We start from the raw sequence: 112,873 nt of genomic DNA on the forward strand, positions 1-112,873 counted from the left end.
GACGTACGTCCCGCACGGGTCACGCAGCAGGACAGGATCAGCGCCCACCCCGACCAGTCACCGCCGAGCGGCCTGATCGCGGCCGGACGGTCGGTGCTCGCCGCCTACTACACGACGGCGACCGTGGCGAAGAACGAGAAGGAGGCGACCTTCGAGCGGACCTACTGGCTGCTCGATCCCGGCACCGGCAAGTACCGGAAGGACACCCGGTGGTCCTTCGTCGCCGTGGCACCCGGCCTGAAGACCGCCGCCGTGCTGGAGCGGACCCTGCCCGCCGACCGGATCGGACTGCTCGACCTCGCGACGGGGGAGGTCGAGCGGTGGATCCCGGTCGGGAAGGGGGTCGCCGGGCTGGCGTTCTCCGACGACGGCACCGAGCTGGTCGCCACGACGTACTCCGAGCACCCCGACGCGCTCGACAGGCTCGGCAACGGCGAAGCGGGCGAGGACGCGTGGACGTCCATGAACAGGGTGGGCCGGACCGGGTTCCTCCTCCTGGACCCGGCCGGGAAGGGCGGGGATGTCTGGCACCCGGTCACGGGTTCCTCCACGGGCGGCCGCGCCGACTTCGCCTTCACTCGTGACGGCGAGCACCTGTCCGCGGCCGGCGGAGGTCTCGACTCCCTCGTGCGGCCGAAGTTCTACGACCTGTCGGGCAAGGAGAGTGCCGTGCCCGCGAACGAGAAGCACCTGCGGTGGGACGTGCCCGCGCGGCTGTCCCCGAACGGCAAGCTGGCCGCCCTGGGCCTGGCCGAGGAGGTCGTGGCCCCCGTCGCCCCGGAGGCCGGGTCGCTGCCCGCGAAGTCGTACTCCTTCATCGGTGATCCCCTCTCCGGCAAGGAGATCACCAAGGTCCGCGGCGCCGAACTGCTCACCTGGGTCGACGACCAGCGGCTCATCGCCTGGGAGCGGACCACCGGTAAGGACGAGACGTACAAGGACCGGCTCGTGCTGGTCACGATCGGCAGCGACAAGGTCGTACCGCTGAGCGGCGAGCGTGAGCATTCGGAGACCGGACAGGAGCCGTGGGAGCCCGTCTTCGCCGACCGGTGATGTGTCGGACCGTCAAGTGTGGCCGGAACTACGCCCATTGAGCGATGTCACGAAGAGTGAGGGGTGTCATGCTTCTCGCCACTCTCCGCGATTTCGAGGGTGGGTGGTGGCGATGGCGACGGGGGCGACAGGGCCGACGGCCGGGCGGGATGCGGCCATTGCCGGGGCGAGTGCCCATGTGGCAGGGCAGCGGGTCCGCCATCACCTGCTGGTCGGTGTGGTGGTCTGCGTGGCGCTGCTCGACGCCGGGCTGATCGCCACCGTCGTGGCGGGGGTCGCCGGTTTCGGCAAGGCCGGGCTCGTCATCCTGGTGATGGTCGGCTGTGCCGTCGCGGTGACCTGCGTCGTGGTGCAGGCCCAGGTGTCCGGCGCCGTCGAGGCCGCCGAGGACGGGGAGTGGCGCCGGCGTCCGACGGAGGCCGTCGGACGACTGGCGCCGCTGCTCGGGATGCGGGTGCCCCGGGTGCGGGTGGTCGCCGAGGAGACGCCGTACGCGTTCGTCTGCGGGTACGGCGCCGGCGCCACCGTCGTCTTCAGCTCGGGCCTCGTCGAACTCTGCGGGGACGACGAGGCCCGTCTGGAGGCGATCACCGCGCACGAACTGGCCACACTGGCGGGGCGCGGCGCCACGCTGACCCGGCTGTCGTACTGCCTGCTGGGGTGGGCGCTGTTCGCCGCCCACCTCGCTCGACGGCTGGTGACCGGTCTGCATGTCTCGGGGAGGAGCTTGCGGGGTTCGGCCTCCGAGGCGGCCGACCGGATCCATCGGTACGACGGGCAGACCCAGGACGACTACCTCGTCACGAAGGGCAGCGTCTTCCTGATCACCAAGGCCATCGGGGTCGCTCTCCACCTCGCCGCGCTCTGTCTCCTGGTGTTCTGCGGGGTGCCCTGGTTGATCGCCGGCGTGACCCGGCGGGCGACGGTGGGCCGGCGGGTGCTGGACGCCGACGCGATCTCCGTCCGACTGACCGGCGACAAGCAGGCGTTGATCGATGTCCTGGCCCTCCTCGGGGCGCACGGAGCGCCCCGGGAGCCCGCTCGCGGCGGTCGGATCGTCCAGGAACTGAGCTTCCTCGGACCGTCCGAGCCGCAGCACGTGTACTGGCCGGACCGGCTGCCGCCGTACCCCGATGTCGACGTACGGATCGCCGAACTCCGCGCCCTCGACGACCGCGAGCCGCTCGTCGGCGTCCCAGTGGCCGCAACGGTGGTCGTGGGGCTCCTGCTGCTCGCCCTGCTCGGCGGCCTCGGCCTCTTCGGCGTACGCCTGCCGTTCGAGGAACCTCGCGGAGGGGGGTCGGTGGCGCAGGCGCCTGTGAGGGCCGAACCGGCGCTCACGCAGACGGCGGACCCTCGGCTTCAGCAGGGGGTGCCCGGCCCTACCGAGACGCAGGGCGGCCCGACGACCGGAACATCTCCGGCCGCGCCACGACAGGAGACGACCACCGGCACGACCTCCGTGCCGCGGGACCCGGTGACCGACACGACCACCGTCGTCCAGCCGCCGGACGTGCCGGACGATGACGACCCTCCACAGCCGCCCGACCCGCTGCCTCCCCCGGCCCGCACCGAGCTGAACACCCTCTCCGAGGCACGCTGGAACGACTTCTGCGGCCGGAAGTTCGGCGCCGCCGCCCGCTTCGGACAGAACGCGTACGACGTGGGCTGCGTGGGCGTGGACCGACCCTTCGGCACCGTCACGGAGGTGTGCGACTTCGAGTTCCCGGACGCACAGCCGAACGTGGACCGGCTGGGCGACTTCCACAACCCCCGCTCCTGGGGCTGTATCGCCGGTGCGCAGCTTCTCGGTTCCTTCCAGCTCTCCGTGCAGGTGCTGGAGGAGCAGACCGGTCGCGCGGTCGTCTACCACGAGAACACCGACCCGCGCGCCTACGGCTACACGTACGCGGACGGCTCGGGCATATCGCTCTCCGGTGTGTGCGGGAAGATGTACGGCAGCGGGGCCGTGGACCGGCTGCTGGACGTCCACAACGCCCACTCCGTCGTGGAGTGCTACCGGTCCGCTTCCTGACCTTGCGGCGTCAGGCGGTCAACTCTTCGTACGCGGCGAGCAGTTCGGCTGTTGTCTCCGGTGTCGCCGGAAGCAGGGGCGCGCGGACCGGGCCCGCGGGCAGGCCCAGGTCGTTGAGGAGGGCCTTCGCGGTGACCGTGCCGGGCAGGCCTGCCGACATCATCAACTCGATGAGAAGCATGGCGCGTTGCTGGAGACGGGCGGCCCCCGTCGTGTCGCCCGCGTCGAACGCGTCCAGGACCGCGCGAAGTCGGGCGGGTGCGATGTTCGCGACGGTGCTCACGTACCCCGCCCCGCCGACCGCGTACAGCGCGAGGATGTGCTCGTCGCAGCCCGCGTAGTACGCCAACTCCGTGCGGGAGATGACCTTCTGGGCCGCGAGAAAGTCGTAGGAGCAGTCCTTCACCGCCACGATCCTCGGGTGTTCGGCGAGACGGATCAGGGTGTCGGGCTCGATACGGGTGCCGGTGCGGCCCGGGATGTCGTAGAGCGTGATCGGCACTCCGGTGGAGTCCGCGATCTGGCGGAAGTGGGCCTCGATCGCCTCCTGCGGGGGCTTGCTGTAGTACGGGCTGACCACCAACAGGCCGTCCGCGCCCGCCTTTTCGGCCTCCAGGGCGAGTTCGACGGTGTGCCGGGTGTCGGAGGTGCCGACGCCTGCCAGGATCGATGCCCGCCCACCCACCGCCTCCCGTACCGCCCGCACGAGGTCCGCCTTCTCGGCGTCCGTCGTCGTCGGCGACTCGCCCGTCGTACCGGAGAGCACGAGCCCGTCGCAGCCCTCGCCCACCAGCCGCTCGGCGAGCCGCTGCGCGCCGTCGAGGTCCAGGGCGCCGGCGTCGGTGAAGGGCGTGATCATGGCGCAGAGGGCGCGGCCGAAGGGAGGGGAAGAGTACGTCATGGGGGTAGTCTCGGCGGGGTCATCGTGAAGCTCCACTTAATTCTTCTACGAGATATCGATAAGGGATTCTGAGAGGTGGGTGGCGTCGGGCGGGCCGCCAGGCCCTATGTCCAAACCGGTACCTCATGGGTCACCATGGCCAGGACGGTCATCGGCCCCTGGTCATGGGAGGCGTCATGAAGCTCGGCAAAGCACTCGCCACCGGAGTCGCGGAGGAGCGGCCGCAGGCGTACGAGGAAGAACCCGAACTCGAACTTCCCGCGGAGATCGGGGAACTGACGGCGCCCGAAGAGGTCCCGGCCGCCCGATGAGGCTGCGGCTTCCGGAGGAACGCCCGACGGAGCCGCCGACCGGATACAAGATCGCCCACCCGGTGCTGTCCCACGACGGCACCCGGGCCGGGTTCACCGGTGTGTCGCTGGGCGGCGCGCTGCCGTACGGAGTCCTGGCCGACGCGTCCTGCGTCTACGGGCTGCGGCACAAGGCACCGCACCGCCGCTGCGACTGCGGCTTCCACTGTGTGCACGACCGCTCGACGGCCGAGGCCCTGCTGTGCACGGCCGAGCACCGGGCGGCCGTGCTGCTGGAGGTCTCGGTGATCGGCCGCTACCTCCGCTTCGAACTCGGCTACCGCTACGCCCGGCAGCGGATCCGCGTCGCCACCGTCGGCCCGTGCGGCTGCGGCACGGTGTCGACGGCCCTCGCTGACGCCGGGTGGGGACGCCCCGGCTGGCGCGCCCTCGCCCCCAGCTGCGCGGGGTGCCTGCGGGGCCGTACGTCCGTCTCCCTCGCCTCCTTCGCACGGCTGGCGGGGGAGGGGCTGCGGGTGGTGGCGGGGCGTGCGGCGACGGTGGCGGACGTGGCGGCGGATGCGGGGGCGGATGGCCTCGGCGTACCTGAACTGGCGGCGGAGGCGGCGCTGTTGCAGGCGCGGCTGGATTGGTTCCAGACGCAGTTGGCGAGGTTGGGGGAGCGGGGGAGTGACGGACCGGTGCCGTCCTGAGAGAGCGGCTCGGTAGCTTCAGATCTCCGCCCGCTGTCGCCCCGGCGACGACCCGGGCTTCCTCCACTGGAGTCGACGTGGCCGCGCTTGTCGGGGCCGCGCCTGGGTACCCGCACGTCCCGAACCGAGAGGAGGCGGACACCGTGACCGGGACCACGGCTCCCCATCAGCATCATTCGGTCGGCGAACTCGTCGGCCAAGCCACCGAACAGCTTTCCCGACTCGTACGACAGGAAGTGGCCCTCGCCAAGGACGAGCTCGCCGAGAAGGGGCGGCGTGCGGGTCGTGGCGGTGGCCTGCTCGGCGCGGCGGGAGCATTCGCGTACGCCGGGTTGCTCGGCCTCGCCGGTACGGCGACCGCCGCGCTCTCACTGGCGCTGGCCGTATGGGCCGCGGCGCTCATCGTGACGGCGGTGCTGTTCGTGATCGCGGCGGTGCTTGCCGCACGCGGCCGTGCTCAGCTGCGCCGGGCCGCACCCCCCACGCCCGAGGAGGCCCTCGGCAGCGTCAGGGCCGATGTCGAGGAGATCAGGGAAAGGGCACACCGATGACGGACAAGGCAGCCGAGGGCGTGGCCGACGGGGCCAAGAGCCCTGAGGAACTGCGCCGGCAGATCGAAGAGACCAGGGGACAACTCGGCGACACAGTCGAGGAGTTGGCGGGGAAGGCGGATGTGAAGGGCCGTGCGATGGCCCGGGCCGCCGACCTCAAGGACAAGGCCGGGGCGATGACCGTGCAGCTGCGCAGCAGTGCGGCGCAGGCCGGTCATGCCGTTCAGGAGCGGGCGACCGGGGTCGGCCATACCGTTCACGACAAGGCCAGTCATGCGGGGCATGCGGTGGAGCACAGTGTGCCGCGGCCCGTGCGGACCGTCGTTCAGGCGGGGTTGCGTCATCCGCGGCCGGTGCTGGTCGTGGGGGCGGTGGTGGGGGTCGTGGTCGCGGAGGAGGTGCTGCGGCGGCGGAACGGGCGGTAAGTAGGCAGGGAAGCGGGGGGTGCGGCGCCGGCCGGGCGGGAGCCTGGTCGGCGTCTGCGTGTCGGGTGGGTGGTGGGTGCTGCCGGGCTTTTCTCGCCCCCGCCGCCCCTACCCGTCCCGTCCCTGGGGGCTGCCGCCCCCAGACCCCCGCTGTCGGCCCCGAAAGGGCCTCGTCCTCAAACGCCGGACAGGCTGAAAAGCCCTACTCCCGCCTCGTCCTCAAACTCCCCCAGAGGGGGCACCCCAGACGGGCTGAAAAGATCCGGAACGCCTACCCCTGCCTCGCCCTCCACTTCGGTGGCCACTTCCTCGTGTCCCGGGGCTCCACGTACGGTTCCTCCGTCGGCGGGCGGCCCTCGCTGATCGCCCGTTGGCGGGCCAGTTCCGCGTCGAACTCCAGGCCCAGGAGGATGGCGAGGTTGGAGAGCCAGAGCCAGACCAGGAAGACGATGGCGCCCGCGAGGGTGCCGTATGTCTTGTTGTACGAGCCGAAGTTGGCCGCGTAAACGGCGAAACCGGCGGAGGCGGCCAGCCAGACGAGGGTGGCCAGGCAGCTGCCGGGGGAGATCCAACGGAAGCCGCGGCCGCGGACGTTGGGGGCGGCCCAGTACAGCAGGCCGATCATCAGGATGACCAGGATCAGAAGCACCGGCCACTTCGCGACGCCCCATACCGCTATCGCCGCGTCGCCCACTCCGATCGCCGTGCCGGCCCGTTCCGCCAACGGCCCCGTGAACACCACGATCACGGCACTCGCGGCGAGCATCACCATCAGGGCTATGGTCAACACCAGCCTGAGCGGCGTCAGTTTCCACACCGGGCGCCCCTCGGGGAGGTCGTACACCGCGTTGGACGTACGGATGAACGCGGCGACATATCCGGACGCGGACCACAGTGCCGCCAGCAGGCCGACGATCGCCAGCACGCTTCCCGTGCCGCCCGTGTCGCCCAGCTGCACCACCGCGTCCCGCAGGATGTCCCGCGCCGGCCCCGGGGCCAGGTCTCCGATGTTGTCCAGGATCTTGTCGGTGGCGCTCTGGCCCACCACCCCCAGCAGCGACACCAGCACCAGCAGCGCGGGGAACAGCGACAGCACGCCGTAGTACGTCAACGCGGCCGCCCGGTCGGACAGTTCGTCGTCCTGGAACTCCTTGACCGTGCGGCGCAGTACCGCCCACCAGGAACGCGGGGGCAACTCGGAGGGGCTGTCCTTCTCGTCCATGACCGGGCGGGTCTCCCGAAAGCCCGCCGTAAATCTCGGGGTTGACCTGAATCTTGGTTGAGGTTGAAGGGTGGGGTGTACACCGAACCCGAGCAGGAGTACGCCATGACCCGTCGCACCGACCACCACCCCGACCTCACCGACCCCCGCGTCGGCGCCCCCTTCTTCAGCACCTGGCGTGTGGGTACCCCCGAGCGGCAGCGGGAGACCGTCGAGGCCATCGCCCGTGCGTGGGAGCGCAGGCCCTGGCCGACATCCGGGCTGCGGTCGTACCACGTGTACGCCGGAGAGGACGGCTCCACGCTCCTGCACCACTCGCAGTGGACGGGCGAGGCGGTGTACGAGGCCTTCGTCAAGGCGCATCGGCAGGAGCGGGTCGACGAGATCGACACCGCCGTGCCGGGCATCGAGCGGCTGTGGCTCGGGCGCTACCGGCGCTATCGCAGTGCCGCCGCGGAGGGCGACACACGTGTGCCGGGGTGCATCGTGATCGTCGACGTCGAGTTCGAGGGGTCCGATCCGGAGCGGCAGCGCGCCTGGGTGGACGCCGTCTTCGAGGCGCTGGAGAGCGAGTCCGACCCGCACCCCGGCGGTATCTCCGGCCACTTCCATGTGAGCACCGACGGCACCCGGGTGCTGAACTACGCGGAGTGGGAGAGCGCCCAGCACCACATCGACGCCATGGCCACGCCCGGGCGCGGCATCGGCTCGCCGTCCGCCCTCTGGGAGCGTGTCCACGGCTGGCCGGGGTTCAAGAGCAGCACGGTCAGCCGGTACGACCATGCGCTGGGGCTCGTTCCGGAGTGAGACGTTCGTGGCCGGGGTGGCGCTCACCGGGACTCCGTCCGCTCGCCGAAAAATCCATCCTCCTGGACAAAAAAAGTTTTCGGTGAGATGGTGGACGCATGCTGGACGTGACCGTGATCGAGGACCCTGAGGCGGCCGCCGTCTCCCTGGACCCCATAAGGGCCAGGCTGCTCGCCGAGCTCGCCGCCGGACCCGCGTCGGCGGCGATGCTCGCCGGCAAGGTCGGGCTGCCCCGGCAGAAGGTGAACTATCACCTCAAGGCGCTGGAGCGGCACGGCCTGGTCGAGCTGGCCGGGGAGCGGCGCAAGGGCAATGTCACCGAGCGGCTGATGCGGGCGACCGCCGCGTCGTACGTCATCTCGCCGCTCGCGCTCGCCTCCGTGCAGCCGGACCCGGACCGGTTCCGGGACCAGCTGTCCGCGCGCTGGATGCTGGCGCTGGGTGCTCGGCTCGTGCGGGACGTCGGGCAGTTGATCACCGGCGCCACCAAGGCCCGCAAGGGGCTGGCCACTTACGCGCTCGACGGCGAGGTGCGGTTCGCCTCCGCAGCCGAACGGGCCGCGTTCGTGCAGGAGTTGACGGCCGGTGTCAGCGCGCTCATCCGCAAGTACGACGCACCCGGCGCCGAGGGCGGCCGGGACCACCGAATCGTTGTAGCCGTACACCCCACGGTCAAGAAGACCGAGTCGGAATAGCCAGGAGCCCACCATGTCCAAGGAATTCGAGATCGCCCGCGAGTTCGAGGTCGACGCCACCCCGCAGCAGGTGTGGGACGCCGTCACCACCGGTACCGACGGCTATCTGTGGCCGATGGAGCCGCCGGAGCCCAAGGTCGGCGGCAAGGGGCCCTTCGGGTCGACCGTCACCGTCTGGGATCCGCCGCACCGCTACACCAACCGCGTCGAGGACGTCGAGGGGATCGCCGAGCAGACCGCGAACCAGCTCGACTACACGATCGAGCCGCGCGACGAGGGGCGCCGGGCCTGGGTGCGGTACGTGCACAGCGGGATCTTCGTCGACGACTGGGACAACCAGTACGACGGTGCCGCCAAGCACACCGACTTCTATATGCACACCCTGCGGGAGTACCTGGCCCACTTCGCGCCCCGGCCCGCCGCCTTCGCGGCCTTCGACGGACCTGAGGCGTCGAAGGCCGCGGACGCGCTGGAGGTCGTCGCGCGGGCGCTCGGGATCGGGGAGGGCGTGGCAGTCGGGACCTCGGTGCGGGTCCAGGGGCCCGACGCGTTCGACGCCGTCCTCGACTTCCGCGACCCCTACTTCATCGGGCTGCGCACCGACCGGAGTCTCACCCGGATCTTCGGGCGCAACCACTGGGGTCACCCGGTCGGCATCTCCCTGCACGACTTCGCGTCCGAGCAGGACATCGAGGAGTGCGAGGCCCAGTGGCAGAGCTGGCTGAACGGGGTGTTCAACCAGCCCTGAGCCGACGGGACTTGCCGCAGGAGTTACGGCTTGAAGCGCAGCACCTGCGGGTCGTGGTCGCTGATCTGGTCGTTGAACTCCGCGTTGACGTGCACGCTGTCGTACTCGAAGCCGCAGCCGCGCCGGATCGACGGGGAAACCAGGATCTGGTCCAGGACCTGGGCGTTGCCCTGGTAGACGTACGAGTAACGCTCGTTCCTCGGCAGCGACTTGATCGCCGACCACAGGGCGCCGTCGGACTCCAGGATCTTGGCGGTGCCGGAGAACTCGAAGTCGTTGATGTCGCCGAGGGCGACGACGTCCGCGTTCTTCTGGGTGTCCAGGATGTCCTTGACGAAGGCGTTGACCAGGCCGGCCTGCTTGTGGCGCTGGACCTCCGAGCTGCGCGGCACCGGCTGGGTCGCCGAGGTCAGGCCGTAGTCGCCGCCCTTGGAGTTGAAATGGTTGGCGATCACGAAGACCGTGCGGCCGCGGAAGACGAACTCGCCGACCAGCGGCTTGCGGCTCTTCGCCCAGGCCTCGTCGGCCGGGGCGATGCGACCGGGGGAGACCGTCAGGGCAGCCTTGCCGCGCTCCCTCGTCACACCGACGGCCGTGGTGGCGTCGCCGCCCGCGCGGTCGGTGAAGGAGACCCGCTCCGGGTTGAACAGGAACACCTGGCGGATGTTGCCGCCCGGCTCGCCGCCGTCGGCGCCGTCGACCGGGTCGATGGAGCGCCAGTCGTACGCCGGGCCGCCCGCGGCGACGATCGCGTCGATCAGCTTCTGGACCGTCTGGTCGGCGGCGACCGTACCGTCCTTGGTCGCGCCGTTGTTGTCCTGGATCTCCTCCAGGGACACGATGTCGGGCGACTGGAGGTTGTCCACGATCGCGGCGGCGTGCGCGGCGAAGGTGTCGTCGGACGGGTCGAGGTTCTCGACGTTGTACGTCGCGACCGCGAGCTCGCCGTTCTTCTGCTTCTCGGTCGTCTCGCGCGCGATGCCGTTGCTCTTCAGCGTGCCGATCGAGTTGGCGACCAGGGTGTAGCCGCCGAACTGGTTGAAGTCCAGCGGGCCGGCGGTGGCGCCCTCGAGGACGTCGCCGACGTTCGCCTCGGGGAAGGCGGAGGTCGGGCCCAGGGACTGGATCTGGAGGCGGCCGGTGTTCTGCGACTCGTAGGAGCCGTAGACCGTGCCGCCGCGGCGGTTGGCGTTCTCGTGCGGCTTCACCGTGACCCACAGCTCGGTGAACGGGTCGGTGGCGCCGACCACACGGGCGTCGGCGACCTGGACGTTCTCGCCCTCCAGGGACTCGTAGTAGTCCAGGGCGTACTTCGACGGCTCCAGGGTCAGGCCGTTGATCGAGTTGCCCGCGGCGCTGTCGCCCGCCGGGGCGTACGCGGCCGGGACCGACTTCGCGTCGATGACCTGCGCGGCCGGGACGGCGTTGCCGCTGGAGACGACCGTGGTGGTCGGCTTGGTGATCTCGGTGATCGACTGGTTGCCGGAGGAGGAACCGCCCGGGACGAACTCCGAGACCGTGCCGGACACCTTGACGAGGTCGCCGACCGCGACGCCCTTCGGGGCGGAGCTCGTGAAGACGAAGACGCCCTCACTGGTGGCCGGGTCGGAGTCCGGGTTGGGGTCCTGGATCCAGAAGCCCTTGGAGGAGCCGTAGGTGCGGATGCCGGTGACGATTCCGGACACATCCGTGACGGCCTTGCCCGCGTACGGGGATATGCGCGTGGTGCCCTGAATGTCGTGGATGGCCACGGAGTCCGCGTGCGCGGGAGAGGTCAGGACGATGGTGGACGCCGCGGAACACACGGCGGCGACGGTGAGCGCGGCGAGGCGCGCAGAGGACTTGCTCGGCAACGGAATCCCTCCGGGGACGTACTTGGGCGCCGGGACGAGGGTGAAACGTGTGAGGAGCCGAACCGGTGGGGCGGTGCGACGCGCGTAGAAAATACAGTGAACAGGTGTCCAGCAGATTTCTACGCGCGTAATCTCCTGCCTGGTCAGGCCGCTTGTCAAGGTTTCGGCCAGGTACGGGGCCTGACGACGAGATGAACCGGGCGGCATGGGTGGAAATCCGTCTAGGCTGAGCGGCTGAGTGGTTCAGCCGCTGAGTCGTACGACGCGTCTCTAGGAGAAACAGCCGATGTCAGACAGCTCCCCCTTGCCGCCGGTGCGGCTGCACCCCGAAGCGGAGCTGGCGCGGGACGCGCTGTCCACGCCGTTGTTGTCCCGGGCCGCCCGGCTCGCCCGCTGGGCCGGCCCCGCCACCCGCGTCGACGCGGGCGGCGGGCTCCTGGAGGAACAGCTGCCCGCCGCCGCCGAGGCGCTGGGCCTGACCGGGGACGACGCCGCCGCGTTCACGAGCGAGGCCTGGCGGGTCGCCGTCGACACCGGGCTCGTTGAGATCACCGACGAGGACGAGGGCACCGTCGCCGCGGGCGAGGACCTCGCCCTGCTCACCGGCGGCACCCCGCACGACGTGCTCGCCGTATGGCGGACGGCCCTCGAGACGGTCCTCGCGGACGCGAGCGTCCCGGACCTCGACGACCTGGTCGAGGCCATGAACCCGGAAGAGGGTGCCGGCGAGATCGACCTCTCCTCCATGGACTGGGACCCGGAGGCCGAGGCGGAGTTCCTCGACGGGGTCCTCGGCAACCTGTATCTGCTCACCGTCAACGAGGAGGGCCCCGGCGACGGGCCCGTGCCGCTCCCCGCGCTCGCCGCGTCCATGATCGTCCCCAGTGACATGGGGGAACCCACCAACGACATCCTGGAGCAGGTCTCCGACGCGATGATGCGCCTCGACGACCAGTTCCGGCTCCTGGAACCGGTCGGGCTCGTCGAGTACCAGCCCGTCGACGAGGCCCTCATGGCCGACACCGACGAGGAGCCCGCCGCGCCCGTCGACGACACCGACGTCTCCCGGTACGGCATGGTCCGCCTCACCCCGCTCGGCCTGTACGGGCTGCGGGCGCGGCTCCTCGAGGCCGGCTTCCCGGCGCCCGCGGTCGGGGACCTCGCCGACAAGGGCGCGGACGTGCTGCTCGACGGCACCGCCCACTTCCCGCCGGCCGCCGCACAGGCCGAGACCGAGCAGTGGCTGGACCGGCGCGAACCCCTCGCCGCGGCACGGGAGTTGCTGGCCGCGGCCCGGGGCAGCGACTCGGGTGCGCCGCTGCGCAGGCTGCGCTGCCAGCAGGCGCTGTCGTTGGTGGGCGCCGCCGCCGAGCCCGCCCTGCGGGAAGTGCTCGACGACGCGGAGCTCGGAGGTCTGGCCCGGGTCTGGCTGAGCGAACAGGGCGCGGCCGACGTACCGCCGCCGTCCGAGGCGATGATCTTCTGGCTGACGATCGACACGGTCGCCGCGCAGCTCGCCGCCGAAGGGAACTCCGACGAGCTCCAGTCACTGGTCGAGGGGCTCGCGCAGCAGCACAGCGGGTTCTTCGCGGCGGCCTGGCGGGTGGAGCATCCGGCGACCGCGGATGTGCTGGAGGCGATGGGACGGCTGCATCCGGACAAGCGGATCGCGAAGGAGGCCAGGAAGGCCGCCTTCAAAGCCCGTTCGCAGCAAGGGAACTGACGGGGCGTCGCGACCCGCGCCGGGCGCGGGTCGCGACGCTCACCGGTTCAGCAGTGGTAGATCGTCGTGTGCTTGAACGACGACGTCGCCCCGTTGAAGCCGTACGTCCCCCGGTACGCCGGCGGGTTCTGGTACTCGCCGATCAGGGTGAGCGTCGCGGCACAACCGCCGCCGCTGCCCGCGTTCTTGGCGTCCAGGCGGATCGTCTGGCCCAGGAAACCGCCGGTGATGTCCCAGGTGCCGCCGCAGATCGTGCCGGTGATCCGGCCGCCCACGACGACGTACGGGTAGGTGTTGGGGTTGTAGTTGACCTCCACCTGCCAGGTCACCGAAGCCCCGTTGTGCAGCTCCAGCTTCGCCGACGTCGCCAGCGCCTCCGGGGAGACGCCCAGCTCGGTGGCGAAGGCCTCGTCGCGGGTCTTGACCTCCGCGCCCTGCGCGTTGTGGAAGCGGTGCTCGGACGCGCTCGCGCCCTTCTTCTTCTGTGCCTGGGTGGTCATGGGAACACTCCTTCTCCCATCCGGAATCGATTGACCGTCAGGCCAGTTGCTCGGCGATCTCGATGCGCAGCAGCGCACGGACGTTCTCGATGTGGTTGGCGACCGTCACCACCGAGGACCCGGCGAACAGCAGTCCCACCGCGACGTTGTCGAGCGAGGTGACCAGCGAACCGGAGTCGCCGCCCGCCGAGATGTTCGTCGTGAGGATCTGGTCCTTGAAGCGGGCCGTGCCCGCCGTGCCGTAGTTGACGTCGATCGTCGCGTCGACCGAGATGACCCGGCCGAAGCTGATGTTGGTGGTCCGGCCGGTCTTCTTCACCAGGTCCCCGACCGACACCTTGGACCTGCGCCGCCAGGCCCGCGGCGCCCCGCTGAAGTACTGCTCGCGGGTGGCGTCCTGGAAGTCCACCGAGGCCAGTGCCGCGTCCACCACGTTGTCGTGCCGCTCCAGCGGGATCTGCGGAGCGAACTGGATCGGGATGAACCGCTCCAGGGTCGCGATCCGGTCCGCCGGGTCCGTGCCGCCGTCGAAGGCCCCCGGCTGCAGGATCGGGCTGCCCAGCTGCGCCCGGTTGGAGTCGGCCAGGACGTGGTTGTTGGACAGGATGTAGAACTTCGACGGTACGCCCAGACCCGCGCCCGGCGGATCGACCGTGGCGGTCGGCAGGAAGTCGTACACCACACTGCCGAGCGTCCCCGCCGTCACCCGTACGTTGCCGACCGAGAACCCCGAGGGGCACGGCCGCATCCGGCGCCGCAGGAGCTGCGGCTCGAAGGCGGCCGGACCGCCCATCTCCTCCAGCAACGGCTGGGAGAGGCGCGCCAGTTGGTCCTCCACACTGCCGTCGGCGCCGTACTGGCCCCCGCGCCGCTCCTCGCGCCGGACCTGCTGCCGCTGCTGGCGCTGGGCCGCGACATGGCCGACCGCCACCACATCGGTGGGCGTGCCGTCGTCCATCTGATACGGGATCACATCCCGTTCGGGCAGCATCGACTCCGGGACCTTCTGGGTCACGAACACCAACACGGCCTGCTCGCCGGTCGGTTGCCCCTCGATCCACTTCACGCCGTGGCCGAAGCCGACCACGTTCGCCAGCGGCTGCTCGCGCCGCAGGAAGTCCGACAACGCCTGCCGGCGTGAGCTGTCGCTCAGCTGCCCGCCGGTGGGCCCTCGCATCAGTTCGGGCTGGCTCGTCACGGCCAGACCACCTTCTCTCCCGGATCGGCGCGGTTCCGGGGCACGCGGCCTACTCCGGTGCGGAGACCTCGCCGATCGCGAGCACGCGCACGGGTACGCCCTCGAGCTCGTCCGGAACCACGTCCTCGTCCCTGAGCCGGTCCCGGGGCACCTTACGGGTCACGAAGACGATGACGACGTCCTCGCCCGAGTGCTCGTCCTTCCCGGTCCCGACCCCCGTCACATGGGGCAGGCCCATCAGCCGGCCCTCGTGGAGGCTGCGCGCCCGACGTGCGTCCACCTCGGCTCGCCTCCCTGGGTGTTTCAGGTAGTTGGGTGTCTATGGCAATGGACACCGGCGGTCAAGGCGTTCCGCCGTAAATCATGGGCTTACGGATGATCCGCACCGGATGACCTTCTTTACGAAGATTCGTCCGACCAATTTCCAGGGCGCGAGAGCCTCCTGGTCCCCGTGGGCCAGGCCGTACGGATTCACGGAAGCGGGCCGCAGGGCGTCGCCCGGTGTTCAGCTCGCGTTCAGGCACGGGCGGGACGGTGGCGCCGACCCGAGGTCCCCCACCCTCCAGGCCCCACACCGTCACAGGAGACACCATGTCGCTCACCCGCAGGGACTTCGCCGCGAAAACCGCGCTCACCGGCGCCGGCGTCGCGCTGGCCGGCAGCGTAGGCGCCCTCGCCACCGCGCCGAACGCGCTCGCCGCCGCCGACATCGAGAGCGAGGGCGAGGAGTCGGACATCGCACGCGGCCACGGCGGTGTCGGCTACGGGCCCCTGATCCCCGACCCCGACGGCATCCTCGCGCTGCCCGCCGGGTTCAAGTACCGCGTCATCACCTACAGCGGCAGGACCAAGCTGGAGTCGGGCGAGATCACCCCGTCCAACCACGACGGCACCGCCGCCTTCGACGGCCCCCGCGGCACCACCCTCCTCGTCAACAACCACGAGCTGAAGGGCCCGCGCGCCAACTGGAAGTACCCCGTCCCGCTCACCGAGGGCCTCGTCTACGACCCCGCCGCGGCCGGCGGCTGCACCGTCGTCGAGGTCCGCCCCGACGGACGCGTCGCCGAGTGGGTCGGCATCGCCGGCACCTCCACCAACTGCGCGGGCGGCCGCACCCCTTGGGGCACCTGGCTCACCTGCGAGGAGAACTCCGACAAGGCCGGCGTCAACGGCATGACCAAGGACCACGGCTACGTCTTCGAGGTCGACCCGTCCGACCGCCGCGCCAACCGCAACCCCAAGCCGCTGAAGTTCTTCGGCCGTTACGACCACGAGGCCGTCGTCATCGACCCCAAGCGCGGCCACGCCTACCTCACCGAGGACGCCGCCTCGCCCAACGGCCTGCTCTTCCGCTGGACCCCGCCCAAGGGCTTCGAGTACGGCCGCGGCAGGTTCCGCACCCTCGCCGACGACGCCGGCGCCCTCCAGGCCTTCAAGTGCTTCGACTCCGGCGGCAAGTTCGTCGACGACCTCTCCCGCGCCACGAAGATCGGCACCGTCTACGGCGTCGACTGGGTGGACGTCCCCGACCGCGACGCCAGGACCGTCGCCGTCCGCAAGCAGTTCACCGACGGCCAGGTCACCCGCGCCCGCAAGCTGGAGGGCATGTGGTGGGGCGACGGCGGCGCCTACATCGTCTCCTCCTACGCCCGCGCCGAGAGCCCCGTCCAGCACGACGGCCAGGTCTGGTTCTACGACCCCAAGCGCCGCACCCTGACGCTCAAGGTCCTGCTGGGCGTCAACCCGGACCCCTCCGTCGACGGCGCCTTCGACGGCCCCGACAACATCACCGTCTCCCCCTACGGCGGCCTCGTCATCGCCGAGGACGGCGAGGGCATCCAGCACCTCTTCGGCGCCACCGACAGCGGCCGCACCTACCCGATCGCCCGCAACGAACTCAACATCGGCACCGAAGAGGAGCCGGAGTACAGCGAGTTCGCCGGCGTCACCTTCTCCTGCGACGGCCGGACCCTTTACGCCAGCATCCAGACGCCCGGAATCATGCTCGCCATCACCGGCCCCTGGAAGCGGCAGAAGAAGAACTGACGGGCCGGTTAATTCGTTCGACCGTCCCGCGGCATGCCTCCTACAGTGAAGAACGTCCAGGTGCGAAGGCAGGACCTACTTCCACTCATAATGGGGCGGCCGCGGGTTCGAGTCCCGCCACCGGTACAACGCGCCGGTGTAGCTCAGGGGTTAGAGCACCTAATGTCGGTTCCGCCGACCTGAACTCTGGACACCACAACTTCATGCACCTCCCGGTGCGAGTCTTTTGAACTCGGGAGGCGCAGCTCATGGTGGGTGCCCGGTGCGCAGGCGGCGGATACTTCGGGAGCTGGTGGGGGCCTGACCCTCTTGCGGGTTCGAATCCCGTCATCGACCCAAGGTCGATGTGGCGGAATGGAAGACGCGCCAGTCATAAGCACCGCAGCCGACTTCGAACTCGGGCACCCTCCTTTTGCCGCGCCTCCCTCCGAAACGTCCATGAATTCGGGGGAATTCAGCCATGTCGCGATTCAACAAGCGAGCCGCAAAGGCACAGCCCACCTCGCGCGTCACCTCGACGGGCCGCGTGCTGCGCACCTACGAGGGCGGCCGGGGCCATGAGCGGGACGCACGCTCCGAGCTCTTCCTGCTCGCCGTCGCCAACTTCGTCTCGCAGCAGACCTTCTACGAGTCCGGCGCCGACCGCGACGACCGGTTCGCGCGACTCGTCCGCGACCTCGCCGTCACCGACCCGGCATGGACCGCGGGCCTGCTCGGCTGGCTGCGCGGCGAGGGCAACCTCCGTACCGCCTCCATCGTGGGCGCCGCCGAGTACGTACACGCACGTCTGGAGGCAGGTGTCACCGACGGTCCGTCGAACCGGCAGGTCGTCGACTCCGTGCTGCGGCGCCCGGACGAGCCCGGTGAGCTGCTCGCGTACTGGACGGCGACGTACGGCCGCAACGTGCCCAAGCCCGTCAAGCGCGGTGTCGCCGACGCCGTACGACGTCTCTACAACGGCAAGGCGCTGCTGAAGTACGACACCGCGTCCAAGGGGTACCGCTTCGGCGACATCCTCAACCTGGTGCACGCTGCGCCGGACCCGGACAAGGTGTGGCAGGGCGAGCTGTTCAAGTACGCGCTCGACCGCCGGCACAACCCGGAGACGGCGGTGCCGCCCGCGTCCAGCCGGACGCTGGCCGCCCACCGTGAGCTGATGGAGCTGCCGGTCGCCGAGCGGCGCGCGGTCGTCACGTCCGAGGGCGGCGCCGAGCGGCTCGCGGCGGCCGGGATGACATGGGAGGCGCTGGCGGGCTGGCTGCAGGGTCCGATGGACAAGGCGGCCTGGGAGGCCGTGATCCCGTCCATGGGCGCGATGGCGCTCGTGCGCAACCTCCGGAACTTCGACCAGGCCGGTGTCTCCGACGAGGTCGCGGCCCAGGTCGCGGCGCGGATCAGTGACCCGGCGGAGGTCGCGCGGTCGCGGCAGTTCCCCTTCCGGTACCTCGCCGCGTACCGGCACGCGCCCTCGCTGCGCTGGTCGTACCCGCTGGAGCAGGCGCTCGGCCACTCGCTGGCCAACGTGCCCGCGCTGCCCGGCCGGACGCTGGTCCTGGTCGACCGTTCGGGCTCGATGTGGGCGCGGCTGTCGGACCGTTCGCAGCTCAACCGGGCCGACGCGGCGGCGATCTTCGGTACGGCGCTGGCGCTGCGGGCCGAGGACGCGGACCTGGTGGAGTTCGGCACCACCAGCCGGCGTCTGAAGATCCGCAAGGGCGAGTCGGTGCTGAAGATCCTCGGCCGCTTCGGCGACCTGGGCGGCACCGACACCACCTCCGCGGTCCGGGCGCACTACCGGGGGCAGGACCGGGTGCTGATCGTCACCGACGAGCAGTACGCGTACAGCCACCACGGCGACCCGACCTCGCAGGTCCCGGCGCATGTCCCGGTCTACACCTGGAACCTCGCCGGCTACCGCGCGGGCCACGGCCCGTCGGGGAAGGCGAACCGGAACACCTTCGGGGGCCTCTCGGACGCGGCTTTCCGGATGGTCCCGTTGCTGGAGAGCGCTCGGAACGCCGACTGGCCCTGGACCGCCTGAACGGTGACAAGCGTGGCCCGCACTTTCACGGGGAGTGCGGGCCACACCCTTGTCCGGGCCTTGAACGAGGCTTGCCCGGGCCTTGTCCGGCCGCCGGGCTGACATCTAACATTTCAGTTGTGGAGGCCATACCGCGTACGTTGCTCAGGGACCGCGCCTACGAATCCATCCGGGACGCCATCGTCACCGGGGAGCTGGAACCCGGCGCGGTGGTGCGCGACGCCGATCTCGCCGAGCGGCTCGGGCTGTCCCGGGCGCCGGTGCGGGAGGCGTTCTCCCGGCTCGTCGACGAGGGGCTGCTGGAGAGCAAGCCGCAGAGCTACACGCGGGTGACCCCGCTGATGGCCGGTGAGGTGCGGGACGCCGCGGCCGTGGTGGGGGCCATGCATGAACTCGCGACCCGGGTCGCCGTACCCCGCCTGTTCGCCGCCGATGTCGAGGCGATGCGCGCGGCCAACGAACGCTTCGCGGCGGCGGTCGCCTCGGGAGACGTGGACACGGCTCTCCAGGCCGACGACGAACTCCACGACGTCCTCGTCCGCGTCAGCGGCAACCGGGCCGCCGCCGCCACCGCCGCCCGCTACACCCCGCTCATCCGCCGGCTGGAGCGACAGCGCTTCGGCCAGGGCGGCAACTGCCGCTCCGCCGGGCTGCACGAACGCCTCATCGAGGCCTGCGCGGCCGGTGACGTGACCGAGGCGGTCCGGGTCACGGCCGAGATCTGGCGCGGGCTGGCCGAGCTCGCCGACAGCGACTGAACCCGTTCCGGGAGGCATCATGTCCCTTTCCTCGTACGACCGTTACCCGCTCCTGTTCGGACCGTCACCGGTGCACCCGCTGGAGCGTCTCACCGCCCACCTCGGCGGCGCGGCGATCTGGGCCAAGCGGGAGGACTGCAACTCCGGTGTCGCGTACGGCGGGAACAAGACCCGCAAGCTGGAGTACCTGGTCGCGGACGCCCTCGCCCAGGGCTGTGACACGCTCGTCTCGATCGGCGGTGTCCAGTCCAACCACACCCGCCAGGTCGCCGCCTGTGCCGCCCGCGCCGGGCTCAAGTGCGTGCTGGTGCAGGAGAGTTGGGTGGACTGGCCGGACGCCGTGTACGACAAGGTCGGCAACATCCTGATCAGCCGGCTCGCCGGGGCCGACGTACGGCTGGTGAAGGCCGGCTTCGGCATCGGCTTCAAGGAGAGCTGGGAGCAGGCGCTGCGCGAGGTCGAGGAGTCGGGTGGCAAGCCGTACGCCATCCCGGCCGGCGCCTCCGACCACCCGCTCGGCGGCCTCGGCTTCGCCGGGTGGGCGTACGAAGTCGCCGCGCAGGAACGGGACTTGGGCGTCTTCTTCGACACGATCGTGGTGTGCTCGGTGACCGGCTCCACCCAGGCCGGCATGGTCGCCGGGTTCGCCGCACTGGAGGAGGCGGGGGGTCGGCGGCGCCGGGTGCTCGGTGTCGACGCGTCGGCGAAGCCTGTCGCCACGCGGGAGCAGATCGCCCGGATCGCCCATGCCACCGGTCAACTCATCGGCGTCAAGCGGGAGTTGACCCTCGACGACGTCGAGCTGGACGAGCGGTACCACGCTGGCATCTACGGCATCCCCGACGAGACCACCCTCGCGGCGATGCGGCTCGCGGCCCGCACCGAGGGGATGGTGACCGACCCGGTGTACGAGGGGAAGTCGATGGCGGGGCTCGTCGACCTGGTCGAGCGCGGGGAGATCGGGCGGGAGTCCACGGTGCTCTACGCCCACCTGGGCGGGCAGCCGGCGCTGAATGGGTACAGCGCCCTCTTCTAGCGCTCACGCGTCCCGCTACGGCTCCGCCGAGGGAAGGGACGCGGCCGTGGCGGCCGGGGTGCGTGTGCGGATGAGCGCGAGCACCTCGGAGGCCTCCGGGGCGCCCTTGTCGAGTTTCTCCAGGGCGACCGCGAGACGTTCGTAGCCGCTGTCCGTCTTCTTGGCGGCCAGGATGACCTTGAGCGCCCAGGTACGGGGGCTGAGCCTGGGGCCGGGTTCCTGGGCGGGGTCGAGTCCGGTGGCCTGGAACCAGAGGGGCCGCAGACCGGGGTCCTGCAGCGAGGACACCAGGGAGAGCTTGTCGGCGAGGTCGCTGTCGAACGATTCGGTGGCCCCGGACGGGAATCCCGGATCGGGCTTCGGGGCCGTGGCCGGTGTCGGCACCGGGGCGTGGACGGCGGCCAGGATGATTTCCCGCAGGGCATCCTGGTCGAAGATGCCGTACAGAGCTCTGTCGTCCTTGGGGAGCAGCTTGGAGGGGACGATCTCCTCGGCGATGTCCTCGATGAACAGAGGGATCAGCCGGGGCAGGTCGTCGACGAGCTCCGGATCGTCGTACAGCTCTTCCAGCACGTCCCTGTTCGGGCCCGGTTCGGTGAGGCTGTGCCGGGAGACCAGAAGGACCACGCGGTGCGCACGGGCCAGCGAGTTCCTGAGGATTCTGGCGGGTGCGCGGCTGAGGCACTCCGGCGGGAGGACGGCGACGTCGCGTCTCTCGGTCACGGCCAGCAGGTCGTGCGTCCACTCGCCCCAGCCGAGGTTCCTTGGGGAGTAGGCGAGGACGATGTCGATCGGCAGCGAGGACTCGGGGCCGAACGCCGATCCCAGCTGGGCGGTGTCCGCCCTTCGGAGGGGCGGCAGGGGGTTGTAGTGGGCCTCGACGATGACGTCGGCGACTTCCTGGACGATCTCCCGGTACTCCTTCGTGCCCAGATCCTCCTTCGTGCGGGGCACGAGATTGATCAGTCCCCGTCGCTCGTACACCGATCCCGGGTCGCGGCGCACATACTGGTACTCGGTGATCTCGTCCGGCCAGTCGGTTCTGGTCTTCTGCCAGCTCACGCCGATCAGGCACGGGATCTCGCCGCCGTCGGTGATCTGCTGGTACTGCCTGAGCCGCGCGGTGAACGCCGTCCATTCATGGGCGCACCAGTGGCTCTGGAAGTAGCTCGGCGAGTACAGGGCCACCATCGCGCGCGCCGTGCAGACGCCGTTCCTGACAATGCGATCCTCCCAGCGCTCGCCGACCCCGATGTCCCGGAAGTCCACGAATCCCTTGCCGGGGACTCCCTCGCCGAGAATCAGCCGGACCTCGTTCTCCACATCCTCGTGAAACCGTCTGATCCGGTCGAAGTTCGCGTCGCTGTCCGAATAGCCGGTGAAGAAGCGGTGCGGGAGCGGGCCGGGCGGTCCCACGACGGCCTGGAACGGCGGGGGTTGGGCGTTCACCGCTGTTCCCGGGCGCGCTGGACCTCGGCGACCACATTGCGCACCTCGGTGGTGGCGAGACTGCTCCGCTCCACCATCTCCAGTGCGTCCACGAGGTCGGTGAGTCCGCCCGGCCGGGACCGGAGGGTGCGGACGAGCTCGAACATGGCCGTGCGCGGGGACACCGCATCGCGGTGGGGGACGTCGAGGAGCCCCCAGACCGCGATGCGGTTGTCCCGGCGCTGCAGGGAGGCGGAACGGTTCAAGGCGTTGACGAGACGATGGGTCAGCAGCGCGTCGTCGCTTTCGGCGGGGTCGGGCGCTCCGGGGAACGCCGGGGGCCTGCTCGGGAGGGACGGTCCCTCCATGGCAGTCCGCAGCACGTCACGAGCCGCGTCCGGATCGAGGTCGTACAAGGTGGGGACGGCGGCATCCCGCAGCGGGCGCGGCAGTTGCAGGGGGTCCACGGCCTGTACGAAGAACGGGATGAAACGGCGCGGGTCGCTGACCAGAGCGGCCCATTCATCGTCGGTCGGGGCCACCGCCTCCAGGTAGCCGGGGGAGAGCAGGACCACGACGTTGTCGGACTGCGGGAACAGCGGGCGTCCCAGAGAGGTGTCCTCGGCCTCGGCCCTTACCTCGTAGCCCATGCGCTCCAGTTCGGAGGCGATCCAGTCGGCCCACCTACGATCCGCCTCGACGTGGCTGATCAGCACGTTGTCCTGGTCCGTGGGGGCGGTCGGGCGGGGCGGGCGTGTGTCGGAGTCCGGCTCCAGGATGTCGGCCGCCGTCCGGAGCACCTCGTCGAAGAGATGAGCGGTGGTGAACTCCAGGGGAGGAGAGTCGTCGAGGAGACGCTGCCGGACGCCGGTCGGCACGTCGGCTTTGCGCGCGTACGCGGTCACCGCCTCGATGGCCGGCCGGTGGTTCTCCACGGGGCCCTCCGCCGCGCTCAGATGCAGGGCGCTCAGCAGAGCGGCGGTGCGCAGGGTGTCGATATGGTCCAGGCCGAGATCCTGTCGTTGCCGGACAACGGTCGCCTCCAGAAGACTCTCGGCCGGCTTCTTGCGGCCGATGAGGAGCAGGGGAACGCACGAGAGAACGGCAATGCGGAACCTGGCAGCGGAGGCCGGGCCCAACTCCTTCCGTGACTGGAAGAAGGTCTCCTCGGCCAGCCGGCCGGCCTCCTCCAGCTCCCCGGCGTCCACCAGCAGAGCGACCAGACGCGCGGCGGTGCGCAGGGTGTCCCGGTGCTCCGGGCCGAGCGTCCGCCGTTGCCGGGCGAGCGTCTCCTCTCCCAGACGCACGCCTTCCTCGTCCAGGCCCAGGGCGCGCAGCGGTGTGAGCAGGGCGGACGCCAGCTCCAGATGCGTGGGGTGGTCGGGGCCGAGCTCGGCCCGCATCAGTTTGCGGGTGCCGGTGCCGAGCTCCAGGGCCGCCGCCCAGTCCTCCGACTCGATGAGCAGCGCGGTGAGTTGGGCGGCGGCACGCAGGGTGACCGGCTTGCCGGAACCGGCGTGGGTCCGCAGCCAGTTGAGGCGGTCCTCCGCCAACGGCCGTGCGACATCGGCCTGTTCGTTCTTCTGCAGCGCGTCGATCAGATACGACGTGATCTCGAGGGTGCTCGGATCGTCCGCGCCGAGCAGCGCGATCGAGGCTTCGCGGAGCGCCGTCAGCCGGGTCGCCGCGGCGGCCGCGTCGCCCTCCTGCAGCAGCCGTAGGCACCCTTCGCAGGCGGCCTTGAGCCCCTCGGCCCGGGTGAGGTCCCGGGGCGCGATGGCGAGCAGGTGGGGCAGCAGGAACCACGGGGGCTTGGACGTCGTACGCAGGGACGGCACGGCCGAGACCAGCATGGCCTGGGCGCCGAGGGCCGCGTCCGCACGTTCGGCCGGGGACATCTGGTCACGCAGGAGCGACTGGACAGCCGCGTGGACGCGCACGGTGCCGTCGGATGTCCGGGCGAGGTCGAAGCGGTCCAGAGCGCCCAGTGCCGGGGTCTGCGTCCTTCCGTCCCGCCGCAGCAGTGTGGCCAGGGGTTCCGGGGCCCACTGCGGTACGTGGGTGCAGTCCCGGAGCCGGAAGGGTTCCGGTGCGAGCAGGGCACAGGCCTTCAGGAGGGCGACCGCGCTCGGGTTCCGTTCCGAGAGCTCGGCGAGGCCGACCCGTACGGTCTGCGCGAGGCTGTGCGGCGGGCTTGTGGAGCGCCCCGGCGCGGACAGCGACGCGCTGTAGTGGTCGGCGGAGACACCGCTGTTGATGGCACCGGCCGCCATCCCCACGGCCAGCGGAAGGATGTTGCCCCCGGCCGCCACCGCGCGGGCACCCCGCGCGGTCACTGTGGGCGCGAGACCGCGGAGCAGGGCCACTGACTCCTCGGAGCTGAGCGGCCCCACCTCTATCCGGTCCCCGAAGCCCGTCCAGTCCCGGTTCGAGGAGATGAGCAGGACCTGGCCGGTGCCCGCTTCCCGCAGCAGTCGCTCCGGCAGCTCGGCGTCCGCCTCGTCCAGTACGTCGTCGAAGACCAGCAACCAGCGGTTGCGGACCCGCAGTTCGGCGGCAAGGGCCGTCACCGAACGGCTGGTCGGCTGGTCGGCGGGGGCGCCGAGATGAGTCGCGAGGTCGGAGACCTGCACGGTGGCGGCGTGGCCGCTGCCCGGCGCGAACCACCAGACGAGTTCGTACTCGCCCGCGAAGCGCTGCGCGTACTCGACGGCCAGCTGGGTCTTGCCCGCGCCCGGTTCTCCGACCAGGACGGCCCGGGAGCGGGCGGTCAGCGCCGCTCTGAGGTCCTTCAGCAGTTCGACGCGGCCCACGAACCGGTCCGCGCGCGGCGGCACCCGCCACACCCGGGGGCGGGTCCCGGGCATACGGGGGCTGGTCGCGCCGAAGCGCCGCAGCCTGCCCCCGGTCGCCGGACGCCCGGGGGCGACAGCCTGCAGCAGGATCTCCCGCGCGGCGGATTCGTCGAGACCGTCGCCGCCCAGCCGTACGACCTGCCGGTCACGGAGGTCCGACGGGATCGGGCCGTCACCCAGCAGCACCGGGATCGGCTCCGGCCCCGTGGGGTCGCCGAGCGCCGACTCCACCGCGGCGTGGCCGCGGTCGACCTGCGCCGTCGGAACCAGCGCCAGCACCAGATCGGCCCTGCGCAGCGCGTCCTGCGTCGCTGCTCGCCAGTCGTCCCCGGGGCGCAGCTCCCAGACGTCCAGCCACGGCTCGTGCCCGGCGTCCTGGAGCTGCCACCCGATCCACTCGGCCCAGGCCTGTTCGGCCCACGGGTAACTGATGAAACACAAGGCCATGGCCCGCCCCCCGTTCACACCTTCGTCGGAAGACTACGGCGTGTTCCGGGGGCCGGGGGCGCTTTCGGCCGCCTCGCGCAGCTCCCTACAGCGCCTGGGCGGCCGGCTTCACCATGCCGCGCACGGTGCGGGACTTCACGAAGTCGCCCATCGCCGTCATCTCCCACTCGCCGGAGAACTGCTTGATCAGTTTCGCCATCATCACGCCCGTCTGGGGCTCGGCGCTGGTGAGGTCGAAGCGGACGAGTTCCTCGCCGGTGGTGCCGTCCAGGAGGCGGCAGTAGGCCTTGGCGACCTCGGTGAACTTCTGGCCGGAGAAGGAGTTGACGGTGAAGACCAGGCCGGTGACCTCCTGGGGCAGTCGCCCGAGGTCCACGGTGATCACCTCGTCGTCGCCGCCGCCCTCGCCGGTGAGGTTGTCACCGGAGTGCCGGATGGCGCCGCCCACGATCTGGAGCTTGCCGAAGTAGCAGCTGTCGACGTGGTTGCGCTGCGGGCCGAAGGCGATGACCGAGGCGTCGAGGTCGATGTCCTTGCCGCGGTAGGCGGGCTCCCAGCCCAGGCCCATCTTCACCGAGGAGAGCAGCGGGCGGCCGCCCTTGACCAGGGAGACGGTCTGGTTCTTCTGGAGGCTGACCCGGCCCTTGTCGAGGTTGATCTTCCCGGCGCCGGGCGCGTGCGCGGGCGGCGGCGGGGGAGTGGCCATCGGCGGGGCGGGCGGGGTGACCGGGGTCTGGATCGTGGGCTGGGGCGGGGCGACCGGGGCGGCAGGCTGGGGCGGGGCCACGGGAGTCGGGGCCGGCTCCTCCACCGTGACGCCGAAGTCCGTGGCGATGCCGGCGAGGCCGTTGGCGTACCCCTGGCCCACCGCGCGTGCCTTCCACGCGCCGTTGCGGAGGTAGACCTCCACGATCACCAGCGCCGTCTCGGTGCCTAGCTGCGGGGGTGTGAAGGTGGCCAGGACGGAGTTGTCGTCCGCGTTGCGGATCGTGGCCGTGGGTTCGATGCCCTGGAAGGTCTGGCCCGCGGCGTCCGGGCTGGCGGTGACGACGATCTTCTCGATGCCGGGCGGGACCGCGGCGGTGTCGACGATGATCGCGTCCGGAGCGGCGCCGCCGCCCGAGCGGTACGTCACGCCCGGGCCGCTGGGCTGGTTGTAGAAGATGAAGTCGTCGTCCGAGCGCACCTTGCCGTCGGCGGTGAGCAGCAGGCTCGATACGTCGAGCCGCACCGGAGCGGCGACGTCCACCGTCACGCGCGCGGCGGAGAGAGGGATGTTCGAGCCGGGGGTCATAGCTGTCATGCCCGGTGAACGAGCCAGACCGCTTTACCGTTCCCTTACCCGCGGCCGATCCGGTCAGCGGCGGTTCCGGGGGTGGTTGCGGGCGGTGCGTTCGTTGCCGCGCTTGTAGTTCCCGGTCCAGCGGGCCATGACCAGCTGGGGGTCGGGGGCGGATTCGACCTCGGCGAGGAACTGCTCGGCTCGGGGTCCGTTGAGGGTGGTCGCGGGGCGGTCGTGGTGGGTGATGTGGACGGTGCCGCTCGAGTGCGTCTCGTAGCGGAATCCATGGGGGCTCGGCATGTCGGGGATGGTAGGGGGCCGGTGCGGGCGGGTCCCAGTGGTTTTCCAGGGGCGGGGCCACAGGCTCGTTCCGGGCGGGTCCCGGGCTTCTCCCGGGCGAGGGCTCGTGCTTGTCCCGGGCTCGGACTGTTCGGCGAACAGGTATTCGGTTGCCTGTGATGATCGTGCTCGATGCAATGGCGCGCATGAATACGTCCCCGTCCGCGTCACTGTCCCGCTCGCCCTCGCCCTCGCCCTCGCCCGTCCGGATCGGCGCCCTCGTTCCGCTGACCCCGCCCGGCTGGGTCGGGGCGGGCCGGCACCTGCTCGCCGGTCTGGAGCTGGGGGTGCGCGAGGTCAATGACGGCGGTGGGATCGGTGGCCGGCCGCTGGAGCTCGTGGTCCGGGACACCGCGGCCGATCCGCAGCGGGCCGCGGCGGCCGTGGACGAGCTGGCCGGTCTGGGCGTGGCCGCGCTGGCGGGCGAGTACCACAGCGTCGTCGCCCGTGCCGCCGCCGGCCGGGCCGATGCCCTGGGCCTGCCGTACCTGTGCTCGTCGGCGGTGCTCGACGGGCTCACCGGGCAACCGACGGACCGGGTCGCGCGCCTGTCCCCGCCGCAGTCCCGCGGCTGGCGGAGCTACGCGGACTTCCTGCTCGGCGCGGGCCACAGCCGTATCGCCGTGGCGGTCCAGCCGAGCGTCTACTGGGCTGCCGGGACCGCCATCCTGCGGGAGTACGTCGCTGCTCGCGGCGGCACCCTCGTCGAACTGGACATGACCGCGCTCACCCCCGAGAAGGTGTGCGACGCGCTCGTCGACCAGCGGGCGACAGCCCTCCTTCTCCTGGTCGGTCTCCCGGACCCGGCCGTGCCGGTCGTCCGGTCCGTGCGCCGGGACCCACGCCTCGCCGAGGTCCTGATCGGCGCACCGGCCGGGCAGCCCGAACTCGCCGAATGGGCGGAACTGCTGGGAGACGACGGCTGCGGGGTCCCGTTCCTGCGCTACCTGCCCGAACGGTTCACCCCACTCGGCGCCCGAGTCGAGGCCGCCCTCCGCGAACAGCTGGGCGAAGCACCCTCCTTCGTCGCCTTCGAGGGCCACGACACGATCACCGTCCTCGCCGACCTGTTTTGCTCGCACGGCACGGACCGGGCGCGGGTGGCCGAGTCCTGGCCGCGGGTCGCGGTCGACGGCACCCGCGGCCGGATCAGGTTCTCCCGCGTCCCGGGCATCAACGTGTGGCAGTGGGCCTCGGCCCCGGTCCAGGTCGTCGACCGGGACCCGGCGGAACCGGACCGTTTCCGGGTGCTGCACGCCGGTTGAGAAGCGCCGGGCCGGTCCGTCCGGGACCTACGGCACGACGACGATCTTGCGGCCCACCCCCGCCGCGAACTGGTCCAAGGCCTCCGGATACCGCTCCAACGGAATCCGGTCGCTGATGAACACCTCCGGGTCCAGCACCCCGTTCGCGAAGAGTTCGGCCGCCCGCTCGAAGCTGTGGAGCACGGCCATCGACCCGGTGATGGTGATCTCCTGGTTGTAGATGCGGTACGGATCGATCGTCACCCGCGTCGCGTAGTCGGCCACCCCGAACTGGAGGAACGTGCCCGCCTTCGCCACCCGCTCCAACCCGTCCTGGATCGCCGCCGCGTTGCCCGTCGCATCGACGACGACGTCCCAGCCCCGCGGCCGCTCCAGCTCGTCCGCGTTCGCCGCCGAGGCGGAGACCCCCAGCCGGCGGGCCGTCTCCAGACGCGCCGGATTCACATCCACCACGTCCACCGTCGCCGCCCCGGTCCGCTTCGCCAGCTCCAGCATCATCAGGCCCATCGTGCCGGAGCCGTAGATCAGGACGTGGGCGCCGAGACGGGACCGCAGGACGTCGTACCCGCGCACCGCGCACGACAACGGTTCCACCAGCGCCGCGTCCTGGGTGCGGACGTGCTCGGGGAGCCGTACGCAGTTCGCGACCGGCGCCACCGCGTACTGCGCCGCGCCTCCCGCCGTGGTCACGCCGATCGCGGCCCAGCGTTCGCAGAGGTTGTTGTGGCCGGTACGGCAGTAGCGGCACTCGTAGCAGTACAGCGACGGGTCGACGGCCACCCGGTCGCCCACCGACAGCTCCGTCACCTGGGCGCCGACGCCGACCACCTCACCCGCGAACTCGTGCCCGGGCACGATCGGCAGCTTGGGGGCGAACTCGCCCTGGAGGATGTGCAGATCGGTTCCGCACAGCCCGCACGCGGCGACCTCCACGACGACCTCGCGCGGCCCTGGCGTCGGGTCCGGGACCTCGGCCACGACGGCACGGCCCACGGACTCGATGACGGCGGCCTTCATTTCACGGCTCCCAACGACAGGCCCTGGACCAGCTTGTCCTGGGCGGCAAACCCCGCGGCGAGCACCGGCAGGGAGATGACGAGCGACGCGGCGCACACCTTGGCCAGGAACAGGCCCTGGCTGGTGATGAAGCCGGTCAGGAAGACGGGGGCGGTCTCGGCCACGACCCCGGTCAGTACGCGGGCGAACAGCAGCTCGTTCCAGCTGAAGATGAAGCAGATCAGGGCGGTCGCGGCGATGCCGGGGAGGGCGATCGGGGCGACCACGCGGGCCAGGACCGTCGGGAGGCGGGCGCCGTCCACCCGTGCCGCCTCGATGATCGCCACCGGCACCTCGGCCAGGAACGACTGCATCATCCAGACCGCGATCGGCAGGTTCATCGACGTGTAGAGGATGACCAGCAGCCAGATGTTGTCGAGCAGGTCCGTGTTCTTCGCGAACAGATAGATCGGCAGCAGACCCGCCACCACCGGGAGCATCTTCGTCGACAGGAAGAAGAACAGCACGTCCGTCCACTTGCGCACCCGGTTGACCGACAGGGCGTACGCCGCCGGCAGGGCCAGCAGCAGGACGAACAGCGTCGACGCGACCGACGCCACCGTCGAGTTGATCAGCGACGGCCAGGGGCTCGCCCCGCCGCCCGTGCCGAAGAACTCGCGGTAGCCGTCCAGGGTGAGGGCGGCCCCGAAGGAGGGCGGGTTGGTCGCCGCGTCCGCCTCCGAGTGGAAGGACGTCAGGGCCATCCAGGCGATGGGGAGGAAGAACGCCACCCCCAGCAGCCAGGCCAGCAGACCCAGGCCGGCACCCTTGCGGCGGACGGCCGCAGCACTCACCGCGTGCGGAGCACTCATGCCCTGCTCGCCTCCTCTCGGAACAGGGACGACACCACGCGCAGCGCGAAGGTCGCGATGATGATCGAGCCGATGACCACCAGGACGCCGGCGGCCGAGGCGAGGCCGTTCTCGTGGGCCTGGTAGAAGCTCTGGTAGACGGTGTAGGGCAGATTCGCCGTGCCCAGGCCGCCCGAGGTGATGGTGAAGACCGCGTCGAAGTTCTGGACGATGTAGATCGAGCCCAGCAGGGCGCCGAGTTCCAGGTAGCGGCGCAGATGCGGGAGCGTCAGATGGCGGAAGATCTGCCAGTCGCTCGCGCCGTCCACCCGTGCCGCCTCGATCTGCTGGGGGTCGCGGCTCTGCAGACCCGCCAGCAGGATCAGCATCATGAACGGGGTCCACTGCCAGACCAGAGAGGCCTCCACCGCGAGCAGCGGGGTGTTGGAGATCCAGTCGGGCTGTGGGCCGCCCACATAGTGCAACAACCCATTGAGCAAGCCGTATTCAGGGTTGTAGAGCACATGCTTCCAGAGCAGGGCCGCCGCCACCGGGACCACGAGGAAGGGCGCGATCAACAGGGTGCGCACCACTCCCCGGCCCTTGAACCGGCGGTCCAGCAACAGCGCCAGGACCAGGCCGAGCACCAGGCTCACCAGGACCACCGCCGCCGTCAGCAGGACCGTCGTCCACACCGAGTGGCGCAGGTCCGCGTCCGTGAGGACCTGGCGGTAGTTGTCGATGCCCGTGAAGCGGCGGGCGTCGGGGTAGAGGGAGTTCCAGTCGAAGAACGAGATCACCAGCGTGGCCACGAACGGGAGCTGGGTGACCACGATCATGAAGACCAGGGCGGGCAGGAGCGGGGCGCGGGTGGCCCAGTTGCGCAGGCGGGCCGACGGTGGGCGGGCGGTGCGTACCGGAGTCGCGGCCACGGGGGCCGTCGTTGTCGCTGTCATCGTCCCTCGTACTCCTCGGCGATCTTCTCGGCGAGCCGCTGGGACTTGCTCAGCGCCGACTCGACGGACTGGCGTCCGGCGATGGCCGCGCTGATCTCCTGGGAGACCTTGGTGCCGAGATCGGTGAACTCGGGGATGCCCACGAACTGGATGCCGGGCGCGGGGCGCGGCTGCACCCCCGGATCGTTCGGCTGCGCGCCCTCGATGGCCTCCTTGGTCATCTCCTGGAAGGCGGCGGCCTCTTTGACGTACGCCGGATTCGTGTACGTCGACGCGCGCTTGCCGGCCGGGACGTTGGACCAGCCGATCTCGTCGCCGACCAGCTGCTCGTACTGCTTGCTGGAGGCCCAGGAGACGAACTTCCAGGCCTTGTCGGGGTTGCGGGAGGCGTCCTGGATGCCCCAGGCCCAGGTGTAGAGCCAGCCGGAGGACCTGGTCTCCTCGACGGGGGCGGGGGCGTAGCCGACCTTGCCCTTGACGGGGGAGCCGGCGGCCTCCAGGGAACCCGCCGCGCTCGTGGCGTCGTACCACATGGCGACCTTGCCCTGGGTCATGTTGTTCAGGCACTCGGCGAAGCCGGACTGGGGTGCTCCGGACTCACCGTGCTCGCGGACCAGGTCGACATAGAACTTCGTCGCCTTCTCCCACTCGGGGGAGTCGAGCCTCGCCTTCCAGCTCTTGTCGAACCACGTGCCGCCGAAGGTGTTCACGACGGTCGTGAGCGGCGCCATGACCTCGCCCCAGCCCGGCAGTCCACGCAGACAGATGCCCTTCATGCCGGGTTCGGCGCCGTCCGCCTTCGCGGCCAGGTCGGCGACCTGGGTCCAGGTGGGATGCGCGGGCATGGTGAGGCCCTTCGCCTCGAACACGTCCTTGCGGTACATCAGGAAGGACGACTCGCCGTAGAAGGGCTGGCCGTAGAGCTTGCCGTCGTCGCCGGTCAGGGACTGGCGCATCGGCTTCAGGATGTCCTGTTCGTCGTACGCCGGGTCCTTGGCGACGTAGGAGTCCATCTCGTGCAGCCAGCCGTTGCGGGCGTAGATCGGGATCTCGTAGTTCGACAGGGTCGCCACGTCGTACTGGCCCGCCTGGTTGGCGAAGTCCTGGCTGATCTTGTCGCGGACGTCGTTCTCGGGCAGGACGGTGAAGTTGACCTTGATGCCGGTCTCTTCGGTGAAGCGGGGGGCGAGTTTCTGCAACTCGGTCATCTGGGGGTTGTTGACCATGAGGACGTTGATGGCGTTGCCGCCGGAACCTGACCCGCCCGCCCCGGCCCAGCAGCCGGAGAGAAGCGGGGCGAGCAGCGTCCCAGCGGTGGCCATGGCGAGTGTGACTCGTGGCCTCCGTCGGCTCGGGATGCGCATGGATCGCTCCTGGACGTATGGGGAGACAGGGGGCACATCCAGGCATGGGTGTGCCCCAGGGGGAGGAGTTCGTTCTTCGGACGCGGGTGATCAGACGCGGATGACCTGTGGCCCCAGCAGTGAGTACCGGTGTGCCTCCGCCGACGGCAGCAGCGTGCTCGTGACGATCGTCTCCAGTACGCCGATCTCCGCGAACCGGCAGAAGCTGACCGCCCCGAACTTGGTGTGGACGCCCGCGAACACCGTGCGGCGCGCGGCCCGGATCGCCTGCGCCTTGACCTCGCTGACCGCCGGGTCGGGGGTGGTGAGACCGTGTTCGCGGGAGATGCCGTTGGCACCGATGTAGGCGAGGTCGATGACGAAGCCGGCCAGCATCTTCGTCGTCCAGTGGTCGACGGTGGCGAGGGTGCCGGAGCGCACCCGGCCGCCGAGCAGCAGGACCGAGACACCCTCCGCCTCGGCGAGCGCGCCCGCGACCGGGAGGGACGCGGTGACCACCGTCAGGGGACGGCCCCGGGGGAGTGCCTCGGCGATGAGCTGCGGGGTGAAGCCCTCGTCGACGAAGACCGTCTCGGCGTCCCCGAGCAGCTCGGCCGCGGCGGCCGCGATCCGGCGCTTCTCGGGGACATGGCTGGTGGCCCGGAAGGCGAGCGTCGTCTCGAAGCCGGCGCTCTCCACCGGATAGGCCCCGCCATGGGTGCGGCGGACCAGACCGTGGTCCTCCAGGGCGCGCAGATCCCGCCGTACGGTCTCCTTGGCTACGCCCAGTTCGGCGGCGAGCGCGGTGACGTCGACCGAACCGGTGGTGCGTGCGGCCCGCACGATCTCGCGTTGACGCTCTTCCGCGGTCCTGGCGGGCCCAGTGGGCCTGTCGGCCCTCGCGGGGTTCGCCGTCATCGCCGTCACCTGCTTCCCTGCGGTGGTGCCCGTTCGGGCCGGGGTGCGGCCCATGCAGGAAGTTCTACAACCGGTGCGCGGCGCTGACCAGGCTTGTTGCAGACCCGATGCTGCCCGTATGGGCCCGGTTGCCGAGCGGAGTGCCCGCCTCGGACCTGCGGGGCTGTCCGGAACCGCGTGAGATCGGGCAGCACGGATGCCCGAACCAGCGCCCCGAACGGCCCGTTCCCTGCCCGTCTGCGATCAACTCGCCGACCGTGGCCACCGTCGCGGGCGGGGCGCTGGACATGCCCACCCCGGCCGACCTCGGCCCCGGCGTCGTCCCCCGCGGCGATACCCGGTCGGCGGCATCCCCTTCGGGCGCGCGGACTGGCGTACGCGCTTCGGGTCGGAGCGGCCGCGGCTGAAGGCGGCCAAACGCACCTGCGACCCGAGGGGGATCCTGGTCGCGGGGCAGGGCGTCTTCCAGCCGGAGCTGCTGCCCGGCCGGGCTTCTAGTGCGGCCAGATCGGCGGGTCGCTCACGAAGTGTCCGCCCAGATAGGCGTGCGCGATGTTCTCCGGGTCCAGTTCGCCCTGCTCGGCGATCAGCTTCTCGGCGTACGGCTCGGAGTCGTCCTGGGGCTCGTAGCCGAGCGCCCGCGCGGTGCCGAGGTCCCACCACAGCCGGGTGTTGGCGGAGGAGCCGTAGACGACGGTGTGCTCGACGTCCTCGGCGGTCAGGGCCGCGTGGAAGAGCCGGGCGCCGTCGGCCGGGCTCATCCAGACCGAGAGCATGCGGACGCTGGTGGGCTCGGCGAAGCAGGAGCCGATGCGCACCGACACGGTCTCCAGGCCGTGCTTGTCCCAGTAGAGCTGGGCGAGGTCCTCGCCGAAGGACTTCGACAGGCCGTAGAAGGTGTCCGGGCGGCGCGGGGTGTCGATGGGGATCAGGGCGCTCGAATCAAGAGGTGTGTCGCCCTGCGGGCGGGGGGTGAAGCCCACCGCGTGGTTGGAGGAGGCGAAGACGATCCTCGGGACGCCCTCCTCGCGGGCGGCCTCGTACAGGTTGTAGGTGCCCTCGATGTTCGCCTTGAGGATCTTGTCGAAGGACGCTTCCAGGGAGATGCCCGCGAGATGGATGATCGCGTCGACGCCCCGGACGGCCTCGCGCAGGGCTTCCCTGTCGGCGAGGTCCGCGACGATCGCGTCCGGCTCGCCCTCGATGGGCAGCCGGTCGAGCAGGCGCAGCTCGTAGCCGTACCGGGGGAGCAGGTCCCGCATCAGGGTGCCCAGTCCGCCGGCGGCGCCGGTGAGCAGAACGGTGCGGGGCGCTGGCATCGGCGGGTCTCCTCTGCAGGGCATTCACATTCGTGGACAAGTTAAGGATCATTGGCTTCTGGCGTCAAGGGTGGCGGAGCTGTGGTTCATAAACATAAACTTCGATCAGAAGTCTGCACATCCAGCTGCTTAGGGAGAGCCCGTGACGACTGCCGACCTCGCCACCCGACTCGGCATCCCCAGCGGCCCGCTGTTCTTCCCCGTCACCGCCTACGGCTCCGACGGCCCGGTCGACCTCGACGTCTACCGCGCGCATGTGCGTCACGGGGTGGAGTCCGGTGCCGCCGCCGTCTTCGCCTGCTGCGGCACCGGCGAGTTCCACGCGCTCACCCCCGAGGAGTTCGAGGCGTGTGTGCGGGCCGCGGTCGAGGAGACGGCGGGACGGGTACCGGTCGTGGCGGGCGCCGGGTACGGCACCGCGCTCGCCGTGCGGTACGCGCGGCTGGCGGAGGCGGCCGGGGCGGACGGGCTGCTCGCGCTGCCGCCGTATCTCGTGATCGCCGGCCAGGAGGGGCTGCTGCGGCACTACCGGGAGATCGCGGCGGCGACCGCGCTGCCCGTGATCGTCTACCAGCGCGACAACGCCGTGTTCACCCCCCAGACCGTGGTCGGACTGGCCCGCACGGAAGGGATCATCGGGCTCAAGGACGGGCTCGGCGACCTGGACCTGATGCAGCGGATCGTGAGCGCGGTGCGCACCGAAGTCCCGGGCGGCTTCCTCTACTTCAACGGCCTGCCGACCGCCGAGCAGACCCAGCTCGCCTACCGCGCGGTCGGCGTCCCGCTCTACTCCTCCGCGGTGTTCTGCTTCGCGCCGGAGATCGCGCTCGCCTTCCACGGGGCACTGGAGTCAGGGGACCAGGAGACGGCGAACCGTCTCCTGGACGGCTTCTACCGGCCGTTCGTCGAACTGCGCGCCCAGGGGCGCGGTTACGCCGTCGCCCTGGTGAAGGCGGGCGTACGGCTGCGCGGACTGGACGTGGGGGAGGTCCGGCCTCCGCTGCACGAGCCGGCCGAGGACCATGTGAAGCGGCTCGCCCGGATCATCGAACGTGGTTACGCACTGCTGGAGGAGGACACCGAGTGAAGGCGTCGACGTTCGTCTACCCCTGGGACGTCAACGGGGACCCGGAGGCCGCGCCGCGCATCGCCTCCCTCGGCGTGCGGCAGGTGACGCTCGCCGCCGCCTACCACTCCACGCGCGCGTTGACGCCCCGGCACCCCCGCCACCGCATCGTCACGGCCGAGCACGCGTCCGTGCTGTACCCGGCGGACGACCGCTGGGAGGGCCGGGAGCTGCGCCCGTACGCGGCCGGCGACTGGGCTCCCGGCGACGCGTTCGGCGAGGCGGCCGCCGCGCTGACCGAGGCCGGCCTGGAGGTGCACACCTGGGTCGTCCTCGCCCACAACTCCCGCCTGGGCACCGAACATCCGGACACCTCGGTCGTCAACGCCTACGGCGACCGCTACCCCTGGGCCCCCTGTATCGCCCAGCCCGCCACGCGCGCGTACCTCGTCGACCTGGCCGCGGAGGCGGCGGTGCGCCCGGGCGCCCGCGGCACCGAGCTGGAGTCCCTCGGCTGGTACGGCCTCCAGCACCTGCACGCCCACGACAAGACCGGCGGAGTCGGCCTCGGCGACGCCGGGATGTACCTGATGGCGCTCTGCTTCTGCGCGGTCTGCCAGGAGGGGTACGGCGCCCAGGGCCTGGACGCCGACGAACTGGCCGCCGCCGTGCGCGACGCCCTGGAGCCGCTGTGGCGGGGGGAGCCGGACGACGAGGGCTGGGCCGGCGTGGAGAAACTGCTCGGCGAGACCCGGGCCGCGGACACGCGCGCGTGGCGGGACGAGACCGCCCGTACGCTCCAGGAGGCGGCGGTCGGCGCGGTGCGCGCGGCGGCCCCCGAGGGTTTCCAGGTCCTGCTGCACGCCGACCCGGTGACGTATCACGTCGGTGCCAACGCGGGAGTCGACCCCGCGCACATCCTGTCCGTGGCCGATGGCGTCGTCGTGCCGTGCGCGGGCGGACCGGGGCTGTTGACGCCGTTCGCCGAGCAGAGACGGAAGGGGGCGGTGCTCGCCGCCAACTTCGGGGTGGTGTCGGGGATGGGCGGCAGCCCGGGCACGCTCGCGGCGGACGCGGCACACGCGCGTGAGCTGGGGGCGACGGAACTGCGGCTGTATCACGCGGGGCTGGCCTCGGACGGGGATCTGGCGGCGGTGCGGGCGGGGCTGGCCCGGCTGTGACCGGCCCGGGTGTGCGCTCTCCGGCCGCCGGACCGGCCGCGTCGTCAGTGGCCCTGGGTACGGTGCGGTGCTCGGAGGCCGGTCGGAGATCGTGAGGGGCTCGCGGCCAAGGGGGGTGGGTCGCACAGGCCCCGGCCGCGGCTCGGGTCTGGAGGTATCTTGCCCGAACCCCGCCCCCTCAACTCCCCGCCTCCGCACGCGAGTTGCCGGCCGAGCACCTGAGCAGCCCGCCCGCCGTCACCGACAGGCCCACGCCCAGCAGCGGCAACACCAGCCGGTGATCGACCAGTTCGACCACCCCCGCCCCCACCGCCAGCCCGATCACGTTCGGGGCGAACATCAGGCTCTGGGCCGTGGCGGTGACCCGGCCCAGCAGCGGCCCCGGAGCCTCACGCTGCACAGCGGTCGTCGCGGCGATCAGCACCGGCGGCAGCCCCGCGCCGATCGCCGCGCTGCACACGAGGGCCACCGCGTCGGACGGCACCGCCCGCAGCGCCACCCCGACGGCCAGCAGGGCGATCCCGGACACCGCGTACCCCGTCGCGCCGAGCCGGCGCAGGGCGGTTCCGGCGAGCAGCCCCGCCGCGACGGAACCGGCGCCCTGGACGGCGTACAGCATGCCCGCGTACGCGGGGGAGCGGCCGAGGTTCTCGACCACGGCGTAGACCAGCGCGCCGTTGAGGCCCGCGAGGAGCATGGTCGTGCCGCCGGCCACCACCAAGGGGCGCAGTGGGGGGTGTTTCCACAGGAAGCGCGTGCCCTCGGTGGTCTGCGCACGCCACGCGCGCGTGGCCGTCGGTCGCCCGGGCGGTTCCTCGCGTACCCGCACGCACGCGTACAGGCCTGCCGCGCACACGAAGGTGGCCGCGTCCAGCAGGGCCACGCCCGGACCGCCGTACGCCGCGTACAGCCCCGCGCCCGCGAGCGGTGCGACGAGCTTCATGCCCTCCGTGGCCGTCATGCGCAGACCGTTGAAGTCGCCGAGGAGGGACGGGGCGACGGCGCCCGCCACCAGGGCGGACTCGGCCGCGTCATGGACGATGCCCGCGGCGCCGTACACGAACAGGACGGCGTAGAGGAGCCAGAGGCCGGCGGTAGAGCCGACGGTGAACAGGGTCGGCAGGAGGGCGGCCAGGAGCAGGCTCGCTCCGATCAGCAGTGGCTTGCGGCGACGGGGGAGGTCGGCGAGGGTGCCCAGCAGCGGGCCCGCCAGGGTCGGTGCCCACATCGCGAGCATGCACAGCGCGGCGAGGCCGTCCGAGCCGGTGAGGTCCTTGACCCAGACGCCCGAGGCCAGCCACAGCGCGGACGTGCCGAAGCCGGAGACGACGGTGGCGGTGAGCCAGAGCCCGGCGTCGCGGTCGTGCAGGACGGTCAGAAGAGATGCCATGTCCGGTGATCGTGGGGCTAAGGAGGGGGCGCCGGGATCGGGCAGGTGCCCTAGAAAAGGCGAGGAGGGGCGAGGAGAAGTGAGGTGAGGCGAGAGGTTCCGCAGCGGGCGATGAGTTTCCGGAGCCCCGTCGGTCCACCCTCCGAGGGGCATCCCGCATCCGGTGCCCCGCGCCTCGCCCCCGTCCCGGAGGAACACGTATGACTCTCGACCTCGGTCCCCAGACCCGCATCCTGGCCCGCCTCGCCGAGGCCGTCGGGGACGGGCAGCTGGCGGACCCGACGCCCTGTCCGGACCTCGCCGTCCGCAATCTGCTGGGGCATCTGCTGGGGCTGACCATCGCCTTCCGCGACGCCGCCCGCAAGGACTTCGGCCCCACTACGAACACGGGCCCCGGGGCCACCGTGCCGGACATCGCCCCCGGCTGGCGCGAGGAGCTGCCCAAGGTCCTCGACGAACTCGCCGAGGCCTGGCGCGACCCGTCCGCCTGGACCGGTATGACCCGCGCGGGCGGGGTCGACCTGCCCGGCGAGGTCGCGGGTGCCGTCGCCATCGACGAACTGGTCGTCCACGGCTGGGACCTGGCCCGCGCCACCGGCCTCCCGTACAAACCGGACCCCGCCGCGCTCCAGGTGTGCCACGACTTCCTCCTCGCGGCCGCCGAGGACGACGACCGGGGCGACGGCATCTTCGGCCCGGTGGTGCCGGTGCCGGACGACGCCCCGCTGCTGGACCGGGCGGTCGGGCTGAGCGGGCGGGACCCGGAGTGGCGGCGGTCGTGATCCTTTGACGGCAGCCCCCGGAGGCCCCAGGCGGCCTTGATCAGAGGGGCGGCCTTAATCGGAGGCGTCCATGCGGAGCGGCGGCCTACCCTCCCCGCATGTCACTCACCCTCACCGTCCTCGGCACCGCCTCCCCGCACCCCGGCCCGGACACGCCGAGCTCCGGCTATCTGGTGCGCGGCGGAGGCGCCGAGGTGTGGGTGGACGCCGGGTTCGGGACCTTCGCGGAGTTGCGGCGGCACACGGATCCGGCGGGGCTGAGCGCGATCTGGATCAGCCACCTCCACGCGGACCACAATGCCGACCTGCTCGCCGCCGTGTACGGCCTGGCGTACGGCGGGCTCACGCCACCCGCCCCCGTCCCCGTCTACGCGCCCGCCGATTGCGCTCAGCGCCTCGCCGGGTTCTTCGGACGGCCCGACGCCGGGTTCCTGAGCGGGATCCTCGATTTCCGGACCTTGTACGACGGTCATGTCGCCCGGCACGGCGAACTCACCCTCACCGCCCGCTCCGTCGTGCACGACGTGGAAGCCTACGGGCTGCGTGCCGAGAGCGGTGGGCGTACTCTCGCGTACTCCGGGGACAGCGGACCCTGCCCCGCCCTCACCGAACTCGCCCGCGACGCCGACCTGTTCCTCTGTGAGGCCGACATCGACGCCCATCGCGATGGCGAACAGGTACACCTCACCCCCGAGGACGCCGGGGAAACGGCCCGGACCGCACGGGCCGGGCGCCTGCTCGTCACCCACGTCGGCCCCACCCTGACCCCCGAGAACGCCACCGTCCGCGCCGCCTCGACGTTCGGCGGACACACGGTCACCGCACACGTGGGAGACGTCCACGCCGTCTGAACTTCCTTTGCCGGAAGCATTGACGAAGCACAGACCCCCTCCTACCTTCAACGCGTCGTACCTCATACGTCATATATGAGACGCGATACGTGAGATCACATACGTGAGATCCCATCCGCGAGATGCGCGAAAGCCGTCCCGCGAAGATCCGAGAGGCGCGCATGACCTCTGTGCCCACGCCGATCCCCTCCCGCACGCAATATGTGCAAGACGAGATCAAACGCCGCATCCTCACCGGCCGGTTGACGCCGGGGCAGGCTCTGGTCGAGACCGAGCTCGCCGCACAGTTCGGGGTGTCCAAGACCCCGGTGCGCGAGGCGCTCAAGACCCTGGCCGGCACCGGGCTCGTCGTGATGAGCCAGTACAAGGGCGTCACGGTGCGCATGGTGGACGCGGACATGGCGCGCGAGGTCTACGACGTCCGGCTGCTCCTCGAACCCGAGGCGCTGAGGCGGTCGGTGAAGCGCGGTGCCTCCCTCGACGCGGCGCGGGACGCGCTGACCCGGTCCGACGCGGCGACCGACACCGCCGAACGCTCCCTGGCGAACCGGGAGTTCCACCGCGCCCTGTATCTGCCGTGCGGCAACCCGCTGCTCGGCCGGATGCTCGACGAGGTCCGCGACCAGGCCGCCCTGGTCTCCGCGGTCGCCTGGGCGGCCTCGCCCTCCTGGGAGCGGGAGGCCGGTGAGCACCGGGAGATCCTGCGGCTCGCCCTGGCCGGTGACGCCGACGGCGCGGCCCGCGCCCTCCACGCGCACATCGCGTCGTTCGTGCAGCGGGCCTACCCGGGGGTCCTCGAAGAGCTGCGGGCAGAGGAAGGCCAGGAATGAGCGGCGTGACGTTCGAGACCCAGCGGGCGGCCCTGGCCGACGTGGTGGCGATCCCGGTGACCCCGTTCGCCGAGGACGGCTCCGTCGACCAGGACGCCCACCGGGCCTTGCTGCGCCGGCTGCTCGACGGAGGGATCAGCACCCTCACCCCCAACGGCAACACCGGCGAGTTCTACGCCCTGGCCCCTCAGGAGCGGCAGCTCGTCAACGAGTTGACCGTCGACGAGGCCGGCGACCGGGCCGTGATCCTCGTCGGTGTCGGCCACGATGTCCCCACCGCGGTCGCCTCCGCCCGGCACGCCCGTGAACTGGGCGCGGCGATGGTGATGGTCCACCAGCCCGTCCACCCGTATGTCTCCCAGGGCGGCTGGGTCGACTACCACCGCGCCATCGCCGAGGCCGTGCCCGAGCTGGGTGTCGTCCCCTACATCCGCAACGCGCAGCTCAGCGGCGCCCGCCTCACCGAACTCGCCGACGCCTGCCCGAACGTCATCGGCGTGAAGTACGCCGTCCCGGACGCGGCGAGATTCGCGGCCTTCGCCCGGGACGCGGGGCTGGAGCGCTTCGTGTGGGTCGCCGGACTCGCCGAGCCCTACGCCCCCTCCTACTTCTCCGCGGGCGCCACCGGCTTCACCTCCGGGCTCGTGAACGTCGCCCCGTCCGTCTCGCTGAACATGATCGAAGCGCTTCGATCCGGCGACTACCCGACCGCCATGAAGGTCTGGGAGCAGATCCGCCGCTTCGAGGAGCTCCGCGCCGCCAACGGCTCCGCCGACAACGTCACCGTCGTCAAGGAGGCCCTCGCCTCCCTCGGCCTGTGCCGACGCGACGTCCGCCCGCCGAGCCGGCCGCTGCCCGAGGACGAGCGGGCCGAGGTCGCCGCGATAGCCGCCGGGTGGTCGATATGAGCGGAGGCAAGCGCTTCAAAGATCGCAGGAGAAGGAGCCCCGAGGAACTCAGAAGTCACCAGTGGTACGGCACCGAGGGCCAGCTGCGCACCTGGTCCCACAACGCCCGGATGCGCCAGCTCGGTTACGAGGCCGAGGAGTACCGGGGCCGCCCGGTGATCGCCGTCCTCAACACCTGGTCCGACATCAACCCCTGCCACGTCCATCTGCGCGAGCGGGCCGAGGCGGTCAAGCGGGGGGTGTGGCAGGCCGGGGGCTTCCCGCTCGAATTCCCGGTCTCCACCCTCTCGGAGACCTACCAGAAGCCGACCCCGATGCTCTACCGCAACCTCCTCGCCATGGAGACGGAGGAGCTGCTGCGGTCGTACCCGATCGACGCGGCCGTGCTGCTGGGCGGCTGCGACAAGTCGACGCCCGCGCTGCTCATGGGCGCCACCTCCGCCGACGTACCGTCCGTCTTCGTTCCCGCGGGGCCGATGCTGCCCGGGCACTGGCGCGGCGAGACCCTCGGGTCCGGCACCGACATGTGGAAGTACTGGGACGAACACCGCGCGGGCAACCTCACCGACTGCGAACTGAGGGAACTGCAGGGCGGGTTGGCGAGGTCTCCCGGTCACTGCATGACCATGGGCACCGCGTCCACGATGACCGCCGCCGCGGAAGCCCTCGGTATGACCCTGCCGGGCGCCTCCTCGATCCCGGCCGTCGACTCCGGGCACGAGCGGATGGCCGCCGCCTCCGGACGCCGGGCCGTGGAGCTCGCCTGGACCGCGCTCAAGCCGTCGGAGATCCTCAGCGGCGAGGCCTTCGAGGACGCCGTCACCACGGTCCTCGGGCTCGGCGGCTCCACCAACGCCGTGATCCACATCATCGCGATGGCGGGCCGCGCCGGGATCAAGCTGACCCTCGACGACTTCGACCGCATCGCCCGGACCGTCCCGGTGCTGGCGAACGTACGGCCCGGCGGACAGACGTACCTCATGGAGGACTTCCACTTCGCCGGCGGCCTGCCCGCGTTCCTCTCCCGGATCACCGACCTGCTCCACCTGGACCGGCCGACGGTCAACGGCACGCTGGGGGAGCAGCTGGCGGGCGCCGTCGTGCACGACGACGACGTCATCCGCACCCGCGAGAACCCGGTCGCGAGCGAGGGCGGGGTCGCCGTACTGCGCGGCAACCTCTGCCCGGACGGCGCGGTCATCAAGCACATCTCCGCCGAGCCGCACCTGCTCGAGCACACCGGTCCCGCGGTCGTCTTCGACGACTACAGGACCATGCAACGCACCATCGACGAACCGGAGTTGAACATCACCGCCGAGAGTGTGCTGGTGCTGCGCAACTCCGGTCCCAAGGGCGGGCCCGGCATGCCCGAGTACGGCATGCTGCCCATCCCCGACCACCTGCTCAAGCAGGGTGTGCGGGACATGGTCCGGATCTCCGACGCCCGGATGAGCGGCACGAGTTACGGCACCTGCGTGCTGCACGTCGCGCCCGAGTCGTACGTCGGCGGGCCGCTCGCCCTCGTCCGCAGCGGCGACCTGATCACGCTGGACGTCGAGGCCCGTTCCCTCCATCTCCATGTGGACGACGCGGAGTTGGAGCGCCGCAGGGCGCGGTGGACGCCGCCGCCCACCCGTCACGAGCGGGGCTACGGCGCGCTCTACAACGAGCAGATCACGCAGGCCGACACCGGCTGCGACTTCGAGTTCCTCGCCCGCAAGGGCAACGTGCAGGACCCCTACGCGAGTTGAACCGCGGCCGCCGTACGGCCCGGCACCTCTCTGCACAAGGAGAAAGCGCTTCCCGCGCGACGAAGTACGACAAAAGAGCGACAGAGGCACGACGAAAGCACGGCGAACCACGACGCACGCACCACGTACCGAACCGATCGGAGAACAGTCATGGCCCAAGCCGCAGCCGTGGCGAAACCGCCCGCGCCACCCCGGCGGCGGCGCCGTGCCTCCGCCACCCCGCGCAGGCTCCCCTACCTGCTGATCGCACCGGCCGCCCTGCTCATGCTGGGCTTCATCGCCTACCCGGTGATCAGCGTCTTCTACTACAGCCTGCAGAACTACAACCCCACCAAGCCCTGGCGGAACCGATACGCGGGCTTCGACAACTTCGTCCACGCCTTCACCGAGGACCCGGTCTTCTGGGACACGCTGACCTTCAGCGCCAAGTGGGTCTTCGTGGAGGTCGGCCTGCAGCTGCTGTTCGGTCTGGCGCTGGCGCTCATCGTCAACCAGACCTTCGTGGGCCGGGCGCTGGGCCGGGCGATGGTCTTCTCCCCGTGGGCCGTCTCCGGCGTGCTGACCTCCGCGATCTGGGTGCTCCTCTACAACTCCCAGACGTGCCTGACCCGTTACCTCGCCGACCTGGGCATCGGCTCGTACGGCACGAGCTGGCTGTCGGACACCTCGACCGTCTTCCCGGCGGCGATCGTCGCCGACCTGTGGCGCGGTGTCCCCTTCTTCGCGATCCTCATCCTCGCCGACCTCCAGTCCGTCTCGAAGGACCTGTACGAGGCCGCCGAGGTGGACGGCGCCGGCCGCCTCAAGCAGTTCTGGCACATCACGCTGCCGCATCTGAAGGACGCGATCATCCTGTCCACGCTGCTGCGCGCGGTCTGGGAGTTCAACAACGTCGACCTGCTCTACACCCTCACCGGCGGCGGGCCGGCCGGCGAGACGACGACGCTCCCGCTCTACATCGCCAACACATCGGTCGACGCCCACAACTTCGGCTACGCGTCGGCCCTGACCACGGTGGCGTTCGTGATCCTGCTCTTCTGCTCGATGGTCTATCTGCGCCTGAGCAAGTTCGGAGGCGAGGGCAAGTGAGCATCAAGGAAGCCGCCCCGGTGGTGTCGTCCGAGGTCAGGAAGTCCCCGCCGCCGCCCCGGCCCAGGGGCAGGCAGCGCGCCTGGGACGAGGTGCCCCGCTGGCACATCTACCTGCCGCTGTCGATCTATCTCCTCTTCACCCTGATCCCGTTCTACTGGATCCTGCTCTTCGCACTCCGCCCGGCCGGCTCGACCTCCCTCGTGCCCTGGCCGATCACCTTCGACCACTTCGAGAAGGTCTGGACGGAACGGCAGTTCGGCACCTACTTCCAGAACAGCGTCCTCGTCGGCATCGCCACCCTGCTGATGACCACCCTGGTCGCGCTGGCCGGCGGCTACGCCCTCGCCCGGTTCGACTTCAAGGTCAAGCGGGCCTTCATGCTCGGCCTGCTGTGCTCCCAGTTCGTGCCGGGCGCGCTGCTCCTGGTCCCGCTGTTCGAGATCTTCGCCGAACTCCAGATGATCAACTCCCTCGGCAGTGTCATCCTCGCCGAGACGGTCTTCCAGCTACCCCTGTCGATCATCCTGATCGGCAACTTCATCAAGAACGTGCCGTACTCCCTGGAGGAGGCGGCCTGGGTGGACGGCTGCAACCGCTTCACCGCGTTCCGGATCGTCGTCCTGCCGCTGCTGCGCCCCGGTCTGATCGCCGTCGGCTCCTTCGCCTTCGTGCACTCCTGGAACCACTTCCTGTTCGCCCTGATGTTCCTCAACAACCAGGACAAGCAGACGATCCCGGTCGGCCTCAACACCCTGATGGGCGCGGACAGCGTCGACTACGGCGCCCTGGCCGCGGGCGGCATCATCGCGGCCGTACCCGTCGTGCTGGTCTTCGCCTTCATCCAGAAGTGGCTGATCACCGGCTTCAGCGCGGGGGCGGTGAAGGGCTGATGAGACTCCGTCAGATCGGCGTGAACGGCCGACGTCGGCTGGACGCCTACCCTGCACACAAAGATCGAGAGCGTCGAGACGGCCGACCGAGAGGTGGCGCGCGGCGCGGGCGCAGGGAGGATCCCATGAGCACCGTAGACATCGTCCTGGCGGGAGCGCGCGGCCACGGCCGCTGGCACCTGGAGAACATCCGCCGGCTCCAGGACAAGGGGATCGTACGGCTGGCGGGCATCTGCGAGCTGACCCCGCTCGCCCCGAACGAGATCCCCGAGGGCCTCGGCACGCCCGAGCAGTCCGCCGACTTCGGCGCGCTCCTCGACTCCACGGGCGCCCGGATCGCGGTGATCTGCACGCCGATCCCGACGCACACGGACCTGGCGCTGGAAGCGGCTCGCCGAGGTGTGCACATCCTGCTGGAGAAGCCCCCGGCGCCGTCGTACGCCGAGTTCCGGCGCATGGCCGACGGGGTCGCGGCGGCCGGTGTCGTCTGCCAGATCGGCTTCCAGTCGCTGGGCTCGCACGCCGTGCCCGCGATCCGGCAGCTCATCGACGAGGGCGCGATCGGTGAGCCGGTCGGCGTCGGCGGCGCCGGTGCCTGGGCGCGCCCGGAGGCGTACTACACGCGGGCCCCCTGGGCGGGCAAGCGGCGCCTGAACGGTGTGGACGTGATCGACGGGGCGCTCACCAACCCGCTCGCGCACGCCGTCGCCACCGGTCTCGCCCTCAACGGCTCCACGCGCGCCGAGGACGTCACCGGCATCGAGACCGAGCTGCTGCGCGCCAACGACATCGAGTCCGACGACACCTCCTGCGTCCGTGTCACGACGGCACAGGGCCGCCCGGTCACCGTCGCCGCGACGCTCTGCGCCGAGGACCCGGACGACCCGTACGTCCTCGTGCACGGCACGCGCGGCCGGATCACCTTCTGGTACAAGCAGGACCGCGTCCTGCTCCAGCGCGCCGACCACGGTCCGGAGGAGTACGACCACGGCAGCACCGACCTGCTGGAGAACCTGGTCGACCACCTCACCGACGGCACCGACCTGCTGGTCCCGCCGGACGAGACCGGCGCCTTCATGAAGGTCGTCGAGGCGATCCGCACCGCCCCCGATCCGGCCCCGCTGCCCGAGAGCGCCTGGCATCTGATCCCCGGCGAGGACCGCAGGGTCGTCCCCGGCATCGACGGACTCGTCGCGGCCTCCGCCGACACCCTCGCCCTCTACTCCGAACTCGGCGCGCCCTGGGCCGTGGACACCCCACCGAAAGAGGTGAGCACCTGATGACGCCCCCGGACTCGCCGGTCCTGCGCGTCGCGGGCCGCCCGGTCGGCCGCTATGTCACCCGGCCCGAACTGGCCGAGCGGCTCTCCCCACGCCCCTGTCTCCACCCCGTCACCACCCTCGCCGGCACCTCGGTCACCGAACTGAGCCCCGCCGACCACACACACCACCTCGGCGTCGGTGTGGCCGTTCCCGACGTCGAGGGGTTCAACTTCTGGGGCGGGCGCACCTACGTCCGCGACCGGGGCCCGACCGAGCTCGCCGACCACGGCGCCCAGCGCCACATCGCCTTCCAGCTCCGCGACCCGGACGGCTTCGTGGAGGAGCTGCGCTGGGTCGCCGCGGGAGCGGAGCTGCTGCGTGAGCGCCGTACGGTCGCGGCCACCGGACTCACCGACACCGCCTGGGCGTTGGACTTTACCTTCTCGCTCACCAACGTCACCCCCGGCCCGCTGTCCATCGGCAGCCCGGCCACCAACGGCCGTCCGGGCGCGGCGTACGGCGGCTTCTTCTGGCGGGCGCGGAAGGAGGACCGGGCGCCGGACGTCTTCACGCCGACCGCCGAGGGCGAGCCGGAAGTCCACGCCCACCGCGCCGACTGGCTCGCCCTCGCCGGCTCCACCTGGACCCTCGTCTTCGCCGGGGCCACCGAACGGACCCGCCAGGACCCGTGGTTCGTGCGCACCGCCGAGTACCCGGGCGTGGGCTCGTCGTTGGCGTACGACGAGCGGGTGCCGATCGCCCCGGGCGACACCCTCGTCCGCCGGGTCGTCACGGTCGTCGCCGACGGCCGCCTCGACCGGGGCGGGGCCGCCGCGCTCGTCCGCAAGGCGGTGAGGCTGTGACCACCGCCGACACCCAGGCGAAGCCGGCCGACACGTACACCGACCCGGTCCTGAACGCCGACTGGTCCGACCCGGACATGGTCCCAGTGGGCGACGACTTCCACCTCACCGCCTCCGGCTTCGGCCACGCCCCCTCCCTGCGCCACCACGACGACCGCTTCCGGATCTTCTGGGGCGACCCCGACCAGGGCATCCTCCAGATCAACGCCCCCGAGATCAGGGGCCCTTGGACTCGCCCGCACCTCATCAAGGCGGCAGGGGCCTGATCGACGCCTGCCCTCTGTGGGACGACGAGACCGGCGAGGCCTGACACACCCTCCTTGTACGCCTGTTGGGAGCCGCAATGACGCACCTCCATGGCAAGCGCTTGTCGGAACTCGGTCCGATCGGAGTCCTGGCCACCGTCGTGGCCTGCCGGCCGCCCTCGCGCTGGCCGTGGCAGGGGAGGACGACGCGTGTGCCGGCCCCGCGGCAGTGACGCCGAGGTCCACGCCGTCGCCGCCTGTCTGAAGGGCACCGACGACCGGGCTCCGTATGCCCGGCACCGCCCCCCGCACCTTCATGTCCCGTGTGTGCATATCCCGTGTGTGATCCAGAAGAGAGAGCCGACCAATGAAGATCAGCATCCGCAGAAGCAGGCGCGCCGCCATGGCCGTCGCCCTGGGCTCCGTGCTCGCGCTGACCGCCACCGCCTGCGGTGACGACGGCAGCGGCACCGGGGACAAGGGCGACGAGGGCAGCGGCAAGGGAAAGATCGTCTTCTGGGACAACAACGGCGGTGTCCGCACCGACATCTGGAAGGAGGTCATCGCCGACTTCGAGAAGGCGAACCCGGACATCACGGTCGAGTACGTCGGCATCCCCTCCACCGACTACCAGTCCAAGGTCGACACGGCCATCCAGGCGGGCAGCCTCCCGGACGTCGGCGGTGTCGGTGCGGCCATGCTCGCGAGCTTCTCCGCGCAGGGCGCGCTGGAACCGCTGGACGACCGGCTCGCCAAGTCCTCCCTCGACGGCAAGCTCAACAAGGACATGGTCGAGTCGCTGACGGCGGCCGGCGGCGGCGACGGCAAGCTGTACTCGATCCCGACCTCCGCGAACAACGGTGTGCTGTACTACCGCACCGACCTGTTCAAGAAGGCGGGGCTGGGGGAGCCGAGGACATGGGACGAGTTCTACACGGCGGCGGACAAGCTCACCGACGCCAAGAGGAACGAGTTCGGCTACACGATCCGTGGCGGTGCCGGTTCCATCGCACAGGCGCTGGACGCGATGTACGGACAGTCGGGGATCACCTCGTTCTGGAACGGGGACAAGACCACCGTCAACGACCCGAAGAACGTGGCCGCGCTGGAGAGGTACGCGGGCCTCTACAAGAAGGTCACCCCCGCGGCCGACCTCAACAACGACTTCACGAAGATGGTCGCGCAGTGGGATTCCGGCACGATCGGAATGCTGAACCACAACCTGGGCTCGTACCAGGACCATGTGAAGGCGCTCGGGGTCGAGAAGTTCCGGGGAATTCCGCAGCCGGTGGGTGCCGACGGGAAGCGGGTCCAGGTCTCCAACCCCGTTGACGGGGTGGGCCTGTTCAAGAGCTCCGAGAACAAGGAAGCGGCCTGGAAGTTCATCGAGTTCGCGCTCTCGCACGCGGAGAACTCGAAGTTCAACGAATCCGCGGGCCAGGTACCGGCCAACAACGAGGCCGCGCAGGACGAGTGGATCTCCAGGGCCGAGCCCACGAAGCTGGCTGCGGCGGCGCTGACGGACGGGTCCACGACGATTGTGCAGCTCCCGTACTACCTGCCCGACTGGGGCACCATCTCGAAGGCCGACAACGAGCCGAACTTCCAGAAGGTGCTGCTCGGGAAGATGAGTGCGAAGGATTTCCTGGACACGTTGGCCGATCAGCTGAATGACGCCCAGGCCGAGTGGAAGTCGCAGAACGGCTGATCTGAGCCGAGAACCAGCGCTTCGCCGAGTACCGCAACACCGGCCCCGGCGCCGTGATCACCGTCCCGGAGAACCGCCCCCAGCTCACCGACGAGCAGGCCCGGCCGGCGACCCGGTTCTCCGGGAACGACTGGGACTCCGGGATCGCCACCCTGTCGTTCCTCTCCACGGAGGCCTCGACGACGTACAAGGCCCGCAGCTCCAGCGGCACCCTGCCGACGGCGAACTTCCTCAAGACCGAGTCGACGGCCATCGGCGCCACCATGGGCTGACCGGCCGGTCGGCCATCCGTCCACCCGCCGGGGCGCTTGACCCGTTTTTTGCCTGTGAAGGAGGTATCGATCAGGCAACGGGTCTCGCGCTCACAGCGGTGACGCGCGTAGAACGTCTGTCATGCATAAGCCACTGCGTATCGCGGCCATAGCCGCCGCGTGTGCCGTCGCCGGTGCCGGCCTCTACGGCGCCGGCGCGGCCACGGCCGGCCAGTCCACCGCGAACAGCACCCACGAGCCCTACAACATCGGGCTCCTGGTCAAGGACATCGACACCTATTACGGCACCACGCTCGACGCGGACGGCGTCTACCAGGCGTCGCCCGACAGCCAGTACGCCAAGGACCTCGCGAAGCTCGACGCCGCCGCGAAGAAGCAGATCGACAAGGCGGCCCGCAAGGCCCAGAAGACGGGCTCCAAGCCCGCGGTCGTCTTCGACATCGACGACACGCTGCTGCTGAGCCTCGACTACGAGAAGAAGACCAACTACACGTACAACTCGACCACTTGGGCCGAGTACGTGAACAAGGCCGACCGCCCCGGCGTCTTCGGCAGCGCCGAGCTCGTGCAGTACGCCGAGGCCAGGGGCGTCGAGGTCTTCTACAACTCGGGCCTGGCCGAGGCACAGCGCACGGCCGCCGTCGAGAACCTGAAGAAGATCGGCGCCGATGTGAACCTCGACGCCGGCCACGTCTTCCTCAAGGACAAGGCCAACCCGCCGTCCTACCTGAGCGCCTGCGCCGCCCCCGGCGCCTGGACCTGCACGACCGTGCAGTACAAGTCCGGCACCCGCAAGCACATCGAGCAGGACCTCGGGTACGACATCATCGCCAACTTCGGCGACCAGTACACCGACCTCCAGGGCGGCTACGCCGACAAGACGTACAAGCTCCCGAACCCGACGTACTACGTCAGCTGAGCCCGCTCACCGCCGTACGGATCGAAGAGGACCGGTCGATCTTCACGGGATGCGGCAACCTTTCCTGGCGCGAGGGCGACCTGGGTTCAGAAGCGGGCCGGGGCGGCCCCTCCGGCCCGCTTCGTCCTCATCGCCCAGGAAAGGAACGCCCCGTGCGTCAGAGCACCGGACGCCACCGCAGGACCCGTACGCTCTCCGTCGCCGCCGCTGTGGCCGTCGCCGCAGGGGCGGGCGGCGTGTACCTCGGTCTGTCGAACGGCGGCGCCGGGGCCGCCTCCTCGACGGTGACCGTGTCCAGCACGGCTCAGCTGGAGGCGGCCGTGAAGAACGCGGTCGCGGGTACCACCATCGAGCTCCGCGCCGGTACGTACTATCCGGCGGCCACCCTCAAGTCCACGGCCAACGGCACGAGTTCGGCGCGGATCACCCTGCGGGCGTACGGCGCTGAGAAGGTCAGGATCGACGGCTCCGAGCTGCCCGACGGCTCCTGGCTGGCCGGGATCTACGGCGACTACTGGACCGTGCAGAACCTCACCTTCCAGAACTCGCCCGCCCAGGGCTTCGTCGCCACCTCCTCCGTGGGCGGTGTCTTCAGGAACCTCGTCACCGCGGACAACGGCGACTGCGGGTTCACGCTCCGCGGCGACGGCACGACGGACAACCTCGTGCAGAACCTGGACAGTCACGGCAACTACGACTCCGCCGGGCACGGTCAGAACGCCGACGGGATCGCGGTGAAGTTCGGCTCGGGCACCGGCAACAAGATCACGGGTGCGCGGCTCCACGACAACTCCGACGACGGCCTCGACCTGTGGCAGTTCTCCTCGCCGGTCACCATCGAGCACTCCTGGGCCTTCGGCAACGGCGAGAACCGCTGGAACGACTCCGCCTTCGAGGGCAACGGCAACGGCTACAAACTGGGCGGCGGGGGTGTCACGGTCGCGCATGTCCTCAACAACAACGCGGCCTGGGACAACACGCTGAACGGGTTCACCGAGAACTCCAACCCGGGCGCGATCGTCCTGAACCGCAACACGGCCTACTCCAACGCCCGGGCGGGCTTCTACTTCGCCACGGGCAAGGCGCGGCTGGCCCGGAACCTCGCGGTGAGCAACAAGGGCGGGCCCTCCGAGCTCGGCGGCTCCACGGTCTCCGCGGCCAACAACTGGGACGGCGGCGTCGCCACGCCGGCCTTCAAGTCCAAGGACGCGACCACGGCGTACGGCCCGCGGAAGTCCGACGGCTCGCTTCCGGCCACCGCCTTCCTCACCACCGGCTCGACCACCATCGGGGCGACGATGAACTGAGGCGGACGCGGAGAACCGAGGCAGACGCAGATGACAAAACGCCCCGCCGGTCGTCACCGGCGGGGCGTTTCTGTCGCCGGCCCGAGGGGGGCTCATGCCGGCGGCTGCTGACCGAGGGGGGCTCAGGTCAGCAGGTCTGTGCAGTGGTGTCCGTCTTCCACGCACTACTAGGGACGTTGAAGATGAACGAATGGTTGTTCCCCCGGTATGAACCTGTGGTGAGAGAGCGAGTGCTGGGGTGTAGTGTGCGCGGCCGCCGCTCGGGCCGCGGTCGACTCGAAGTAGATCAAGCCATGCCCGTTCCTTGCGTGGGAAGAGGATCCTTGCGTTTCCTGGTTGCCACCGGCGAAGGAAAGGGTTGCCGCTCTCCGGAACTTTTTCAGGAATCCCCGTCCGGCGACGCGTCGTCGCCCTCGCGGGCCGCGAAGCCGCCCTTCACGGAGAGCTGCTCGCCGCCCGCCGTGCCGGTCGCCGTGTAGGTGTCGCGAGCCGCGTCCCGGCCGCCGCGCTCATGGTCGTACTGCCCCGCGAACACCCACTCGCCCTTGGGGACCTTGCGGCCCTCCTTGAGCGTCCAGGTGTAGACGAGGAAGCCGTCCTTCTCCTCGGTGGTGAGGGTGAAGTCGGTCTCCGGCAGGGAGCGCCAGGCGCCGGTCGAGGTGACCCCGCCGGTCTGCGCGACCTTCAACTGCACGGTGAGCGCGGTGAGTTCCTCGGAGGTCTTCAGGGTGATGTCGCTCTGCGCCCAGAACTCGTTGCTGTGCGGGTCGACCGAGCCGTTTGACCACAGGGGGCCGTCCTCGGCACCCGGGGCGGTGACCGGCGGCTGCGCGGTCGCCGTCGCGGAGGGCTGCTGCCGGGTGGGCGTGCTGCTGGGCCCGGACTCCGGCCGGGTCCGCTCCGGCGACGGTTCGGCCGTCCTGCTCGGCGCCCGGCTCGTCGCGTCCGGGGACGGCTCGGGCGTCGCCGTGGTCGCCACCGACTGCTGCGGGCCGTCGTCCTTCACGGCCGAGGCCACCGCGTAGCCGCCGATGCCGAGCGCACACGCGACCGCCGTCGTGGCGCTGACCACCCGTACCCAGCCGAACACCGGCGGCCGGGTGGCCCGGTGGTCGGGGCGGGTCTCCTCGGCGATGCCGCGCTCGACCCGCGCCAGGATGCGCGCGCGGTCCGGCTCGTGCTGTCCGGCCGCCTCGTGCAGCCGGGCGCGCAGCTCGTCGTGCACGTCCTGCTGCCTCATCGGGTCCGTCCTCCGGTCTCGCCGCCGCGCGCCATGGCCACGGCCACCTGCTGGGGTGCGCCCTGGGAGCCGAGCAGCCGCTGCAGTTCGGCCAGCCCCTTGGACGTCTGGGACTTAACCGTACCCACGGTAATCCCAAGAGCGAGAGCGGTGTCCTTTTCCGACAGGTCGAACGCGTGCCGGAGCACCACGCACGCCCGTTTGCGGAACGGCAGCCTGCGCAGCGCCCCCTGGACATCGACGACACCCGCTATGTCCGGGTTCTCCGTCTTCTCCTCGCGCTGTGACCAGAACAGCGCGATCCGGCGGCGCTCACGGACCGCGCTGCGGATCCGGGTCCGGGCCAGATTGGCGACGACGCCACGGGCGTAGGCGGCCGGGTGATCGGCCGCACGCACCCGGTCCCAGCGGTTCCACAGTGCGAGCAGCGCGTCCGCCGCCAGATCGTCGGCGGCGTCCGATTCGCCGGTCAACAGATAGGCGAGACGTGACAGTTCGGCGTAGTGCCGTTCGAAGAAGGCCTGGAACTCCACGGAGGCTGCGTCGTCGACGACCGTGCCCACGGGCGGAACCTCCCTGTGCCTGCCATGTGAATGCCCTGTGATCATCCGGAGGTGGCCCGGATGAGATCCGGAAGCGTAGCAGTGATCAACGGTCGGTTCGTACGGGGCTTCGAACGCAGTCTGACGGCCCGACCCTGATTCCGTAACACGGTGAAAACCTGAAACGCGTTCAACGCGGGAACAATCCAGCCAGCATCCGCACACAGATCAGTTCAGGCAACAAGGAGTCTCCCCATGTCCACAACCGAGAAGGTGACCGGCCCGCAAGACGCCACGCCATCAGGCGTGAACGGCGTCGACCGGTTCTTCAAGATCTCCGAACGGGGATCCACCTTCGCCCGTGAGATACGCGGCGGCTTCGCCACGTTCTTCACGATGGCCTACATCCTTGTCCTGAATCCCATCATCCTGGGCAGCGCCAAGGACAAGTTCGGCGAGACCCTCGATCCGGTCCAACTCACCACCGCCACCGCCCTGGTGGCCGCGGTGATGACGATCATCATGGGCGTCGGCGGAAACCTGCCGCTCGCCCTCGCCGCGGGCCTCGGATTGAATGCAGTCGTCGCCTTCCAGATCGCCCCGCTGATGAGCTGGGACGACGCGATGGGCCTGGTCGTCCTCGAAGGCCTGCTGATCTGCGTCCTGGTGGTGACCGGGCTGCGCGAGGCCGTCATGCACGCGATCCCGCAGCCGCTCAAGCAGGCGATCAGCGTCGGTATCGGCCTGTTCATCGCCTTCATCGGCTTTGTCGACGCCGGGTTCGTCAGCCGCATCCCGGACATCGCGAACACCACCGTTCCCGTGCAGCTCGGCGGCACCGGCAGGCTCACCGGCTGGCCGATCCTCGTCTTCTGTCTCGGCGTGCTGCTGACGGTCGCGCTGATCGCCCGCAAGGTCAAGGGCGCGATCCTCATCAGCATCGTGACCATGACGATCGTCGCCGTCATCATCAACTCGGCCGCCGACGTCAAGAGCTGGGGCCTGACCACGCCGGCCTGGCCCGACAAGCTGGTCGACACCCCCGACTTCGGACTGCTCGGTCAGTTCAGCCTGTTCGGGGCGTTCAGCGCGGCGGACGTCGGTGTCGTCACCGTCGTCCTGCTGATCTTCACGCTGATCCTCTCCGACTTCTTCGACACCATGGGCACGGTCGTCGGCATCAGCGCGGAGGCGGGGCTCCTCGACGAGGAGGGCAAGGTGCCCAACCTCGGCCGGGTGCTGCTCATCGACGGTGCGGCCGCGGTCGCGGGCGGCGCGGCGTCCTCGTCCTCCGCCACGTCGTACATCGAGTCGGCGGCGGGCGTCGGCGAGGGGTCGCGCACGGGCTTCTCGAACCTGATCACGGGCGGTCTGTTCGCCCTGGCGCTGTTCCTGACCCCGCTGCTCACCATGGTCCCGCTGCAGGCGGCCGCCCCGGCCCTGGTCGCCGTCGGGTTCCTGATGATGACGCAGGTCAAGCACATCGACTGGGACAAGTACGAGATCGCGATCCCGGCGTTCCTGACGATCGCCGTCATGCCGTTCACGTACTCGATCACCAACGGCATCGGCGCGGGCTTCCTCGCCTACGTCGTCATCAAGGTGGTGCTGGGCAAGGCGAAGGAGATCCACTGGCTGCTGTGGGGGACCTCGGCGCTGTTCCTGATCTACTTCGCGATCGACCCGATCGAGCAGATCCTCGGTGTGAAGTGACCCGGTGAAGTGACCCGGTGAAGTGAGTCTGTGAAGTGACTCAAGGGGTGGCTCCCCGAAGTCGAAGGAGCCACCCCTTGCGCCTGGTTCTTGAGATGCGCGCCTAGTCCTTGAGCGCGGCCTCCATCATCGCCTTGGCCACCGGCGCCGCCAGGCCGTTGCCGCTGACCTCGGACCGGGCCGCGTCCGACTGCTCCACCATGACCGCGACCGCGACCTCCTTGCCGTCGGCCTTGGCGTACGACGTGAACCACGCGTACGGCGACTTGCTGTTGTTCTCGCCGCGCTGGGCCGTGCCCGTCTTGCCGCCGACCGTCGCGCCGTCGATCTGCGCGTTCGTGCCCGTGCCGTCCTCGACGACCGTCTGCATCGCCGACTGGAGCTGCTCGGCGGTCTCGGAGCTGACGACCTGGGTCGTGGAGGTCTCGTCGTCGTAGTTCGCCAGGGTGTCGCCGCCGCTGTCGGTGATCTGCGAGACCATGTGCGGCGAGACCAGCTTGCCGTCGCCCGCGATCGCCGCGGAGACCATCGCCATCTGCAGCGGGGTCGCGGTGACATCGAACTGGCCGATGCCGGTGAGGGCGGTCGAGGAGTCGTTCATGTCCGAGGGGTAGACGCTGGTGTACGCCCGCACGGGCACGTCCTGCGACTCGTCGTTGAAGCCGAACTTCTCGGCCATCGCCCTCAGCTTGTCCTGGCCGAGGTTGTACGCCATCTTCGCGAAGACGTTGTTGCAGGAGTACTGCAGCGCGGTGCGGATCGAGGCGTTCTCACAGGGCGCTGACTTGTTCTCGTTCTCCAGGTCGGTGACCGTGCCCGGCAGCCGGTACGGGTCCGGGCTGTCGGTCTTCTCGTCCACCGACGAGTACAGCCCGTCCTCCAGCGCGGCCGCCGCCACGACCAGCTTGAACGTCGAACCCGGCGCCACCGGCTGCCGCAGCGCACGGTTGGTCAGCGGCTTGTCCGAGTCCGCGTTGAGCTTCTTCCACGCCGTACCGGCCGTGTTCGCGTCGGTCAGCGAGGACGGATCGTACGACGGGGTCGACACGACGGCGAGGATCTTGCCGGTCGTCGGGTCGATCGCGACGGCCGCGCCCTGCTTGTCGCCCAGCGCGTCATAGGCCGCCTTCTGCACGCCCGGGTCGATCGTGGTGACCACGTTGCCCGGCTCGGCCCGCTGGTTGGTGACCGTGTCCATCACGGACTTCAGCCGGGTGTCCGTGCCGTTGAGGAGGTCGGCGTAGATGCCCTCCAGCTGGGTCGGGGCGTACGCCTGCGAGGCGTAGCCCGTCACCGCGGCGTACAGCCTGCCGTCCTTGTACGTGCGCTTGTACTCGAGGTCGCTCCCCGTCGTCTGCGCGGAACCGGTGATCGACTCACCGGCCACGATGATGTTCCCCAGCGGCGACGAGTACGTCTCGATCGCGTTCCGCCGGTTGTCGCTGTCGTCCGCGAGCGCCTGGCCCTCGTAGAACTGCACCCAGGTCGCCCGCACCAGCAGGGCGAGCACCAGCAGCAGCGCGAAGACCGATGCGTGCCTGATCGTCTTGTTCATTCCACCGGGGTAGACGAGCGGGGCGGCCGCAATCGTTCCCTCGCGCCTGCTTTTCTCATCGACGGTTCATGAACCCGGCCCCGCACGCGGCGACGCCGGCCCGGGTACGGTCCGGGCTCCCGACCCTCGCCGGGACGGCCGCCACCTGCGACTTCACCGACACCGGCCCGACCCCGGCCCGCCGCGCGCCCCGGGTCGGTGAGCCCGCCGCCCGGGTGCGCCCCCGAGGACCGGACGGTTCCAGGGGAGGCGGGCCCGTCGGCCGAACGGCAGCCGAGGAGCGGTCCCGCGGCCCTCTCTCGGCCCCTGTCCTCAGGCGTCCAGCGTCAGGACGACCTCGTCGATCTCCTCGCCGCGGGCGTTCGCGAAGCCCCTCGCGTGGGCCGACAGCCGGAACCCGCACTTCTCCAGCACGCGCCGCGAACCGGTGTTGTCGGCGGCGGCGCGGGCGTACAGCGGGCGTTCGGGGACCTGGGTCACCAGCTCGCGCAGGGCCGCCGTGGCGATGCCCTGCCCCCAGTAGGCGCGGTCGATCCAGTACGTCACCTCGCGCTCGGCCGGTTCGCCGTACACCGAGGCGCTGCCCACCACGTCACCGTCGGCCAGGATCGTGCGGTGCACGGCGTCGGAGGCCCGGATGCGTTTCCAGTGGGCTTCGAAGGCGTCCCGGTCGGCGGGGTCGCCCGGGGTGAAGGCCGCCATGTGCAGGGCCTCGGGATCGTTCATCTGCCGGAAGAACACCGGCAGATCACTGTCGTGGACCTCTCGGAGCGCGATCTGCATGCCTCAGAGCCTACGGGTGGCCAGTGACAGCCGGTCCCGTGCGTCGAACAGCGCGTCCTTCACCATCTGTTCGTGCGCGGGCGTCAGCCGCGCCACCGGCACCGAGCAGCTGATCGCGTCCCGCGCGGGGGTCCGGTAGGGGATCGCCACGCCGAAGCAGCGCAGCCCCAGCGTGTTCTCCTCGCGGTCCACGGCGAAGCCCTGCTCCCGGACCTGGTGCAGCTCCTCGATGAGCTTCTCCCGGTCGGTGATGGTGTTCTCGGTCAGCGCGGGCAGCGTCTCCGGGAGCATCTTGCGGACCTGCTCGTCGGAGTACGTGCTCAGCAGCGCCTTGCCGAGGGAGGTGGAGTGGGCGGGGAGGCGGCGGCCGACCCGGGTGAAGGGGCGCAGGTAGTGCTGGGACTGCCGGGTGGCCAGATAGACGACGTTCGTGCCGTCCAGGCGGGCGAGGTGGATGGTCTCCGTCGTGTCGTCCGACAGCCGGTCCAGCGTCGGACGCGCCGCCGCCACCACCTCGTCGCCGTCGATGTAGGAGGTGCCGACCAGCAGCGCCCGCACCCCGATGCCGTACCGCGTGCCCGTCGCGTCGGTCTCCACCCAGCCCAGCTCGACGAGTGTGCGCAGCAGCATGTAGAGGCTGGACTTGGGATAACCGACGGCCTCCTGGACCGCCGCGAGGGAGTGCATACCGGGGCGTCCGGCGAAGTATTCGAGCAGTTCAACCGTCCGTACGGCGGACTTGACCTGCGCGCCGCCCCCCGTCTCGCCAGCCGACATCGCCCTTGACCCCTTCGTTCGACGGGAAATAGTCTCCAACAGCATATTCACCATCAGAGACAGCGTTCAGTATATCGAACAACCCTGGTGGATGACCCAGAAAACTGTGTGGAGGGACCCGCGGTGGCAGCAGCACCAGTCTGGAGTGTCGACCCCCGAACCGGGAAGCAGCGTGAACAGGTTGCGGTGGAGGCCACAGCCCAGGAGGTGGACGCCACCGTCCGTGCCGCGCACGACGCCCGCGGCGCCCTCGCCGACCGCACGGTCCGCGCGGCCTTCCTGCGCACCGCCGCCGACAAGCTGGAGGCCGCCAAGGACCAGCTCGTCGAGGCCGGCGACGCCGAGACCGCGCTCGGCCCGGTCCGCCTCACCGGCGAACTCGCCCGCACCTGCTACCAGCTGCGGGCCTTCGCGAGCATCGTCGACGAGGGCGCCTTCCTCGACGTCGTGATCAACCACCCCGACGACACCGCGACCCCGCCGATCCCGGACCTGCGCCGCTACAAGGTGCCGCTCGGTGTCGTCGCCGTCTACTCGGCCTCCAACTTCCCCTTCGCGTTCTCCGTCGCGGGCGGCGACACCGCGAGCGCGCTGGGCGCCGGCTGCCCCGTCGTCGTCAAGGCCCACCCCGACCACCCGGCCCTGTCCGAGCTGGTCGCGGCCGTCCTGCGGCGGGCCGCCGCCGAGCACGGCATCCCCGAGGGCGTCATCGGTCTCGTCCACGGCTTCGAGGCCGGCATCGAGCTGATCAAGCACCCGCTGGTGTCGGCGGCGGGCTTCACCGGGTCGATCCGCGGCGGGCGCGCGCTGTTCGACGCGGCCGCCGCCCGTCCGGTCCCGATCCCCTTCCACGGGGAGCTGGGCTCCCTCAACCCCGTGCTGATCACGGAGGCCGCGGCGGCCGAGCGCGCCGAGACCATCGGTACGGGACTCGCGGGCTCCATGACGCTGGGCGTCGGGCAGTTCTGTGTGAAGCCGGGCCTGGTCCTGGTGCCGTCGGGCGCCGCCGGTGACGGCCTGGTCAAGTCCCTCACGGACGCCGTCAGCAACACGGACGCGGGCGTGCTCCTCGACCACCGCATGCGGGACAACTTCGTCGCCGGGGTCGCCGAGCGTGCCGGACTGGCCGACGTGGAGACGCCGGTGACGCCGGGCGCGGGCGGCGAGCACACGGTGAGCGCGGGCTTCCTGACGGTTCCGGCGAGCAAGCTGTCCGAAGAGGGCGAGTACGACCTGCTCCTGGAGGAGTGCTTCGGCCCGGTGACCGTCGTCGCCCGCTACGAGGACTCCGCCGAGGCGAGCAAGGTCCTGTCGCGACTCCCGGGCAACCTCACCGCGACGGTCCACCTCTCCACCGAGGAGACCGAGGGCAAGGGCGGCGGCGCGGAACTCCTGGCGGAGCTGACGCCGCTCGCCGGACGCGTCCTGGTCAACGGCTGGCCGACGGGCGTCGCCGTGGCGGCCGCCCAGCACCACGGCGGTCCGTACCCGGCCACGACGTCCACGTCGACCTCCGTCGGCGGCACGGCCATCGAGCGCTGGATGCGTCCGGTGGTCTACCAGACCACCCCGGAGGCACTGCTTCCCCCGGAGCTGCGGGACGACAACCCGCTCGGTCTGCCCCGCCGCTTCAACAACACCCTGGAACGCTGACCCCCAGGGGCCGCACGGGGAAAGGGAACCTGGGAAACTCTGACGATGGACGTGGAACTTCCCGAACTCCCTTTCCCTCTCCGCACCTACGGCCCCGACGGACACTGGTCGTACGAGGACGGGATCCTCACCGGATGGGCCGGTCCACGTCAGGACCGCTTCGTACCGCCCACCGGTGAGGCCCTCGACCCCGCCACCGACGCACCCCGTCTCCTCGGCGCCCCCGAGGGCGACTTCCAGCTCATCGCCCGGGTCACGGTCGGGTTCAACGCGTCCTTCGACGCGGGAGTCCTCTACGTCCATGTCGGCGAACGGGCCTGGGCCAAGCTCTGTCTGGAGTACTCCCCGGACGTGGCCACCATCTGCACGGTGGTCACCCGGGGACACTCCGACGACGCCAACGCCTTCACCGTGGAAGGCAGTTCCGTGTGGCTGAGAGTGAGCCGCACCGGCCGCGCCTTCGCCTTCCATGCCTCCCGCGACGGCCAACGCTGGATATTCGTCCGGCTGTTCACGCTCGCCGACGAGAAGGAGAGCGACGCCGCCCTCGTCGGCTTCATGACGCAGTCGCCGATGGGGGAGGGGTGCGTCGTGACGTACGACCACCTGGAGTTCAGGCCCGACTGGCCGAAGGACCTTCGGGACGGAAGCTGAGCGACGGCGGCACCGGGAACCGGAGGCGCCGGGACCCCGTCCTCCGTTGCATGATCAAGGACAGCACCGGAGCGGGTCGAGTGATCCGGACCGTCGTACCCGCCGAGGCGGAGGCCGTCACCGCGCTCCATGCCCGCGCCCGGGCCACGTACTACCCCGACGGCGTCCCGGACGACGGCACCGACTGGCTCGCCACCTGGCAAGGTGCCATCGCCCGGCCGGACGGCCATGTCCTGTGCCTGGTGGAGGGCGGCCGTATCGCCGGGCTCGCCTCCTTCCGCACCCCGGAGGGTGCCCCGGCGGAAACGGTCGAGCTCTTCCAGTTCCATGTCGACCCCGACCGGTGGCGCTCCGGCCTCGGCGCCGCCCTGCACACGGCCTGCGTCGAGCAGTGGCAGGCCGACGGGAAGCGGACGGCCGTCCTGGAGGTGCATGTGGACAACGCACGGGCACAGGCCTTCTACGCCCGCCAGGGCTGGGCCGCTCACCCCGTCGAGCCGGGCCACCACCATCGGCGGATGACCTTCAGGGTGGCCGGGGAATGAACCCCACTCCTTGAACGTTCACCGATTAATCGGAGGGCGTCTCCGTACCCGTACGACCTGGAAAGAGCCGAAGACATGCGCGTCGAGATCTGGAGCGACATCGCCTGCCCCTGGTGCTACGTGGGCAAGGCCCGCTTCGAGGAGGCGCTGGAGGCCTTCCCGCACCGCGAGCAGGTCGAGGTGGTGCACCGCTCCTTCGAGCTGGACCCGGGGCGCGCCAAGGGCGACATCCAGCCCGTGACCAAGATGCTGGCCAAGAAGTACGGCATGAGCGAGGCACAGGCCCAGGCCGGCGAGGAGAACCTCGGCGCACAGGCCGCCGCCGCGGGCCTCGAGTACCGCACCCGCGGCCGCGACCACGGCAACACCTTCGACATGCACCGTCTGCTCCACCTCGCCAAGGCCGAGGGCAAGCAGGACGAGCTCATCCAGATCTTCTACAAGGCCAACTTCGCCGAGGAGCGCTCCGTCTTCTCCGAGGGCGAGGAGCGGCTCGTGGAGCTGGCCGTCTCCGCGGGCCTGGACGCCGATGCCGTCCGCAAGGTCCTCGCCGACCCCACCGCCTACGCCGACGACGTCCGCGCCGACGAGCGCGAGGCCGCCGAACTCGGCGCGAACGGCGTGCCGTTCTTCGTTCTCGACCGCAAGTACGGCGTCTCCGGCGCCCAGCCCGCCGAGGTCTTCACCCAGGCGCTCACCCAGGCGTGGGGCGCGCGTCCGCCGCTGCAGCTGATCGAGGACGGTGGCGCCGAGGCCTGCGGTCCCGACGGGTGCGCGGTGCCGCAGAAGTAGGGCGCCGGACGTACGTGCAGGTCGGGGCGGATGTATAAGCACCCCTTAGGGGAATCACTTAAGAATTCGCAATGGACTGATGGTTCGGAGGGCCCCACAGTGGAGCCATGGAGACCTTCGAGAGCCTCGTCCGTGCTGAGTTCGCCCCGAAGAACACCTACCTGAACACCGCGAGCAGCGGTCTGCTCCCCGCCCGCACCGTGGCCGCCCTGACGGAGGCCGCGCTGATCCGGGCCGAGGGCCGGCCGCTGGACCCGCTGTTCGAGGACGTGGAGGCGGCCCGCGCCGCCTTCGCCCGGCTGGCCGGAGTCCCGGCGAGCCGGGTCGCGGCCGGTGCCTCCGTGTCCACGTTCTCCGGACTGGTCGCCGCCTCGCTCCCCGCCGGCGCCGAAGTCCTCACCGCCGAGGACGACTTCGCCTCGGTCGTGAACCCCTTCCACGCCCGCGGCGACCTCAAGGTCCGCATCGTCCCCCTGGAGCGGCTCGCCGAGTCCGTCCGCCCGGAGACCGCCCTCGTCGCGGTGAGCGCCGCCCAGTCAGCCGACGGCCGCATCGCCGACCTGCCCGCCCTGCGGGAGGCGGCCCGGACGCACGGGGCGCGGACGTACGTCGACTTCTCGCAGGCCTCCGGCTGGCTGGCCATGGACGCCACGCCGTACGACTACACCGTCTCCACCGGCTTCAAGTGGCTCCTCGGCCCGCACGGCGCCGCCTTCCTGGTGGTCCCGGAGGACTTCGGCGCGCTGACACCCCTGCTGGCCGGCTGGGTCGCCGGCGAGATCCCCTGGGACAGCTGCTACGGCCCGATCGCCGAACTCGCCCACTCCGCCCGCCGGTTCGACATCAGCCCCGCCCTCTTCGTCTACGCGGGACTGCGCGCCTCCCTCTCCCTGATCGAGGAGTTGGGCGTGACCGCCATCCGCGCCCACGACCTGGCCCTCGCCGACCGCTTCCGCGCCGGACTGGCCGCCCTCGGGCGCGAGGTGCTGCCCGCGCCCGGCTCGGCGATCGTCTCGGTGCCCGGACTGGGCGGGAAGCAGCGGGAGTTGAGCGCGGCGGGCATCGAGGTCTCCGACCGCGCGGGCAACTTGCGCGCCTCCTTCCACCTCTACAACACCCCTGCCGACGTCGACCGTCTCCTGGACGTCCTGTCCGGCTGAACTACGGCTCGTGAATCACTGGCCATGGCTTGTTGTCGTGAACCGCTGGCGCGGGCCCGGCGGGAACGCTAGGAAAGGCACCAGGGGTGGTGGTGCCGGTGGAACACGCGGGCGATACGTCAGTGCGGCCTCCCGCCGACGCGGAGCTGCACAGGCGGCTCGTGTACGGCGACGAGTCCGCGCTGGCCGAGGCGTACGAGGCGTACGGAGGTCTGGTGCGGCGGGTCGCCGTGCGGGTCACCCGCAGCCCGGGCGCCGCCGAGGACGTGGCGCAGGAGGTCTTCGCCCAGCTGTGGAGCAGGCCGTACGCCTACGACGCCGGCCGCGGCACCCTGCGCACCTGGCTCTCCATGCTCGCCCACCGGCGGGCCGTGGACTGGGTGCGCAGCGAGGCCCGGCACCGCAAGGACGCCGGCGCCGACGACTCCGCGCTCCAGGCCATCCCCGAGCCCGGCCCCGGCCCCGACGAGACCGTCGTGGACCGCGAGCGCTCCATCCTTCTGCACTCCGCCCTCGCCGAACTCCCGCAGCCCCAGCGGGAGGTGGTGCACCTGGCCTACTTCGCGGGCCGCACCTACCGCCAGGCCGCCGTCGAACTGGGCATCCCTGAAGGCACCGCGAAGACCCGTCTGCGCACGGCGTTACGTACCTTGGCCGAGTCTTTGGCCGACCCACCCGACCCTGCGCTCGAAAGGGGCGCATGATGGCAGGGGACGCTCGCTCCAGGAAAGGGGGCATGCGGTGACCGCCGAACACGACGGCGTACGGGACCTGCTGGCCGCCTGGGCCTTCGGGGCACTGGAGCCTGCCGAGCGCAGAACGGTCCCGCTGCACCTGGCCGAGTGCGACGACTGCGCGGCGGAGGCAGAGCGCCTGCGCGAGACGGTACGGCTCCTCGACGGCCCTTCGGGCAACGGCTCGGGCCGCCGACCGGCCGCCGACATCCTCTCCGCCGCCCTGCGCACCCGGCCCGCCGCCCCCCGCGTCGCCGCACACGCCGCGCCCTACGCCGCCGCCGTGGCGGGTCTCAGGGCGCTGCTGCCCGAGCTGGAGGGCCGCTGGAGCACGCCGGTCGTGCACGACTGGGACGTCCACGCCACGGTCGCCCATCTCCTCGCCGCGGACGAGCACTTGGTGCGCCTGCTCGGCCTGGACACCCGGCTGCCGCCCACCCGCGTACCGGCCGGCACCCACTGGGGCGAGGCCTGGAACCTGCGGACCGGCGAGATCATCGACCGCGAGCACGGCCGTACGCCCGGGGAGACCGCCGGCGACTGGGCCGCGCAGGCGGACGCACTGCTCGCCGCACCCGAGGCGCATGATCCCGAACTCGCCGCCCGGCCCGTGACGTTGATGGGCGCGCGGCTTCCGATCGCCGACCACTATGTGGCGCGGGCCTTCGAGGCGTGGATCCACACCGACGACATCGGCCGCGCCCTGGGACTCGCCGTACCGCCGCCGCCCGCGGAGCACTTGGGGCAGCTGGTCCGGCTCGCGGTCCGCATCCTCGGCATGGCCCTCGGGACCCAGGCACCGCCGGTGCTGTTCTCGGTGACCGGTGCCGAGCAGTGGGTGCTGGGCTCCGAGGACGAGCCGGTGCGGGCCGAACTCGCCCTGGACCCGGTCGACTTCTGCCTCCTGGTGGGCGGCCGGTACACACCGGACGAGGTACCGAAGGACACCACGGGCGACGCGGCCGCCGTACGGAACGTACTGGAGTCGGCCGCGTCGCTGGCGTGGCTGTGAGGCCTACTTCACAGGGGTGAAGTCCCGGGCGCCGATGAACTCCGGCCGCCGGATCGGGGCCGCGAAGGGCTCCACGGCCGCGTTCTCCACGCTGTTGAACACGATGAACACATTGCTGCGCGGGAACGGGGTGATGTTGTCCCCGGAGCCGTGCATGCAGTTGCAGTCGAACCAGGTCGCCGAACCCGCCTTGCCGGTGAACAGCTTGATGCCGTACTCGCCGGCCATCGCGGTCAGGGCCTCGTCCGAGGGCGTGCCCGCGTCCTGCATCTGGAGCGACTGCTTGTAGTTGTCCTTCGGCGTGGCCCCCGCGCACCCGAGGAAGGTCCGGTGCGAGCCGGGCATGATCATGAGCCCGCCGTTGGTGTCGTAGTTCTCGGTCAGCGCGATCGAGACGGACACCGTCCGCATGTTCGGCAGGCCGTCCTCGGCGTGCCAGGTCTCGAAGTCCGAGTGCCAGTAGAAGCCGGAGGCACCGAAGCCGGGCTTGACGTTGATCCGCGACTGGTGGACGTAGACGTCCGAGCCGAGGATCTGCCGGGCCCGCCCGACCACCCGCTCGTCGCGCACCAGGTTCGCGAACACCTCGCTGATCCGGTGCACCTCGAAGACCGAGCGGATCTCCTTGGACTTCGGCTCGACGATCGAACGCTCGTCGGCGCGGATCGCGGGGTCGGTGACGAGCCGCTCCAACTCGGCGCGGTAGAGGGCGACTTCGTCCTCACCGATGAGCTCCTCGACGGCGAGGAACCCGTCGCGCTCGAAGGACTCCAGGCCGGCCGTCGGGATCGGCCCGGGGGTGCCGGGCGCCGACCAGACGACCGGGTCCTTGCGGGGGAGGGACACCTCGGTGGCGCCGCGGCTGGGGTAGAGATCGGTGACAGTGGTCATGGTGATGTCACACCTCCTCGGGGTCGGGCTCGGTGAGCAGCGGGTAGACGCCGTTCTCGTCGTGGTCCTCCCGGCCGGTCACGGGCGGGTTGAACACACAGATGCAGCGGAAGTCCTCCTTGACCCGCAGTGTGTGCCGCTCGTGTCCGTTCAGGAGGTACATGGTCCCGGGCGTGATCGAGTGGGTCCGCCCGCTCTCGTGGTTGGTCAGCTCGGCCTCGCCCTCGACGCAGACGACGGCCTCGATGTGGTTCGCGTACCACATCGACGTCTCCGTACCCGCGTACAGGATCGTCTCGTGCAGCGAGAAGCCGACCCTTTCCTTGGCGAGCACGATCCGTTTGCTCTCCCAGGTGCCGGACGCCGACTTCACATGGCGGTCGGTGCCCTCGATGTCCTTGAACGATCGGACGATCACGTGCTGAACAGCTCCTTCTCTCAGACGGTTTCGCGTACCGAACGGGCGAGGACGCTCAGGCCCTCGTCCAGCTCCTCCGGGGTGACGGTCAGCGCCGGCAGCAGCTTGACGACCTCGCTCTCCGGCCCCGACGTCTCGATGAGCAGCCCGAGTTCGAAGGCCCGCCGGGCGACCCGCTCGGCCCGCGCCTTCTCGTGGAACTCAAGTCCCCACACCAGCCCGCGCCCGCGGTACTCCTTCACATCGGCGAGGTTCTCCTCGGTGAGGGAGATGAGTCCCTGCTCCACCTGCTCGCCGCGCGCCCGGGTCTGCTTCTCCATCGCTGACCCGTCGGCCCAGTACGCCTCAAGGGCCGCGGTCGCGGTGACGAAGGCGGGGTTGTTGCCGCGGAACGTGCCGTTGTGCTCGCCCGGCTCCCAGATGTCCAGCTCGGGCTTGAACAGGCAGAGGGACATGGGCAGTCCGTAGCCGCTGATGGACTTGGAGACGGTGACGATGTCGGGCGTGATGCCGGCCTCCTCGAACGAGAAGAAGGCCCCGGTGCGCCCGCACCCCATCTGGATGTCGTCGACGATGAGCAGCATGTCCTGCCGCTCGCACAGTTCGGCGAGCGCCCGCAGCCACTCGGGCCGCGCGACATTGATGCCGCCCTCGCCCTGCACGGTCTCCACGATCACCGCGGCGGGCTTGTTGAGCCCCGACCCCTGGTCCTCCAACAGCCGCTCGAACCACAGGAAGTCCGGGACCTGCCCGTCGAAGTAGTTGTCGAAGGGCATGGGCGTGCCGTGCACGAGCGGTATCCCGGCCCCGGCCCGCTTGAAGGCGTTGCCGGTGACGGCGAGGGAGCCGAGGGACATCCCGTGGAAGGCGTTGGTGAAGGAGACGATGGCCTCGCGCCCCTTGACCTTCCGGGCGAGCTTCAGCGCGGACTCGACGGCGTTGGTGCCGGTCGGCCCGGGGAACATGACCTTGAAGGGCAGATCGCGCGGGCGGAGCACCAGATCCTGGAAGGTCTGGAGGAAGGCGCGCTTGGCGGTGGTCGACATGTCGAGCCCGTGCGTGACGCCGTCCCGCTCCAGGTAGTCGATCAACGCCCGTTTCAGGACGGGGTTGTTGTGCCCGTAGTTCAGCGAACCGGCGCCGGCGAAGAAGTCCAGGTACTCGTGGCCGTCCTCGTCGTACATACGGCTGCCGTGCGCGCGGTCGAAGACGGTGGGCCAGCCGCGGCAGTAGCTGCGGACCTCGGACTCGAGGGTCTCGAAGACACTGAGGTCGGGCTGGGTGATGGTCACGACGAATCGCTCCTCGATGCGTGGGGGAGTGCGTGGGGAGTGCGTGGGGGTCGTCAGAAGGAGAGGGGGCCGATGCGGTACAGGACTTCGGGTTCGTGCGGCCCGTCGGGGAACAGGCCGGTGTCGAACAGCACTTCGCGCTCCAGAGCGGCGTCATGGCGCTCGGCGAAGGCGCAGAACAGCCGCTCGGAGGCGGTGTTGTCCGGGGTGACGGTGGTCTCGACGGCGGTGATCCGCTGCTCGGCAAAGACCCGTGCGGCCAGCCCGTCGAGCAGCTTCCCGGCGAGCCCGCGGCCGCGGTGCGTCTCGTCCACGGCGACCTGCCAGACGAGCAGGGTGTGCGGACGGTCCGGCCGTACGTAACCGGTGACGAAGCCGACCGGCTCCCCGCGTCCGTCGCGTGCTACGGCCGACGTGGCGGCGAAGTCGCGACACCAGAGCAGATAGCTGTACGACGAGTTCAGGTCGAGGACCTTCGAGTCCCGCGCTATCCGCCACAACGCGGCACCGTCCGCGACGGACGGACGGTCGATTTCCAGTTCTGCTGATGTGTCTGCTGGTGCGGCAGTCATGCGGATTGAATTTACCGAGGGAAATTCAAAATTGCATCGTCGGGAGGGGTTACATGGTAGCGGGGGCTGTGTTATCGCGCGGGCGCGGGCGGCCGCGTGAGGGGTGGGTGATATGTGCGTCTTCGACCGCCGCAAAAGGGGCGAATTGATGATCCTGTGTAACGCGTCACACCCATGTAACCCCCACGAGATCTGCCCGAATTCAGCCGGTTGGCGTTCGCAGAATCTTTGCGTTTAGGACCGGAAAAAGCGGGCAGGAGAATATGGGAAGCTGCGCTGGAGTGAATTCCGGAATTACCTTGTAATTAGGCCCCGGTAACCCCGTCGATTCTTTCCCGCAAGATGTCCGCGTGGCCGTTGTGCCGGGCGTACTCCTCGATCAGATGAATGAGCACCCACCGCAGACTCACCTCCATCCCGGGGACGGGTCCCTCGGCGACCCTCCCGACCTCGTCGAGCGACCGCCCGGCGATGATCTCCCGACCGCGCGCGATCTCGCGGCGCCAGACGCCGAGCGCGTCCTGAAGCGTCCGCCCGGGATCGAGGGCATACCCGGTGACGTCCTCGTACACAGGCGGCACATCGAGCCCGCCCACCACCCGCTGGAACCAGTTCCGCTCGACCTCGGAGAGATGCTGCACCAGCCCGAGCAGGGTGAGCCCGGAGGGTTCGGCGGACGCGATCCGCACCTGATCGTCGTCCAGCCCGGCGCACTTCAGCTCCAGGGTGGCCCGGTGAAAGTCCAACCAGCTTTCCAGCATGGGGAGTTCATCACCGGTGACGTGGGGGACGGGGCGGCCGTCGGGGAGGGTGAGGGGTTTGTCGGTGGTCATGGGGTGAGCATGGCACGGGCCCATGTCCCGGGGGCGGTCACCTCGCGGGCGACGCGCCGCCATTGGGCTTCGCCTCCGGGCAACGGCCAGGCCCAGGAGGGCCGTTGGGCCGTCCGCAGTTCCCGAAGGCGCCGGGCGAGAGGCGGCCCCGCGACGGCGGCACCGTCCGGGACCCCGGCGCCATGGACCGCGCGGAGCTCGGCGAAGCGAGCCAGTTCGGTCTCATAGGCCCGCACCGCCTGCTCGGTGCCCGCGGTCACCTCGTCGCTCGGCGCGGTCCGGTCCAGATGCAGTACCGCGGGCGCGACCGACTCGGCGATCGCCGCCGCGAGCCGCGCGTGACCGTCCAGGACCAGATGACAGTCCAGACCGCTGACCCACCACAACAGCACCGGCGGGAGCGTGCCGTCCCGGGCCTGCTTGCGATACGCCTTGACCCGGCCGTCGTCGGCGCGGGGCATGGGACGGAGCGGTAGCAGCTCCCAGGAGCCCGAGTGGAAGAACCAGTCGATGTACCCGTCCGGATGCCCCTCGACGAGCATCGACCCCCAGTACTCCCCCTCCGGCAGCCGGTTGTGGTTCCAGTGCAGCAGCGGACTCTCGGGCGAGAGCAGCCACCGGCCGTCGTGCAACGGGCCGTGAGACGAGTCGGCCAGCGCCTGCGCGAACCGGTGCGCCCACCGGTCGGGGCGCCCCGCCAGCGCCCGCGCCGTCTCCGCGCGCACCGGCGCGACGGGGGAGCGGTAGCCGTCGGTACGCCAGAACTCCACCCCGCAGTGGTCCTCCTCGACGGCGCCGAGAAGAACCGTCCGGGACCGCTGTGCAAGGAGCAGTCGCCCCTCGGCACTGAACAGACACAGATCCGGCCGCGGGCGCGCCTGCATCTCCAGGGACAGCCCCGCCCAGGCGCCGTCGTCGAGGGTGATGTCGGTGCGCCGCATGCGGTGACTGTAGAGGGCGTATGCGGTCGACGGCTAAGCCGTTTCCACCTTGCCCGGCTGGGGGCGAGGAAACCCGCCCCCAGCCGGCAAAGGCGGCCTACCGCCAGCTGCTCTCCACCACCCGCAGCGCCCCCTCCACATCCACATCCAGCCCCTTCTCCCCCAACGCCGCCCCGAGCGCCGCAAGACTCGCCCGCACCGCCCCCGGAGTCGCGTCCGCCCCGTAGTGGTTGACCCGGATCATCTCCTTGGCCAGCGCACCCCCACCCGCGCTCAGCGGCAGCACCGGATCCGAGGCCAGCGCCCGAGCCACCAGCTCCGACGCCACCACACCCGCCGGCGCCCGCAGGGTCGTGGCGACCGGGGCCGCGTCCCGGGCCTCGTACACGTACGGCTCAAGCCCCCCGCCCAGGGCGACCGCCCCCGCCCGCGTGGCGGCCGCCGCCGAAGCGTGCCGGGTCATCACCGCATCGAGCCCCACGGACTCGATCCGCTCGACGCACGCCTCCAGCGCCAGCATCTCCAGCTGTGCCGGAGCGTGCAGCAGGGCCTTGCGGCCGCCGTCGACCCACCGCTCCTTCCAGTCCAGCAGCGAGAGGTACGACCGCCGGGGCGCCTGCGGGTTCGCCGCCATCCGCGCCCACGCCCGTGCGCTGACCGACACCGCCGACACCCCGGCCGGCCCGCCCATCGCCTTCTGCGCCCCGATCACGCACAGGTCGACACCCCACGCGTCCGGCAGCACCGGCTCGGCACCGACGGAGGCCACGGCGTCCAGGTAGAACAGCGCGCCGTGCTCCTTCACCACCTCGCCGATCTCCGCGACCGGGTTGGTGTTGCCGGTCGCCGCCTCCGCGTGCACCAGCGACACGAAGTCGATCGAGGGATGCTCGGCGAACGCCTCCCGGATCTGCTCGGCCGTCACCGCCGTGTGGAACGGCACCGCGAGATCGATCACCGTCGCCCCGCAGTCCCGCAGCCAGTCCCCGAAGGTCTGCCCGTAGGGCCCCGTGATGACGTTCAGCGCCACCGTCCCCGGCCCCGCCGTCGCCCGGATCGCCCCCTCCAGCGGAAGCAGAGCCTCCCCCTGCATGATCACGACATCCTGCGAGGTGCTCAGCAGCCGTGCCACGCGGTCCTCGATCGACGCGAAGTGCGCGGCGCTGAGCGGGGCCAGGTCAAGGAACGGATGGGTCACGACGGTGCTCTCTTCGCTCACTGGGGTAGAGGTGATCGAGGGTAACCGGGTCGCGGCACCCCGCGCGGACCGGTGCTTCTTAGGCTGAACGGCCTCGCAGCCATCGCTTTGGTTTGAGGGGCCCAAACGTTTCCTTATAATCGGAACCCAAAGTTCCCTCACAGGAGGCTCCCCGTGAAGACGACCCTCGGGCGCCGGACCCGCATCCTGACCGCCACCACCGCGACGGCCGGGCTGCTGCTCGTGGCCGGCTGCTCCTCGGACGACGACGGCGGCAGCGGCACCAAGACCGCCGCCGGCGGTGTCGAGCTCGTCAAGGCCGGGCAGCTCACCACCTGCACCCACCTTCCGTACCCGCCCTTCCAGTCGGAGATCGACGGCGAGGTGCAGGGCTTCGACGTGTCGCTCGTCGACCTCGTCGCCGAGGACCTCGGTGTGAAGCAGGAGATCCTCGACACCCCCTTCGAGAACTTCAAGACCGGCGCCTTCCTCAACTCCGGCGAGTGCGACCTGGCCGCCGCCGGCATGACCATCACCGAGGAGCGCAAGAAGAACGTCGACTTCTCGGACCCCTACTTCGACGCCACCCAGGCCCTCCTCGTCGACAAGGGCAGCGGCATCACGTCCCTCGCGGACGCCAAGTCCAAGAAGGTCAAGCTGGGCGCCCAGGCGCAGACCACCGGCGAGGACTACGCAAAGAGCCAGGGCCTCGACCCGGTCTCCTTCGAGTCCTCCGACGCCGTCCTCAACGGCCTGCGCTCCGGCCAGGTCAAGGCCGTCGTCATCGACTACCCGGTGGTCCAGGGCTGGCTGAAGGACAAGGCCAACGCGGACGCCTTCCAGGTCGCCGAGCAGCTCAACACCGGTGAGCAGTACGGCTTCACGGTGAAGAAGGGCAATGCCAAGCTCCTCGCCGCCGTCAACAAGGCCCTGGCCGACGCCAAGGCGGACGGCACGTACAAGAAGCTGTACGAGAAGTGGATCGGTCCGTACGTCGCTTCTGCGGCAGAGGGGGAGTCCGCGGCCTCCGCTTCCCCGTCCGCCTCATGACGGGCGCGGACGCACAACTCCAGCCCCGCAAGAAGGGCCTGACCCGGCGTCAGAAGCGCAGTCTGTCGCGCGGCGCCCAGTACGTCGTCTTCGTCGCGGCCGTGATCGCCTTCGCGGCCGCGGCCGACTGGGACCGGCTGAAGAACCAGTTCGCCCAGTGGGACATCGCCAAGGAGATGTTCCCGGACGTCATCACGCTGGCGCTCAAGAACACGGTGCTCTACACGCTGTCCGGCTTCGTCTTCGGGCTCGCCCTCGGCATGGTCATCGCGCTGATGCGGCTGTCGTCGGTGGGCCCCTACCGCTGGTTCGCCGGTGTCTACATCGAGATCTTCCGCGGCCTGCCCGCCCTGCTGATCTTCATCTTCATCGGCGTGGCGGTCCCCCTGGCCTTCCCCGGCACGGAGATCCCCGGCGGCACCTACGGCAAGGTCGCGCTGGCGCTCGGCCTGGTGGCGGCCGCGTACATGGCGGAGACGATCCGCGCGGGCATCCAGGCGGTCCCCAAGGGGCAGATGGAGGCGGCCCGTTCACTGGGCTTCTCGCCCGCGCGGGCCATGATCTCGATCATCATCCCGCAGGCCTTCCGCATCATCCTCCCGCCCCTGACCAACGAACTGGTCCTCCTCTTCAAGGACTCCTCACTCGTCCTCTTCCTCGGGGTCACCCTGGAGGAGCGCGAACTGTCCAAGTACGGCCGCGACCTGGCCAGTACGACCGCCAACTCCACGCCGATCCTCGTCGCCGGCCTGTGCTACCTGCTGGTGACGATCCCGCTCGGCTTCGTCGTGCGCCGTATGGAGGCGAAGGCCCAGGAGGCCGTGAAATGACCGAGACGTCTCCTTCGGCCCGCCCCGAGATCCAAGTACGCGGTCTGCACAAGTCGTTCGGCGACAACGAGGTCCTCAAGGGCATCGACCTGGAGATCGGCCAGGGCGAAGTGGTGTGCGTGATCGGCCCGTCGGGATCGGGCAAGTCGACACTGCTCAGATGCGTGAACCTGCTCGAAGAGCCCACCAGGGGCCAGGTCTTCGTGGGCGGCACCGAACTCACCGACCCCGACGTCGACATCGACGCCGTACGCCGCCGGATCGGGATGGTCTTCCAGCAGTTCAACCTCTTCCCGCACCTCACGGTGACCGAGAACCTCACGCTGCCGCAGCGGCGGGTCCTGAAGCGGGACAAGGCGACGGCGGCGAAGGTGGCCGCGGAGAACCTGGACCGCGTGGGCCTCTCGGAGAAGGCGGGCGCCTACCCCGCCTCCCTCTCCGGCGGCCAGCAGCAACGGGTCGCGATCGCCCGTTCGTTGTCGATGGGCCCGGAGGTGATGCTCTTCGACGAGCCGACCTCCGCGCTGGACCCGGAGCTGGTGGGGGATGTGCTGGCGGTGATGCGCATGCTCGCTCAGGAGGGCATGACGATGATGGTCGTGACCCACGAGATGACCTTCGCGAAGGAAGTGGCGGACCGGGTCGTCTTCATGGACGGCGGAGTGATCGTCGAGGAGGGCCGCCCGGACCAGGTCATCGGCAGCCCGAGCCACGAACGCACCCGCCACTTCCTGTCCCGTCTGCTGGACCCGGCCATGGCCGAGGTCGAGGAGGAGACGTCCGATCAGGTGGGCGGCGACACCTGATTAAGGTGCAGGCATGAGCGATCACGCGGTGCTGCACGTGAAGGGCAGGGTCCTCGTCGGACCCGACGACATCCGCGACGAACTGTGGGTCGTCGACGGCCGGATCTCCTACGACCGTCCCGTCGGCGCCCAGGACGTCCGGACCGTCGAGGGCTGGACCCTGCCCGGTCTGGTCGACGCCCACTGCCACGTCGGTCTGGGCCCGCACGGCCCGGTCGACATCGACGTGGCCGAGAAGCAGGCCCGCACCGACCGCGAGGCCGGCACCCTCCTGATCCGCGACGCGGGCTCTCCCTCCGACACGCGCTGGATCGACGACCGCGAGGACCTCCCGAAGATCATCCGAGCCGGCCGCCACATCGCCCGGACCCGCCGCTACATCCGCGGCTTCGCCCACGAGATCGAACCGGAGGACCTGGTCACCTACGTCGCCCAGGAGGCCCGCCGAGGCGACGGCTGGGTCAAACTCGTCGGCGACTGGATCGACCGCGACCTCGGCGACCTGGCCCCCAGCTGGCCGCGCGAGGCGGCACAGGCGGCGATCGAGAAGGCCCACAGCCTCGGCGCTCGTGTCACCGCCCACTGCTTCGCGGAGTCCTCCCTCCGCGACCTCGTGGAGTCCGGCATCGACTGCATCGAACACGCCACCGGCCTCACCGACGACCTGATCCCCCTCTTCGCCGAGCGCTCCGTCGCGATCGTCCCGACCCTGGTCAACATCGCCACGTTCCCGAGGCTGGCGGACGGTGGCGAGTCCAAGTTCCCCCGCTGGTCCGCCCATATGCGCCGGCTCCACGAACGCCGCTACGACACCGTCCGGGGCGCCTACGACGCCGGTATCCCGGTCTACGTCGGCACCGACGCCGGCGGCACCCTGCCGCACGGCCTGGTCGCCGCCGAGGTGGAGGAGCTGACCAAGGCGGGCATCCCGGCGCTCCAGGCCCTCGCGGCGACGACCTGGACGGCCCGCGAGTGGCTCGGCCGCCCGGGTCTGGAGGAGGGTGCCGCAGCCGACCTCGTGGTCTACGAGACGGACCCGCGAGCAGACGTACGCGTACTGGCGGCACCGCGCCGGGTGATGCTGAACGGGCGGGTCGTCGGCTGAGGGCGCGGGCCCTGTCACCTGCCCGGTGTTGACCGAGCGTGACGGATCGGCCCCGTCGGCCGTTATGCACTCCTCGGTACGCTCCGGCGCGTCAACCCGCGCATTCGGACAAGGGGAGGTGCGGCGGTGAAGAAGTGGAACGTCCGTGCCGCGCGATTCGAAAAGGTTCACGGAAAGACCACGTTGGAGTGAACTGCCGCCGGACTGCTGACTGTTCACTCTGAGTGCGTAATTCTTGCCGGGTCCCGAGCAAGTCTCCTCTGAGGGGTCCCCACCTTGAACGGCAAGAACTTCCCGATGCCCGCACGCCGTCTCGCGACCGTCGCGGCGGCCACGGCCCTGGCCGCCGGTCCCGCGGTCCTGGCCGGTGCCGGCTCCGCGCACGCGACCGGTGACGAAGGGCGCGCGAGCGCTGTCGTCCTGCGCACCGGGCTCGACGTCTCCCTGCTCAACAAGACCGTGAACGTCCCGCTCGCGGTCTCCCTGAACGAGGTGCAGGCGCCGCAGAGCGCCGAGAAGACCGCGCTGACGGCCCAGTTGAACGGCGTCGACGGAGGACAGCCCTTCAGCGTGCTGGACGCCGAGGTCGCGCAGGCCAAGGCGGACGTCACCGACGCCAGGGCCGAGGCCTCCACCACCCTCGCCCACGCCAAGCTCCATGTTCCCGGCCTGCCCCTGCTCTCCCTCATCGAGCTCGGCACGGTCACCTCCAAGGCGACCTGCGAGGCCGGGAAGACGCCGACCGCGACCTCCAACCTGCTGGGCTCGGTCACCGTCCTCGGCAAGAAGGTCACGCTCACCGCCGGTGGCCCGACCGAGGTCAAGGTGCCGGGTGTCGGAGAGGTCCGTCTCGACCTCTCCAAGACCGAGACCACGACCGACACGGCCGCCGCCACCGCCCTCGAACTCACCGTCTCCGTCAACCCGTTGAAGCTCAACGTGGCCGAGGTCGAGGGCACCCTGACCCTCGCCAAGGCCACCTGCGAGGCCCCGGCGGCCGCGGCCACCGAGCCGTCGGAGTCCACCGTCCCGGCCGGGGACGTAGAGCCCCAGGGCGCCCCCGCCGAGGCCGGGTTGGCCGAGACCGGCGGCAGCTCGATGACCCCGTACATCGCCGGCGGCGCGATCGCGCTGCTCGTCGCAGGCGGGGGAGCGGTCGCCCTCGCCCGTCGCGCCAGGGGCTGACCCCCGAGGTCGTCAAGGTCAACAGCCTTGCTCTGCCAGGGCTGTTGACCGACCTCGTGAGCGGGTCAGCGGTCCGCCAGGACCAGTGCCTGATCCAGCGCCTGGAGGAACGCGTTGACCGTCGCCCGGTCCCGCACCGCCAGCCGCAGCCACTCCTCGTCGAGGCCCGGGAAGGTGTCCCCGCGCCGCACCGCGAAACCGAGATCGCGCAGGTGCCGGCGTACCGCGGCCGCGTTCGGCAGCCGTACGAGGACGAAGGGGCCCTCCGCCGGTTCGGCGACCGTCAGTCCGTCCGGGGCGAACTCCCGCAGCCCGGCGACCAGATGGGCCCGGTCGGCGGCGATGCGGTGCGCCGCGTGGGCCGCCTCGGCCAGGGCCTGCGGCTCCACGCAGGCCCTGGCCGCGGCGAGGGCGGGGGTCGACACCGGCCACAGGGGCTGGGCCCGCTCCAGGTCCGTGATCGTCTCGGGGGCCGCGAGGACATAGCCGATGCGCAGACCCGCCAGACCCCAGGTCTTGGTCAGACTGCGCAGCACGATCAGGCCGGGGAGGTCGGTACGGCCGGCCAGGGCCTCCCGCTCGCCCGGCACCGCGTCCATGAACGCCTCGTCCACCACCAGCGTCCGCCCGGGACGGGCGAGCCGGGCGATGTCCGCGGCGGGATGCAGGACCGACGTCGGGTTCGTCGGGTTGCCGATCACCACCAGGTCCGCGTCCTCGGGGACGGCCGCCGGGTCGAGACGGAAGCCGTCCTCCTTGCGCAGCAGCAGCCGGCCGACCGAATGGCCCGCGTCCCGCAGCGCCGCCTCCGGCTCCGTGAACTGCGGGTGCACCACCAGCGGCCGACGCACCTCCAGGGCGCGTGCGAGCAGCACGAACGCCTCGGCGGCACCCGCGGTGAGCAGCACACGCTCCACCGGGAGACCGTGCCGGGCAGCCACCGCGGCCCGCGCCTCCCGGCCGTCCGGGTACGCGGCCAGCCCGCCCAGCGACTCGGCGATCCGCTCCCGCAACCACGCCGGGGGCGTGTCCGCGCGCACGTTCACCGCGAGGTCCGTGAGCCGGGCACCGTCGTCCCGGACCTCGGCGTCACCGTGGTGACGGAGGTCGTGAGCCGTCCCTCTGTGCCCCTCAGTGCGCATGCGAGTGCGCGCCATGGTGATGGTGGCCGTGGTGATGGTGGCCGTCGTCGTCGGGGTGGAAGTGCGGCTGCTGGGGCATGCCGACCTTGTCCTCGAAGCCGGGGAGCGCGATGCGGTACACGCAGGAGTCGCAGTTCATCCGCAGATCGCCCTTGAGAGCCTCCTCGTACCGCTCCATCACCAGGTCGAGCAGTTCCGGCTCCGGGCCGATGACATCGGCCGAGTGCACCTCGGTCTCGGGGTGCGCGGCCGCCCAGCCCTCGGTCTGCTGCCGGACCCGGTCCGGGAGGATGCCGGTGAAGAGGAAGTAGGGGAGCACGACGATCCGCCGGGCGCCCAGCTTCACGCACCGGTCGAGCCCGCTGGGCACGTCCGGCGCGGCCAGCGACACGAACGCCGTCTCCACGCCCGCGTACCCGCGCCCCTCCCACAGCAGCCGGGCCGCCTTGTGCACCTCGGCGTTGGCGTCGGGGTCGGTCGAACCGCGCCCGACGAGCAGCACCGTCACGTCCGAGCGGTCGCCGGGCGTGCGCGCCGAGCCGCCGAGCGCCTCGTCCAGGCGCCGCTCCAGCACGTTCAGCAGCGACGGGTGCGGGCCCAGCGGCCGGCCGTAGGTGTACGAGATCCCGGGGTGCCGTTCCTTCTCACGGGCCAGCGCCGCCGGGATGTCGCCCTTGGCGTGTCCGGCGGACACCAGCATCAGCGGAACCGCGGCGAAGCGTCGTACGCCCTTCTCCACCAGCTCGGTGACGGCCTCGCCCAGCGGCGGCGGGGACAGTTCGATGAAGCCGCCCGCGACGGTCAGGTCGGGGTGGCGGCGGTCGAGCTCCCGGACGAAGTCGCGGAACGCGTCGGCGCCGCCGTCGTCCCGGGTGCCATGACCGGCGATGAGCAGTGCGGGCCGATGGGTGGTCACGATTTCTCCTCGGAGTACGAAGTGGGGTGGTACAGCAGGGCGTTGAGCGCGGCGGAGGCGACCGCCGATCCGCCCTTCTCGGACACGTTGCTCACAGCGGGCAGCCCGCTCTCGCGCAACGCGGCCTTGGACTCGACCGCACCGACGAAGCCGACGGGCAGTCCGATGACGAGCGCCGGGGCGGCGTCCAGGGTCAGCAACTCCTCCAGCGCGGTGGGGGCGTTGCCGATGACCCACAGGGCGCCGGGTCCGACCTGCTCGTAGGCGAGCCGGATGGCGTGCGCGGAACGGGTCAGCCCGTCACCGGCCACCGCGTCCTTCAGCCGGCAGACGGTCTCGCGCCGGGTGATCCCGGCCGCGACCATCTCCACGTCCACGACGACGGGCGCCCCGCCGTGCAGAGCGGCATGGGCCTTCTCCAACTGCCCCTCGTCCATGACGAGATCGTCCGCGTACTCCAGATCGGCGGCGGAGTGGATCACCCGCTCCACCACCGCCCGGGTCAGCGGCGGGAAGTGCGAGGTGTCCAGGCGGGCGCGCAGCCGCCGGTAGGACTCCACCTCGATCGGATGGACCTCACGGATCACCTGGCGCCCTCCTCTGCCGTCTGCCAGCGGTAGCCGCGCGGTGTCACCATGCGCCCCGCGATGTCACGGGTCGCCGTGTTGCCCACGGTCACCACCGTCATCATGTCGACCGTCGCCGGGTCCAGGGAGCCCAGTGTCGTGAGACGACTGGACTCGTCCGCCCGCGACGCGTTCCGTACGACCCCGACCGGCGTCGTCGGCTCCCGGTGCCCGGCGAGGATCGCGAGCGCCTTCGGCAGCTGCCAGTCCCGGCCGCGCGAACGCGGGTTGTAGAAGGTGACCACGATGTCCGCCTCGGCGGCGGCGCGCACCCGCCGCTCGATGACCTCCCAGGGGGTGTGCAGGTCGGAGAGGCTGATGGAGACGTGGTCGTGGCCGAGGGGTGCGCCGAGGATCGCGGCGGCCGCGAGCGCGGCGGTGACGCCGGGCACGCCGACGACCTCGATGTCGTCGGACGCCTCGGCCAGCGCGGGGGAGGCCATGGCGTACACGCCCGCGTCCCCGCTGCCGATCAGTGCGACGGCCTGCCCCTTGCGGGCCTCCGCCACGGCCGTGCGCGCCCGCTCCTCCTCGGCCCCGAGCCCCGACTCCAGGATCCGGGTGCCGGGCCGCAGCAGATCGCGGATCTGGTCGACGTACTGGTCCAGGCCGACCAGCACGGCGGCGCTTTGAAGTTCGGCCTTCGCGCGGGGCGTGAGCAGATCCCGGGCGCCGGGCCCTAGCCCGACCACAGCGAGCCGGCCGCGCGCGGGACGCCGTACGACGGCACAGGTCGCCATCGCGGCGTGCCCGTCCGCCCGAGAGGACTTCCGCTTGGGAACAAGGAGTTCACCGCCGCTGACGAGCGCGGCCGCCTCGGCGACCGACGGCGTGCCCACGGCGGCCAGCGGCGCGTCGGAGGGATTGGGCACCACGACGGCCGAAAGGTCCGCGGCGGTGTGGGTGACCAGCGGGACCCCCAGTATCCGGGCGGCCTCGACGATGCCCGGCTCCTCCGCCTTGGCGTCCACGGTGGCGAGTTCTGCGAGGGACGCCTCCGACAGCCCGGCGTCCCGCAGGGCGTCCCGGACCAGTCCCAGCACCTCGTCCACCGGCACGCCCTTGGAGGCGCCGACCCCGACGACGAGGGACGGCGGCCGCAGGACGGCCTCACGCTCGGCGGCGTCCACGAGCCGGTCGGTGACCCGGACGGCGTAGGCGCCGTCGTCGGTGACCTTCAATGCGGGCAGCGGCCAAGCCAACTCCGCCTTCAGGGCGACCGGTTCACCGTCCAGGAGCGCCCGCGAGACGGCCGCGACATCGCCCTCCACAGGGAAGCCGAGCGTGTCGAGCCCCGGCAGCCCGACCGCGTCCGTCGCCGTCGTCACCACCGGCTCCGCGCTCAGCAACTCGCCTACCTCACGCGCGAGTTCATTGGCGCCGCCGCCGTGCCCGCCGACCAGCGACACGGCGAACCGCCCGCCCTCGTCGACGCACACCACACCCGGGTCGGACGTCTTGTCCCCGAGCAGCGGCGCGACCAGCCGCACCACAGCCCCGGTGGCGAGGAAGCACACGAGCTGCTCGCACTCCGCGAACGCGGCCCGCACGACGTCCCCGACGGGACCCTCGTACACCCGCGTCCGCTCCGGCCACGCCGCGGCCAGCCGGTCCCGCGCAGCCGCGCCCGCCGAGGTGGCGGAGATGAGGCCGATCACAGTGCAACTCCTTCTTGAGATTCCTGAGATTGCTGAGTTTCCTGAGGTTTCTGAGATTGCCGAGATTGCTGAGAGACGGGGATCCGGGTCCCCCACAGCAGAAAAACGGGGTTGGTGGCCGCGAGCCGGGTCACGTCACCCGGCAGCGGCGCCAGCCGCGAGGACTGCAACAGCACCCCGTCGCAGCTGAACCCGGCTCCGGTGAGCGCCTCCCGCGCCGCCGGCACCCGGTCGAGCGCGGCCATCGCCACGACCACCGTCCGCCGGGCCCGTCGCGCACACGCGGTGACGATGGCGGGCAGCTCATGCCCTCCGCCCCCGATGAACACGGCATCCGGGTCGTCGAGATCGGACAGCACGGTCGGCGCCGCCCCGTGCACGGCCCGTACGTCGACACCGTGCGCGGCGGCATTGGCGCGGATCCGCTCGACACCGTCCCGGGTCTTCTCGACCGCGACGACGGCGGCCCCGAGCCGCGCGCACTCGACGGCCACGGACCCGGAACCCGCACCGATGTCCCAGACCAGCTCCCCGAGCCGGGGACCCAGCCGGGCCAGCGCCAGCGCCCGCACCTCGAACTTGGTGATCATCGAGTCGCGGTGGGTGAACTCGCCCTCGTCCAGAGCCCATCGGGAGGGCCCGACGGGCGCCCCGGCGACGGTCCGCACGGCACCGAGCACCCGCGCCTCGTCGAGACACAGGACCACGCTCACCGACGCACCCCAGTCACGGGCGGCGGCCTCGGCGGGGGAGACGCGTTCGACGCGCTCCTCCTCGGACCCGAGCGCGGACGCCACGACGAGGACCCGGTCGTCGCACCGGAGCGCGGCACCGATCTCCGCGGGCCCGGCCCCCGGCCCGGTCAGCACGGCGACCTTCGGCCGCGCCCGGCACACGTTCACAGCAGTCCGCAGTTCCCGTCCGTGCGCGCTGACGACGACGGCGTCGTCCCAGGGCAGCCCCACCCGCGCGAACGCGTCGGCGACGGAGGACACCCCCGCCCGCACATCGAGCCGCTCGGCCCCGAACCGCTCGGCCAGCACCCGCACGATCCCGAAGAACCCGGGGTCACCGGAGGCGAGTACGACGACATGGTCCTGCTTGTCGAGATGCCGCTCGATGATGTCCAACGCGGGTGCCAGCGGCCCGAGAACGACCTGCTCGGCATCCTCCGGAACCGGCGCGGACGCCAGATGGCGCCGCGCGCCCACGACGAGCCGGGCTCCGGCCAGCACCTCGGCGGGAACCGGCGCCCCCGTCCCCGTGCCGAAGACCGTGATCATGTACTCGCACCCCGCTGACGCAACGCCCGACGGGCCTGCGGGTCCGCCTTGCGATAGCCGTGGAAGTGACCGGGGTGGTAGAGGTGCGAGCGGGTGCCCTCGGCGTCGAGGGCGGGGCCGACGAGGAAGAGGGTGTGCTTCCAGAGCTTGTGCTCCTTGACCGTCTCCTCCAGGGTCTCGATCGTGCAGCGCACGACGAGTTCCTCGGGCCAGGTGGCCTGATAGGCGACGACGACGGGAGTGGAGGTCGGATAGCCGCCCTCCAGCAGCTCCCGCACGAGCTGCCCGCTGCGCGCGGCCGACAGGAAGATCGCCATGGTGGTGCCGTGCTTGGCGAACTCCCGCACCTCCTCGCCGGGCGGCATCGGCGTCTTGCCGCCGCCGAGCCGGGTGAGGACGACGGACTGCGCGACCTCGGGGATGGTCAGCTCGCGCTGCGCGAGCGCCGCGACGGCGGAGAAGGCGGAGACACCGGGAACGACCTCGGTGGCGATCCCGATCCGCGCACACCGGTCGAGCTGCTCCTGGGTGCCGCCCCAGAGGGCGGGGTCACCGGAGTGGATACGGGCCACGTGCAACCCCTCGGCGACGGCCCGCTCGTAGACGGCGACGACGTCCTCCAGCGACATGGTCGCCGAGTCGAGGATCTCCGCGTCCTCGCGCGCATGCTGCAGAACCTCGGCCTGGACCAGGCTGGCCGCCCAGATCACGACGTCGGCCTCGGCGATCGCGCGCGCGGCACGGAACGTCAGCAGGTCGGCGGCGCCGGGGCCGGCACCGACGAAGGTCACCTTGCCGGCAGGGGCGTCGGCCATGGTTTCGGGTCCTCTCGAACTGATGATCACGGGGCTTCACCGGGGATCCGGATGTGCGGGCACAGGGGCCGATCGGATACGAAGGGCCCATGGCGGTGTTCGTAGCGCTCGGCGCGTTCCTCATGACGCTGGCCGGCGGCTGGACGGCACAGCGCGTGACCGACCGCCGTCACCTGGTCCTCGGGCTGGCCGGCGGCCTGATGCTGGGCGTGGTCGGTCTCGACCTGCTGCCGGAGGCGCTGGAGGCGGCGGGCACCGAGGTCTTCGGCGTCCCGGCGGCACTGCTGCTGTTCGTGGCCGGCTTCCTGTTGGCCCATCTGGTGGAACGTCTGCTGGCCGTCCGTCAGGCTGCGCACGGCGCGGAGGAGACCGACGGCCGGGTCCCCGAGGTGGGCCTGACGGCCGCGGCCGCCATGGTCGGTCACAGCGCGATGGACGGCGTGGCGATCGGCGCGGCGTTCCAGGTGGGCGGCGGCATGGGCACGGCGGTCGCCCTGGCGGTCATCGCCCATGACTTCGCGGACGGCTTCAACACGTACACGATCACGAGCCTGTACGGGAACGCCCGCCGCCGGGCCGTGGCGATGCTGGTGGCAGACGCGGCGGCCCCGGTGGCAGGTGCCGCGTCCACCCTGTTCTTCACGATCCCGGAGCAGGTGCTCGGCGGCTATCTGGGCTTCTTCGGCGGCGCCCTGCTCTATCTGGCGGCAGCCGAGATCCTCCCCGAGGCCCACCACGAACACCCCGCCCGCTCGACCGTGCTGTGCACGGTGGCCGGGGCGGCGTTCATCTGGCTGGTGGTGGGCATCGCCGAGTGAGTGTCTGAGGGACGGGGGCGGGGGCGGGGACGGGGATGGGGACGGGGTCACAACTTGCCGCCCCGTCCGCCGTCCCGCCGGGCGGGCGCGATGAGCGTGGAGAGATAGGGGAGCGGGGCGTCACCGAGGTCGGAGGCGGCCTGCACGGACTCCTCCGGCAGCCCGAGCGCGGACCCCCACACGGCGTCCTCGATCCGCCCGGTCTCCCGCAGCGCCTCGGCGACCTCCTGCGCCTGCCGCCCGAACTTGTACGCCACCACGGTCCCGGGCCCGGCGAGGGCGTCCTTGAGCGTCGCGGCCCCGGCGGTCACCGGCACCAGCGTCAACGGCTCGGTCCCCTCGGTGAGCACGGCACCGGAACGGGCGGCGAGATCCTGCATGGCGGTGATGCCGGGGACGGTCTCCACGACGGTGCCGGGGACGAGCTCGGCGATGGTCTGGGCGAGGTAGGTGAACGTGGAGTACACGTTCGGATCGCCGATGGTGGCAAAGGCGACGGAGGAGTGCTCCGCGAGCAGCTGCGCGACCCGCGCCCCGGCGGCATCCCAAGCGGCCTCACGCCGCGTACGGTCGGTCCGCTCATTGAGAGCGAAGACCACCCGTACGACCTTGTCCTGCGGGACGTAGTGCAGAACGGTCGCCTCGGCCCGCCCCGGTTCGCCGCCGTCCTTCCCGTCAGCCGCGGCCATCACCGGCACGACCACGACATCGGCGGCCCGCAGAGCGTTGACGCCCTTGACGGTCACCAGCTCCGGATCACCGGGCCCGACCCCGACTCCGATCAACTTGCTGCTCATGACGTCCGGCACCTCTCCACGAACCGACGGGCCACCCCGGGCTGCGACGCCCAGTGCGTGTGCACATAACTCGCGTGCACCCCTTGTTGTACGAAACCTTCGACCCGCCGTTGAGGGGCGCGCACCCCCCACGCGGGAGCCGCCCCCGAGCCCGGCTCGACGACGGTCCGGTGAAACTCGTGCCCGCGCATCCGCGTCCCGGCAACGGCGAGCGAGCTGTCGCTGACCGCCACGGCGTCGCGATACCCGAGCGTGAGCCGCTCGCTCATCCGGGCCGTGGCATCGAGCACGCCGCACATGGGCTGCCCGTCGAGCTCACGACAGAGATAGAGCAGCCCGGCACATTCGGCGGCCACGGGAGCACCACCGAGGGCAAGCTCGGAAACAGCCTTGCGCAGCGGCTCGTTGGCGGACAGCTCGGAGGCGTACACCTCGGGGAACCCGCCTCCGATGACCAACCCGCGGGTGTCCTCGGGGAGTTGCTCGTCGCGGAGGGGGTCGAAGGGAATGACTTCGGCTCCGGCGGCGGTGAGAAGTTCGGTGTGCTCGGCGTAGGAGAAGGTGAAGGCGGGCCCACCGGCAACGGCAACTCTTATACGCCGGTCCGCATCACTCAGCCTGTCCGGCGCTTGAGGACGAGGCCCGTTCAGGGCCGACAGCGGGGGTCTGGGGGCGGCAGCCCCCAGGGTCGGGTCGGGAAGGGGCGGCGGGGGCGAGGAATCCAGGACCTCAGCCGCATCCCAAGCCGCACAGGACAACACCCCCGCACCCCGCGCCAACCCCACCAACGCCTCAAGATCGCACCCGGCGGCAACCTGCGCGGCCATCGCCGCCACCGCATCCACCGCCGCACCCCGCCGCTCGGCGACCGGCACCAACCCCAGATGCCGCGACGGCGTATCCACCTGAGCCACCCGCCGCAACACCCCCAGCACAGGCACCCCGGCCGAGTCCAACGCCTCCCGCAGCAACTCCTCATGCCGATCCGAGGCGACCTTGTTGAGGATCACGCCCCCGACCCGCACCTCCGGATCCCAGGAGGCGAACCCGTGCACCAGCGCCGCCACGGACCGCGACTGCGACGACGCGTCGACGACCAGCACCACCGGCGCCCGGAGCAACTTCGCCACATGGGCGGTGGACGCCAGTTCACCCTCCCCCGCGGCCCCGTCGTAAAGCCCCATCACCCCCTCGACCACGGCGATGTCACACCCCCGCGCCCCGTGCGCGAACAGCGGCCCGACCGACTCGGGACCGCAGAGATACGCATCGAGGTTCCGCCCCACCCGCCCGGTGGCGAGCGCGTGATACCCGGGATCGATGTAGTCAGGACCCACCTTGTGCGGAGACACGGCAAGCCCCCGCGCGGCGAACGCGGCCATCAACCCCGTGGCGACGGTGGTCTTGCCGCTGCCCGACGAAGGCGCGGCAATGACCAGCCGAGGAACGGAAACGGACGAGGAGGACATCACCACTCGATACCCCGCTGCCCCTTCTGCCCGGCGTCCATCGGGTGCTTGACCTTGGACATGTCGGTGACGAGATCGGCGAAGTCGACAAGCTTCCCGGGAGCGTTCCGCCCGGTGATGACGACATGCTGAGTCCCGGGCCGGTCCCGCAGCACGGAAATGACCTCATCGGTGTCCACCCACCCCCAGTGCATGGGGTAGGCGAACTCATCGAGCACGTACAGCCGGTACGTCTCGGCGGCGAGATCCCGCTTGACCTGCTCCCAGCCCTCCCGGGCCTTCTCCTCGTTGTCCATCTGCTGATCGCGCTGCACCCACGACCAGCCCTCGCCCATCTTGTGCCAGTCGACAGCGCCCCCCTCACCGCTGGCACCGAGCACCCGCAGCGCGTTCTCCTCGCCGACCTTCCACTTCGCCGACTTGACGAACTGGAACACCCCGATGGGCCACCCCTGATTCCAGGCCCGCAGCGCCAGCCCGAAAGCAGCGGTCGACTTGCCCTTGCCGACCCCCGTATGCACCACCACCAAAGGCCGATTACGCCGCTGACGCGTGGTCAGCCCGTCGTCCGGCACCACACTCGGCTGCCCCTGAGGCATTACGCGGCCCTCCTCTGTACGTCCTTGACCAGCCCGGCGATGGAGTCCGCCCGCAACTCGTCGAGCGTCACCGCCGTACCCCCCAACTCACCCGCGAGCTGCCCGGCGAGCCCCAGCCGCACGGGCCCGGACTCGCAGTCGACGACGACGGAGGCGACCCCGCCGGCGGCGAACAGCCGAGCCGCCCGCTGCGAGAGAGCGACCGGCTCTGGGCCACCGGTGGCCCGCCCGTCGGTCACGACGACCACGAGCGCCCGCCGCGCGGGATCCCGCAGCCGCTCCACCCGAAGCACCTCATGGGCCCTGAGCAGCCCGGCCGCCAGCGGAGTCCGCCCTCCGGTGGGCAGCGACTCCAGCCGGGCCGCGGCCGCGTCCACCGACGACGTGGGCGGCAACGCCACATCGGCCGCCGACCCCCGGAACGTCACCAGCCCCACCTTGTCCCGCCGCTGGTACGCGTCAAGGAGCAGCGACAGCACAGCCCCCTTCACGGCACTCATCCGCTGCCGGGCAGCCATCGACCCGGAGGCGTCGACCACGAACAGCACGAAGTTCCCCTCACGCCCCTCCCGAGTCGCCTGCCGCAGATCGTCCCGCCGCAGCACCAGCCCGGGCCCGGACCGCCCCCGAGTTCGCTGATGCGGCGCCGCGGCCTGCACGGTCGCGGCGAGATGCAGCTTGGTCAGCGCGCCCTGCGGCCGCCGGGCCCCTGTGGTCCGCCCCTGCTCGGTCCGCGCCCGCGAACGCCGCCCCGCGGCCCCGTCCCCGAGCCCGGGAACGCTGAGCACCTTGGTACGGAACGGCTCGGCGGCCCGTACGGCGGACTGCTCGCCCGCACCGGCCCCGCCGGCCTGCGGCTCACCACCGTCACCGGCCTCGGGCTGCGCACCGGAGCCGTCACCGTCCTGCGGCGGACCCTCGGAAGGCGGCTGCCCGCCCCCGCCGGGCCCGTCAGGATCGGGATCCTCGTCATCGGCATCAGAGCCGCTGAACTCCTCCAGCGTCTGATCGAGCTTGTCCTCGTCAAGTCCGGGCGCGTCAAAGGGATTACGCCGTCGCCGATGCGGCAGCGCGAGCAGCGCCGCCTGCCGCACGTCCTCGGCGAGCACCTCGGTCCGCCCGGCCCAGGCGGCAAGCGCCGTGGCGGTACGGGCCATCACGATGTCGGCCCGCATACCGTCGACCTCGAAGGCCGCACAGGTCGCCGCGATCTGCCGCAGCGCCCCGTCCCCGAGCCGCACCGACGGCAACAACTCCCGCGCGGCGACGATCCGTTGCCGTACGGTCGACTCCTCGTCCGACCAACGCGACGCGAACCCGGCCGGGTCGTCGTCGTAGGCCAGCCGCCGCCGCACGACCTCCACCCGCTGATCCGGCTCCCGCGAGGCGGCGACCTCGACGGTCAGCCCGAACCGGTCGAGCAACTGCGGCCGCAGCTCGCCCTCTTCGGGGTTCATGGTCCCGACGAGCAGGAACTTGGACGCATGCCGTACGGAGACACCCTCGCGCTCGACGTACGACGCGCCCATCGCCGCCGCGTCGAGGAGCAGGTCGACCAGGTGGTCGTGGAGGAGGTTGACCTCGTCGACGTAGAGGATGCCGCGATGAGCGTCCGCGAGGAGGCCCGGCTCGAAGGCCTTGACGCCCTCGGCGAGCGCTCGCTCGATGTCGAGCGCGCCGACCAGCCGGTCCTCGGAGGCGCCGACGGGCAGCTCGACCATGCGGGACGCCCGCGAGGTGCCCGGCCCGGCCTCGTGCGGCCCGTCCGGGCACGCCGGGTCAGGCGTGGCGGGGTCGCAGGAGAAACGGCACCCGGCGACCACCGGCACCTCCGGCAGCAGCGCCGAGAGCGCCCGCACCGCAGTGGACTTGGCGGTGCCCTTCTCGCCGCGCACCAGCACACCGCCGACCGCCGGGGAGACGGCGTTCAGCAGCAGCGCCAGCCGCAGATCGTCCTGGCCGACAACGGCCGTGAAGGGGAAGGGAGTTGTCACTGGTCGTCGCCCTCCAGATCGCCTTCGAGCTCCAGATACGTGGCCCGCAGCCGCTCCAGCGTGTCCGCGTCCGGCTCGGCCCACAGCCCACGGTCCGCCGCTTCCAGCAGCCGCTCGGTGATGCCGCGCAGCGCCCATGGGTTGGACTTCTTCATGAAGTCCCGGTTCTCCGGGTCGAAGACGTACTCCGCGCTGAGCTTCTCGTACATCCAGTCGTCGACCACGCCCGCCGTGGCGTCGTAGCCGAAGAGGTAGTCGACGGTTGCCGCCATCTCGAAGGCGCCCTTGTAGCCGTGCCGCCGCATGGCCGCCATCCAGCGCGGGTTGACCACCCGGGCCCGGAAGACCCGGTGGGTCTCCTCGCCCAGCGTTCGCGTCTTCACCTGGTCCGGGGTGGCCGAATCACCCACGTATGCCTCGGGGTTGGCGCCCGTGAGGTGCCGGACCATGGCGACCATGCCGCCGTGGTACTGGAAGTAGTCGTCGGCGTCGACGAGGTCGTGCTCGCGCGTGTCCACGTTCTTCGCGGCGACGTTGATCCGCTTGAACGCGGTCTCCATGTCCCCGCGCGCCGCCCGCCCGTTGAGCCCACGCCCGTAGGTGTAACCGCCCCAGACCGCGTACACCTCGGCGAGGTCCGCGTCCGAGCGCCAGTTCCGCGCGTCGATCAGCGGCAGCAGCCCCGCCCCGTACGCCCCCGGCTTGGAGCCGAAGATTCGGGCCGTCGCGCGCCGCCGGTCACCGTGCTCGGCGGTGTCCTCGTCGGCGTGGGCGCGCACGTAGTTGGAGCCGGCGGGCTCGTCCAGCTCGGCGACCTTGCGCACGGCGTCGTCGATCAGCCCGACGACATGCGGGAACGCGTCCCGGAAGAAGCCGGAGATACGGACCGTGACGTCGATCCGGGGGCGCCCGAGTTCCTCCAGGGAGATCACCTCGAAGCCCGTCACCCGCCTCGACGCCTCGTCCCACACCGGGCGGCAGCCCAGCAACGCCAGGATCTCGGCGATGTCGTCGCCCTGGGTGCGCATCGCGGACGTACCCCAGACCGTCAGCCCCACGGACTTCGGGTACTCGCCGGTGTCCTGGAGGTACCGCTGCACCAGCGACTCCGCGAGCGACTGCCCGACCTCCCAACTCAGGTGGGACGGAATGGCCTTGGGGTCGACCGAGTAGAAGTTCCGGCCGGTCGGGAGCACGTTGACGAGTCCACGCGTCGGCGAACCGGACGGACCCGCCGGGACGTAACCGCCGTCGAGCGCCTTGAGGATGTGGTCGATCTCGTCCGTGGTCCTGGCGAGCCGGGGCACGACCTCGGCACAGGCGAACTCCAACACGGCGACAGCGTCCGGGAGTTCGGTGCCGAGGACGTCACGCACCAGGGCGCGGCTCTCCGCGACCGCCCACCCGCGTTCCTCCATGCCCTCCGCGACCCGCCGGCACAGCTGCTCCAGCAGATCGATCGCGTCGGCGGCCGTACGGGACGGACCCTCGACGAGGTCGCTCAGCTCCACCGGCACCTTCACCGGCGCACCCGGCTCGGCCAGCAACTCCTTCTCGACCAGCCCGAAATGGGCCGCGAAGGAAGCCCGGAGCCCCGGCAGCGCGTTCGCCTGCCCGCCCCACACCTGCGAGGCCCGCAGTACGGCGAGCACGAGGTTGACGCGAGCCTCACCGACCGGCCCGCCACCGAGAATGTGCAGTCCGTCCCGGATCTGCACGTCCTTGATCTCGCACAGATAGCCGTCGATGTGCATGACGAACTCGTCGAAGTCGTCGTCGTCCGGCTGGTCCTCGACATGCAGGTCGTGATGCAGCTCGGCCGCCTTCACCAGCGTCCAGATCTGCGCCCGCACGGCCGGTGCCTTCGTCGGGTCCAGGTCGGAGACGAGCGCGTACTCGTCGAGGAGCTGCTCCAGCTTGGCGAGGTCGCCGTAGGTGTCCGCGCGGGCCATCGGCGGGACGAGGTGGTCGACGACGGTGGCGTGCCCGCGCCGCTTGGCCTGGGTGCCCTCGCCGGGGTCGTTGACGATGAACGGGTAGATGAGCGGCAGCTCACCGAGGACCGCGTCCGGCGCACAACCACCGCTCAGCCCGAGGCCCTTGCCCGGCAGCCACTCCATCGTGCCGTGCTTGCCCATGTGGACGACGGCGTCGGCACCGAAGCTGTTGTCCAGCCACCGGTAGGCGGCCATGTAGTGGTGCGACGGTGGCATGTCCGGGTCGTGGTAGATCGCGATCGGGTTCTCCCCGAAGCCGCGCGGCGGCTGGATCATCACGACGACGTTCCCGAACTGGAGGGAGGCGAGCACGATCTCGTCCCCGTCGACGTACAGGTTGCCCGGCGGCTCGCCCCACGCCTCCAGCATGCCGTCCCTGAGCTCCGGGTCGAGCTTGTCGAACCACGCCCGGTAGTCGGCGAGCGGCACCCGCGCGGGCGCGGCGGCCAGCTGCTCCTCGGTGAGCCATTCGACGTCGTGACCACCGGCGTTGATGAGCCGGTGGATCAACTCGTCGCCGTTGTCGGGGTATTCGGTGAGCGAGTAGCCCGCGCGGGCGAGCGCGTCCAGCACCTGGACGGCCGACGCGGGAGTGTCCAGCCCCACCGCGTTGCCGACCCGCGAGTGCTTGGTCGGATAGGCGGTGAAGACCAGCGCGAGCTTCTTGTCGGCGTTCGGCTTGTGCTTCAACCGGGCGTGCCGCACGGCGATTCCGGCGACACGTGCGGCCCGCTCGGGGTCGGCGACATAGACCGGGACGTCGTCGGGACCCTGCTCCTTGAAGCTGAACGGCACGGTGATGAGCCGCCCGTCGAACTCCGGGATCGCGACCTGCATCGCCGCGTCCATGGGGGAGAGCGCGGCGTCGGACTCGTCCCAGGCGGCCTTGGACGACGTGAGGCAGAGTCCTTGCAGCACCGGCACGTCGAGGTCGGCGAGCGCCCCGATGTCCCAGGCCTCTTCGTCCCCACCGGCCGACGCCTGCGAGGCGTGCGTGCCACCGGCGGCGAGGACGGTCGCGACGAGGGCGTCGGTCCTCCCGAGGATCTCGTACAGCCCGGCGTCGGCCCCGCGCAGCGAACCGCAGTACACGGGAAGGGCGTTGGCGCCCCGTGCCTCGATGGCATCGCAGAGGGTGTCCACGAAGCCGGTGTTGCCGCTCAGTTCATGGGCGCGGTAGAAGAGCACGCCGACGGTGGGCCGGCCCTCCTCGTAGGCGTACGACCCATGGACGCCGTACTCCGGCATCTTCTGCGGCTCGACGAACCCCTCACCCGTCAGCAGCACGGTGTCCGACAGGAACCGAGCGAGCTCGGTGAGGTTGGCGGGCCCGCCCTCGACGAGATACTTGAGCGCCTCGGCGACGACACCCGCGGGCACCGACGACTCGGCCATCAACTCGGCGTCGGGAACGGCCTCGCCACCCAACAACACCGTCGGAATCCCGGCGGCCTTCAGCGCGGCCAGCCCGTCCTCCCAGGCCCGCTTGCCACCGAGCAGCCGTACGACGGCGATGTCCGCGCCCTCGACGAGCGCGGGCAGCTCCTCGGCGACGTCCACGCGGGTCGGGTTGCCGATCCGGTACGAGGCGCCGGTGGCGGCCCGGGCCGCCAACAGGTCCGTGTCGGCGGTCGACAACAACAACACAGTGCTCATGCGGGCGCTCCCGGTGGAATGAAAGGCAGTCCTTGCGGCGCGCCGGACTCGATGAGCCGCCACAGCGCGTCCGTGTCCGCGTGCTGTTCGATGAGATCGCCGAGCCGGTCGAGCTGCTCCTCGCGCAGCGCGGCGAAGGAAGTGTCGGCGGCCGGCACGAAACGACGGCCCGCGGCGGCCGCCACCTCGCGCAGGAACGCCCGCCGGAACCCGTCCGACTCCAGCGAGCCGTGCCAGTGGGTGCCCCAGGTCTGACCGACGCGGCAGCCGTCGAGGAAGGGGATGCCGCCACTGATCTCTGCGACCCCGTGATGGATCTCGTACCCGGCGACGTGCTCGCCGAGGGCTTCGCCCTCAGGCCGGGTGAGGGTCTTCTCGCGGGCGAACCGCACCCGCACGGGCAGTACACCGAGCCCTTGGACGTGCCCCTGCCGACTCTCCACCTCGTCCTCGATGTGCTCACCGAGAACCTGGAAGCCACCGCAGATACCGAGCACGGGCCGCTGCTCGGCGACCCTGCGCTTGAGAGCCTTTGCAAGCCCCCGCTCCCGCAGCCACTCCAGCGCCCGGACCGTCCCCCGGGTCCCCGGAACGACGACGAGATCGGCGTCGGCCAGCTCCTCCGGCCGGTCCACGAACCGCACCACCACACCCGGTTCGGCGGCGAGGGCGTCGACATCCGTGAAGTTGGACATGAGCGGGATGGCACAGACGGCGACCCGCAGCACGTCCTCCCCGACGGGCGGGGCGGTGTTGGACTCCCGCACGGTCCCGCGGAGGGAGACCCGGAGCCCGTCCTCCTCGTCGATGCCGAGTCCGTGCCGGAAGGGCAGAACGCCGTACGTGTGCCGCCCGGTGAGCCCATGGAGCATGTCGAGCCCGGGTTCGAGAAGGGAGACGTCCCCCCGGAACTTGTTGACGAGGAACCCGGCGACAAGGGCCTGGTCCTCGGGCGAGAGCAGAGCCACGGTCCCGAAGAAGGAGGCGAAGACGCCACCGCGGTCGATGTCGCCGACGACCAGCACGGGAAGCCCGGCGTTCCGGGCGATCCCCATGTTGACGATGTCGGTCCGCCGCAGATTGATCTCGGCCGGACTCCCGGCCCCCTCACAGATCACCGCGTCATACGTGCCCCGCAGTTCGGCGAGACAGTCCAGCACGGTCCCGAGGAGCTGCTGCTGCCGTCCCCCGTGGTACCCCCGCGCACTCAACTCGCCCACGGGCTTCCCGAGCAGCACGACCTGACTGCTCTGCTCACCCCCGGGCTTGAGCAGCACGGGATTCATCAGCGCGGTCGGCTCGATCCGGCAGGCCTGGGCCTGCATGGCCTGAGCCCGCCCGATCTCGGCCCCTTCCTTCGTCACGAACGAATTGAGGGACATGTTCTGCGCCTTGAAGGGCGCGACCTTCACCCCCTGCCGTACCAGCCACCGGCAGATCCCCGCGGTGACGACACTCTTCCCGGCATCCGAGGTGGTCCCGGCGACGAGGAGCCCCCCGCTCATGACGTACGTCCCTTCAGCAGGGCCCGCACACCGACGCTGACGCCGAGCGCGAGCAGCCCGACGCGCCGTGACAGCCGTACGGCGCGCTCGATGTCGTACGAGGCGACGGCGCGCCCCCGGCTGTTGAGCACGGGCCGGTGCTCGACCCGTCCGGCATAGGACAGGGTCCCGCCCAGCCGCACCCCGAGGGCCCCGGAGAAGGAGGCTTCCACGGGCCCGGCGTTCGGGCTCGGATGCCTGCCGGCGTCGTCCCGCCAGGCGCGCACGGCACCGCGGGGATCCCCTCCTGCGGCCGTGGCGAGTACGGCGGTCAGCCGCGCCCCCGGCCATCCGGCGACGTCGTCGAGCCGCGCCGAGGCCCACCCGTACCGCCGATACCGCTCGGACTTGTGCCCGACCATCGCGTCGAGCGTGTTGACGGCCCGGAACCCGAGCAGCCCGGGCACTCCGCCGAGGGCGCCCCACACGAGCGCCCCCACCACGGCGTCGGAGGTGTTCTCGGCGACGGACTCGACGACGGCCCGGGCGATCCCGTCGGCATCGAGCGCCTGTGGATCCCGCCCGCACAGATGCGGCAGCCGTTCTCGAGCGGCCTCGACGTCCCCGGCCTCCAGGGCCCGCCCGATGACCCGGGCCTCCCGCGCGAGCGAAGTCCCCCCGACGACGGCCCAGGTGGCGGCCCCGGTGAGCACGACGGAAGCGACAGGGGAGGAACGTACGAAGCGCTGCGCCGAGGCACCGACGGCGACGGCACCCCCGGCACACACCACGGTGTGCAGCGCCCCCCACCCCCGGTGGTCCCGCCACAACACCCGCTCCACGGCACCCGCGGCCCGCCCGAACGCGGCGACCGGATGCCCCCGGCGCGGATCACCGAGCAGCAGGTCCCCGAGAACTCCGGCGGCGGCGCCGTACGCGAAAACGCGACCGGCACGCATCGGCTCAGCCGGCCGTGGGGTCGGGCAGCGGCCTCGTGGCTGTCCGGGTGCTGTACCTCAAACGGCAGGCGAGCATGGCGATATGTCCTCACTCAGGGTGTCCACGCCCTGGTTCGACGAGACCGACGACGAGAGTTCCTGGCTCCCGGGGCTACCTACCCCGGTCACAGTGGCGGGACCGCGCCGGACTCGAACCGGCTTCCTCTCCTGCCGTCGTACATGGCTCCGGCAGTCCACCATGGGCCCGGAAGCACCGTCAACTTGCCGTTGACCTGCATGAGGAGAGTGTGCTGAGGCCCACATGCAGCCGGTCACCGCGGTCACAAAAGAGTGGGGTGCGGGACGGAGATCCGTCCCGCACCCCACCGGGTGTCCGGTCGTCGCGTCAGGCGACGATCAGATAGATGCCGTACCCCACCGCCGCCGCGCAGGCCGCGAAGCACGCGTACGCGCCCGCCACCGCGGCGGCCGCGGTGCCGCCCTGGGCGACCGCGCGCTCCTGGCGGGAGAGGCCCATGACGCCGAGGGTGAAGAGGGCCACGAGGGCCACGGTGACCACGAGGCTGACGCCGAAGACGGAGCCCAGTGCTGCCCAGTCGATTTCCATGCCGGTGATTCCTTAGTTCCTGGGTGCGTGGGGCTCAGACGGCGGCGGCCGGCGGGGTCGCCGGTTCGGCCGCGGTGGCGGGGGCGGGGATCGTGGCCGTGAGGTCCTCGGTCACCGTGCCCGCCGGGGGAGGGGTGACCGCGGCGATCGCCGCGGTGACCACGCCGGCCGGCTCCTCGTCGGTCTCGTTGACGTTCGTGTGGTCGACGACCTCGCGGCGCGAGATCTTCCAGATGGCCGCGCTGGAGGCGATCAGGAAGACCGCGACGACCGCCGTGCCCCAGTCGCCGAGGTCGCACACGGATTCGGCCAGGGCGCCCACCAGGGCGGCCGCCGGGAGCGTGAGGCCCCAGGCCACGAACATCCGGGTCGCGGTCGACCAGCGGACCACGCCGCCCTTGCGGCCGAGGCCCGCGCCCATCACCGAACCCGAGACCGAGTGCGTGGTGGAGAGGGAGAAGCCGAGGTGCGAGGAGGCGAGGATGACCGTGGCCGCGCTGGTCTGGGCGGCGAAGCCCTGCTGCGGCTGGAGGTCGGTCAGGCCCTTGCCCATCGTGCGGATGATGCGCCAGCCGCCGAGGTAGGTGCCGAGCGCGATGGCGAGACCCGCGGAGAGGATGACCCACATGGGCGGGTCGGAGTCGGGGGCGACGGCGCCGCCGGCGACCAGGGCGAGGGTGATGATGCCCATCGTCTTCTGCGCGTCGTTGGTGCCGTGGGCGAGGGAGACCAGGCCGGCGGAGGCGATCTGACCGGCGCGGTAGCCCTTCTCGGAGGACTTGCTGCCCTCGGACTTCTTGCCGAGCCTGTACATCAGCCGCGTGGCGAGCATCGCGGCGAGGCCCGCGACGAGGGGCGCCGCGATCGCCGGGATCAGAACCTTGGTGACGAGCACGTCGCCGTGGACCGCGCCGAAGCCGGCCGAGGCGATGGTGGCGCCGATCAGACCGCCCATGAGGGCGTGCGAGGAACTGGAGGGGAGCCCGACCAGCCAGGTCAGCAGGTTCCAGAGGATCGCGCCGACCAGGGCGGCGAATATGACCTCGGGACGTATGCCGCTCTCGTCGACGAGCCCCTTGGAGATCGTGTTGGCGACCTCCACGGAGAGGAAGGCGCCTACAAGGTTCAGCACGGCGGACATGGCCACCGCGACCTTGGGCTTGAGCGCACCGGTCGAGATGGTCGTGGCCATCGCGTTCGCGGTGTCGTGAAAACCGTTCGTGAAATCGAACGCGAGTGCGGTTACCACCACAATCGCGAGGATCAGCGAGAAGTTTTCCATTTACCCAGGCAATCGTTCGAGGTCATTGGCCGGACGAACGTAGGTAACCTGAGTGAACGGAAGATGAACTGAGGCAGGCCGCACGGTGTCTTGAGCCGAGGGTTTTCCCTCCGGTTCGACCGTGCGGCCCAGTCGCCGCACGGCTAGGAGCCCCGGGCGAACTTCTTCAGCTGTGCCATGGAGCCGTTGAAGAGATTCTGGTCACCCGGCAGGCTGCCGCTGTTGTCGTACTGCCAGATCGTCCAGAACCCCCACCCGGCCGGCAGCGCCCCGGCGTCCGCCGAGTTGTAGCGGGCCACCCACAGTGCGTGATTCGAGGCGAAGGCGCGGCTGCCGCCGGTGCAGGTGTTCCACCAGTGGGCGGTCGTGTAGATCACCGGACGGCGCCCGGTGAGCCGCTTCACCTCGTTGCTGAAGGACTTGATCCAGCTGACCATCCTGGCCTTCTTCAGGCCGTAGCACTTGTGCTTCTTGTCGTACGGGTTGTACTCGATGTCGAGCGCCGGCGGCAGAGTCCAGCCGTCCGCGCTCCAGTCGCCGCCGTTGCGCACGAAGTACCGGGCCTGGGTCTTGCCCGAGGACTTGTTCGGCAGCGCGAAGTGGTAGGCCCCGCGGATCAGGCCCGCGTTGCGCGAGCCGTTGTACTGCTGGCCGAAGTACGGGTTGCGGTAGGTGTGGGACTCGGTCGCCTTGACGTAGACGAACTTCGCGCCCTTGGACTTCGCGCTCTGCCAGTTGACGTTCCTCTGGTGCGAAGAGACGTCGTGCCCCTTGGGTTTGCCGGCCGCCGAAGCCGGAAACTCGGCCAGCGCGGTCCCCGTGAGGGTGAGCGCTGCCAGGGATGCCGCCACGAGGCGGGCGCGGTGACGGGACGGTTTGCGATCACGGGCCATATTTCCCCCCGGAATGGCTGCGTGCACGACAAATCAGGCAGAGATTACTGGAAGATCCGCGCATGCCCGTCGATCCATGGCCAAGCCGCCGCAGAGGGGGAAGTATCCGCATTTGCGCCCTTCCGGACTGCCGCCCTCCGCCCTAAAGTGCCCCCGCCGGGCGGCACTTCGGAGCTGCACCTGACAGGATCGCGGCATGGCTGAGCAGCGACGCGACCAGCGGGACGTACGGGGTGCCGGGGAGGGTGCACAGGATGTGCCCGAGCCGTGGGCGCGGAGTGTGCGCGCCGAGGAGGTGGCCGCCTGGGAGGGACTCGTCGCGACCGCCCGCCGCACCGTCACCGACGGACTCGTCGTCGGCACCTCCGGCAATGTCTCGGTTCGCGTCGGCGACACCGTGCTGGTCACGCCCTCGGGGGTGCCCTACGACCGGCTGACACCGGAGGACGTGACCGGCGTCGACCTCGACGGCCGACGGGTCCTGGGCCGGCTCGTCCCGACGAGCGAGCTCCCCATGCACCTCGCGATCTACCGCGCCACCGACGCCGGCGCCGTCGTCCACACCCACGCCGTCCACGCGACGGCCGTCTCGACCCTCGTCCCCGAACTCCCCGCGATCCACTACATGTCCGGCGCCCTCGGCGGCGCCGTCCGTGTTGCCCCGTATGCGACGTACGGCACCCAGGAGTTGGCCGAGAACATGCTCCACGCCCTCGCCGACCGCACCGGCTGCCTCCTGCGCAACCACGGCACGATCACCTACGGCGCCACCCTGGACCAGGCCTACGACCGCGCCGCCCAGCTGGAGTGGATGTGCCGGCTGTGGCTGACGGCGTCCTCGGTGCCGGGGCTGACCCCGAGCCTGCTGTCGGAGGAACAGGTGGCGGAGGCGGGGGAGAAGCTGCGGGGGTACGGGCAGCGCACGTGACCGAGTGCGCTTCCGTGGGCTCCCTTGCGGCCTGCTTCCCTTGACCCCCTGTGGGGAAGGGCGTCACCCCCACCCGTCCTCCCACTGGCCCGTCGCCTGGTCCGCCAGGACACTGGACGGGTGCGCACTGTCAAAGCGGCGGCCGCCGCCGTCACCGTGGCCCTGGCCGCCGGCGCCGCGAGCGTCGCCGCCGGCCGATTCGCCAGCGATGCGGCGCTGAAGGCGCCGCCCGGCCGGCCACTGCCCAACGAACCGAGGCTCACCGTGCACGCCACGGCCGCCGGTCAGATCGCCCTCACCCGCGACCTGGCCGCCCTGCGCCCCGGCACCTACGGCCTCGCCGGTGACACCACGCACGCGGTCGTCGGCCCCGTCCTCGGCACCGCGTCCCACTCCGCCGACACCGTCGTACGCCGCCTGGAACGCGTCACCCACGGCACCCTCCGCCCCGGCGACACCGTGTGGTTCACCCCGAACACCCACATCGGGGACCCCGGCTCCGCCCTCGGTCTCGACCACGAGGACGTCGAGATCCCCGGCGAACTCGGCGCCCTGCCCGCCTGGTCCGTCCCCGGCGTGCGGAGCACCTGGATCATCTCCGTGCACGGCCTCGGCACCACCCGCGAACTCTCCCTGAACACCATGGAGTTCCTCGCGAGCCTCCGCTTCCCGGTGCTCGCCCTCGCCTACCGCGGCGACGCCGGCGCACCCCGCCCGCCGGACCGCCTGAACCACCTCGGCGAGACCGAGTGGCGCGACCTGGACGCCGCGATCCGCTACGCCGTCCGGGGCGGTGCCAGGAAGGTCGTCCTGCACGGCTGGTCCACCGGCGCCACCATGGCCCTGCGCGCCGCCGCCCACTCCGGGGTCCGCCAGCGCATCTCCGGTCTGATCCTGGACTCCCCGGTGCTCAGCTGGGAGACCACCCTGCGCGCCCTCGCCAGCGCCCGCCGCACCCCGGGCGCCCTGCTGCCCCTCGCCGTCCGCGCCGCCCAGGGCCGCACCGGACTGCACGCCGACGCCGCCGCCGAGGGCGCCGACCCGACCCTCCTCAAGGTGCCCACCCTGATCGTCCACGGCCCCGACGACACCATCGCCCCCTGGCCCCTCTCGCGCCGCCTCGCCGCCGCCCGTCCCGATCTGATCGCCCTCCACACCGTCCCGCACGCGCCCCACGGAGCCATGTGGAACGCCGACCCCCAGGGCTACGAAGAGGCGCTCCGCCGCTTTCTGACCCCGCTGATGTAACGCCTCCCGGCATCTGCCCGCGGTCCCCTCGGACCGCCGTCCACAGATTCCGTTTAAGGCCGTACCACTGGCCTGTTCCCGTTCCCGGGCCGCCCTCCGACCCCTGTGCGTTGGCCCTCCCCGTCGCCCGCCGTTACATTCCGTTTGGGTTTTCGGACCGTCAACCGGAAGACTGCACCCGTGACGTCCCGTATCCCGCGCGACTCCAGGCTTCGACTCGTCCGACCGCGACCCCTGGCCGCCGCCCCCCGAGCGATGACCCAGCGGCCCTCGCGCCGCCCCGCACCCCGCCCGCCCGAGGGCACCCCGGCCCAGGCCGAGCTGGCCAGAATGGCTCGCTCCCGGCTGGCCGGCGCGGCCCGCGTCGCCCACTGGGCCGACGCCGCCCTCGGCCCCGGCCGGGACGGCGGACAGGCCGACGGCAAGGCCACCCTCTCCGACACCAGCGCCGAACGGGCCGCCGCGGACCTGGGCCTGACAGCGGCTCAGGTCCGCGCCGACTGGGACACCGCCCGGCTCGCCGGCCTCGTCGAGGTGCACGGCGACAGCGCCCGCCCCGGCTGGCGGCTGCGCGCCTGGGACCGCGACGACAGCGCCGTACTGCGCGGCTGGGTCGCCTTCTTCGACGCCTGGTCGCTCGCCCACCCCGAACCCGGGGAGCGCGAGGCCGCCGCCGTCGCCGAGGTCGTCTCGGCGATGCCGCAGGTGCTCTCCTTCCTCCAGCTCTCCGCCGGACCCGTGCCCGTCGAACAGCTCCTGGACCTCCTGGAGCAGCGCGTCACCGAACTGCGCACCGAACGCTGCGAGATCCCTTACGGCCCGCAGCCCGCCCCGGACACGGACGTCGACGTGGACACGGACGTCGACGTGGACACGGACGCGGACGACGAGCGGACCGGTGAGGACGCCGAAGCGCAGACCGCCGAGGACACCCCCCTCGCCCCCCTCCTCGACTGGGCCCTGCACGCCCTCGCCTCCGTCGGCGCCCTCACCTACGGCGACGGCCAGGCCACCCTGACCCCGCTCGGCAGCTGGGCGGTCTGGGTCAAGCTGGAGCAGATCTGCGTCGCCGCGCAGAGCCCCGCCGGCAACATCGAGGCCGTCGCCGAGGAGATGCTCCGCGGCTGCGCCCAGCTCCGCCCCAAGGCGGCCCGCGACGAGTACCGCGCCTGGCTCGCCGCCCGGCCCGTCGGCAGCGCCGTCACCGAGCTGCTCGCCGCCGCCCGCGGTGAGGACGCCCTGCTGCGCGGCCTCGCCTTCGAGGCGCTGCGGGTCGTCGGCGCCCCCGCCGAGCCCGACGTACGCGCCGTGACCGACGAACCCGGACTGCGCCCGTACGCCCTGCTGTGGCTCGCCGAGCACGACGGCGTCGACCCGGAGGACGCCCACGAGGTGCTCACCCGCGAGGAGGCCACCTGGCTGTGGGTCGACACCGCGGCCGCCGTCGCCGACCACGGCGAGGCCCCGCTGCTGGTGCGGCATCTGGAGTCCGCGGTGCAGCCGACCGTCCCGATGCTCCTCGACGAGGTGCGCGCCGTCGGTCACCCCCGCACGGTGCAGGTCCTGGTCGCGCTCGCCGCCGCCCACCCCGACCCCGCGCTCGCCAAGGCGGTCCGCCGGGCGGCCTTCCAGGTGCACACGGGGGGCAACTGAGGACGGGTCAGGCCCTTGTCTCGGGGGTCTCGGGGGCGTATGTGCCGAAGCTCCACACATTGCCCTCGAGATCCCGGGCCATGTAGTCCCGCGAACCGTAGTCCTGGTCCGTCGGCGGCATCAGGATCTCCGCGCCCTGCTCCACGGCCCGCCGGTGGTGTGCGTCGACGTCGTCCACGACGACGTACACCCCGGTGGTGCCCGCGTCCTTCATCGCCGCGTCGAACTTGCTGCCGGTGCCCTTGGAACCGAGCATGATCGCGCCGTTGCCCTGCACCAGCTCGGCGTGGGCCACCTTGCCGTCCTCGCCCTCGAAGACCGCCAGCTCGGAGAAGCCGAAAGCCTCGGTGAGCTGCTTCACCGCCGCCTTGGCGTCCGCGTACAGCAGGGTGGGGTAGATGCTGGGCCGCCCGCCGCTCGTACCTGCCATGCCGATCACTCCCTTGTGATCAAATGCCGGGGATTCCGTCTGCCGCACAGTCTTGCAGCGGCCACTGACAACGGCTCCTGACCAGCGAGAACACCTCAGCTGAAGGTGTTGCACCGGGCCATGTCCCCGCTCTCGTACCCTTCCCGGAACCACCGCTGCCGCTGCGCCGCCGACCCGTGCGTCCAGGACTCCGGTGTCACCCGCCCCTGGAACCGCTCCTGGATCCGGTCGTCGCCCACGGCCGCCGCCGCGTCCAGACCGTCGGTGATGTCGGCGTCGGTGAGACTGGTGATCAGCGGCCGCCCGGTCGACTCGTCCTTCGTGGTCGTCGCGTGGTGCGCCCACACGCCCGCGTAGCAGTCCGCCTGGAGCTCCACCTTCACCGCGTTGCTGTTCTCGCCGGTGCGCCCGTCCTGCGACCGGCTCAGGGTGCCCATCAGGTCCTGCACGTGATGCCCGTACTCATGGGCGACGACATAGGCCTGCGCGAAGGCGCCGCCGCTCGCGCCGAACTTCGACCGCAGCTCGTCGAAGAAGCCGAGGTCCAGATAGACCTTGCGGTCGCCGGGGCAGTAGAACGGCCCGACCGCGGAGGTCGCCGCCCCGCACGCCGTGCCGACCCGCTGACTGAAGAAGACGGTGGGGGAGCGGGAGTACGTCCCGTTGCGCCGCTCGAACTCCTGGTCCCAGTAGTCCTGCACGCTGTTGACCACGGCCACCATGCGGCAGTCGTCGCGGGTGTTCGCGTCCTGGCCGGTCCGGCAGGACTGCTGGACCTGCGCCAGGGCGGAGGCCGTGGCGGCGGGCTGGTCGCCGCCGCCGTCGGAGAGGCCGAGCTGGTCCGGCCCGACCCCGAGGAACAGCCCCAGCAGCAGCGCGATCAGCCCGGCGATACCCCCGCCCACGGTCGCCCTGCCCCCGGGGATGCGGCTGCCGCGCACGTCCTGGACCTCGGAGGTGTCCAGCCTGGCGTCGTCGTCGAACTGCATGGGGCCATCGTCACCCCGCACCTCGCACCGGGCTCCGGACGCTGACCCGAACGAGGGACACCGGGCAGTGCGGCATCGAACACCCGAACTCAGAAAAAGTGGTTGCACGGTCCCGTTAGACTTGGCCCATGGCCATTCTCCTCGCGCATTAGACGGCGGGAACGTCCTCAGCCGCCCACAACCGTCATACACACGCCCTGGAGTCTGTCCGTGATCTCCGCCACCGGTATCGAGCTGCGCGCCGGCGCCCGAGTCCTCATCGAGTCCGCCACCTTCCGTGTCGCCAAGGGCGACCGCATCGGCCTGGTCGGTCGCAACGGCGCTGGGAAGACGACCCTCACCAAGTGCCTCGCCGGCGAGGGCATCCCCGCCGCCGGCCAGATCACCCGCTCCGGCGAGGTCGGCTACCTCCCGCAGGACCCCCGCACCGGCGACCTCGACGTGCTCGCCCGGGACCGCATCCTCTCCGCGCGCGGGCTCGACGTACTGATCCGCAAGATGCGCGACAACGAGCAGCGGATCGCGAACGGCCAGGGCGCCACCCGCGAGAAGGCGCTGAAGCAGTACGAGCGCCAGGAGACGGAGTTCCTCACCAAGGGCGGTTACGCCGCCGAGGCCGAGGCCGCGACCATCGCCGCCGCGCTGAACCTGCCCGACCGGGTGCTGGGCCAGCCCCTGCACACGCTCTCCGGCGGTCAGCGGCGCCGTATCGAGCTGGCCCGGATCCTGTTCTCGGACGCGGACACGCTGCTGCTCGACGAGCCGACCAACCACCTCGACGCCGACTCGATCGTCTGGCTGCGCGACTACCTCAAGACCTACCGCGGCGGCTTCATCGTGATCTCCCACGACGTCGACCTGGTCGAGACGGTCGTGAACAAGGTCTTCTATCTGGACGCCAACCGCGCCCAGATCGACGTCTACAACATGGGCTGGAAGCTCTACCAGCAGCAGCGCGAGGCCGACGAGAAGCGCCGCAAGCGCGAGCGGCAGAACGCCGAGAAGAAGGCCGCCGCCCTGCACTCGCAGGCCGACAAGATGCGCGCCAAGGCCACCAAGACGGTCGCCGCGCAGAACATGGCCAAGCGCGCCGACAAGCTCCTCGCCGGCCTGGAGGCGGTGCGCGCGCAGGACAAGGTCGCCAAGCTCCGCTTCCCCGAGCCCGCGCCCTGCGGCAAGACCCCGCTGACGGCGGAGGGGCTGTCGAAGTCCTACGGCTCGCTCGAGATCTTCACCGATGTGGACCTGGCGATCGACAAGGGGTCGAGGGTGGTCATCCTCGGTCTCAACGGCGCGGGCAAGACGACCCTGCTGCGGCTCCTCGCCGGCGCCGAGCAGCCGGACACCGGCGCGGTCGTCCCCGGCCACGGCCTCAAGATCGGCTACTACGCCCAGGAGCACGAGACGCTCGACCCGGAGCGCACGGTCCTGGAGAACATGCGCTCCTCCGCCCCCGATCTGGACCTGGTCGAGGTCCGCAAGGTGCTGGGCTCGTTCCTGTTCTCCGGCGACGACGTCGACAAGCCCGCCGGTGTCCTCTCCGGCGGCGAGAAGACCCGCCTGGCCCTGGCCACCCTGGTCGTCTCCTCGGCGAACGTGCTGCTCCTCGACGAGCCCACCAACAACCTCGACCCGGCCAGCCGCGAGGAGATCCTCGGCGCGCTGCGCACCTACAAGGGTGCGGTCGTTCTGGTCACCCACGACGAGGGCGCCGTCGAGGCGCTCCAGCCGGAGCGGATCATTCTGCTGCCCGACGGAGTCGAGGATCTGTGGGGCGCCGACTACGCGGATCTCGTCGCCCTGGCTTGATCGAACGGGTGATCAACTAGGTAGGGATCATTCGGCGTACCGGTGATCCACCATCTGTGTGAGATCTCCTCGTACCGAGGTGTGTCCTACATCCATTTCACGGCCGAGCCCTTCATCGACAAGGGCTCGGCCGCGCTGCGTCTCTGACCAGGCACTTCACAAAAGAACCCGTTCGGCGGTACGAACAACCCGCTTCGGAATTACTGATTCCGTATGTGGGGACCCGCTCCTGTCGTCACAACCTTGTCTTACGGACCTTGCCGAATGGGTGGCCATGAAGCTCCGGAGGGGTGATCATGAGGGGACCAGAGCGCACTTCCCATGAGGAGGCACGGGTGGCCGAGACTCTGAAGAAGGGCAGCCGGGTAACCGGCGCCGCGCGCGACAAGCTCGCGGCAGACCTGAAGAAGAAGTACGACTCCGGTGCGAGCATCCGGGCGCTGGCCGAGGAGACCGGCCGCTCGTATGGCTTCGTACACCGGATGCTCAGCGAGTCGGGCGTCACGCTCCGTGGGCGTGGCGGTGCGACCCGGGGCAAGAAGGCCGCGTCGTCCTGATTCCGGGCGGCCCCTCGGCTTTCGATGGTGGCCACCCGGTCGGTTCTCTGATCGGCCGGGTGGTTACTGTGCAGTCACTTAGTCGTGCCATGAGGCACGGCGGATGACCGCACTCATCGGAGGCGCCCCATGGGCCAGGAACTCGTTCCCCTGCTCGACAAGGACGGCGTACGGCTCACCGTCGACGACGCGCTCGCCACGGTGACGCTGACCAACCCCGCCAAGCGCAACGCCCAGAGCCCCGCTCTGTGGCGCACGCTCGCCGAGGCGGGTCGGCTCGTGCCGGGCTCCGTCCGTGTCGTCGTGCTGCGCGGTGAGGGCAAGTCCTTCTCCGCTGGGCTCGACCGGCAGATGTTCACGCCGGAGGGGATCAAAGGCGAGCCGTCGTTCATCGACCTCGCCCGCAGTGGCGACGCCGAACTCGACGCTGCCATCGCGGAGTTCCAGGAGGGCTTCACCTGGTGGCGGCGGAGCGACATCGTGTCCATCGCCGCCGTCCAGGGGCATGCCATCGGGGCGGGCTTCCAGCTCGCGCTCGCCTGCGACTTCCGCGTCGTCGCCGACGACGTGCAGTTCGCCATGCGCGAGACCAGCCTGGGCCTGGTTCCGGACCTCACGGGTACGCACCCGCTCATCTCGCTGGTCGGCTATGCCCGGGCGCTGGAGATCTGCGCCACCGGGCGCTTCGTGCTGGCCGAGGAAGCGGTCAACACCGGCCTCGCCAACATCGCCGTGCCGCTCGACGAGCTCGACGGCGCGGTGCAGGACCTGGCCGGAGCACTGCTGGCCGCGCCCCGGGACGCGGTGATCGAGACCAAGGCGCTGCTGCGCGGGGCGCAGGACCGGACGTACGACGAGCAGCGGGCGGCCGAGCGCGGCGCCCAGGCGCGGCGTCTGCGTGACCTCGCCGGGCTGGGTGAATGAGCCGTACCTGAACAGGCGCCCGGCAGAACGACTGCCCACAGCCGGGCCGGGGACGGGCGGCGGCTGCTTGAAACCTATTGGGTCCCTAGCCGACGGCCGTCACCAGGACCGCCACCGTCGGGTGACCCGGCAGCGCCTTCGCCACCTCCTTGCGGACCGTCCGGGCGACATCCACCGCCCGGTGGTCCCGATCCACGGCCACCTCCACCCGGACGTGGTGCCGCGACAGGGCGTTTTCGCCCTGCCGCTCCTCGTTCTGTACCGCACGCCCCAGCGCGGCCGTCAGCCCGGTGACACCGGGGACCGACAGCGCCGCGGTGGCCGCGGGACCGTCGGCGGTGCCGGCCGGCGGCGGCTCCGGCTGCCGTACGGGACCGGCCTCCGGCTCCTCGTCCAGCAGGGACGTCACCCGCAGGTCGATCTCGGTCACCTTCAGGCCCAGCCGCTCCGTCGCCGCCGTCGCCAGGGTCGAGCGCAGGAGCGCCGCCGTCGTCGGCAGCGGCTCGTCGGCCGTGGCCGCGAAGTCCGCCGTCACCCGGAGCGGGCCCGGCGGCAGCGCGCTCGGCGGGGGCGGTACGACGGGGTCGTGCGCGTCCTCCGGGGCGGCGAGGGCGATCCGGAGCCGCTCCAGGCGTACGCCGCGCAGCTCCCGTACGGCACTCCGCAGCACCGCCTCGGCCGCCTCCTCCGCGATCCACGCGCCGTCGCGTGCGCCGCCCAGCGGCAGGAGTCTGCCCAGGCCCAGCTGATGCCGTACCGTCCGCGCCCACCCGTCTGCCGTCATTGCTCCAGCCTGCCGCATCACCGGCGCGCGAGGGCGCAACCCCACTTACCGTGGTCGAAGGACGACGAAGGCGACCACGAGGGAGACGTACGGCGATGACCGATATGACGCAGACCCCTGAGGCTGAGCCGGGTGTGCAGCCGCGCAAGCCCGTCAAGCGCGGCGGCGGGGACCCGGCGACCCGAGGGCGGACGACGATCGCCGACGGGGTCGTGGAGAAGATCGCCGGGCTGGCCGCCCGGGACGTCGTCGGTGTGCACGCGATGGGCAGTGGGCTCTCCCGGACCTTCGGGGCCGTGCGGGACCGGGTGCCCGGCGGGTCGAAGTCGGTGAGCCGTGGTGTGAAGGCCGAGGTCGGCGAGGTGCAGACCGCGCTCGACCTGGAGATCGTCGTGGACTACGGGGTGTCGATCTCCGATGTGGCGCGGGCCGTCAGGGAGAACGTGATCGCGGCGGTCGAGCGGATGACCGGCCTGGAGGTCGTCGAGGTCAACATCGCCGTGAGCGATGTGAAGCTGCCCGAGGAGGAGGACGAGGAGCCGGAGCCGAGGATCCAGTGAGGTCCGGGCGAGCGAGAGCCAACGAGAGCTGAGGGGAGCGCACCATGAGCATGGCCGTGGTCGGCATGATCGCCGGCATGGCGCTGGGCTTCGCCGGGTACTTCGGTGGGTTCGGTGCCTTTCTGCTGGTGGCGGCCCTGGGCGCCATCGGTTTCGTCGTCGGGCGGTTCCTGGAGGGGGACCTGGAGCTCGGCGACTTCTTCCGCACCCGTGACGACCGGCGTGACCGGCGGTGACCACCGAGGCCGGTGAGCTCCGCAGGCCCCTGACCGTCGTACCGCCCGGCGAGCGCGGCGCGACCCGGATCGCCGACCGGGTGGTCGCGAAGATCGCCGCCCAGGCGGCCCGAGAGGTGCTCGGGGAGGTCCCCGAGGAGGCCGCGCCCCCGCACGCCACCGTGGTCGTGCACCTCCCCCACTCTCAACCGCGTTCGAGCGGGGGGACCCCCGTCGAGACGGCCCGGGTCCGGGTCCACCTCGAACTCGGCTATCCCACCGACATCGGCGCCCGGTGCGCCCGGGTGCGTCGGCATGTGGCGGAGCGGGTACGCGCGTTGGTGGGAATGGAGGTGCCGGAGGTCGCCGTGCACGTGGAGCGGCTGCATCCGGCGCACGGCGCGGCACAGGGGAGGACGCGATGAGCGAGCCCCAGGGCTCCGAGGGAACCACACAACGGCTGCCGGTCCTGGAGAAGGCGACCGAACCGGACAGCACACCACCGCCACCCCCACCCGTTCTGGAGGGCGGAGGCGAGGGCCGCTTCTGGTCTGCGCGGCGCGTCCCGGCCGCCGTCGCGGCGGTGCTGCTCCTGGCGGCCGCCGGACTCTTCCTCTACGACATCGCGGCCGTCCGCGCCGAGCAGCCCGCCATGCGCTGGCGCCGCGAACTGGCCGCACAGCTCGCCGAACGCCCCCTCGACGACCCCTGGGTCCTCGTCGGGGCCGGCATCGCCGCCGCCCTCGGCGGCTGGCTGATCGTCCTCGCAGCCACGCCGGGTCTGCGCGGTGTCCTGCCGATGCGCAGCACCGGGTCCGACGTACGCGCGGGCCTGCACCGCGAGGCCGCCGCCCTGGTCCTGCGCGACCGGGCCGTCGAGGTCTCCGGCGTGCAGTCGGTACGCGTCCGCCTGAGCCGGGCCAAGGCCGAAGTCGCCGCGGTCGCGCACTTCCGCGAACTGGACGACGTACAGGCCGACCTGGAAGCCACCCTCGCCGAGGCGGTCGGGGGGCTCGGGCTGGCCCGGCCGCCCGCGCTGTCGGTGCGGGTGCGGCGGCCGGGAAAGAAGGGGTGAGGGCGATGCTGCGGATCGTCAACCGGGTCGTCCTCGGCGTCCTCGGACTCGTGCTGCTGGTGCTCGGCGGCTCGGTTTCAGCCGTGGGGCTGGGCCTGGACCCGCCGTCCTGGTGGATCCACGACGGCCGCCACGACGTACTCCTGAACGACACCGAGCGCACCCGCTGGGAGGCTCACGGCTGGTGGTGGCCGACCGTCATGGCCGTCCTTGCGGTCCTCGTCCTGCTGGCCCTGTGGTGGCTCACCGCGAACCTCCGCCGCCACCGGCTGACCGAGGTCCTGGTCGACACCGGCGACGGCGAGGGCGCACTGCTGCGGGGCCGGGCCCTGGAAGGCGTACTGGCGGGCGAGGCGACGGAGCTGGAGGGCGTCTCCCACGCCCACGTCCAGCTGACGGGCCGCCGCAACGCCCCCGAGACCCGCGTACGGCTCCTGCTGGAACCGCATGTGGACCCGGGGACGGCGCTGAACCACCTGACGGCCGAGGCGCTGACGCACGCGCGGAACTCGGCGGGGCTGGCGTCGCTGCCGGCGGAGGTCCGCATGAAGGCCGTCAAGCACCGGGCGGAAAGGGTCAGTTGAGAAGCTAGAACCCGTGTCGCATTCCGCCGTCTACGGGGACCATGATCCCCGTCAGGTAGGAGGCCGCCGGGGACAACAGAAACGCAGCCGTACGCCCGAACTCCTCCGGCGTCCCGTAGCGCCGCAGGGGAATCCTCGACTCGTTGGCCGCGCGCGTGGCCTCCGGGTCCGCCGACAGCCCGTCCAGCTCGCGCACGCGATCCGTGTCGATGCGGGACGGCAGCAACCCCACGACCCGGATCCCGCGCGGCCCCAGCTCGTCCGCGACGGACTTCGCGAAACCGGCGAGCCCCGGCCGCAGCCCGTTGGAGATGGTCAGCCCCGGGATCGGCTCGTGCACCGACCCGGACAGCACGAACCCGATGACACCGCCGGCCTCCAGCTCGGCCGCGGCCGCCCGCGCCAGCCGGACCGCGCCCAGGAACACCGAGGTGTACGCGGCCTCCCACTGCTCGTCCGTGTTGTCCGCGAGGAACCCCGGCGCGGGCCCGCCGACGCTGATGAGGATGCCGTCGAAGCCGCCGAAGTTCTCCCGCGCGGCCGCGATCAGCCGGGCCGGTGCCTCCGGATCGGCGTTGTCGACGGCGACGCCCACCGCGTTCGGCCCCAGCTCGGCCGCCGCGTCCGCGGCCCGCTTCTCGTCGCGCCCGGTGAGCACGACCTTCGCCCCGTCGGCGACCAGCTCACGCGCGGAGGCGTTGCCCAGCCCGCGCGTGGCTCCCGTGACGACGTACACCCGGCCCTCAAGTCCAAGATCCATGGCCCCTATCCTGCCTCCTCGCCCCCGAACAGGGCGAGGGCGGTGTTCACCAGACCGATGTGGCTGAAAGCCTGCGGGAAGTTGCCGAGGTGGCGGTCGTGCACGGGGTCGTACTCCTCGGACAGCAGCCCCAGGTCGTTGGTGAGACCCGCGAGCCGTTCGAACAGCTCCCGCGCCTCCTTCGTACGGCCGATCATGTGGAGCGCGTCGGCGAGCCAGAACGAGCAGACGAGGAAGGTGCCCTCGTCGCCCGGCAGTCCGTCGACGGTGGTGCCGTCGGTGCTGTAGCGGCGCAGGAAGCCGTGGTGGCCCAGTTCGTCGCGGATCGCCTCGACCGTGCCGACCACGCGCGGGTCGTGCGGCGGGAGGAAGCCGACGCGGGGGATCAGCAGGAGGGCCGCGTCCAGTTCGCGGGAGCCGTAGGACTGGGTGAAGGTGTTGCGCTCGGCGTCGTACCCCTTCTCGCACACCTCGCGGTGCACCTCGTCGCGCAGTACGCGCCAGCCTTCCAGGTCGCCGCCCATCTCCGGGTGCTGCTCCAGGGTGCGCACGGCACGGTCGGCGGCGACCCACACCATCACCTTGGAGTGCACGAACTGCCGGCGGCCCCCGCGCACCTCCCACAGCCCCTCGTCCGGCTGCTGCCACGCCGAGGAGAGGAAATCCATCAGGGCGCACTGCAGGGACCACATGTGCGGTTTGCTGGACAGGCCCGAACTCCGGGCCAGCGCGAGGGAGTCCATGACCTCGCCGTACACGTCCAGCTGGAGCTGTTTCACGGCCTCGTTGCCGATCCGTACGGGCTTGGAGCCGGCGAACCCGGCGAGCCACGGCAGTTCGAACTCGGGCAGCCGTCGCTCGCCCGCCAGTCCGTACATGATCTGCAGGTCCGCCGGGGCGCCCGCGACCGCGCGCACCAGCCAGTTCCGCCAGGCCTCGGCCTCCTCGTGGTAGCCGCAGGACAGCAGCGCGCCGAGGGTGAGGGTGGAGTCGCGCAGCCAGCAGTAGCGGTAGTCCCAGTTGCGGACGCCGCCCAGTTCCTCCGGAAGCGAGGTGGTGGCAGCGGCGACGATACCGCCGGTGGGGGCGTAGGTGAGGGCCTTGAGGGTGATCAGGGAGCGCAGTACGGCGTCCTTGTGCGGGCCGTCGTAGCGGCAGCGGGCCGACCAGGCCTGCCAGTCCTCGACGCTCGTGGCGAGCGATTCGAGGGGGTCGATCTGCGGTGGGCGCGGCTCGTGCGAGGGGTGCCAGGTGAGGACGAACGCGACCGTCTCGCCCTCCCTGACCGTGAACTCCGAGTGGGTGCTGAGATCCTCGCCCCAGGTGCGCACCTGGGGTTCGCTGCGCAGCCACACCGAGTCCGGGCCCGCGACCGCCACGCGATGGCCGTCGGACCTGCGCAACCACGGCACGATCGAGCCGTAGTCGAAGCGGAGGCGGAGCGTGCTGCGGACGGTGACCTCGCCGCTCAGGCCTTCGACGACGCGTACGAGATCGGGGGCGCGGTCGCGCTGCGGCATCAGGTCGGTGACCCGCACCGCCCCCTCGTCGGTCTCCCACTCGGTGTCCAGGACGAGGGTGCCGGGGCGGTAGGCGCGGCGCGTGCACGGACCGTCGGCGCCCTTGGGGGCGATCCGCCAGTGGCCGTTCTCCTCGTCGCCGAGCAGTCTGGCGAAGCAGGCCGCGGAGTCGAAGCGGGGCAGGCACAACCAGTCGACGCTGCCGTCCTTGCCGACCAGGGCCGCTGTCTGTTCGTCGCCGATCAGGGCGTAATCCTCGATACGGGGCACGGGAGTGCGGGTTCCCGGTGGGTGCCGGGAACAATCAGGAGGACGGCCGGGGGAGTGACGCCGAGGGTCCCCGGCCCGGGGCCCGTCTCAGACCGCCGCCGGCTCCGACTCCGCCGCCGCTTCCTTCTGTGCTGCCTCCCGGCGGTCCCGCAGCTCGCGGCGGACCAGGACGACCCAGCCGATCGGGACGCCCGCGGCGAACAGCCACCACTGGTAGGCGTACGCGTAGTTCAGCGGGGCGTTCTCCTTGCCGGGCCTGCCGAGGAGTTCGGGGGTGTCGCCCTTGGGTTCGGGCGTGGTCAGGGCGATGTAGCCGCCGAGGACCTGCTTGCCGAGGCGGCCGGCCTGCTGCTCGCTGTTGATCAGCATGATCTGGCGGTCCGGCAGTCCCTTGAGGTTCTTGATGCCGCTCGCCGCGGTCGTCTCGTCGGGCATGAGCCGCCCGGTGACGGTGACCTCACCGGCGGGCGGCGCCGGGACCTCGGGGAACGCGGTCTGGGTCGCGCCGGTGGGGACCCAGCCCCGGTTGACCAGCAGCACCTTGCCGTCGGCGAGGACGAACGGGGTCAGGACGTGATAGCCGACCTCGTCGTCGGAGTTGGTGCGGCGGCGGACGACGACCTCGTCCTCGGTGTCGAAGCGCCCCTTCGCGGTCACCGACCGGTACCGCTCCTTGCTGGTGACCGTGTGCCCGACGGACGTCATCCGCTCCACGGGCACCGCGTCGGCGGACAGCGCGTCGGAGACCAGCTGGTTACGGGCGCTGCGCTCCTCGTAGCGGTGCATCTGCCAGATGCCCAGCCGGATCATCGTGGGGATGAGAACGAGGGCGACCAGCGTGAGGATCACCCACTGCCGGGACAACAGGAAGCGGTACACCCCACGACCGTACAACTCGGGCCGCGGGGTGTTCGCACAGGGGTGTGGTCGCACGGGTCGACCACCGTGGTCAGACGCGGTCGACGATCCCCACCTTTCCCTCGGCGCGGGCGCAGTGGGCGCCGCAGTACCAGTGGCCCTCGACCTCGACGCCCTGCCCGATGATCTGCACACGACAGTGCTCGCAGATGGGGGCCATGCGGTGGATCGCACAGGAGAAGCAGTCGAAGACGTGCACCGCACCCTGGGCGTGGATCTCGAAGGTCATGCCGTAGTTGTTTCCGCACACTTCGCAAGTCGCCATGCGCCACAGGGTGAGCCGTCGCTCCGGTGCGGGCCAGTCGGCGGCGGGCGAGTCGCAGCGCAATCACCCGTCCGTACGGTCATCCCTCCGAGGCCGGTGCCACGTTGCCCAGGAGCTGTCCGAAGGCCGCCTCGTCGACGACCGGTGTGCCGTACTGCCGGGCCTTGACCACCTTCGACGTGCCCGAGTCCGGGTCG

General features: G+C 71.0%; 107 protein-coding genes, 2 pseudogenes and 1 riboswitch (2 of these 110 only partly in view). Of the genes and pseudogenes, 56 read left to right on the forward strand and 53 right to left on the reverse strand.

Annotation, left to right across the window (positions count from 1 at the left end; all coding sequences use genetic code 11):
• Both PH203_RS04135 and PH203_RS04140 read left to right on the forward strand, forming a co-directional pair.
• Positions 1-1,053 carry the 3' portion of a WD40 repeat domain-containing protein gene (locus PH203_RS04135; protein ID WP_289916212.1) on the forward strand. 198 nt of this gene lie to the left of the window's left edge, so only the last 1,053 of its 1,251 coding nucleotides appear in the window; its start codon lies off the left edge, out of view; its stop codon occupies positions 1,051-1,053.
• Positions 1,054-1,231: 178 nt separating this feature from the next.
• Positions 1,232-3,088 carry a M56 family metallopeptidase gene (locus PH203_RS04140; RefSeq protein WP_289916214.1) on the forward strand — a complete coding sequence of 619 codons (1,857 nt, stop codon included), beginning with the start codon at positions 1,232-1,234 and terminating at the stop codon, positions 3,086-3,088.
• A gap of 10 nt (positions 3,089-3,098) precedes the next feature.
• Here PH203_RS04140 and dapA read toward each other — a convergent pair whose 3' ends face one another.
• Positions 3,099-3,989, reverse strand: coding sequence for a 4-hydroxy-tetrahydrodipicolinate synthase (dapA, locus tag PH203_RS04145; RefSeq protein WP_289916216.1), 891 nt, complete (start codon positions 3,987-3,989; stop codon positions 3,099-3,101).
• Positions 3,990-4,165: 176 nt separating this feature from the next.
• Between dapA and PH203_RS04150 the strand changes: the two genes are divergently transcribed.
• From PH203_RS04150 to PH203_RS04165, 4 genes are all read left to right on the forward strand, one after another.
• Positions 4,166-4,300, forward strand: a complete 135-nt coding sequence (locus PH203_RS04150; protein WP_289916219.1) for a hypothetical protein — start codon at positions 4,166-4,168, stop codon at positions 4,298-4,300.
• Positions 4,297-4,992, forward strand: a complete 696-nt coding sequence (locus PH203_RS04155; RefSeq protein ID WP_289916221.1) for a hypothetical protein — start codon at positions 4,297-4,299, stop codon at positions 4,990-4,992. The genes PH203_RS04150 and PH203_RS04155 overlap by 4 nt, the downstream gene beginning before the upstream one ends.
• Before the next feature lie 143 nt (positions 4,993-5,135).
• On the forward strand, positions 5,136-5,543 hold the full coding sequence (locus tag PH203_RS04160) for a phage holin family protein (protein ID WP_289916223.1): 408 nt from the start codon (positions 5,136-5,138) through the stop codon (positions 5,541-5,543).
• Positions 5,540-5,968, forward strand: coding sequence for a DUF3618 domain-containing protein (locus tag PH203_RS04165; protein ID WP_289916225.1), 429 nt, complete (start codon positions 5,540-5,542; stop codon positions 5,966-5,968). Before PH203_RS04160 ends, PH203_RS04165 begins: the two co-directional genes overlap by 4 nt.
• A 271-nt stretch (positions 5,969-6,239) precedes the next feature.
• On the opposite strand, the gene PH203_RS04170 is transcribed toward PH203_RS04165, so the two are convergent.
• Positions 6,240-7,190 carry a YihY/virulence factor BrkB family protein gene (locus PH203_RS04170; protein WP_289916227.1) on the reverse strand — a complete coding sequence of 317 codons (951 nt, stop codon included), beginning with the start codon at positions 7,188-7,190 and terminating at the stop codon, positions 6,240-6,242.
• Positions 7,191-7,295: 105 nt separating this feature from the next.
• On the opposite strand from PH203_RS04170, the gene PH203_RS04175 reads away from it, so the two are divergent.
• From PH203_RS04175 to PH203_RS04185, 3 genes are all read left to right on the forward strand, one after another.
• Positions 7,296-7,997, forward strand: coding sequence for an antibiotic biosynthesis monooxygenase (locus PH203_RS04175; protein WP_289916229.1), 702 nt, complete (start codon positions 7,296-7,298; stop codon positions 7,995-7,997).
• A 98-nt stretch (positions 7,998-8,095) separates the two neighbouring features.
• Entirely contained in the window at positions 8,096-8,692 is a 597-nt protein-coding gene (locus PH203_RS04180; protein WP_289916231.1) for a helix-turn-helix domain-containing protein, read from the forward strand.
• A gap of 13 nt (positions 8,693-8,705) precedes the next feature.
• The gene (locus tag PH203_RS04185) at positions 8,706-9,440 is read left to right on the forward strand and encodes an SRPBCC domain-containing protein (RefSeq protein ID WP_289916233.1); all 735 of its coding nucleotides are present in this window, start codon (positions 8,706-8,708) and stop codon (positions 9,438-9,440) included.
• Between the two features lie 23 nt (positions 9,441-9,463).
• Here PH203_RS04185 and PH203_RS04190 read toward each other — a convergent pair whose 3' ends face one another.
• On the reverse strand, positions 9,464-11,293 hold the full coding sequence (locus tag PH203_RS04190; RefSeq protein WP_289916235.1) for an endonuclease/exonuclease/phosphatase family protein: 1,830 nt from the start codon (positions 11,291-11,293) through the stop codon (positions 9,464-9,466).
• A 286-nt stretch (positions 11,294-11,579) separates the two neighbouring features.
• Between PH203_RS04190 and PH203_RS04195 the strand changes: the two genes are divergently transcribed.
• Positions 11,580-13,016, forward strand: a complete 1,437-nt coding sequence (locus PH203_RS04195) for a hypothetical protein (RefSeq protein ID WP_289916236.1) — start codon at positions 11,580-11,582, stop codon at positions 13,014-13,016.
• 47 nt (positions 13,017-13,063) lie between these two features.
• On the opposite strand, the gene PH203_RS04200 is transcribed toward PH203_RS04195, so the two are convergent.
• From PH203_RS04200 to PH203_RS04210, 3 genes are read right to left on the reverse strand one after another with little or no spacing between them, the layout of a single operon-like run.
• Entirely contained in the window at positions 13,064-13,516 is a 453-nt protein-coding gene (locus PH203_RS04200) for a hypothetical protein (RefSeq protein WP_289916239.1), read from the reverse strand.
• 37 nt (positions 13,517-13,553) lie between these two features.
• Positions 13,554-14,714 (reverse strand): hypothetical protein, encoded by a 1,161-nt coding sequence (locus PH203_RS04205; protein WP_289916242.1) that lies wholly within the window; start codon positions 14,712-14,714, stop codon positions 13,554-13,556.
• Between the two features lie 49 nt (positions 14,715-14,763).
• Positions 14,764-14,994, reverse strand: coding sequence for a hypothetical protein (locus tag PH203_RS04210; protein WP_289916244.1), 231 nt, complete (start codon positions 14,992-14,994; stop codon positions 14,764-14,766).
• A 311-nt stretch (positions 14,995-15,305) separates the two neighbouring features.
• Between PH203_RS04210 and PH203_RS04215 the strand changes: the two genes are divergently transcribed.
• The 4 genes from PH203_RS04215 to PH203_RS04230 all read left to right on the forward strand — a co-directional run bounded on the left by PH203_RS04215 (position 15,306) and on the right by PH203_RS04230 (position 20,595).
• Positions 15,306-16,760 (forward strand): alkaline phosphatase PhoX, encoded by a 1,455-nt coding sequence (locus PH203_RS04215; RefSeq protein ID WP_289916248.1) that lies wholly within the window; start codon positions 15,306-15,308, stop codon positions 16,758-16,760.
• Between the two features lie 460 nt (positions 16,761-17,220).
• On the forward strand, positions 17,221-18,801 hold the full coding sequence (locus PH203_RS04220) for a TROVE domain-containing protein (protein WP_289916249.1): 1,581 nt from the start codon (positions 17,221-17,223) through the stop codon (positions 18,799-18,801).
• Between the two features lie 110 nt (positions 18,802-18,911).
• A complete protein-coding gene (locus tag PH203_RS04225; RefSeq protein WP_289916639.1) occupies positions 18,912-19,559 on the forward strand; it encodes a GntR family transcriptional regulator in 648 nt (215 codons plus the stop codon).
• A gap of 19 nt (positions 19,560-19,578) precedes the next feature.
• Positions 19,579-20,595, forward strand: a complete 1,017-nt coding sequence (locus tag PH203_RS04230) for a 1-aminocyclopropane-1-carboxylate deaminase (RefSeq protein ID WP_289916251.1) — start codon at positions 19,579-19,581, stop codon at positions 20,593-20,595.
• A 15-nt stretch (positions 20,596-20,610) separates the two neighbouring features.
• Here the strand turns inward: PH203_RS04230 and PH203_RS04235 are convergent, their stop codons facing one another.
• The 4 genes from PH203_RS04235 to PH203_RS04250 all read right to left on the reverse strand — a co-directional run bounded on the left by PH203_RS04235 (position 20,611) and on the right by PH203_RS04250 (position 26,907).
• Positions 20,611-22,044 (reverse strand): toll/interleukin-1 receptor domain-containing protein, encoded by a 1,434-nt coding sequence (locus tag PH203_RS04235; protein ID WP_289916253.1) that lies wholly within the window; start codon positions 22,042-22,044, stop codon positions 20,611-20,613.
• Positions 22,041-25,325, reverse strand: coding sequence for an FxSxx-COOH system tetratricopeptide repeat protein (fxsT, locus tag PH203_RS04240; RefSeq protein WP_289916254.1), 3,285 nt, complete (start codon positions 25,323-25,325; stop codon positions 22,041-22,043). The genes PH203_RS04235 and fxsT overlap by 4 nt, the downstream gene beginning before the upstream one ends.
• 85 nt (positions 25,326-25,410) lie before the next feature.
• The gene (locus PH203_RS04245) at positions 25,411-26,619 is read right to left on the reverse strand and encodes a TerD family protein (protein WP_289916642.1); all 1,209 of its coding nucleotides are present in this window, start codon (positions 26,617-26,619) and stop codon (positions 25,411-25,413) included.
• Between the two features lie 63 nt (positions 26,620-26,682).
• Positions 26,683-26,907 (reverse strand): hypothetical protein, encoded by a 225-nt coding sequence (locus PH203_RS04250; protein ID WP_289916255.1) that lies wholly within the window; start codon positions 26,905-26,907, stop codon positions 26,683-26,685.
• Between the two features lie 185 nt (positions 26,908-27,092).
• Here PH203_RS04250 and PH203_RS04255 point away from each other — a divergent pair, with 185 nt between their 5' ends.
• The gene (locus PH203_RS04255) at positions 27,093-28,211 is read left to right on the forward strand and encodes an ABC transporter substrate-binding protein (RefSeq protein WP_289916256.1); all 1,119 of its coding nucleotides are present in this window, start codon (positions 27,093-27,095) and stop codon (positions 28,209-28,211) included.
• 27 nt (positions 28,212-28,238) lie between these two features.
• Here PH203_RS04255 and PH203_RS04260 read toward each other — a convergent pair whose 3' ends face one another.
• The 6 genes from PH203_RS04260 to PH203_RS04285 form a co-directional block, all read right to left on the reverse strand.
• A complete protein-coding gene (locus PH203_RS04260) occupies positions 28,239-29,228 on the reverse strand; it encodes a zinc-dependent alcohol dehydrogenase family protein (protein WP_289916257.1) in 990 nt (329 codons plus the stop codon).
• Entirely contained in the window at positions 29,225-30,079 is an 855-nt protein-coding gene (locus PH203_RS04265) for a carbohydrate ABC transporter permease (RefSeq protein WP_289916258.1), read from the reverse strand. The genes PH203_RS04260 and PH203_RS04265 overlap by 4 nt, the downstream gene beginning before the upstream one ends.
• Entirely contained in the window at positions 30,076-31,014 is a 939-nt protein-coding gene (locus tag PH203_RS04270; RefSeq protein WP_289916261.1) for a sugar ABC transporter permease, read from the reverse strand. The genes PH203_RS04265 and PH203_RS04270 overlap by 4 nt, the downstream gene beginning before the upstream one ends.
• Positions 31,011-32,378, reverse strand: coding sequence for a sugar ABC transporter substrate-binding protein (locus PH203_RS04275; RefSeq protein ID WP_289916263.1), 1,368 nt, complete (start codon positions 32,376-32,378; stop codon positions 31,011-31,013). The genes PH203_RS04270 and PH203_RS04275 overlap by 4 nt, the downstream gene beginning before the upstream one ends.
• A gap of 90 nt (positions 32,379-32,468) precedes the next feature.
• Complete coding sequence (locus PH203_RS04280; protein ID WP_289916644.1) at positions 32,469-33,275, reverse strand: DeoR/GlpR family DNA-binding transcription regulator; 807 nt, start codon at positions 33,273-33,275, stop codon at positions 32,469-32,471.
• 494 nt (positions 33,276-33,769) lie between these two features.
• Complete coding sequence (locus tag PH203_RS04285) at positions 33,770-34,594, reverse strand: NAD(P)-dependent oxidoreductase (RefSeq protein WP_289916265.1); 825 nt, start codon at positions 34,592-34,594, stop codon at positions 33,770-33,772.
• Between the two features lie 142 nt (positions 34,595-34,736).
• Between PH203_RS04285 and PH203_RS04290 the strand changes: the two genes are divergently transcribed.
• The gene (locus PH203_RS04290; RefSeq protein WP_289916266.1) at positions 34,737-35,681 is read left to right on the forward strand and encodes a 5-dehydro-4-deoxyglucarate dehydratase; all 945 of its coding nucleotides are present in this window, start codon (positions 34,737-34,739) and stop codon (positions 35,679-35,681) included.
• Positions 35,678-36,841 carry a hypothetical protein gene (locus tag PH203_RS04295; protein ID WP_289916269.1) on the forward strand — a complete coding sequence of 388 codons (1,164 nt, stop codon included), beginning with the start codon at positions 35,678-35,680 and terminating at the stop codon, positions 36,839-36,841. Before PH203_RS04290 ends, PH203_RS04295 begins: the two co-directional genes overlap by 4 nt.
• 178 nt (positions 36,842-37,019) lie before the next feature.
• Here the strand turns inward: PH203_RS04295 and PH203_RS04300 are convergent, their stop codons facing one another.
• Entirely contained in the window at positions 37,020-38,231 is a 1,212-nt protein-coding gene (locus PH203_RS04300; protein ID WP_289916270.1) for an MFS transporter, read from the reverse strand.
• Between the two features lie 200 nt (positions 38,232-38,431).
• Here PH203_RS04300 and PH203_RS04305 point away from each other — a divergent pair, with 200 nt between their 5' ends.
• The 14 genes and pseudogenes from PH203_RS04305 to PH203_RS04370 all read left to right on the forward strand — a co-directional run bounded on the left by PH203_RS04305 (position 38,432) and on the right by PH203_RS04370 (position 51,911).
• Complete coding sequence (locus tag PH203_RS04305) at positions 38,432-39,013, forward strand: TIGR03086 family metal-binding protein (RefSeq protein ID WP_289916273.1); 582 nt, start codon at positions 38,432-38,434, stop codon at positions 39,011-39,013.
• 98 nt (positions 39,014-39,111) lie between these two features.
• Positions 39,112-39,864 carry an MBL fold metallo-hydrolase gene (locus PH203_RS04310; protein ID WP_289916275.1) on the forward strand — a complete coding sequence of 251 codons (753 nt, stop codon included), beginning with the start codon at positions 39,112-39,114 and terminating at the stop codon, positions 39,862-39,864.
• 161 nt (positions 39,865-40,025) lie between these two features.
• Positions 40,026-40,694: a GntR family transcriptional regulator gene (locus tag PH203_RS04315; RefSeq protein WP_289916277.1), complete on the forward strand. Its 669-nt coding sequence runs from the start codon at positions 40,026-40,028 to the stop codon at positions 40,692-40,694.
• On the forward strand, positions 40,691-41,602 hold the full coding sequence (locus PH203_RS04320) for a dihydrodipicolinate synthase family protein (protein ID WP_289916278.1): 912 nt from the start codon (positions 40,691-40,693) through the stop codon (positions 41,600-41,602). Before PH203_RS04315 ends, PH203_RS04320 begins: the two co-directional genes overlap by 4 nt.
• A complete protein-coding gene (gene araD / locus PH203_RS04325; RefSeq protein WP_289916280.1) occupies positions 41,599-43,353 on the forward strand; it encodes an L-arabinonate dehydratase in 1,755 nt (584 codons plus the stop codon). The genes PH203_RS04320 and araD overlap by 4 nt, the downstream gene beginning before the upstream one ends.
• 150 nt (positions 43,354-43,503) lie before the next feature.
• Positions 43,504-44,442, forward strand: coding sequence for a sugar ABC transporter permease (locus PH203_RS04330; protein ID WP_289916283.1), 939 nt, complete (start codon positions 43,504-43,506; stop codon positions 44,440-44,442).
• A gap of 20 nt (positions 44,443-44,462) precedes the next feature.
• The gene (locus tag PH203_RS04335) at positions 44,463-45,335 is read left to right on the forward strand and encodes a carbohydrate ABC transporter permease (RefSeq protein ID WP_289916647.1); all 873 of its coding nucleotides are present in this window, start codon (positions 44,463-44,465) and stop codon (positions 45,333-45,335) included.
• A 125-nt stretch (positions 45,336-45,460) separates the two neighbouring features.
• Positions 45,461-46,615 (forward strand): Gfo/Idh/MocA family oxidoreductase, encoded by a 1,155-nt coding sequence (locus PH203_RS04340; protein WP_289916285.1) that lies wholly within the window; start codon positions 45,461-45,463, stop codon positions 46,613-46,615.
• Positions 46,615-47,460: a PmoA family protein gene (locus PH203_RS04345; protein WP_289916287.1), complete on the forward strand. Its 846-nt coding sequence runs from the start codon at positions 46,615-46,617 to the stop codon at positions 47,458-47,460. The genes PH203_RS04340 and PH203_RS04345 overlap by 1 nt, the downstream gene beginning before the upstream one ends.
• Before the next feature lie 77 nt (positions 47,461-47,537).
• A pseudogene (locus PH203_RS04350) lies at positions 47,538-47,767 on the forward strand (family 43 glycosylhydrolase); the annotation flags it as partial.
• A gap of 305 nt (positions 47,768-48,072) precedes the next feature.
• Complete coding sequence (locus tag PH203_RS04355) at positions 48,073-49,413, forward strand: sugar ABC transporter substrate-binding protein (protein WP_289916289.1); 1,341 nt, start codon at positions 48,073-48,075, stop codon at positions 49,411-49,413.
• A gap of 8 nt (positions 49,414-49,421) precedes the next feature.
• Positions 49,422-49,685: pseudogene (locus PH203_RS04360) on the forward strand (hypothetical protein); the annotation flags it as partial.
• Between the two features lie 121 nt (positions 49,686-49,806).
• Entirely contained in the window at positions 49,807-50,604 is a 798-nt protein-coding gene (locus tag PH203_RS04365) for an HAD family acid phosphatase (protein WP_289916291.1), read from the forward strand.
• 152 nt (positions 50,605-50,756) lie between these two features.
• Positions 50,757-51,911 (forward strand): right-handed parallel beta-helix repeat-containing protein, encoded by a 1,155-nt coding sequence (locus PH203_RS04370; RefSeq protein WP_289916293.1) that lies wholly within the window; start codon positions 50,757-50,759, stop codon positions 51,909-51,911.
• Positions 51,912-52,290: 379 nt separating this feature from the next.
• Here the strand turns inward: PH203_RS04370 and PH203_RS04375 are convergent, their stop codons facing one another.
• Together PH203_RS04375 and PH203_RS04380 are read right to left on the reverse strand one after the other, a co-directional pair.
• Positions 52,291-53,151 (reverse strand): hypothetical protein, encoded by an 861-nt coding sequence (locus PH203_RS04375; RefSeq protein WP_289916295.1) that lies wholly within the window; start codon positions 53,149-53,151, stop codon positions 52,291-52,293.
• The gene (locus tag PH203_RS04380) at positions 53,148-53,714 is read right to left on the reverse strand and encodes a SigE family RNA polymerase sigma factor (protein WP_289916297.1); all 567 of its coding nucleotides are present in this window, start codon (positions 53,712-53,714) and stop codon (positions 53,148-53,150) included. The genes PH203_RS04375 and PH203_RS04380 overlap by 4 nt, the downstream gene beginning before the upstream one ends.
• A gap of 234 nt (positions 53,715-53,948) precedes the next feature.
• Between PH203_RS04380 and PH203_RS04385 the strand changes: the two genes are divergently transcribed.
• Positions 53,949-55,406, forward strand: coding sequence for an NCS2 family permease (locus PH203_RS04385; RefSeq protein ID WP_289916299.1), 1,458 nt, complete (start codon positions 53,949-53,951; stop codon positions 55,404-55,406).
• Between the two features lie 103 nt (positions 55,407-55,509).
• On the opposite strand, the gene PH203_RS04390 is transcribed toward PH203_RS04385, so the two are convergent.
• From PH203_RS04390 to PH203_RS04400, 3 genes are all read right to left on the reverse strand, one after another.
• Complete coding sequence (locus PH203_RS04390; RefSeq protein WP_289916301.1) at positions 55,510-56,961, reverse strand: penicillin-binding transpeptidase domain-containing protein; 1,452 nt, start codon at positions 56,959-56,961, stop codon at positions 55,510-55,512.
• A gap of 312 nt (positions 56,962-57,273) precedes the next feature.
• The gene (locus PH203_RS04395) at positions 57,274-57,744 is read right to left on the reverse strand and encodes a GNAT family N-acetyltransferase (protein ID WP_289916303.1); all 471 of its coding nucleotides are present in this window, start codon (positions 57,742-57,744) and stop codon (positions 57,274-57,276) included.
• Positions 57,745-57,747: 3 nt separating this feature from the next.
• On the reverse strand, positions 57,748-58,521 hold the full coding sequence (locus PH203_RS04400) for an IclR family transcriptional regulator (protein ID WP_289916305.1): 774 nt from the start codon (positions 58,519-58,521) through the stop codon (positions 57,748-57,750).
• A gap of 123 nt (positions 58,522-58,644) precedes the next feature.
• Between PH203_RS04400 and PH203_RS04405 the strand changes: the two genes are divergently transcribed.
• From PH203_RS04405 to PH203_RS04435, 7 genes are all read left to right on the forward strand, one after another.
• Entirely contained in the window at positions 58,645-60,174 is a 1,530-nt protein-coding gene (locus tag PH203_RS04405) for an aldehyde dehydrogenase (NADP(+)) (protein ID WP_289916307.1), read from the forward strand.
• A 45-nt stretch (positions 60,175-60,219) separates the two neighbouring features.
• Positions 60,220-60,828, forward strand: coding sequence for a DUF1349 domain-containing protein (locus PH203_RS04410; RefSeq protein ID WP_289916310.1), 609 nt, complete (start codon positions 60,220-60,222; stop codon positions 60,826-60,828).
• A gap of 50 nt (positions 60,829-60,878) precedes the next feature.
• Positions 60,879-61,373 (forward strand): GNAT family N-acetyltransferase, encoded by a 495-nt coding sequence (locus tag PH203_RS04415; RefSeq protein ID WP_289916311.1) that lies wholly within the window; start codon positions 60,879-60,881, stop codon positions 61,371-61,373.
• A 75-nt stretch (positions 61,374-61,448) separates the two neighbouring features.
• Positions 61,449-62,165, forward strand: a complete 717-nt coding sequence (locus tag PH203_RS04420) for a DsbA family oxidoreductase (protein ID WP_289916313.1) — start codon at positions 61,449-61,451, stop codon at positions 62,163-62,165.
• A 107-nt stretch (positions 62,166-62,272) separates the two neighbouring features.
• Positions 62,273-63,325, forward strand: coding sequence for an aminotransferase class V-fold PLP-dependent enzyme (locus PH203_RS04425; protein WP_289916314.1), 1,053 nt, complete (start codon positions 62,273-62,275; stop codon positions 63,323-63,325).
• 86 nt (positions 63,326-63,411) lie between these two features.
• On the forward strand, positions 63,412-64,029 hold the full coding sequence (locus PH203_RS04430) for a sigma-70 family RNA polymerase sigma factor (protein ID WP_289916316.1): 618 nt from the start codon (positions 63,412-63,414) through the stop codon (positions 64,027-64,029).
• A gap of 37 nt (positions 64,030-64,066) precedes the next feature.
• Complete coding sequence (locus PH203_RS04435; RefSeq protein WP_289916320.1) at positions 64,067-65,071, forward strand: maleylpyruvate isomerase family mycothiol-dependent enzyme; 1,005 nt, start codon at positions 64,067-64,069, stop codon at positions 65,069-65,071.
• Between the two features lie 3 nt (positions 65,072-65,074).
• Here the strand turns inward: PH203_RS04435 and thpD are convergent, their stop codons facing one another.
• The 7 genes from thpD to PH203_RS04470 form a co-directional block, all read right to left on the reverse strand.
• On the reverse strand, positions 65,075-65,962 hold the full coding sequence (gene thpD, locus PH203_RS04440; RefSeq protein WP_289916322.1) for an ectoine hydroxylase: 888 nt from the start codon (positions 65,960-65,962) through the stop codon (positions 65,075-65,077).
• Positions 65,963-65,969: 7 nt separating this feature from the next.
• Positions 65,970-66,380 carry an ectoine synthase gene (locus PH203_RS04445; protein ID WP_289916324.1) on the reverse strand — a complete coding sequence of 137 codons (411 nt, stop codon included), beginning with the start codon at positions 66,378-66,380 and terminating at the stop codon, positions 65,970-65,972.
• Between the two features lie 20 nt (positions 66,381-66,400).
• Positions 66,401-67,672 (reverse strand): diaminobutyrate--2-oxoglutarate transaminase, encoded by a 1,272-nt coding sequence (ectB, locus tag PH203_RS04450; protein ID WP_289916326.1) that lies wholly within the window; start codon positions 67,670-67,672, stop codon positions 66,401-66,403.
• A gap of 53 nt (positions 67,673-67,725) precedes the next feature.
• Positions 67,726-68,244: a diaminobutyrate acetyltransferase gene (gene ectA, locus PH203_RS04455; RefSeq protein ID WP_289916328.1), complete on the reverse strand. Its 519-nt coding sequence runs from the start codon at positions 68,242-68,244 to the stop codon at positions 67,726-67,728.
• 305 nt (positions 68,245-68,549) lie between these two features.
• Positions 68,550-69,077: a DinB family protein gene (locus PH203_RS04460; RefSeq protein ID WP_289916330.1), complete on the reverse strand. Its 528-nt coding sequence runs from the start codon at positions 69,075-69,077 to the stop codon at positions 68,550-68,552.
• Positions 69,074-70,018 (reverse strand): hypothetical protein, encoded by a 945-nt coding sequence (locus tag PH203_RS04465; RefSeq protein WP_289916332.1) that lies wholly within the window; start codon positions 70,016-70,018, stop codon positions 69,074-69,076. Before PH203_RS04465 ends, PH203_RS04460 begins: the two co-directional genes overlap by 4 nt.
• Before the next feature lie 97 nt (positions 70,019-70,115).
• Positions 70,116-71,216, reverse strand: coding sequence for an aminotransferase class V-fold PLP-dependent enzyme (locus tag PH203_RS04470; protein WP_289916649.1), 1,101 nt, complete (start codon positions 71,214-71,216; stop codon positions 70,116-70,118).
• Between the two features lie 174 nt (positions 71,217-71,390).
• Here PH203_RS04470 and PH203_RS04475 point away from each other — a divergent pair, with 174 nt between their 5' ends.
• The 5 genes from PH203_RS04475 (at position 71,391) to PH203_RS04495 (ending at position 76,192) form a co-directional block, all read left to right on the forward strand.
• On the forward strand, positions 71,391-72,266 hold the full coding sequence (locus tag PH203_RS04475; RefSeq protein ID WP_289916334.1) for a transporter substrate-binding domain-containing protein: 876 nt from the start codon (positions 71,391-71,393) through the stop codon (positions 72,264-72,266).
• Positions 72,263-73,096 carry an amino acid ABC transporter permease gene (locus PH203_RS04480; RefSeq protein ID WP_289916336.1) on the forward strand — a complete coding sequence of 278 codons (834 nt, stop codon included), beginning with the start codon at positions 72,263-72,265 and terminating at the stop codon, positions 73,094-73,096. Before PH203_RS04475 ends, PH203_RS04480 begins: the two co-directional genes overlap by 4 nt.
• Complete coding sequence (locus tag PH203_RS04485; protein WP_289916338.1) at positions 73,093-73,902, forward strand: amino acid ABC transporter ATP-binding protein; 810 nt, start codon at positions 73,093-73,095, stop codon at positions 73,900-73,902. Before PH203_RS04480 ends, PH203_RS04485 begins: the two co-directional genes overlap by 4 nt.
• Before the next feature lie 13 nt (positions 73,903-73,915).
• Positions 73,916-75,007 carry an amidohydrolase family protein gene (locus tag PH203_RS04490; protein ID WP_289916339.1) on the forward strand — a complete coding sequence of 364 codons (1,092 nt, stop codon included), beginning with the start codon at positions 73,916-73,918 and terminating at the stop codon, positions 75,005-75,007.
• 276 nt (positions 75,008-75,283) lie between these two features.
• The gene (locus PH203_RS04495) at positions 75,284-76,192 is read left to right on the forward strand and encodes an SCO1860 family LAETG-anchored protein (protein WP_289916340.1); all 909 of its coding nucleotides are present in this window, start codon (positions 75,284-75,286) and stop codon (positions 76,190-76,192) included.
• A gap of 65 nt (positions 76,193-76,257) precedes the next feature.
• On the opposite strand, the gene cobC is transcribed toward PH203_RS04495, so the two are convergent.
• From cobC to cobM, 6 genes are read right to left on the reverse strand one after another with little or no spacing between them, the layout of a single operon-like run.
• Positions 76,258-77,334, reverse strand: coding sequence for an Rv2231c family pyridoxal phosphate-dependent protein CobC (gene cobC / locus PH203_RS04500; RefSeq protein ID WP_289916341.1), 1,077 nt, complete (start codon positions 77,332-77,334; stop codon positions 76,258-76,260).
• Positions 77,324-78,250, reverse strand: a complete 927-nt coding sequence (locus tag PH203_RS04505; protein ID WP_289916343.1) for a sirohydrochlorin chelatase — start codon at positions 78,248-78,250, stop codon at positions 77,324-77,326. The genes cobC and PH203_RS04505 overlap by 11 nt, the downstream gene beginning before the upstream one ends.
• Positions 78,247-78,837, reverse strand: a complete 591-nt coding sequence (locus tag PH203_RS04510) for a precorrin-8X methylmutase (RefSeq protein ID WP_289916345.1) — start codon at positions 78,835-78,837, stop codon at positions 78,247-78,249. Before PH203_RS04510 ends, PH203_RS04505 begins: the two co-directional genes overlap by 4 nt.
• Complete coding sequence (gene cobJ / locus PH203_RS04515) at positions 78,834-80,534, reverse strand: precorrin-3B C(17)-methyltransferase (RefSeq protein ID WP_289916348.1); 1,701 nt, start codon at positions 80,532-80,534, stop codon at positions 78,834-78,836. Before cobJ ends, PH203_RS04510 begins: the two co-directional genes overlap by 4 nt.
• Positions 80,531-81,817 carry a precorrin-6y C5,15-methyltransferase (decarboxylating) subunit CbiE gene (cbiE, locus tag PH203_RS04520; protein WP_289916350.1) on the reverse strand — a complete coding sequence of 429 codons (1,287 nt, stop codon included), beginning with the start codon at positions 81,815-81,817 and terminating at the stop codon, positions 80,531-80,533. Before cbiE ends, cobJ begins: the two co-directional genes overlap by 4 nt.
• The gene (gene cobM, locus PH203_RS04525; RefSeq protein ID WP_289916352.1) at positions 81,814-82,632 is read right to left on the reverse strand and encodes a precorrin-4 C(11)-methyltransferase; all 819 of its coding nucleotides are present in this window, start codon (positions 82,630-82,632) and stop codon (positions 81,814-81,816) included. Before cobM ends, cbiE begins: the two co-directional genes overlap by 4 nt.
• Before the next feature lie 89 nt (positions 82,633-82,721).
• On the opposite strand from cobM, the gene PH203_RS04530 reads away from it, so the two are divergent.
• A complete protein-coding gene (locus PH203_RS04530) occupies positions 82,722-83,450 on the forward strand; it encodes a ZIP family metal transporter (RefSeq protein ID WP_289916354.1) in 729 nt (242 codons plus the stop codon).
• Positions 83,451-83,497: 47 nt separating this feature from the next.
• Here PH203_RS04530 and cobI read toward each other — a convergent pair whose 3' ends face one another.
• From cobI to PH203_RS04580, 10 genes are all read right to left on the reverse strand, one after another.
• Positions 83,498-84,247: a precorrin-2 C(20)-methyltransferase gene (cobI, locus tag PH203_RS04535; RefSeq protein WP_289916357.1), complete on the reverse strand. Its 750-nt coding sequence runs from the start codon at positions 84,245-84,247 to the stop codon at positions 83,498-83,500.
• Positions 84,244-85,716 carry a cobyrinate a,c-diamide synthase gene (locus tag PH203_RS04540; RefSeq protein ID WP_289916358.1) on the reverse strand — a complete coding sequence of 491 codons (1,473 nt, stop codon included), beginning with the start codon at positions 85,714-85,716 and terminating at the stop codon, positions 84,244-84,246. The genes cobI and PH203_RS04540 overlap by 4 nt, the downstream gene beginning before the upstream one ends.
• On the reverse strand, positions 85,716-86,315 hold the full coding sequence (cobO, locus tag PH203_RS04545; RefSeq protein ID WP_289916361.1) for a cob(I)yrinic acid a,c-diamide adenosyltransferase: 600 nt from the start codon (positions 86,313-86,315) through the stop codon (positions 85,716-85,718). Before cobO ends, PH203_RS04540 begins: the two co-directional genes overlap by 1 nt.
• On the reverse strand, positions 86,315-88,309 hold the full coding sequence (locus PH203_RS04550) for a putative cobaltochelatase (protein WP_289916363.1): 1,995 nt from the start codon (positions 88,307-88,309) through the stop codon (positions 86,315-86,317). Before PH203_RS04550 ends, cobO begins: the two co-directional genes overlap by 1 nt.
• Positions 88,306-91,962, reverse strand: a complete 3,657-nt coding sequence (cobN, locus tag PH203_RS04555; RefSeq protein ID WP_289916367.1) for a cobaltochelatase subunit CobN — start codon at positions 91,960-91,962, stop codon at positions 88,306-88,308. Before cobN ends, PH203_RS04550 begins: the two co-directional genes overlap by 4 nt.
• The gene (locus tag PH203_RS04560; RefSeq protein ID WP_289916369.1) at positions 91,959-93,467 is read right to left on the reverse strand and encodes a cobyric acid synthase; all 1,509 of its coding nucleotides are present in this window, start codon (positions 93,465-93,467) and stop codon (positions 91,959-91,961) included. The genes cobN and PH203_RS04560 overlap by 4 nt, the downstream gene beginning before the upstream one ends.
• Complete coding sequence (locus tag PH203_RS04565) at positions 93,464-94,405, reverse strand: cobalamin biosynthesis protein (RefSeq protein WP_289916373.1); 942 nt, start codon at positions 94,403-94,405, stop codon at positions 93,464-93,466. Before PH203_RS04565 ends, PH203_RS04560 begins: the two co-directional genes overlap by 4 nt.
• Before the next feature lie 109 nt (positions 94,406-94,514).
• A riboswitch (cobalamin riboswitch) is annotated at positions 94,515-94,678 on the reverse strand.
• Positions 94,679-94,790: 112 nt separating this feature from the next.
• Positions 94,791-95,012, reverse strand: a complete 222-nt coding sequence (locus tag PH203_RS04570) for a hypothetical protein (protein ID WP_289916376.1) — start codon at positions 95,010-95,012, stop codon at positions 94,791-94,793.
• 34 nt (positions 95,013-95,046) lie between these two features.
• Entirely contained in the window at positions 95,047-96,294 is a 1,248-nt protein-coding gene (locus PH203_RS04575; RefSeq protein WP_289916377.1) for an inorganic phosphate transporter, read from the reverse strand.
• A gap of 143 nt (positions 96,295-96,437) precedes the next feature.
• Complete coding sequence (locus PH203_RS04580; RefSeq protein WP_289916379.1) at positions 96,438-97,187, reverse strand: lysozyme; 750 nt, start codon at positions 97,185-97,187, stop codon at positions 96,438-96,440.
• A 196-nt stretch (positions 97,188-97,383) separates the two neighbouring features.
• Between PH203_RS04580 and PH203_RS04585 the strand changes: the two genes are divergently transcribed.
• The 3 genes from PH203_RS04585 to PH203_RS04595 all read left to right on the forward strand — a co-directional run bounded on the left by PH203_RS04585 (position 97,384) and on the right by PH203_RS04595 (position 101,016).
• A complete protein-coding gene (locus PH203_RS04585; RefSeq protein WP_289916382.1) occupies positions 97,384-98,115 on the forward strand; it encodes a class II aldolase/adducin family protein in 732 nt (243 codons plus the stop codon).
• A gap of 120 nt (positions 98,116-98,235) precedes the next feature.
• Complete coding sequence (locus PH203_RS04590) at positions 98,236-99,363, forward strand: alpha/beta fold hydrolase (RefSeq protein WP_289916385.1); 1,128 nt, start codon at positions 98,236-98,238, stop codon at positions 99,361-99,363.
• A 255-nt stretch (positions 99,364-99,618) separates the two neighbouring features.
• A complete protein-coding gene (locus tag PH203_RS04595; protein WP_289916387.1) occupies positions 99,619-101,016 on the forward strand; it encodes a hypothetical protein in 1,398 nt (465 codons plus the stop codon).
• A 7-nt stretch (positions 101,017-101,023) separates the two neighbouring features.
• Here PH203_RS04595 and PH203_RS04600 read toward each other — a convergent pair whose 3' ends face one another.
• Both PH203_RS04600 and PH203_RS04605 read right to left on the reverse strand, forming a co-directional pair.
• Positions 101,024-101,446 (reverse strand): VOC family protein, encoded by a 423-nt coding sequence (locus tag PH203_RS04600; protein WP_289916389.1) that lies wholly within the window; start codon positions 101,444-101,446, stop codon positions 101,024-101,026.
• A 95-nt stretch (positions 101,447-101,541) separates the two neighbouring features.
• Positions 101,542-102,435: a neutral zinc metallopeptidase gene (locus tag PH203_RS04605; RefSeq protein ID WP_289916391.1), complete on the reverse strand. Its 894-nt coding sequence runs from the start codon at positions 102,433-102,435 to the stop codon at positions 101,542-101,544.
• 210 nt (positions 102,436-102,645) lie between these two features.
• On the opposite strand from PH203_RS04605, the gene PH203_RS04610 reads away from it, so the two are divergent.
• The 3 genes from PH203_RS04610 (at position 102,646) to PH203_RS04620 (ending at position 105,725) form a co-directional block, all read left to right on the forward strand.
• Positions 102,646-104,244 carry an ABC-F family ATP-binding cassette domain-containing protein gene (locus PH203_RS04610; protein ID WP_289916393.1) on the forward strand — a complete coding sequence of 533 codons (1,599 nt, stop codon included), beginning with the start codon at positions 102,646-102,648 and terminating at the stop codon, positions 104,242-104,244.
• Positions 104,245-104,579: 335 nt separating this feature from the next.
• Positions 104,580-104,801 carry a helix-turn-helix domain-containing protein gene (locus tag PH203_RS04615; RefSeq protein ID WP_004002281.1) on the forward strand — a complete coding sequence of 74 codons (222 nt, stop codon included), beginning with the start codon at positions 104,580-104,582 and terminating at the stop codon, positions 104,799-104,801.
• A gap of 129 nt (positions 104,802-104,930) precedes the next feature.
• On the forward strand, positions 104,931-105,725 hold the full coding sequence (locus tag PH203_RS04620; RefSeq protein WP_289916448.1) for an enoyl-CoA hydratase/isomerase family protein: 795 nt from the start codon (positions 104,931-104,933) through the stop codon (positions 105,723-105,725).
• Positions 105,726-105,810: 85 nt separating this feature from the next.
• Here the strand turns inward: PH203_RS04620 and PH203_RS04625 are convergent, their stop codons facing one another.
• Positions 105,811-106,509: a nucleopolyhedrovirus P10 family protein gene (locus tag PH203_RS04625; RefSeq protein ID WP_289916450.1), complete on the reverse strand. Its 699-nt coding sequence runs from the start codon at positions 106,507-106,509 to the stop codon at positions 105,811-105,813.
• Between the two features lie 95 nt (positions 106,510-106,604).
• Between PH203_RS04625 and PH203_RS04630 the strand changes: the two genes are divergently transcribed.
• From PH203_RS04630 to amaP, 5 genes are read left to right on the forward strand one after another with little or no spacing between them, the layout of a single operon-like run.
• Positions 106,605-107,069 carry an Asp23/Gls24 family envelope stress response protein gene (locus PH203_RS04630; RefSeq protein ID WP_289916452.1) on the forward strand — a complete coding sequence of 155 codons (465 nt, stop codon included), beginning with the start codon at positions 106,605-106,607 and terminating at the stop codon, positions 107,067-107,069.
• A 44-nt stretch (positions 107,070-107,113) separates the two neighbouring features.
• Entirely contained in the window at positions 107,114-107,305 is a 192-nt protein-coding gene (locus PH203_RS04635) for a hypothetical protein (protein WP_289916454.1), read from the forward strand.
• Positions 107,302-107,709 carry an Asp23/Gls24 family envelope stress response protein gene (locus PH203_RS04640; protein WP_289916457.1) on the forward strand — a complete coding sequence of 136 codons (408 nt, stop codon included), beginning with the start codon at positions 107,302-107,304 and terminating at the stop codon, positions 107,707-107,709. Before PH203_RS04635 ends, PH203_RS04640 begins: the two co-directional genes overlap by 4 nt.
• Entirely contained in the window at positions 107,706-108,359 is a 654-nt protein-coding gene (locus tag PH203_RS04645; protein WP_289916459.1) for a DUF6286 domain-containing protein, read from the forward strand. Before PH203_RS04640 ends, PH203_RS04645 begins: the two co-directional genes overlap by 4 nt.
• 5 nt (positions 108,360-108,364) lie before the next feature.
• The gene (gene amaP, locus PH203_RS04650; protein ID WP_289916462.1) at positions 108,365-108,943 is read left to right on the forward strand and encodes an alkaline shock response membrane anchor protein AmaP; all 579 of its coding nucleotides are present in this window, start codon (positions 108,365-108,367) and stop codon (positions 108,941-108,943) included.
• Between the two features lie 4 nt (positions 108,944-108,947).
• On the opposite strand, the gene PH203_RS04655 is transcribed toward amaP, so the two are convergent.
• The 5 genes from PH203_RS04655 to PH203_RS04675 all read right to left on the reverse strand — a co-directional run.
• On the reverse strand, positions 108,948-109,703 hold the full coding sequence (locus PH203_RS04655; RefSeq protein ID WP_289916464.1) for an SDR family oxidoreductase: 756 nt from the start codon (positions 109,701-109,703) through the stop codon (positions 108,948-108,950).
• A 5-nt stretch (positions 109,704-109,708) separates the two neighbouring features.
• Positions 109,709-111,493, reverse strand: a complete 1,785-nt coding sequence (locus PH203_RS04660) for a glycoside hydrolase family 15 protein (protein WP_289916466.1) — start codon at positions 111,491-111,493, stop codon at positions 109,709-109,711.
• A gap of 87 nt (positions 111,494-111,580) precedes the next feature.
• Positions 111,581-112,372, reverse strand: coding sequence for an SURF1 family protein (locus tag PH203_RS04665; RefSeq protein WP_289916468.1), 792 nt, complete (start codon positions 112,370-112,372; stop codon positions 111,581-111,583).
• Positions 112,373-112,442: 70 nt separating this feature from the next.
• Positions 112,443-112,676, reverse strand: coding sequence for a hypothetical protein (locus tag PH203_RS04670; RefSeq protein ID WP_289916469.1), 234 nt, complete (start codon positions 112,674-112,676; stop codon positions 112,443-112,445).
• Between the two features lie 79 nt (positions 112,677-112,755).
• A protein-coding gene (locus PH203_RS04675; RefSeq protein WP_289916472.1) for a DEDDh family exonuclease crosses the window boundary here: on the reverse strand, positions 112,756-112,873 show its 3' portion. The gene runs 872 nt beyond the window's last position; 118 of the gene's 990 nt are visible here — the last part of the coding sequence; its start codon lies beyond the right edge, outside the window; it ends in the stop codon at positions 112,756-112,758.

It is taken from the genome of Streptomyces sp. S.PB5 (genome assembly GCF_030403745.1).
In the GTDB taxonomy this organism is placed as follows: Bacteria; Actinomycetota; Actinomycetes; order Streptomycetales; family Streptomycetaceae; genus Streptomyces.

What these genes read in the sequence shown, in the direction of transcription:
- PH203_RS04630 (WP_289916452.1), top strand. Translation starts at nt 106,605, where the DNA reads ATGACCGATATGACGCAGACCCCTGAGGCTGAGCCGGGTGTGCAGCCG.
- PH203_RS04375 (WP_289916295.1), bottom strand. Translation starts at nt 53,151, where the DNA reads ATGAGGCAGCAGGACGTGCACGACGAGCTGCGCGCCCGGCTGCACGAG.
- PH203_RS04385 (WP_289916299.1), top strand. Translation starts at nt 53,949, where the DNA reads ATGTCCACAACCGAGAAGGTGACCGGCCCGCAAGACGCCACGCCATCA.
- PH203_RS04150 (WP_289916219.1), top strand. Translation starts at nt 4,166, where the DNA reads ATGAAGCTCGGCAAAGCACTCGCCACCGGAGTCGCGGAGGAGCGGCCG.
- PH203_RS04635 (WP_289916454.1), top strand. Translation starts at nt 107,114, where the DNA reads ATGAGCATGGCCGTGGTCGGCATGATCGCCGGCATGGCGCTGGGCTTC.
- PH203_RS04670 (WP_289916469.1), bottom strand. Translation starts at nt 112,676, where the DNA reads ATGGCGACTTGCGAAGTGTGCGGAAACAACTACGGCATGACCTTCGAG.
- PH203_RS04560 (WP_289916369.1), bottom strand. Translation starts at nt 93,467, where the DNA reads ATGAGCGGGGGGCTCCTCGTCGCCGGGACCACCTCGGATGCCGGGAAG.
- PH203_RS04315 (WP_289916277.1), top strand. Translation starts at nt 40,026, where the DNA reads ATGACCTCTGTGCCCACGCCGATCCCCTCCCGCACGCAATATGTGCAA.
- PH203_RS04180 (WP_289916231.1), top strand. Translation starts at nt 8,096, where the DNA reads ATGCTGGACGTGACCGTGATCGAGGACCCTGAGGCGGCCGCCGTCTCC.
- cobO (WP_289916361.1), bottom strand. Translation starts at nt 86,315, where the DNA reads ATGCCTCAGGGGCAGCCGAGTGTGGTGCCGGACGACGGGCTGACCACG.
- PH203_RS04175 (WP_289916229.1), top strand. Translation starts at nt 7,296, where the DNA reads ATGACCCGTCGCACCGACCACCACCCCGACCTCACCGACCCCCGCGTC.
- PH203_RS04625 (WP_289916450.1), bottom strand. Translation starts at nt 106,509, where the DNA reads ATGACGGCAGACGGGTGGGCGCGGACGGTACGGCATCAGCTGGGCCTG.
- PH203_RS04395 (WP_289916303.1), bottom strand. Translation starts at nt 57,744, where the DNA reads ATGCAGATCGCGCTCCGAGAGGTCCACGACAGTGATCTGCCGGTGTTC.
- PH203_RS04245 (WP_289916642.1), bottom strand. Translation starts at nt 26,619, where the DNA reads ATGACCCCCGGCTCGAACATCCCTCTCTCCGCCGCGCGCGTGACGGTG.
- PH203_RS04330 (WP_289916283.1), top strand. Translation starts at nt 43,504, where the DNA reads ATGGCCCAAGCCGCAGCCGTGGCGAAACCGCCCGCGCCACCCCGGCGG.
- PH203_RS04345 (WP_289916287.1), top strand. Translation starts at nt 46,615, where the DNA reads ATGACGCCCCCGGACTCGCCGGTCCTGCGCGTCGCGGGCCGCCCGGTC.
- PH203_RS04260 (WP_289916257.1), bottom strand. Translation starts at nt 29,228, where the DNA reads ATGAAGGCCGCCGTCATCGAGTCCGTGGGCCGTGCCGTCGTGGCCGAG.
- PH203_RS04265 (WP_289916258.1), bottom strand. Translation starts at nt 30,079, where the DNA reads ATGAGTGCTCCGCACGCGGTGAGTGCTGCGGCCGTCCGCCGCAAGGGT.
- PH203_RS04540 (WP_289916358.1), bottom strand. Translation starts at nt 85,716, where the DNA reads ATGTCCTCCTCGTCCGTTTCCGTTCCTCGGCTGGTCATTGCCGCGCCT.
- PH203_RS04185 (WP_289916233.1), top strand. Translation starts at nt 8,706, where the DNA reads ATGTCCAAGGAATTCGAGATCGCCCGCGAGTTCGAGGTCGACGCCACC.
- PH203_RS04170 (WP_289916227.1), bottom strand. Translation starts at nt 7,190, where the DNA reads ATGGACGAGAAGGACAGCCCCTCCGAGTTGCCCCCGCGTTCCTGGTGG.
- PH203_RS04575 (WP_289916377.1), bottom strand. Translation starts at nt 96,294, where the DNA reads ATGGAAAACTTCTCGCTGATCCTCGCGATTGTGGTGGTAACCGCACTC.
- PH203_RS04300 (WP_289916270.1), bottom strand. Translation starts at nt 38,231, where the DNA reads ATGGCATCTCTTCTGACCGTCCTGCACGACCGCGACGCCGGGCTCTGG.
- PH203_RS04410 (WP_289916310.1), top strand. Translation starts at nt 60,220, where the DNA reads ATGGACGTGGAACTTCCCGAACTCCCTTTCCCTCTCCGCACCTACGGC.
- PH203_RS04355 (WP_289916289.1), top strand. Translation starts at nt 48,073, where the DNA reads ATGAAGATCAGCATCCGCAGAAGCAGGCGCGCCGCCATGGCCGTCGCC.
- PH203_RS04620 (WP_289916448.1), top strand. Translation starts at nt 104,931, where the DNA reads ATGGGCCAGGAACTCGTTCCCCTGCTCGACAAGGACGGCGTACGGCTC.
- PH203_RS04390 (WP_289916301.1), bottom strand. Translation starts at nt 56,961, where the DNA reads ATGAACAAGACGATCAGGCACGCATCGGTCTTCGCGCTGCTGCTGGTG.
- cobC (WP_289916341.1), bottom strand. Translation starts at nt 77,334, where the DNA reads ATGCGCACTGAGGGGCACAGAGGGACGGCTCACGACCTCCGTCACCAC.
- PH203_RS04305 (WP_289916273.1), top strand. Translation starts at nt 38,432, where the DNA reads ATGACTCTCGACCTCGGTCCCCAGACCCGCATCCTGGCCCGCCTCGCC.
- PH203_RS04280 (WP_289916644.1), bottom strand. Translation starts at nt 33,275, where the DNA reads ATGACGGCGAACCCCGCGAGGGCCGACAGGCCCACTGGGCCCGCCAGG.
- PH203_RS04320 (WP_289916278.1), top strand. Translation starts at nt 40,691, where the DNA reads ATGAGCGGCGTGACGTTCGAGACCCAGCGGGCGGCCCTGGCCGACGTG.
- PH203_RS04285 (WP_289916265.1), bottom strand. Translation starts at nt 34,594, where the DNA reads ATGCCAGCGCCCCGCACCGTTCTGCTCACCGGCGCCGCCGGCGGACTG.
- PH203_RS04530 (WP_289916354.1), top strand. Translation starts at nt 82,722, where the DNA reads ATGGCGGTGTTCGTAGCGCTCGGCGCGTTCCTCATGACGCTGGCCGGC.
- PH203_RS04480 (WP_289916336.1), top strand. Translation starts at nt 72,263, where the DNA reads ATGACGGGCGCGGACGCACAACTCCAGCCCCGCAAGAAGGGCCTGACC.
- PH203_RS04600 (WP_289916389.1), bottom strand. Translation starts at nt 101,446, where the DNA reads ATGGCAGGTACGAGCGGCGGGCGGCCCAGCATCTACCCCACCCTGCTG.
- ectA (WP_289916328.1), bottom strand. Translation starts at nt 68,244, where the DNA reads ATGACTGCCGCACCAGCAGACACATCAGCAGAACTGGAAATCGACCGT.
- PH203_RS04425 (WP_289916314.1), top strand. Translation starts at nt 62,273, where the DNA reads ATGGAGACCTTCGAGAGCCTCGTCCGTGCTGAGTTCGCCCCGAAGAAC.
- PH203_RS04490 (WP_289916339.1), top strand. Translation starts at nt 73,916, where the DNA reads ATGAGCGATCACGCGGTGCTGCACGTGAAGGGCAGGGTCCTCGTCGGA.
- PH203_RS04420 (WP_289916313.1), top strand. Translation starts at nt 61,449, where the DNA reads ATGCGCGTCGAGATCTGGAGCGACATCGCCTGCCCCTGGTGCTACGTG.
- PH203_RS04340 (WP_289916285.1), top strand. Translation starts at nt 45,461, where the DNA reads ATGAGCACCGTAGACATCGTCCTGGCGGGAGCGCGCGGCCACGGCCGC.
- PH203_RS04460 (WP_289916330.1), bottom strand. Translation starts at nt 69,077, where the DNA reads ATGACCACCGACAAACCCCTCACCCTCCCCGACGGCCGCCCCGTCCCC.
- PH203_RS04465 (WP_289916332.1), bottom strand. Translation starts at nt 70,018, where the DNA reads ATGCGGCGCACCGACATCACCCTCGACGACGGCGCCTGGGCGGGGCTG.
- PH203_RS04220 (WP_289916249.1), top strand. Translation starts at nt 17,221, where the DNA reads ATGTCGCGATTCAACAAGCGAGCCGCAAAGGCACAGCCCACCTCGCGC.
- PH203_RS04155 (WP_289916221.1), top strand. Translation starts at nt 4,297, where the DNA reads ATGAGGCTGCGGCTTCCGGAGGAACGCCCGACGGAGCCGCCGACCGGA.
- fxsT (WP_289916254.1), bottom strand. Translation starts at nt 25,325, where the DNA reads ATGGCCTTGTGTTTCATCAGTTACCCGTGGGCCGAACAGGCCTGGGCC.
- PH203_RS04485 (WP_289916338.1), top strand. Translation starts at nt 73,093, where the DNA reads ATGACCGAGACGTCTCCTTCGGCCCGCCCCGAGATCCAAGTACGCGGT.
- PH203_RS04565 (WP_289916373.1), bottom strand. Translation starts at nt 94,405, where the DNA reads ATGCGTGCCGGTCGCGTTTTCGCGTACGGCGCCGCCGCCGGAGTTCTC.
- PH203_RS04230 (WP_289916251.1), top strand. Translation starts at nt 19,579, where the DNA reads ATGTCCCTTTCCTCGTACGACCGTTACCCGCTCCTGTTCGGACCGTCA.
- PH203_RS04165 (WP_289916225.1), top strand. Translation starts at nt 5,540, where the DNA reads ATGACGGACAAGGCAGCCGAGGGCGTGGCCGACGGGGCCAAGAGCCCT.
- cobI (WP_289916357.1), bottom strand. Translation starts at nt 84,247, where the DNA reads ATGAGCAGCAAGTTGATCGGAGTCGGGGTCGGGCCCGGTGATCCGGAG.
- PH203_RS04250 (WP_289916255.1), bottom strand. Translation starts at nt 26,907, where the DNA reads ATGCCGAGCCCCCATGGATTCCGCTACGAGACGCACTCGAGCGGCACC.
- PH203_RS04415 (WP_289916311.1), top strand. Translation starts at nt 60,879, where the DNA reads ATGATCAAGGACAGCACCGGAGCGGGTCGAGTGATCCGGACCGTCGTA.
- PH203_RS04570 (WP_289916376.1), bottom strand. Translation starts at nt 95,012, where the DNA reads ATGGAAATCGACTGGGCAGCACTGGGCTCCGTCTTCGGCGTCAGCCTC.
- PH203_RS04400 (WP_289916305.1), bottom strand. Translation starts at nt 58,521, where the DNA reads ATGTCGGCTGGCGAGACGGGGGGCGGCGCGCAGGTCAAGTCCGCCGTA.
- PH203_RS04365 (WP_289916291.1), top strand. Translation starts at nt 49,807, where the DNA reads ATGCATAAGCCACTGCGTATCGCGGCCATAGCCGCCGCGTGTGCCGTC.
- PH203_RS04310 (WP_289916275.1), top strand. Translation starts at nt 39,112, where the DNA reads ATGTCACTCACCCTCACCGTCCTCGGCACCGCCTCCCCGCACCCCGGC.
- PH203_RS04270 (WP_289916261.1), bottom strand. Translation starts at nt 31,014, where the DNA reads ATGACAGCGACAACGACGGCCCCCGTGGCCGCGACTCCGGTACGCACC.
- PH203_RS04585 (WP_289916382.1), top strand. Translation starts at nt 97,384, where the DNA reads ATGGCTGAGCAGCGACGCGACCAGCGGGACGTACGGGGTGCCGGGGAG.
- PH203_RS04580 (WP_289916379.1), bottom strand. Translation starts at nt 97,187, where the DNA reads ATGGCCCGTGATCGCAAACCGTCCCGTCACCGCGCCCGCCTCGTGGCG.
- PH203_RS04595 (WP_289916387.1), top strand. Translation starts at nt 99,619, where the DNA reads ATGACCCAGCGGCCCTCGCGCCGCCCCGCACCCCGCCCGCCCGAGGGC.
- cobN (WP_289916367.1), bottom strand. Translation starts at nt 91,962, where the DNA reads ATGAGCACTGTGTTGTTGTTGTCGACCGCCGACACGGACCTGTTGGCG.
- cbiE (WP_289916350.1), bottom strand. Translation starts at nt 81,817, where the DNA reads ATGATCACGGTCTTCGGCACGGGGACGGGGGCGCCGGTTCCCGCCGAG.
- PH203_RS04645 (WP_289916459.1), top strand. Translation starts at nt 107,706, where the DNA reads ATGAGCGAGCCCCAGGGCTCCGAGGGAACCACACAACGGCTGCCGGTC.
- amaP (WP_289916462.1), top strand. Translation starts at nt 108,365, where the DNA reads ATGCTGCGGATCGTCAACCGGGTCGTCCTCGGCGTCCTCGGACTCGTG.
- araD (WP_289916280.1), top strand. Translation starts at nt 41,599, where the DNA reads ATGAGCGGAGGCAAGCGCTTCAAAGATCGCAGGAGAAGGAGCCCCGAG.
- PH203_RS04195 (WP_289916236.1), top strand. Translation starts at nt 11,580, where the DNA reads ATGTCAGACAGCTCCCCCTTGCCGCCGGTGCGGCTGCACCCCGAAGCG.
- PH203_RS04275 (WP_289916263.1), bottom strand. Translation starts at nt 32,378, where the DNA reads ATGCGCATCCCGAGCCGACGGAGGCCACGAGTCACACTCGCCATGGCC.
- cobM (WP_289916352.1), bottom strand. Translation starts at nt 82,632, where the DNA reads ATGGCCGACGCCCCTGCCGGCAAGGTGACCTTCGTCGGTGCCGGCCCC.
- thpD (WP_289916322.1), bottom strand. Translation starts at nt 65,962, where the DNA reads ATGACCACTGTCACCGATCTCTACCCCAGCCGCGGCGCCACCGAGGTG.
- PH203_RS04655 (WP_289916464.1), bottom strand. Translation starts at nt 109,703, where the DNA reads ATGGATCTTGGACTTGAGGGCCGGGTGTACGTCGTCACGGGAGCCACG.
- PH203_RS04255 (WP_289916256.1), top strand. Translation starts at nt 27,093, where the DNA reads ATGAATACGTCCCCGTCCGCGTCACTGTCCCGCTCGCCCTCGCCCTCG.
- PH203_RS04215 (WP_289916248.1), top strand. Translation starts at nt 15,306, where the DNA reads ATGTCGCTCACCCGCAGGGACTTCGCCGCGAAAACCGCGCTCACCGGC.
- PH203_RS04605 (WP_289916391.1), bottom strand. Translation starts at nt 102,435, where the DNA reads ATGCAGTTCGACGACGACGCCAGGCTGGACACCTCCGAGGTCCAGGAC.
- PH203_RS04200 (WP_289916239.1), bottom strand. Translation starts at nt 13,516, where the DNA reads ATGACCACCCAGGCACAGAAGAAGAAGGGCGCGAGCGCGTCCGAGCAC.
- dapA (WP_289916216.1), bottom strand. Translation starts at nt 3,989, where the DNA reads ATGACGTACTCTTCCCCTCCCTTCGGCCGCGCCCTCTGCGCCATGATC.